At 70.6% G+C, this 110,677-nt stretch carries 101 protein-coding genes, 2 pseudogenes and 1 riboswitch; of the genes and pseudogenes, 35 read left to right on the top strand and 68 right to left on the bottom strand.

Going from position 1 to position 110,677, the window contains the following annotated elements; translation table 11 throughout:
• Positions 1 to 77 precede the first annotated feature (77 nt).
• The 8 genes from sucD to ACFVYE_RS28615 all read right to left on the bottom strand — a co-directional run bounded on the left by sucD (position 78) and on the right by ACFVYE_RS28615 (position 10,199).
• Positions 78 to 962: a succinate--CoA ligase subunit alpha gene (sucD, locus tag ACFVYE_RS28650; RefSeq protein ID WP_266358624.1), complete on the bottom strand. Its 885-nt coding sequence runs from the start codon at positions 960 to 962 to the stop codon at positions 78 to 80.
• A gap of 21 nt (positions 963 to 983) precedes the next feature.
• Positions 984 to 2,165: an ADP-forming succinate--CoA ligase subunit beta gene (gene sucC, locus ACFVYE_RS28645; RefSeq protein WP_383961749.1), complete on the bottom strand. Its 1,182-nt coding sequence runs from the start codon at positions 2,163 to 2,165 to the stop codon at positions 984 to 986.
• A gap of 290 nt (positions 2,166 to 2,455) precedes the next feature.
• Positions 2,456 to 3,655: a hypothetical protein gene (locus ACFVYE_RS28640; protein WP_383961746.1), complete on the bottom strand. Its 1,200-nt coding sequence runs from the start codon at positions 3,653 to 3,655 to the stop codon at positions 2,456 to 2,458.
• Between the two features lie 108 nt (positions 3,656 to 3,763).
• A complete protein-coding gene (locus ACFVYE_RS28635; protein ID WP_383961743.1) occupies positions 3,764 to 4,717 on the bottom strand; it encodes a hypothetical protein in 954 nt (317 codons plus the stop codon).
• Positions 4,718 to 4,821: 104 nt separating this feature from the next.
• Complete coding sequence (locus ACFVYE_RS28630) at positions 4,822 to 6,078, bottom strand: VWA domain-containing protein (protein ID WP_383961740.1); 1,257 nt, start codon at positions 6,076 to 6,078, stop codon at positions 4,822 to 4,824.
• Positions 6,075 to 8,540 (bottom strand): DUF5682 family protein, encoded by a 2,466-nt coding sequence (locus tag ACFVYE_RS28625; protein ID WP_383961737.1) that lies wholly within the window; start codon positions 8,538 to 8,540, stop codon positions 6,075 to 6,077. Before ACFVYE_RS28625 ends, ACFVYE_RS28630 begins: the two co-directional genes overlap by 4 nt.
• Positions 8,537 to 9,649: an AAA family ATPase gene (locus tag ACFVYE_RS28620; protein WP_383961734.1), complete on the bottom strand. Its 1,113-nt coding sequence runs from the start codon at positions 9,647 to 9,649 to the stop codon at positions 8,537 to 8,539. Before ACFVYE_RS28620 ends, ACFVYE_RS28625 begins: the two co-directional genes overlap by 4 nt.
• A 112-nt stretch (positions 9,650 to 9,761) precedes the next feature.
• Positions 9,762 to 10,199: an MmpS family transport accessory protein gene (locus ACFVYE_RS28615; protein WP_383961731.1), complete on the bottom strand. Its 438-nt coding sequence runs from the start codon at positions 10,197 to 10,199 to the stop codon at positions 9,762 to 9,764.
• 133 nt (positions 10,200 to 10,332) lie between these two features.
• Here ACFVYE_RS28615 and ACFVYE_RS28610 point away from each other — a divergent pair, with 133 nt between their 5' ends.
• Together ACFVYE_RS28610 and ACFVYE_RS28605 are read left to right on the top strand one after the other, a co-directional pair.
• Positions 10,333 to 11,778, top strand: a complete 1,446-nt coding sequence (locus tag ACFVYE_RS28610; RefSeq protein WP_389607640.1) for an SWIM zinc finger family protein — start codon at positions 10,333 to 10,335, stop codon at positions 11,776 to 11,778.
• Between the two features lie 22 nt (positions 11,779 to 11,800).
• Entirely contained in the window at positions 11,801 to 13,447 is a 1,647-nt protein-coding gene (locus ACFVYE_RS28605; protein WP_389607639.1) for a DUF5691 domain-containing protein, read from the top strand.
• A gap of 533 nt (positions 13,448 to 13,980) precedes the next feature.
• On the opposite strand, the gene ACFVYE_RS28600 is transcribed toward ACFVYE_RS28605, so the two are convergent.
• Complete coding sequence (locus tag ACFVYE_RS28600; RefSeq protein WP_383961722.1) at positions 13,981 to 14,394, bottom strand: cobalamin B12-binding domain-containing protein; 414 nt, start codon at positions 14,392 to 14,394, stop codon at positions 13,981 to 13,983.
• A 437-nt stretch (positions 14,395 to 14,831) separates the two neighbouring features.
• Here ACFVYE_RS28600 and ACFVYE_RS28595 point away from each other — a divergent pair, with 437 nt between their 5' ends.
• Together ACFVYE_RS28595 and ACFVYE_RS28590 are read left to right on the top strand one after the other, a co-directional pair.
• The gene (locus ACFVYE_RS28595; protein ID WP_389607638.1) at positions 14,832 to 15,740 is read left to right on the top strand and encodes an esterase/lipase family protein; all 909 of its coding nucleotides are present in this window, start codon (positions 14,832 to 14,834) and stop codon (positions 15,738 to 15,740) included.
• Between the two features lie 249 nt (positions 15,741 to 15,989).
• Positions 15,990 to 17,534, top strand: coding sequence for a M23 family metallopeptidase (locus ACFVYE_RS28590; RefSeq protein WP_383974125.1), 1,545 nt, complete (start codon positions 15,990 to 15,992; stop codon positions 17,532 to 17,534).
• 50 nt (positions 17,535 to 17,584) lie between these two features.
• Here ACFVYE_RS28590 and pcrA read toward each other — a convergent pair whose 3' ends face one another.
• On the bottom strand, positions 17,585 to 20,023 hold the full coding sequence (gene pcrA / locus ACFVYE_RS28585) for a DNA helicase PcrA (RefSeq protein ID WP_383974128.1): 2,439 nt from the start codon (positions 20,021 to 20,023) through the stop codon (positions 17,585 to 17,587).
• Positions 20,024 to 20,281: 258 nt separating this feature from the next.
• A riboswitch (cyclic di-AMP (ydaO/yuaA leader) is annotated at positions 20,282 to 20,447 on the top strand.
• On the opposite strand from pcrA, the gene ACFVYE_RS28580 reads away from it, so the two are divergent.
• A complete protein-coding gene (locus ACFVYE_RS28580; protein WP_383974130.1) occupies positions 20,446 to 21,603 on the top strand; it encodes an NlpC/P60 family protein in 1,158 nt (385 codons plus the stop codon). It overlaps the preceding riboswitch by 2 nt.
• An 81-nt stretch (positions 21,604 to 21,684) precedes the next feature.
• On the opposite strand, the gene ACFVYE_RS28575 is transcribed toward ACFVYE_RS28580, so the two are convergent.
• Positions 21,685 to 22,038, bottom strand: a complete 354-nt coding sequence (locus tag ACFVYE_RS28575) for a hypothetical protein (protein ID WP_383974133.1) — start codon at positions 22,036 to 22,038, stop codon at positions 21,685 to 21,687.
• A gap of 358 nt (positions 22,039 to 22,396) precedes the next feature.
• Here ACFVYE_RS28575 and ACFVYE_RS28570 point away from each other — a divergent pair, with 358 nt between their 5' ends.
• Together ACFVYE_RS28570 and ACFVYE_RS28565 are read left to right on the top strand one after the other, a co-directional pair.
• Positions 22,397 to 23,443 carry an NlpC/P60 family protein gene (locus tag ACFVYE_RS28570; RefSeq protein WP_383974135.1) on the top strand — a complete coding sequence of 349 codons (1,047 nt, stop codon included), beginning with the start codon at positions 22,397 to 22,399 and terminating at the stop codon, positions 23,441 to 23,443.
• A gap of 85 nt (positions 23,444 to 23,528) precedes the next feature.
• Positions 23,529 to 24,257 carry a GNAT family N-acetyltransferase gene (locus tag ACFVYE_RS28565; RefSeq protein WP_389607643.1) on the top strand — a complete coding sequence of 243 codons (729 nt, stop codon included), beginning with the start codon at positions 23,529 to 23,531 and terminating at the stop codon, positions 24,255 to 24,257.
• Position 24,258: 1 nt separating this feature from the next.
• Here the strand turns inward: ACFVYE_RS28565 and ACFVYE_RS28560 are convergent, their stop codons facing one another.
• Both ACFVYE_RS28560 and ACFVYE_RS28555 read right to left on the bottom strand, forming a co-directional pair.
• Positions 24,259 to 24,954, bottom strand: coding sequence for a LuxR C-terminal-related transcriptional regulator (locus tag ACFVYE_RS28560; protein WP_383974140.1), 696 nt, complete (start codon positions 24,952 to 24,954; stop codon positions 24,259 to 24,261).
• Positions 24,938 to 26,236, bottom strand: coding sequence for a PspC domain-containing protein (locus tag ACFVYE_RS28555; protein WP_383974143.1), 1,299 nt, complete (start codon positions 26,234 to 26,236; stop codon positions 24,938 to 24,940). The genes ACFVYE_RS28560 and ACFVYE_RS28555 overlap by 17 nt, the downstream gene beginning before the upstream one ends.
• Before the next feature lie 203 nt (positions 26,237 to 26,439).
• On the opposite strand from ACFVYE_RS28555, the gene ACFVYE_RS28550 reads away from it, so the two are divergent.
• The gene (locus tag ACFVYE_RS28550) at positions 26,440 to 27,777 is read left to right on the top strand and encodes a PspC domain-containing protein (RefSeq protein ID WP_389607637.1); all 1,338 of its coding nucleotides are present in this window, start codon (positions 26,440 to 26,442) and stop codon (positions 27,775 to 27,777) included.
• Between the two features lie 156 nt (positions 27,778 to 27,933).
• Here ACFVYE_RS28550 and ACFVYE_RS28545 read toward each other — a convergent pair whose 3' ends face one another.
• From ACFVYE_RS28545 to guaA, 4 genes are all read right to left on the bottom strand, one after another.
• The gene (locus tag ACFVYE_RS28545; RefSeq protein WP_383974149.1) at positions 27,934 to 28,452 is read right to left on the bottom strand and encodes a DoxX family protein; all 519 of its coding nucleotides are present in this window, start codon (positions 28,450 to 28,452) and stop codon (positions 27,934 to 27,936) included.
• Between the two features lie 127 nt (positions 28,453 to 28,579).
• Positions 28,580 to 29,848 (bottom strand): hypothetical protein, encoded by a 1,269-nt coding sequence (locus tag ACFVYE_RS28540; protein ID WP_383974151.1) that lies wholly within the window; start codon positions 29,846 to 29,848, stop codon positions 28,580 to 28,582.
• A gap of 113 nt (positions 29,849 to 29,961) precedes the next feature.
• On the bottom strand, positions 29,962 to 30,732 hold the full coding sequence (locus tag ACFVYE_RS28535; protein WP_389607636.1) for a class II aldolase/adducin family protein: 771 nt from the start codon (positions 30,730 to 30,732) through the stop codon (positions 29,962 to 29,964).
• A 181-nt stretch (positions 30,733 to 30,913) separates the two neighbouring features.
• The gene (guaA, locus tag ACFVYE_RS28530; protein WP_383974157.1) at positions 30,914 to 32,509 is read right to left on the bottom strand and encodes a glutamine-hydrolyzing GMP synthase; all 1,596 of its coding nucleotides are present in this window, start codon (positions 32,507 to 32,509) and stop codon (positions 30,914 to 30,916) included.
• Between the two features lie 362 nt (positions 32,510 to 32,871).
• Here guaA and ACFVYE_RS28525 point away from each other — a divergent pair, with 362 nt between their 5' ends.
• Positions 32,872 to 33,189 carry a chorismate mutase gene (locus ACFVYE_RS28525; protein ID WP_383974160.1) on the top strand — a complete coding sequence of 106 codons (318 nt, stop codon included), beginning with the start codon at positions 32,872 to 32,874 and terminating at the stop codon, positions 33,187 to 33,189.
• 425 nt (positions 33,190 to 33,614) lie between these two features.
• Here the strand turns inward: ACFVYE_RS28525 and ACFVYE_RS28520 are convergent, their stop codons facing one another.
• Positions 33,615 to 35,321 carry a peptidase gene (locus tag ACFVYE_RS28520; RefSeq protein WP_389607635.1) on the bottom strand — a complete coding sequence of 569 codons (1,707 nt, stop codon included), beginning with the start codon at positions 35,319 to 35,321 and terminating at the stop codon, positions 33,615 to 33,617.
• A 281-nt stretch (positions 35,322 to 35,602) separates the two neighbouring features.
• Here ACFVYE_RS28520 and ACFVYE_RS28515 point away from each other — a divergent pair, with 281 nt between their 5' ends.
• Entirely contained in the window at positions 35,603 to 35,854 is a 252-nt protein-coding gene (locus ACFVYE_RS28515) for a hypothetical protein (protein WP_383973943.1), read from the top strand.
• Positions 35,855 to 35,936: 82 nt separating this feature from the next.
• On the opposite strand, the gene ACFVYE_RS28510 is transcribed toward ACFVYE_RS28515, so the two are convergent.
• The 5 genes from ACFVYE_RS28510 to ACFVYE_RS28490 all read right to left on the bottom strand — a co-directional run bounded on the left by ACFVYE_RS28510 (position 35,937) and on the right by ACFVYE_RS28490 (position 46,330).
• Entirely contained in the window at positions 35,937 to 37,766 is a 1,830-nt protein-coding gene (locus tag ACFVYE_RS28510; protein WP_389607634.1) for a GMC oxidoreductase, read from the bottom strand.
• A 49-nt stretch (positions 37,767 to 37,815) separates the two neighbouring features.
• Positions 37,816 to 39,444, bottom strand: coding sequence for a succinic semialdehyde dehydrogenase (locus ACFVYE_RS28505; RefSeq protein ID WP_383973947.1), 1,629 nt, complete (start codon positions 39,442 to 39,444; stop codon positions 37,816 to 37,818).
• A gap of 140 nt (positions 39,445 to 39,584) precedes the next feature.
• Positions 39,585 to 41,261, bottom strand: coding sequence for a serine/threonine-protein kinase (locus ACFVYE_RS28500; RefSeq protein WP_389607633.1), 1,677 nt, complete (start codon positions 41,259 to 41,261; stop codon positions 39,585 to 39,587).
• Positions 41,262 to 41,391: 130 nt separating this feature from the next.
• On the bottom strand, positions 41,392 to 44,148 hold the full coding sequence (locus ACFVYE_RS28495) for a protein kinase (RefSeq protein ID WP_389607632.1): 2,757 nt from the start codon (positions 44,146 to 44,148) through the stop codon (positions 41,392 to 41,394).
• A gap of 181 nt (positions 44,149 to 44,329) precedes the next feature.
• The gene (locus ACFVYE_RS28490) at positions 44,330 to 46,330 is read right to left on the bottom strand and encodes a protein kinase (RefSeq protein ID WP_389607631.1); all 2,001 of its coding nucleotides are present in this window, start codon (positions 46,328 to 46,330) and stop codon (positions 44,330 to 44,332) included.
• A 120-nt stretch (positions 46,331 to 46,450) separates the two neighbouring features.
• Between ACFVYE_RS28490 and ACFVYE_RS28485 the strand changes: the two genes are divergently transcribed.
• Positions 46,451 to 47,530: a serine hydrolase domain-containing protein gene (locus tag ACFVYE_RS28485; RefSeq protein WP_389607630.1), complete on the top strand. Its 1,080-nt coding sequence runs from the start codon at positions 46,451 to 46,453 to the stop codon at positions 47,528 to 47,530.
• A 6-nt stretch (positions 47,531 to 47,536) separates the two neighbouring features.
• On the opposite strand, the gene ACFVYE_RS28480 is transcribed toward ACFVYE_RS28485, so the two are convergent.
• The gene (locus tag ACFVYE_RS28480) at positions 47,537 to 49,243 is read right to left on the bottom strand and encodes a glycerol-3-phosphate dehydrogenase/oxidase (RefSeq protein WP_383973956.1); all 1,707 of its coding nucleotides are present in this window, start codon (positions 49,241 to 49,243) and stop codon (positions 47,537 to 47,539) included.
• Between the two features lie 299 nt (positions 49,244 to 49,542).
• Between ACFVYE_RS28480 and ACFVYE_RS28475 the strand changes: the two genes are divergently transcribed.
• Together ACFVYE_RS28475 and ACFVYE_RS28470 are read left to right on the top strand one after the other, a co-directional pair.
• A complete protein-coding gene (locus ACFVYE_RS28475) occupies positions 49,543 to 50,805 on the top strand; it encodes a nucleotide sugar dehydrogenase (RefSeq protein WP_383973959.1) in 1,263 nt (420 codons plus the stop codon).
• Between the two features lie 128 nt (positions 50,806 to 50,933).
• Positions 50,934 to 51,533, top strand: coding sequence for a hypothetical protein (locus ACFVYE_RS28470; RefSeq protein ID WP_383973962.1), 600 nt, complete (start codon positions 50,934 to 50,936; stop codon positions 51,531 to 51,533).
• A 73-nt stretch (positions 51,534 to 51,606) separates the two neighbouring features.
• Here ACFVYE_RS28470 and ACFVYE_RS28465 read toward each other — a convergent pair whose 3' ends face one another.
• The 4 genes from ACFVYE_RS28465 to ACFVYE_RS28450 form a co-directional block, all read right to left on the bottom strand.
• Positions 51,607 to 52,731, bottom strand: coding sequence for a GuaB3 family IMP dehydrogenase-related protein (locus tag ACFVYE_RS28465; protein WP_072486665.1), 1,125 nt, complete (start codon positions 52,729 to 52,731; stop codon positions 51,607 to 51,609).
• Positions 52,732 to 52,836: 105 nt separating this feature from the next.
• Positions 52,837 to 54,339, bottom strand: coding sequence for an IMP dehydrogenase (gene guaB, locus ACFVYE_RS28460; protein WP_383976117.1), 1,503 nt, complete (start codon positions 54,337 to 54,339; stop codon positions 52,837 to 52,839).
• A 128-nt stretch (positions 54,340 to 54,467) separates the two neighbouring features.
• Positions 54,468 to 55,043: a sigma-70 family RNA polymerase sigma factor gene (locus ACFVYE_RS28455; RefSeq protein WP_093893485.1), complete on the bottom strand. Its 576-nt coding sequence runs from the start codon at positions 55,041 to 55,043 to the stop codon at positions 54,468 to 54,470.
• A 297-nt stretch (positions 55,044 to 55,340) separates the two neighbouring features.
• Positions 55,341 to 55,952 (bottom strand): response regulator transcription factor, encoded by a 612-nt coding sequence (locus tag ACFVYE_RS28450; RefSeq protein WP_003948568.1) that lies wholly within the window; start codon positions 55,950 to 55,952, stop codon positions 55,341 to 55,343.
• A gap of 413 nt (positions 55,953 to 56,365) precedes the next feature.
• Here ACFVYE_RS28450 and ACFVYE_RS28445 point away from each other — a divergent pair, with 413 nt between their 5' ends.
• Complete coding sequence (locus ACFVYE_RS28445; protein WP_093893461.1) at positions 56,366 to 56,701, top strand: WhiB family transcriptional regulator; 336 nt, start codon at positions 56,366 to 56,368, stop codon at positions 56,699 to 56,701.
• 86 nt (positions 56,702 to 56,787) lie between these two features.
• Here ACFVYE_RS28445 and ACFVYE_RS28440 read toward each other — a convergent pair whose 3' ends face one another.
• Positions 56,788 to 57,678, bottom strand: a complete 891-nt coding sequence (locus ACFVYE_RS28440; protein WP_383976119.1) for a LysR family transcriptional regulator — start codon at positions 57,676 to 57,678, stop codon at positions 56,788 to 56,790.
• 98 nt (positions 57,679 to 57,776) lie between these two features.
• Between ACFVYE_RS28440 and ACFVYE_RS28435 the strand changes: the two genes are divergently transcribed.
• Together ACFVYE_RS28435 and ACFVYE_RS28430 are read left to right on the top strand one after the other, a co-directional pair.
• Positions 57,777 to 58,451, top strand: a complete 675-nt coding sequence (locus ACFVYE_RS28435; protein WP_389607642.1) for an MOSC domain-containing protein — start codon at positions 57,777 to 57,779, stop codon at positions 58,449 to 58,451.
• Positions 58,452 to 58,486: 35 nt separating this feature from the next.
• A complete protein-coding gene (locus tag ACFVYE_RS28430) occupies positions 58,487 to 59,260 on the top strand; it encodes an SDR family NAD(P)-dependent oxidoreductase (RefSeq protein ID WP_383976121.1) in 774 nt (257 codons plus the stop codon).
• A gap of 35 nt (positions 59,261 to 59,295) precedes the next feature.
• On the opposite strand, the gene ACFVYE_RS28425 is transcribed toward ACFVYE_RS28430, so the two are convergent.
• Complete coding sequence (locus ACFVYE_RS28425) at positions 59,296 to 60,825, bottom strand: right-handed parallel beta-helix repeat-containing protein (protein WP_383976123.1); 1,530 nt, start codon at positions 60,823 to 60,825, stop codon at positions 59,296 to 59,298.
• 198 nt (positions 60,826 to 61,023) lie between these two features.
• Here ACFVYE_RS28425 and ACFVYE_RS28420 point away from each other — a divergent pair, with 198 nt between their 5' ends.
• The 5 genes from ACFVYE_RS28420 (at position 61,024) to ACFVYE_RS28400 (ending at position 66,451) form a co-directional block, all read left to right on the top strand.
• Positions 61,024 to 62,112 carry a substrate-binding domain-containing protein gene (locus tag ACFVYE_RS28420; protein ID WP_389607629.1) on the top strand — a complete coding sequence of 363 codons (1,089 nt, stop codon included), beginning with the start codon at positions 61,024 to 61,026 and terminating at the stop codon, positions 62,110 to 62,112.
• A gap of 202 nt (positions 62,113 to 62,314) precedes the next feature.
• On the top strand, positions 62,315 to 63,643 hold the full coding sequence (locus ACFVYE_RS28415; protein ID WP_383976127.1) for an ABC transporter substrate-binding protein: 1,329 nt from the start codon (positions 62,315 to 62,317) through the stop codon (positions 63,641 to 63,643).
• The gene (locus ACFVYE_RS28410; RefSeq protein WP_382949675.1) at positions 63,643 to 64,536 is read left to right on the top strand and encodes a carbohydrate ABC transporter permease; all 894 of its coding nucleotides are present in this window, start codon (positions 63,643 to 63,645) and stop codon (positions 64,534 to 64,536) included. The genes ACFVYE_RS28415 and ACFVYE_RS28410 overlap by 1 nt, the downstream gene beginning before the upstream one ends.
• Complete coding sequence (locus ACFVYE_RS28405) at positions 64,533 to 65,387, top strand: carbohydrate ABC transporter permease (RefSeq protein ID WP_383976129.1); 855 nt, start codon at positions 64,533 to 64,535, stop codon at positions 65,385 to 65,387. The genes ACFVYE_RS28410 and ACFVYE_RS28405 overlap by 4 nt, the downstream gene beginning before the upstream one ends.
• A 35-nt stretch (positions 65,388 to 65,422) precedes the next feature.
• Positions 65,423 to 66,451, top strand: coding sequence for a hydroxyacid dehydrogenase (locus tag ACFVYE_RS28400; RefSeq protein WP_383976131.1), 1,029 nt, complete (start codon positions 65,423 to 65,425; stop codon positions 66,449 to 66,451).
• 258 nt (positions 66,452 to 66,709) lie between these two features.
• Here the strand turns inward: ACFVYE_RS28400 and groL are convergent, their stop codons facing one another.
• A complete protein-coding gene (groL, locus tag ACFVYE_RS28395) occupies positions 66,710 to 68,335 on the bottom strand; it encodes a chaperonin GroEL (RefSeq protein ID WP_383970735.1) in 1,626 nt (541 codons plus the stop codon).
• Positions 68,336 to 68,435: 100 nt separating this feature from the next.
• The gene (gene groES / locus ACFVYE_RS28390) at positions 68,436 to 68,744 is read right to left on the bottom strand and encodes a co-chaperone GroES (protein WP_383970738.1); all 309 of its coding nucleotides are present in this window, start codon (positions 68,742 to 68,744) and stop codon (positions 68,436 to 68,438) included.
• A 327-nt stretch (positions 68,745 to 69,071) separates the two neighbouring features.
• Between groES and ACFVYE_RS28385 the strand changes: the two genes are divergently transcribed.
• Positions 69,072 to 69,557, top strand: coding sequence for a DUF6234 family protein (locus tag ACFVYE_RS28385; protein WP_389607628.1), 486 nt, complete (start codon positions 69,072 to 69,074; stop codon positions 69,555 to 69,557).
• Between the two features lie 214 nt (positions 69,558 to 69,771).
• Here ACFVYE_RS28385 and ACFVYE_RS28380 read toward each other — a convergent pair whose 3' ends face one another.
• Complete coding sequence (locus tag ACFVYE_RS28380) at positions 69,772 to 70,782, bottom strand: polysaccharide deacetylase family protein (RefSeq protein ID WP_383970744.1); 1,011 nt, start codon at positions 70,780 to 70,782, stop codon at positions 69,772 to 69,774.
• Positions 70,783 to 70,864: 82 nt separating this feature from the next.
• Between ACFVYE_RS28380 and ACFVYE_RS28375 the strand changes: the two genes are divergently transcribed.
• Positions 70,865 to 72,130, top strand: coding sequence for a methyltransferase domain-containing protein (locus ACFVYE_RS28375; RefSeq protein ID WP_383970747.1), 1,266 nt, complete (start codon positions 70,865 to 70,867; stop codon positions 72,128 to 72,130).
• A gap of 16 nt (positions 72,131 to 72,146) precedes the next feature.
• Here ACFVYE_RS28375 and ACFVYE_RS28370 read toward each other — a convergent pair whose 3' ends face one another.
• Together ACFVYE_RS28370 and ACFVYE_RS28365 are read right to left on the bottom strand one after the other, a co-directional pair.
• Positions 72,147 to 72,512 carry a hypothetical protein gene (locus tag ACFVYE_RS28370; protein ID WP_389607627.1) on the bottom strand — a complete coding sequence of 122 codons (366 nt, stop codon included), beginning with the start codon at positions 72,510 to 72,512 and terminating at the stop codon, positions 72,147 to 72,149.
• A 51-nt stretch (positions 72,513 to 72,563) separates the two neighbouring features.
• Positions 72,564 to 73,229, bottom strand: a complete 666-nt coding sequence (locus ACFVYE_RS28365) for a hypothetical protein (protein ID WP_383970753.1) — start codon at positions 73,227 to 73,229, stop codon at positions 72,564 to 72,566.
• 101 nt (positions 73,230 to 73,330) lie between these two features.
• Here ACFVYE_RS28365 and ACFVYE_RS28360 point away from each other — a divergent pair, with 101 nt between their 5' ends.
• A complete protein-coding gene (locus tag ACFVYE_RS28360) occupies positions 73,331 to 73,951 on the top strand; it encodes a class I SAM-dependent methyltransferase (protein ID WP_383970756.1) in 621 nt (206 codons plus the stop codon).
• Between the two features lie 23 nt (positions 73,952 to 73,974).
• Here the strand turns inward: ACFVYE_RS28360 and ACFVYE_RS28355 are convergent, their stop codons facing one another.
• The 4 genes from ACFVYE_RS28355 to ACFVYE_RS28340 all read right to left on the bottom strand — a co-directional run bounded on the left by ACFVYE_RS28355 (position 73,975) and on the right by ACFVYE_RS28340 (position 77,721).
• A complete protein-coding gene (locus ACFVYE_RS28355; protein ID WP_389607626.1) occupies positions 73,975 to 74,439 on the bottom strand; it encodes a VOC family protein in 465 nt (154 codons plus the stop codon).
• Positions 74,440 to 74,516: 77 nt separating this feature from the next.
• Positions 74,517 to 75,788, bottom strand: a complete 1,272-nt coding sequence (locus ACFVYE_RS28350; RefSeq protein WP_389607625.1) for an RNA polymerase sigma factor — start codon at positions 75,786 to 75,788, stop codon at positions 74,517 to 74,519.
• 41 nt (positions 75,789 to 75,829) lie between these two features.
• On the bottom strand, positions 75,830 to 76,195 hold the full coding sequence (locus ACFVYE_RS28345; RefSeq protein WP_266358684.1) for a YciI family protein: 366 nt from the start codon (positions 76,193 to 76,195) through the stop codon (positions 75,830 to 75,832).
• A gap of 41 nt (positions 76,196 to 76,236) precedes the next feature.
• Positions 76,237 to 77,721, bottom strand: a complete 1,485-nt coding sequence (locus ACFVYE_RS28340) for an MFS transporter (RefSeq protein WP_389607624.1) — start codon at positions 77,719 to 77,721, stop codon at positions 76,237 to 76,239.
• Between the two features lie 91 nt (positions 77,722 to 77,812).
• Here ACFVYE_RS28340 and ACFVYE_RS28335 point away from each other — a divergent pair, with 91 nt between their 5' ends.
• Positions 77,813 to 78,556: a TetR/AcrR family transcriptional regulator gene (locus ACFVYE_RS28335; RefSeq protein ID WP_383970769.1), complete on the top strand. Its 744-nt coding sequence runs from the start codon at positions 77,813 to 77,815 to the stop codon at positions 78,554 to 78,556.
• On the opposite strand, the gene ACFVYE_RS28330 is transcribed toward ACFVYE_RS28335, so the two are convergent.
• From ACFVYE_RS28330 to tsaB, 4 genes are read right to left on the bottom strand one after another with little or no spacing between them, the layout of a single operon-like run.
• Positions 78,495 to 78,779, bottom strand: coding sequence for a hypothetical protein (locus ACFVYE_RS28330; protein ID WP_383970771.1), 285 nt, complete (start codon positions 78,777 to 78,779; stop codon positions 78,495 to 78,497). The two genes, ACFVYE_RS28335 and ACFVYE_RS28330, sit on opposite strands and share 62 nt — an antisense overlap.
• A complete protein-coding gene (gene tsaD, locus ACFVYE_RS28325) occupies positions 78,776 to 79,876 on the bottom strand; it encodes a tRNA (adenosine(37)-N6)-threonylcarbamoyltransferase complex transferase subunit TsaD (RefSeq protein WP_383970773.1) in 1,101 nt (366 codons plus the stop codon). Before tsaD ends, ACFVYE_RS28330 begins: the two co-directional genes overlap by 4 nt.
• Positions 79,876 to 80,397, bottom strand: a complete 522-nt coding sequence (gene rimI / locus ACFVYE_RS28320; protein ID WP_383970776.1) for a ribosomal protein S18-alanine N-acetyltransferase — start codon at positions 80,395 to 80,397, stop codon at positions 79,876 to 79,878. Before rimI ends, tsaD begins: the two co-directional genes overlap by 1 nt.
• Positions 80,394 to 81,056, bottom strand: coding sequence for a tRNA (adenosine(37)-N6)-threonylcarbamoyltransferase complex dimerization subunit type 1 TsaB (gene tsaB, locus ACFVYE_RS28315; RefSeq protein ID WP_389607623.1), 663 nt, complete (start codon positions 81,054 to 81,056; stop codon positions 80,394 to 80,396). The genes rimI and tsaB overlap by 4 nt, the downstream gene beginning before the upstream one ends.
• Positions 81,057 to 81,225: 169 nt before the next feature.
• On the opposite strand from tsaB, the gene ACFVYE_RS28310 reads away from it, so the two are divergent.
• The gene (locus ACFVYE_RS28310; protein ID WP_383970818.1) at positions 81,226 to 81,765 is read left to right on the top strand and encodes a hypothetical protein; all 540 of its coding nucleotides are present in this window, start codon (positions 81,226 to 81,228) and stop codon (positions 81,763 to 81,765) included.
• A 448-nt stretch (positions 81,766 to 82,213) separates the two neighbouring features.
• On the opposite strand, the gene tsaE is transcribed toward ACFVYE_RS28310, so the two are convergent.
• The 11 genes from tsaE to ACFVYE_RS28255 all read right to left on the bottom strand — a co-directional run bounded on the left by tsaE (position 82,214) and on the right by ACFVYE_RS28255 (position 92,259).
• Entirely contained in the window at positions 82,214 to 82,762 is a 549-nt protein-coding gene (gene tsaE, locus ACFVYE_RS28305; protein WP_383970782.1) for a tRNA (adenosine(37)-N6)-threonylcarbamoyltransferase complex ATPase subunit type 1 TsaE, read from the bottom strand.
• Complete coding sequence (locus ACFVYE_RS28300) at positions 82,731 to 84,005, bottom strand: alpha/beta fold hydrolase (RefSeq protein ID WP_383970784.1); 1,275 nt, start codon at positions 84,003 to 84,005, stop codon at positions 82,731 to 82,733. Before ACFVYE_RS28300 ends, tsaE begins: the two co-directional genes overlap by 32 nt.
• 93 nt (positions 84,006 to 84,098) lie before the next feature.
• On the bottom strand, positions 84,099 to 85,253 hold the full coding sequence (gene alr / locus ACFVYE_RS28295; protein WP_383970786.1) for an alanine racemase: 1,155 nt from the start codon (positions 85,251 to 85,253) through the stop codon (positions 84,099 to 84,101).
• 97 nt (positions 85,254 to 85,350) lie between these two features.
• A complete protein-coding gene (locus ACFVYE_RS28290; RefSeq protein ID WP_389607641.1) occupies positions 85,351 to 85,743 on the bottom strand; it encodes a DUF488 domain-containing protein in 393 nt (130 codons plus the stop codon).
• 58 nt (positions 85,744 to 85,801) lie between these two features.
• Positions 85,802 to 87,262: an NAD(P)H-hydrate dehydratase gene (locus tag ACFVYE_RS28285; RefSeq protein ID WP_383970792.1), complete on the bottom strand. Its 1,461-nt coding sequence runs from the start codon at positions 87,260 to 87,262 to the stop codon at positions 85,802 to 85,804.
• A gap of 4 nt (positions 87,263 to 87,266) precedes the next feature.
• Positions 87,267 to 87,635, bottom strand: a complete 369-nt coding sequence (locus ACFVYE_RS28280) for a holo-ACP synthase (RefSeq protein WP_093897275.1) — start codon at positions 87,633 to 87,635, stop codon at positions 87,267 to 87,269.
• Between the two features lie 20 nt (positions 87,636 to 87,655).
• A complete protein-coding gene (gene glmS / locus ACFVYE_RS28275; protein WP_389607622.1) occupies positions 87,656 to 89,503 on the bottom strand; it encodes a glutamine--fructose-6-phosphate transaminase (isomerizing) in 1,848 nt (615 codons plus the stop codon).
• 195 nt (positions 89,504 to 89,698) lie between these two features.
• Positions 89,699 to 90,631, bottom strand: coding sequence for a hypothetical protein (locus tag ACFVYE_RS28270; RefSeq protein WP_383970798.1), 933 nt, complete (start codon positions 90,629 to 90,631; stop codon positions 89,699 to 89,701).
• Between the two features lie 37 nt (positions 90,632 to 90,668).
• The gene (locus ACFVYE_RS28265) at positions 90,669 to 90,836 is read right to left on the bottom strand and encodes a hypothetical protein (protein WP_383970801.1); all 168 of its coding nucleotides are present in this window, start codon (positions 90,834 to 90,836) and stop codon (positions 90,669 to 90,671) included.
• A gap of 96 nt (positions 90,837 to 90,932) precedes the next feature.
• Positions 90,933 to 91,760, bottom strand: a complete 828-nt coding sequence (locus ACFVYE_RS28260) for an alpha/beta fold hydrolase (protein WP_383970804.1) — start codon at positions 91,758 to 91,760, stop codon at positions 90,933 to 90,935.
• A gap of 283 nt (positions 91,761 to 92,043) precedes the next feature.
• Positions 92,044 to 92,259 carry a DUF397 domain-containing protein gene (locus ACFVYE_RS28255; RefSeq protein ID WP_383970807.1) on the bottom strand — a complete coding sequence of 72 codons (216 nt, stop codon included), beginning with the start codon at positions 92,257 to 92,259 and terminating at the stop codon, positions 92,044 to 92,046.
• On the opposite strand from ACFVYE_RS28255, the pseudogene ACFVYE_RS28250 reads away from it, so the two are divergent.
• The 7 genes and pseudogenes from ACFVYE_RS28250 to ACFVYE_RS28220 form a co-directional block, all read left to right on the top strand.
• A pseudogene (locus tag ACFVYE_RS28250) lies at positions 92,210 to 92,332 on the top strand (ATP-binding protein); the annotation flags it as partial. The gene ACFVYE_RS28255 and the pseudogene ACFVYE_RS28250 sit on opposite strands and share 50 nt — an antisense overlap.
• 77 nt (positions 92,333 to 92,409) lie before the next feature.
• Positions 92,410 to 92,619, top strand: a complete 210-nt coding sequence (locus tag ACFVYE_RS28245) for a hypothetical protein (protein WP_383970810.1) — start codon at positions 92,410 to 92,412, stop codon at positions 92,617 to 92,619.
• A 98-nt stretch (positions 92,620 to 92,717) separates the two neighbouring features.
• On the top strand, positions 92,718 to 93,317 hold the full coding sequence (locus ACFVYE_RS28240) for an RNA polymerase sigma factor (RefSeq protein ID WP_389607621.1): 600 nt from the start codon (positions 92,718 to 92,720) through the stop codon (positions 93,315 to 93,317).
• Positions 93,305 to 94,291 carry a CU044_5270 family protein gene (locus ACFVYE_RS28235; RefSeq protein ID WP_383970815.1) on the top strand — a complete coding sequence of 329 codons (987 nt, stop codon included), beginning with the start codon at positions 93,305 to 93,307 and terminating at the stop codon, positions 94,289 to 94,291. Before ACFVYE_RS28240 ends, ACFVYE_RS28235 begins: the two co-directional genes overlap by 13 nt.
• A gap of 251 nt (positions 94,292 to 94,542) precedes the next feature.
• On the top strand, positions 94,543 to 95,040 hold the full coding sequence (locus ACFVYE_RS28230) for a hypothetical protein (RefSeq protein ID WP_383975150.1): 498 nt from the start codon (positions 94,543 to 94,545) through the stop codon (positions 95,038 to 95,040).
• A gap of 91 nt (positions 95,041 to 95,131) precedes the next feature.
• Complete coding sequence (coaA, locus tag ACFVYE_RS28225; RefSeq protein WP_383975147.1) at positions 95,132 to 96,127, top strand: type I pantothenate kinase; 996 nt, start codon at positions 95,132 to 95,134, stop codon at positions 96,125 to 96,127.
• Positions 96,128 to 96,275: 148 nt separating this feature from the next.
• A pseudogene (locus tag ACFVYE_RS28220) lies at positions 96,276 to 96,509 on the top strand (DUF389 domain-containing protein); the annotation flags it as partial.
• 154 nt (positions 96,510 to 96,663) lie between these two features.
• Here the strand turns inward: ACFVYE_RS28220 and glmM are convergent.
• From glmM to ACFVYE_RS28195, 5 genes are all read right to left on the bottom strand, one after another.
• Positions 96,664 to 98,022 (bottom strand): phosphoglucosamine mutase, encoded by a 1,359-nt coding sequence (gene glmM / locus ACFVYE_RS28215; RefSeq protein WP_383975141.1) that lies wholly within the window; start codon positions 98,020 to 98,022, stop codon positions 96,664 to 96,666.
• A 238-nt stretch (positions 98,023 to 98,260) separates the two neighbouring features.
• A complete protein-coding gene (gene rpsI / locus ACFVYE_RS28210; protein ID WP_030914197.1) occupies positions 98,261 to 98,788 on the bottom strand; it encodes a 30S ribosomal protein S9 in 528 nt (175 codons plus the stop codon).
• 44 nt (positions 98,789 to 98,832) lie between these two features.
• A complete protein-coding gene (gene rplM, locus ACFVYE_RS28205; RefSeq protein ID WP_114246110.1) occupies positions 98,833 to 99,276 on the bottom strand; it encodes a 50S ribosomal protein L13 in 444 nt (147 codons plus the stop codon).
• 285 nt (positions 99,277 to 99,561) lie between these two features.
• A complete protein-coding gene (locus tag ACFVYE_RS28200; RefSeq protein ID WP_389607620.1) occupies positions 99,562 to 99,813 on the bottom strand; it encodes a hypothetical protein in 252 nt (83 codons plus the stop codon).
• Positions 99,814 to 99,910: 97 nt separating this feature from the next.
• Positions 99,911 to 101,539 carry an ABC-F family ATP-binding cassette domain-containing protein gene (locus tag ACFVYE_RS28195; protein WP_383975151.1) on the bottom strand — a complete coding sequence of 543 codons (1,629 nt, stop codon included), beginning with the start codon at positions 101,537 to 101,539 and terminating at the stop codon, positions 99,911 to 99,913.
• 58 nt (positions 101,540 to 101,597) lie between these two features.
• Here ACFVYE_RS28195 and ACFVYE_RS28190 point away from each other — a divergent pair, with 58 nt between their 5' ends.
• Positions 101,598 to 102,452, top strand: a complete 855-nt coding sequence (locus ACFVYE_RS28190; RefSeq protein WP_383975134.1) for a hypothetical protein — start codon at positions 101,598 to 101,600, stop codon at positions 102,450 to 102,452.
• Positions 102,453 to 102,469: 17 nt separating this feature from the next.
• Positions 102,470 to 104,383, top strand: a complete 1,914-nt coding sequence (locus ACFVYE_RS28185; RefSeq protein ID WP_389607619.1) for a hypothetical protein — start codon at positions 102,470 to 102,472, stop codon at positions 104,381 to 104,383.
• 24 nt (positions 104,384 to 104,407) lie between these two features.
• On the opposite strand, the gene truA is transcribed toward ACFVYE_RS28185, so the two are convergent.
• From truA to map, 9 genes are all read right to left on the bottom strand, one after another.
• The gene (truA, locus tag ACFVYE_RS28180; protein ID WP_383975128.1) at positions 104,408 to 105,262 is read right to left on the bottom strand and encodes a tRNA pseudouridine(38-40) synthase TruA; all 855 of its coding nucleotides are present in this window, start codon (positions 105,260 to 105,262) and stop codon (positions 104,408 to 104,410) included.
• An 87-nt stretch (positions 105,263 to 105,349) separates the two neighbouring features.
• Positions 105,350 to 105,862 (bottom strand): 50S ribosomal protein L17, encoded by a 513-nt coding sequence (gene rplQ, locus ACFVYE_RS28175; protein WP_327273496.1) that lies wholly within the window; start codon positions 105,860 to 105,862, stop codon positions 105,350 to 105,352.
• A 188-nt stretch (positions 105,863 to 106,050) separates the two neighbouring features.
• A complete protein-coding gene (locus ACFVYE_RS28170) occupies positions 106,051 to 107,073 on the bottom strand; it encodes a DNA-directed RNA polymerase subunit alpha (protein ID WP_003966937.1) in 1,023 nt (340 codons plus the stop codon).
• 107 nt (positions 107,074 to 107,180) lie between these two features.
• Positions 107,181 to 107,807, bottom strand: a complete 627-nt coding sequence (gene rpsD, locus ACFVYE_RS28165; protein WP_093897256.1) for a 30S ribosomal protein S4 — start codon at positions 107,805 to 107,807, stop codon at positions 107,181 to 107,183.
• A 31-nt stretch (positions 107,808 to 107,838) separates the two neighbouring features.
• Entirely contained in the window at positions 107,839 to 108,243 is a 405-nt protein-coding gene (gene rpsK, locus ACFVYE_RS28160; RefSeq protein WP_003956432.1) for a 30S ribosomal protein S11, read from the bottom strand.
• Positions 108,244 to 108,348: 105 nt separating this feature from the next.
• On the bottom strand, positions 108,349 to 108,729 hold the full coding sequence (gene rpsM, locus ACFVYE_RS28155; protein ID WP_018519286.1) for a 30S ribosomal protein S13: 381 nt from the start codon (positions 108,727 to 108,729) through the stop codon (positions 108,349 to 108,351).
• A gap of 194 nt (positions 108,730 to 108,923) precedes the next feature.
• Positions 108,924 to 109,037, bottom strand: a complete 114-nt coding sequence (gene rpmJ / locus ACFVYE_RS28150; protein WP_003956441.1) for a 50S ribosomal protein L36 — start codon at positions 109,035 to 109,037, stop codon at positions 108,924 to 108,926.
• Positions 109,038 to 109,097: 60 nt separating this feature from the next.
• On the bottom strand, positions 109,098 to 109,319 hold the full coding sequence (gene infA / locus ACFVYE_RS28145) for a translation initiation factor IF-1 (RefSeq protein ID WP_003956442.1): 222 nt from the start codon (positions 109,317 to 109,319) through the stop codon (positions 109,098 to 109,100).
• 349 nt (positions 109,320 to 109,668) lie between these two features.
• Positions 109,669 to 110,511: a type I methionyl aminopeptidase gene (gene map / locus ACFVYE_RS28140; protein ID WP_389607618.1), complete on the bottom strand. Its 843-nt coding sequence runs from the start codon at positions 110,509 to 110,511 to the stop codon at positions 109,669 to 109,671.
• Positions 110,512 to 110,677: the final 166 nt, after the last annotated feature.

Here is a 110,677-nt window from a genome sequence, read left to right as displayed (position 1 = left end):
CCCCTGACCGGGGTACGGGCCCGCGCCGTCTGTGCGGTGACGCGATACTGCGGTGCTGCTCCGTCGCGGTGAAGCGATCAGGCGCCGAGGATCTCGCGCGCCAGCTTGGCGGTCTCGGTCGGCGTCTTGCCGACCTTGACGCCGGCGGCCTCAAGGGCCTCCTTCTTCGCCTGCGCGGTGCCGGAGGAGCCGGAGACGATGGCGCCGGCGTGGCCCATGGTCTTGCCCTCGGGGGCGGTGAAGCCCGCGACGTAACCGACGACCGGCTTGGTGACGTTCTTCGCGATGAAGTCGGCCGCACGCTCCTCGGCGTCGCCGCCGATCTCACCGATCATCACGATCAGGTCGGTCTCGGGGTCGGCCTCGAACGCCGCGAGGGCGTCGATGTGCGTCGTGCCGATGACCGGGTCGCCACCGATGCCGACGGCGGACGAGAAGCCGATGTCACGGAGCTCGTACATCATCTGGTAGGTCAGCGTGCCGGACTTGGACACGAGACCGATGCGGCCGGGCTTGGTGATGTCGCCCGGGATGATGCCGGCGTTGGACTGACCGGGGGTGATCAGGCCGGGGCAGTTCGGGCCGATGATCCGGGTCTTGTTGCCCTTCGAGCCCGCGTACGCCCAGAAGGCGGCGGAGTCGTGGACGGCAATGCCCTCGGTGATCACGACGGCGAGCGGGATCTCGGCGTCGATCGCCTCGACGACGGCGGCCTTGGCGAAGGCCGGCGGCACGAAGAGAACCGACACGTTCGCGCCGGTCTTCTCCATCGCCTCGGCGACGGTCCCGAACACGGGTACCTCGTTGCCGTCGAAGTCGACGGACGTGCCGGCCTTGCGCGGGTTCACGCCGCCGACGATGTTGGTGCCGTCGGCGAGCATGAGCTTGGTGTGCTTCATGCCGGTGGCACCGGTCATCCCCTGGACGATGACCTTGCTGTCCTTGGTGAGGAAGATAGCCATGGTGTTGGAGTCCCTCGTCCCTTACTTCGCAGCCGCGGCGAGCTCGGCGGCCTTGTCGGCCGCGCCGTCCATGGTGTCCACGCGCTGAACGAGCGGGTGGTTGGCGTCGGAAAGGATCTTGCGACCCAGCTCCGCGTTGTTGCCGTCGAGGCGCACGACCAGCGGCTTGGTGACTTCCTCGCCCTTGGACTTGAGCAGCTCAAGCGCCTGGACGATGCCGTTGGCGACCTCGTCGCACGCGGTGATGCCACCGAAGACGTTGACGAAGACGGACTTGACGTCCGGGTCGCCGAGGATGATCTCCAGGCCGTTCGCCATGACCTCGGCGGAGGCGCCACCACCGATGTCGAGGAAGTTGGCGGGCTTCACGTTGCCGTGGTTCTCACCGGCGTACGCGACGACGTCCAGCGTCGACATGACCAGACCGGCACCGTTACCGATGATGCCGACCTCGCCGTCGAGCTTGACGTAGTTGAGGTTCTTGGCCTTGGCGGCAGCCTCGAGCGGGTTGGCTGCGGCCTTGTCCTCGAGCGCCTCGTGCTCGGGCTGACGGAAGTCGGCGTTCTCGTCGAGAGACACCTTGCCGTCCAGCGCGAGGATGTCGCCGGAGGCGACCTTGGCGAGCGGGTTGACCTCGACGAGGAGCGCGTCCTCGGCGACGAAGGTGTCCCACAGCGTCACCATGACCTCGGCGACCTTCTCGGCCACCTCGGCCGGGAACTTCGCCTGGGCGACGATCTCGCGGGCCTTCTCGATCGTGACTCCGGAGTTGGAGTCGACCGGGACCTTCGCGAGGGCCTCGGGGGTCTTCTCCGCGACCTCCTCGATGTCCATGCCGCCCTGCACCGAGGCCATGGCCAGGAAGGTGCGGTTGGTGCGGTCGAGGAGGTACGAGACGTAGTACTCCTCAAGAATCTCCGGCGCGGTCTCGGCGATCATCACCTTGTGGACCGTGTGGCCCTTGATGTCCATGCCGAGGATGTCGGTCGCGCGGGCGACCGCCTCGTCGGGGGTGGCGGCCAGCTTGACGCCGCCGGCCTTGCCGCGGCCGCCGACCTTCACCTGCGCCTTGACGACAGACTTGCCGCCCAGCCGCTCGGTCGCCTCGCGGGCTGCCTCAGGCGTGTCGATGACTTCACCGGCCAGCACCGGTACACCGTGCTTGGCGAAGAGGTCCCTCGCCTGGTACTCGAACAGGTCCACGCGCGTCCGTCCCTTATCAATGGTCTCGCGGTTCGTTTTCTGCGTGGGCGTGCCGCGAGGGGCAACGTGACTGCTCTGTCACCAGGAAGGCGCACACGGTGACCCGGGGTACGCGGCATGTCCATCTCGCAGGTTATCCCCGCGCTCCGCAGGACCCTAAATCGCAGATCACACCTGAGCGGTGATTACGGTCACAGATCCCGCCGGCGCCCGGGTCGCAGTGGACAAAAGGGCACTCCTGCGGTGCGGCGGGGACGGGCCCCGGACCGGGCGGTCCGGGGCCGCCGGCCTCAGATGCTCCGGGCCGGGTACCCGGGAGTACCGAAGGAGGGCACCGAGTCTGTCGCATCGGTCACATGCGCCGGAGTGATCGAGGTCAGTCCCCCGGCGCCGTAGGCCGCGTTCCCGGCAGTGGGACGGACATCGTCACCGACCGTACCGACGAGACCGCCGGCGAACGGCTGCGCCTGGGCTCCGACGCCGTGCGCCAGCGGCATCACTCGGCCGGTGACGCCCTGTGCGAACGGGGCGACCGCATCCCCGGCCAGCCCCTGGGCGAGCGGCTGCACCTCGGAGGTGACGCCCCCGGCGAACGGCTGGACCGCGCCCGTCACGCCCTGGGCCAGCGGCTGGACCTCGTTCGCCACACCCTGCACGAAGGGCACCGCGGCCTGCTGCACGACGCCCTCGGCGAATGGCGTGACCTCGGCGACCACACCCTGGACGAGAGTGGCGACGTCACCGAGCGCCTGGCCGACGACCGGCAACACCGTGGAGACGGCGTCGGCGGCGACGGGCGGCAGCACGGCGTCGGTGGTCTGGCCGACGACCGGCTCGGCCTGGGCGGTGGACCGGGCGACGGTCCCGGTGGTGCTTCGGACAGTGCTTCGGGCGATGCCCTGCGCGGTGGTCAGAGCGTTGGGTGCCGTCGTCCGTGCGTAGTCGGCGTAGCCGGGGATCTGCTCGATCGGGCCGAAGAGGTAGTCGATGGGGGCCTCCGGCGCGGCCGGGACGCCCCGCAGGACCTGCTCGTCCAGGATGCCCTGCGGGGCCAGGACGTCGGACCGGCTGATGGCGTCGTGGAGCGTGCCGGTGGCCTTGTCCGCGGCGCCCGTGACCTGGTCCTGGACCGCCTTGGCCCGGCCGGCCGGCTCGGCGGCCGTGGCGCCCTTGGCCGCGGACGTCGCTTCGGCGGCCTTCGCCGCGACGTCGCCCCTCGCCCCGGCGGCCTTCGTCCCGACGGTGTCCTTGATGTTGCCGAGGTCCGTGAGACTGCCGAGGCCCTTGCTGTCCCCGAGGTCCGTGAGGTTCCCGACCTCCTCGGCCCCGTCGACTCCGTTGACCACGTCGGCGGCGTCGACCGAGTGGTCGGGGGTGGACAGCGGAAGGGAGACGGGCAACTCGTCCGCGCTGGCCGCGGCGGTGCCGAGGGCCCACATTCCGGTGGCGGTGGCGGCGACAGCTATGGAACGGCGGATGTTCTTGTGCATGTGTGTGTCAGATCCTTCGAATTCGTTTCGGCGGTCCGGAACTGTCCGGACGGCGGGCAGACCTGTTCCGCCCCCGCGCGGCAGGTCGGGGTGGGGGAACGGGCTGCCCTAGCCGGGGAATTCGAGGATGTCGCCGGATCTGTCGCGGACCGGTGCGGCGGTCGCCGGGAGGCCGGCACCGCGTATGAGTCCGAAGAAGGAACCGCCCGCGAACGGGACGGCGTGCTGGTCGCCGTTGCGCGGCGCATGGGCCTCGGCGGATGCGGGACGGCCGAGGCCGTGGACGGGATCGTGCGGTGCCCGCTCGGACATCGGCCGGTACTCCGGTGCGAGGGCCCGTTGGGCGTCACGCACCGCTGCGTCGCCCAGCGGGGCGAACCCGCCCGGGGCGGCTGTCACCGCGGGGGTGTACGTACGGATGAGGTGCGGCACGACGAGGGTTCGCGCGCTGTCGTCTACGGAGCCGGGGGCCCGGTGCGGTTCGGCGGGCGGACCGCTGGGGGTGTGGGTGTGGGGGTCCGGCAACGTCAGCGGCGGCAACCCGTCGGGGAGCGCGCCGACGACGCCGGTGACCACCACGCGGAGAAGCATCCCGGCCGCGTTGTCGACCTGCCGGACCTGTTGGGCGAGCGGCCGGGCCGTGGCGTGGACCGTCCCGACAACCGGCCGGGCTGCGGGGGAAACGGTGCGGCGGGCCGCCGGTTGGGCCGGCGGGTGCGCCGTCTTGCCGACAGACGCGATGCGAGCGGCGGCCGCCGGGCCCGTCTTCGTATCGGCGACCGTATCCGCGACCTGTCGCGCGCTCGGCTCAACTGCCGTGCGCGCCGGGCCCGTAGCGACTTCTGCTTCGGCTTCCGCTTCTGTGTCCGCTGCGCGGGCGATCGTTGCCCCCGTGCCGGGGAGCGACGGAGCGGGTTGCTGTGCCGCATGGGCCCGTGTCCCGAAGAGCAGCCCCAGGGCCAGCAGCCCGCCGAGGAACAGCACCACCTGCAGCGCTCGCCGGCCGACCGGCCCGCGCCGGGGGCGCGGATCGGTGGCGGAACGAACGGCTGCGGTGGTCACGTGGGGATGAGCCCTCTCCGGATGGCGCGGACTGCGGAATGCGGTCCTCCGCGGATGACGGGACGATGCTTGCACGAACCTCCCGGGGTCGCGCAAGCCCCTTGTTACTGATGAGTCTCCTTGTCCGGTATGGGAAGTGGCCTCTTCTCGATCGCCGCTGCCATCACTTCCGGGAACAGATCCGGGGTACATGCGAATGCCGGTGCGCCCAGGGCCCCGAGGGCCGCCGCATGGTCGCGGTCGTAGGCGGGTGCCCCCTCGTCGGACAGCGCGAGCAGCGTCACGAACTGCACGCCGGATGCCTTCATCGCGGCGACCCGCTTCAGCATCTCGTCGCGTATGCCGCCCTCGTAGAGGTCGCTGATGAGGACGACGACGGTGTCGGCGGGGCGGGAGATCTTCGACTGGCAGTAGGCGAGCGCCCGGTTGATGTCGGTGCCGCCGCCGAGCTGGGTGCCGAAGAGTACGTCGACGGGGTCGTCGAGCTGGTCGGTGAGGTCGACCACTGCCGTGTCGAAGACGACAAGCCTGGTTTGCAGGGTTCGCATGGAGGCGAGCACCGCGCCGAAGACGGAGGCGTAGACGACGGAGGCGGCCATCGACCCCGACTGGTCGATGCAGAGGATGACGTCCTTCTTCACGGACTGCGCGGCCCGCCCGTAGCCGATGAGCCGCTCGGGGACGACGGTGCCGTACTCGGGGAGGTAGTTCTTGAGGTTGGCCCGGATGGTTCGGCCCCAGTCGATGTCGTGGTGGCGGGGCCGGTTGATCTTGGCCGAGCGGTCCAGCGCGCCGGTGAGTGTGGCCCGGGTGCGGGTGGCGAGCCGCTTCTCCAGATCGTCGACGACCTTGCGCACGACGGCTCTTGCGGTCTCCTTCGTCGTCTCGGGCATGACCTTGTTGAGCGAGAGGAGCGTTCCGACGAGATGGACGTCCGCCTCGACGGCCTCCAGCATCTCCGGTTCGAGGAGCAGTGCGGAGAGGCCGAGTCGGTCGATCGCGTCGCGCTGCATGACCTGAACGACGGAGCTGGGGAAGTACGTGCGGATGTCACCGAGCCAGCGGGCCACGGAGGGGGCGGAGGCTCCGAGTCCGGCCGAGCGGTTGTTCCCGCCCCGGCCCCCGGGTCTGCCTCCGCCGCCGTACAGCGCGGTCAGTGCGCCGTCCATCGCGGCGTCGCGTCCGGTGAGGGTGCAGCCGGTGCTCTCTGCGCTGTCCCCGCCCAGGACCAGCCGCCACCGACGCAGCCGCTCGTCGTTCGCCGGGCCCGACCGCGGGCGGGGGCGTGCCGAGCGGTCCGCCGGGCCGGGCGGCGAGCTGTGGGCCGGGTGCGGTGCGGTGCCGGCCGTGTCCGTGGTCATCCCGTTGCCCCCAGGGGTTCCTTGACGTTCCCGGCTCGCTCGTCCGGATCTCTGTTGTCCGGGTCGACGCCGCCCGGTTCCGGACCGGTGCCGGTGTCCAGACCGAGCAGCAGACGCAGCACCGGCACCACCGCGTCGGCCCTGGCTCCGTCGAGTCCGGGGCCGAAGCCGGGTGTCGTCGTCCCGGTGGCGGTGGCTGTCGGTCCCCCGGAGGACGGACCGCGCCGCACCAGTTCGCCCAGCGTGCGCCGTATGCCCGCTTCGTACGCCGAGAAGGTGCGGCGCAACAGGGGCAGCACATCGGCGAAGGTGTCGGCCGGAACCCCGGTGAGCCAGGCGTCGACCAGCCCGAGCAGTCGCTCGTCGTGGACGAGGAGCATGCCGCCTCCGGCCGCTCCGCCGACGAACCCCTCGATCCAGGCCGCGGCGTCGGCCGGGGGTGTGCCGGGCGAGAGGGCCAGACCCATCAGCCGTGCCGCGTCGTCCTCCGCGAGCCGTCCTTCGTCGAGCAGCAGGCGGGCCGCGCGGCCCCGGATGACGCCCGCGACCGTGTCCCGGGCGGCGAGTTTGTGCAGCACGGCGGTCCAGCGCTCACGCAGCCCGTCCCCGTCGGCATCCGTGTGATCGGCTCCGGTGAGCAGCCCGATCGCGGTGTGGACCCCGTCCACCCGGCGGCGCAGTTCGGCTGCGCCGTCGGCGTCCAGTCCGGTGCAGGCGGGAGGGAGTCCGACACAGATCCGCTCGGCGAGCCCGGCCGCGACCTCGCCGAGAGCCGCGGTGTCCGTGGACCGCACGTCGCCGTAGCGCAGGGTGCGCGCCAGCGCGGGCAGGGCGTCGGCGAGATGGCCGACGTCGGCGTCGAGTGCGGCGCGGTCGGCGAGGGCCCGCATCACTACGGGCAGCGCGTCGGGCAGTTCGGCGAGGAGGCAGTGCTCGGCGAGTGCGGTGACCTCGGCGAGTGCGGTCGCCGAAGCCGCCTGGCCTTCGGCCTTGGCGGTCGCCGCGGAGAGCACGGTGGTGCCCCATGTCCCGGCCTCCGCGACCCGTACGTACAGCTCGGGTTCCCAGCGCAGCCGCCAGCTCTCCCGGAAGGTGCCGGTACTCGCCCGGCCCGCGGCGGGCTCGCCCCAGCCGACGGCGAGGATCCGCAGCCGGTGGAGCAGCCGGCTGCGGGCCGCGTCGGTGTCCTTGCGCAGGTCGAGCTCCAACTCCCGCTCCATGGCCTCCGGTTTGAGCCGGAGTGTGCGCTGCTGTCGGGTGAGGTCGCGCTGCAGGGGTACGGCAGGGGCGGTGTCCGGCACTTCGCCGAGTGTCTCGCCGACTATCAGCCGGTCCTGTACGAGCGCGAGCGGCACATCGGAGCCTTCGCACATCACGGCCCGGATCGCATCGGTCGTCTCGCTCAGCCCGGCCAGCGGGCGGCCGCGCATGGCGGCGAGGGTCTCGGCGAGCCTGACGGCCTCGATGACATGGGCGGACGAGACGAACCGGTCCTCGTCGCGCAGGAGTCCGGCGACCTTGGTCATCCACCGCTCGATCGGGCGGTCGGCGGTCTCGAAGAGGTGTCCGTACCAGCCGGGCGAGTCGATGCCCGCCCCGTATCCGCTGTGCCGGGCGAGCCGGCGGTGCGACCAGGGCACCCAGGTCAGCTCGGCCTTGACCTTGGGCAGCCCCTTGAGCAGGGCCCGGTCGGCGGCGAGCGTGGTCCTCGTAACGAGCGCGGGCACATGCCAGGCGCCGCAGACTACCGCGATGTCGTCCCCGAACTCCTTTACCGCCTTGCGCAGTTGGATACGCATATACGCCTCGCGAACGGTGTCACGAGGGTGGCCGCCGTCCCCGTACACCTCACGCAGGGCCGTCATCGCCTCGGCGAGCGCGGCGAACGGCGCCCGCGGGTCGACGGCTTCGCCGCCCTGGGTGCGGTGTTCGACGACGTCCTCCCACCAGCGCTCCGGGTCGTCGTAACCCGCCGTCTCGGCCAGTACACCGATGGGGTCGACCGGGGCATGCGCAGGCGAGTCGGCCGTAGCCCGCTCCCTGGCTCCGCCCCCGTCCGTTCCCCCGTTCCCATCCGCTTCCGCGCCCCTGTCCCGGTCCGTTTCGTGTTCCGCTGCCTGTGCCATGGCCAGGGAGTTCACCGCGGGCAGGTCGATGAAGCGGACCGGGACGTCGTGCGCCAGTGCCCAGCGGATCGCGACCCACTCGGGCGAGAACGCGGCCAGCGGCCAGAACGCCGCCTGTCCCGGGTCGTCGACAGCATGGGCAAGAAGCGCGACCGGAGGCCGCATCTGCTCGTCGGCGGCCAGCGGCAGCAGTGCGTCACCCTCAGGAGGTCCCTCGATCAGCACCGCCCGCGGGCGGGCGGCTTCCAGAGCCGCACGGACGGCTCGGGCCGAGCCCGGGCCGTGGTGCCGCACCCCCAGCAGCAGCGGTCCGGCGGGACGCGCGGCCCGGGTCATGCGGATACCTCGCGGCAGGCGCGGTAGAAGTCCTTCCACCCGTCCCGCTCCCGGACCACGGTCTCCAGGTATTCCTGCCAGACCACCCGGTCGGCCGCGGGATCGCGGACGACCGCGCCCAGGATGCCCGCCGCCACATCACCGGGGCGCAGCACCCCGTCGCCGAAGTGCGCGGCCAGCGCAAGGCCGTTGGTGACCACGGAGATCGCCTCGGCCGTCGACAGCGTCCCCGAGGGAGACTTGAGCTTGGTGCGGCCATCGGTGGTGACACCGTCACGCAGCTCGCGGAAGACCGTCACGACGCGACGGATCTCGGCCATACCGTCGGGCGCGGCCGGGAGGTCCAGCGAACGGCCGATCTGGTCGACGCGCCGGGACACGATGTCGACCTCTGCGTCGGGGGTGGCCGGCAGCGGCAGCACGACGGTGTTGAACCGGCGGCGCAGCGCGCTGGACAGCTCGTTGACCCCGCGGTCGCGGTCATTGGCGGTGGCGATGACGTTGAAACCGCGGACCGCCTGGACCTCCTGGCCCAGTTCGGGGACGGGGAGCGTCTTCTCCGACAGGATCGTGATCAGCGAGTCCTGCACATCGGCGGGGATACGGGTGAGTTCCTCGATCCGCGCGGTCATGCCGTCGGACATGGCGCGCATGAGCGGACTCGGGACCAGGGCGCCGCGGCTGGGCCCGTGCGCGAGCAGTTGTGCGTAATTCCAGCCGTAGCGGACGGCTTCCTCCGGGGTGCCCGCCGTGCCCTGGACCAGCAGGGTCGAGTCGCCGCTGACGGCGGCCGCGAGATGCTCGGAGACCCAGGTCTTGGCGGTGCCGGGAACGCCGAGGAGCAGCAGGGCCCGGTCGGTGGCGAGTGTGGTCACGGCGACTTCGACGAGGCGGCGCGGACCGACGTACTTGGGCGTGATCACCGTGCCGTCCGGCAGTGTGCCGCCGAGCAGGTAGGTGGCGACGGCCCACGGGGACAGCCGCCAACGGGCGGGCCGCGGGCGGTCGTCGGCCGCGGCAAGGGCCTTCAGCTCATGGGCGAAGGCATCCTCGGCATGCGGTCGCAGGGCCTGTACGCCAACGGCGGCGGTGGTTTCGGACACGGTCATGGATCCCCCTCCAGATCGGGTCGACCTGATGTGGTTTCCACCGTGCACCATGGCACTGACAATCGGCCCCGACCGCAGGTCGGGGCCGATTCAGTGGCTACGGGTGGAGCGTTCAGCCGGTCACCGGCGAGACCGCGACGCAGCCGCCCGCGGTGACGAGGCCCTCGCCCTTGGCCTCCTTGATGACCTTGCCCTTGTGCGTGATCGAGCAGGTGACGTCGGCCCCGTCCTCGTCCAGGGCGATCGGCATGACGGCGGGCGGCATGATCCCGCGCAGCGTGACGGTCTTACGCCACGGCAGCTTGGGGGACTTGACCGTCTCGATCTTCGGGTCCATGGCCTTGCCGCCGCCCGCGTGGAACTGGATCTCGTCCACGCTCGTGCCGGTGACCTCGTAGGTGACTTCGTACGTCTCGTCCACGGCCTTGTCCACCTGGTCGACGGTCTCGGAGCAGGCGCCGAGTCCCACGGCGAGACCGAGGACGACGGCTGCGCGGACGGCCGTCCGAACAGTGCGGACGTTACGGATGTTACGGACGGTGCGGTTCATCAGCTGATCCCCCCGGATTCAAAGGTCTGGAGTTCGCAGCGAATCGCAAAGGACGGGTAAAGTCAAGTGATACGCGTGACGGCAAATCGGCAGGTCAGGTTGATTGTCAGTGGTGCGTTCTACCGTCGTTGCCATGCTGCTATCTCACGGGGGAGAACCCTTGCGCGCCGCCGGCCCGGCGGCGCGCTGGACGGTGGAACAGGTCCTGGCCCTGGCTCCTGACGAGACGTCACGCAAGGCGGGAAGCAAGCTCGGTTCGGCCGGTCCGTGGTCGGGCGGCGGGTGCGACGGCTCGGGAGCGGTGTGGGGGCTGTGCAAGGGGAGCGGGAGCAAGCCGTATCAAACGGTGGTGGACACCGCCGGTCCTGCGTACAAATGCAGTTGTCCCAGCCGGAAGTTCCCGTGCAAGCACGCGCTGGGTCTGCTGCTGGTCTGGGTGTCCGGCGAATCGGCCCTGCCCGCCGGCGAGGTGCCGGACTGGGCCGGTGAGTGGCTGACGGGCCGTCGCAAGCGTGCGGCGGACAAGGGGGAGAAGGGCGGGCCGACGGCGGGCGGCGCCTCGGCCGCGGGCCCGGCCGACCCGGAGGCCGCCCGGCGGCGCGCCGAGCGGCGGGCCGGGCGGATCACCGGCGGTGCACTGGAGCTGGAGCAGCGGCTGACGGATCTGCTGCGCGGTGGTCTGGCTGCGGCCGATCAGTCGGGGTACGGGCTGTGGGAGGAGACGGCGGCCCGCATGGTAGATGCCCAGGCGCCCGGACTGGCCGCCCGCGTACGGGAGTTGGGCTCCATCCCGGCGTCCGGGCCTGGCTGGCCGGTGCGGCTGCTGGAGGAGTGCGCGCTGCTGCATCTGCTGGACAGCGCATGGCTGGGGATCGACCGGCTGCCGGAGCCGCTGGCGGCCACGGTCCGTTCCCGCGTGGGGCTGACCGCCCCCGCCGAGGGCCCACCGGTCCGCGACCACTGGCTGGTCCTCGCCCAGTACGACACCCCGGACGGCAAGATCGTCGCGCGCCGCATCTGGTTGTACGGGAGGGACTCCGGCCGCACGGCTCTGCTGCTCTCCTTCGGGTCGGCCGGGCGCGCCCCTGGGCCGGCACTGCCGGTGGGCGTCACGATCGACGCCGAGATCACGCCCTATCCGGGCGCCGGCCGGCTACGGGCGGAGCTGGGTGAGCAGTTCGGTGTCCCATCACCGACCGGTACGCCACCGCCGGGCGGTACGGCGGCGGCCGCGATCGGTGCGTACGCAGACGCCCTGCGGGACGATCCCTGGCTGGACGCCTGGCCGGTGACACTGCGCGATGTCATACCCGTACCGTCCGGGGACGGCTGGCAGCTGGTCGACGCGGCGGGCGATGCGGCCCTGCCCGTCGCCCCTTCGGCGCTGTCCCGGCCCGGCCTGTGGACGCTCGTCGCGCTCTCCGGCGGCTCGCCCGTCACGGTCTTCGGCGAATGCGGTCACCGCGGGTTCGACCCGCTCGCGGCCTGGTCCACGGACGCGGACACCGGAGCCTGCGGAGTCGACGGCGTCGGGATCAGCAGCGCCGACACGACGTCCGAGACCGTGCCGCTCATCTGACGTTGGATTCGAAGGGGGACCAATGCCTCGCACCGTCACACCCGCGCCCTGGGAAGAGCTCGTCACCTCGGCGCTTCTCGGCACCGACCGCCGCCCGGCCGAGGCAGGCGGCGGACCGGGCGGACTTCTGGACGCGGCGGCGCTCCACACCGTGCAACGCAGAGCGGGGCTGCTGCCCGCCTCCGCGGCCGCCCGGCCCGAGCCGGCGCCCGCCGACCCGCGGCCGCCGCTGCCCCCGGCCGCGCGGCGCAGGCTCGCCCAGCTGCTCGCGGACCGGTCGGCACCGGGCGGCTCGGGCGGCCGGCGGGGTACGGCTCCTGATCTCACGGAGCTGATCCCGCAGTGGCTGGCCACCGCCAATCAGCACGGCTACCGTGCCCCGGCCTCGCTGCTCCCGCCCCTGCTGGACGCGGCCAGGTCCCGTACCGACCTGCGGCCGCAGGCCCTGGCCTTCACCGGGCCACGCGGGCTGTGGCTGGCCGGGCTGAACCCCGAGTGGAAGTTCGCACTGCGCGGCTCGTCCGGCAGCTCGTTGCTGCCGGACGTCACGGAGCCGGAAGCGGTCGCCCGGCTGTGGGAGGAGGGCCTGTTCGCCGAACGGGTCGCCCTGCTCGGGGCCGTACGGGCTCACGATCCCGTTGAAGCGCTCGCGCTGCTCGCCACCACATGGACCACCGAGCGCGCCGAGGACCGGCTGATGTTTCTCGACTCACTGCGCACCGGACTGTCCGGAGTGGACGAGACCTTCCTGGAACAGGCACTCTCCGACCGCAGTCGCAATGTCCGCTCGACTGCTGCCGAACTGCTGTCGGCGCTGCCGGGGTCGGCGTTCGCCGAACGGATGGCGGGCCGCGCGATGTCCTGTGTGAGCCCAGACCTCACGGGCGACGAGGCCTCCGTCGCCGTGGAGGCCCCACACGAATGCGATGCGTCGATGGAGCGCGACGGCGTGGTGGCGGTGCCGCCGTCCGGGCGGGGCGAACGGTCGTGGTGGCTCGGCCAGTTGGTGGAGGCGGCCCCCCTCGCCACCTGGCCGGTGCGGTTCGGTGGCCGCGCCGCACAGGAGATCGTCGGCCTGCCGGTGGCCGACGGCTGGGCCGAGGAACTGCACGCGGCATGGTGCCGGGCAGCAGTGCGGCAGCGGGATCCGGAGTGGGCCCGCGCTCTGCTCGGCGCCCCGTCCGTCCCCCCGTCGAACGGCCCCGGTACGGCGTCGCTCGCAGAGCGGTCGAAACTGCTCGCCATACTTCCCGCAGCCGAGCGGGCCGAATGGGTGGCCGACTTCATCGCGGCGCACGGACTGTCGGAGGCCTTCCAGCTGCTGGGGGTCTGCCCGACACCCTGGGCCGAACCACTGGGCCGCTCGGTCGTCGACGCCCTGGACATCGCCCGGGACGCGGGCAGCTATCCCTGGAGTTTCAGCGGCGTGATGGGCCTCGCCGAGCGCTGTCTGAACCCTGCCGAGGCGGACCGTCTGGTGGTCCTCACCACCCCCCCGGACGAACCGGAGGACGCCTCACCGGGCGCGAACGGCTACTGGTCGGAGGCATTCCAGCGACTGGTCTCCACGCTGCGGCTGCGCTCGGCGATGGACCTGGAACTGATACCGGGCTGTGGAAGGATCGGCGGGCTCCGGCCCGAGAGGAATCGGCAGGAACCAGGCGCCTGAGCGGGAGCCGGGGTCCCGGAAGGCCGGAGCCCGAGTGGGGCCGGACGCCGAGAGCCAAGTGTCCGGCGCAGGCCGGCGGAGCCAAGTGTCCGGCCGAGGCCGGCGGCCGGCCTCGGCCACCCGGTCCCGAGTAAGCGGCACGGGCGTGCCGGGGGCCGAGAGGCCAGGAGGCCGGGGAGGCCGGAGAGGCCGGAGAGGCCGGAGAGGCCGGAGAGGCCAGGAGGGGCCCGGGAGGCTCGGAGGGGCCCGGGAGGCTCGGAGGACAAGTGTCCGGCAGGGCCCGGGGCCCGGGGCGGGGCTGGGCGGAGGTCCGGACCCAGGTGTCCGGCGGGGCCAGTGGCCGATCCCAGGTGCCCGGGCGCGGGCGCAGCTCGCAGAGTCGGCCGCAGGCAGTGACTCCGGGCAAGCAGCTCCAGGAGCTCCAGGGGCTCCAGGGGCAAGCCGCCCCGCCGGCCAACCCCGCGCAGCCGTCGCCCGGCACACCGCCGCGGGCAGACGGGCCTGTCGGCCCGCTGCCTTGCGGCGGGGGTGGGTCAGGCTTCCACGTGGTGGCGGACGTTCGCGTTGACCCAGTCGACGATCGACGCCGTCGTCGCACCCGGGGTGAAGATCTCCGCGACACCCTGGTCCTTCAGCGGTGCGATGTCCGCTTCCGGGATGATGCCGCCGCCGAAGACCTTGATGTCCTCCGCCTCACGCTCCTTCAGCAGCTCGATCACCTTGGCGAAGAGCGTGTTGTGCGCACCGGAGAGGATCGAGAGGCCGATCGCGTCGGCGTCCTCCTGGATCGCGGTGTCCACGATCTGCTCGGGCGTCTGGTGGAGCCCGGTGTAGATGACCTCCATACCGGCGTCGCGCAGCGCACGCGCGATCACCTTGGCCCCGCGATCATGGCCGTCCAGGCCCGGCTTGGCCACCACCACACGGATCGGACCGGTCACACCCATCACTGCCTCCACATGCGTCTCCCGTGCCTGAAGGGCCGGGGATGTGAACGAACGTTATCGACAGCATCCCGCAACCCGCCGTTTCGCGGTGGACGGGGAGGGGGAAATCACACGTGGGACATGTTCACCGGGCGCCGTTCCCGCTTGACGCGGCACACCTGCCGTGCGGGACCGGCCGCCAGGGGAGCCGCCAAGAGGTCGCCGTACCACCGCGCCGCCAGCCGCGCGGCACGGTGGTACGGGCCGCCGGGCCCATCGTCATCGGGACCGTCGGCCGATCGTTCGCCGGTCACCACCGGTGAGCAGTGGCCTGCGAATCGGAGCCGAACCCCGGCCGGACGGCCGGGGTTCGGCCGCCCGTACCTCCGCAACGGCACCCCATGAGGGCATACGGGGACCGGAGCCGCCACCCCGCGTGCCGAAGCAGGAGGTCGGCCATGAAGGTCCTGCCTTTCCTTCCCCTATTGCTGCGCCGGCCGTGTCTGTGCTGCGCCCGGCTGTCATCCGCGCTGCTCAAGGCCACCGCACTCGAACTGGTGGTGCTCGCCGGGCATGTACTCCTCTACCCCACCGGCATCGCCGGGGAGCGGCGGCCCCCGCAGCGCCCGGCAGAACCGGGCACCACACCCCCCACCGCCCCGGCCGGAGCCTCCGCTCTCCTCGCCGAGGGCGGCGAGCGGCCGCCCGTCGTGCTCCTGCACGGCTTCATCGACAACCGCTCGGTCTTCGTCCTGCTCCGCCGCTCCCTCGCCCGGCACGGCTGGCGCCATCTGGAGTCGCTCAACTACTCGCCGCTGACCTGTGACATCCGTACGGCGGCCGAGTTGCTCGGCCGGCACGTCGAGGAGATCTGTGCCCGCACCGGACACCACCAGGTCGACATCGTCGGGCACAGCCTCGGCGGCCTGATCGCCCGCTATTACGTACAGCGGCTGGGCGGTGACCAGCGGGTCCGCACCCTGGTCACCCTCGGCACACCGCACGGGGGCACGTCCGTCGCCCCACTGGCCAGTGCTCACCCCATCGTGCGCCAGATGCGTGCGGGCTCCGCGCCGATCGAGGAACTGCGCAGGCCGGCGCCCGGCTGCCGCACCCGGTTCGTGAGCTTCTGGAGCGAGCTGGACCGGGTGATCGTCCCAGCCGAGGCGGCCTGCATCGACCATCCGGATCTCGACGCGCTGAACGTACGCGTCAGCGGTATCGGCCATCTCGCGCTCCCGGTGCATCCCACCGTCGCCGCCGCGGTCCGGCAGGCGCTGGAATCCCGCGAAACGGCGATCGAAGCCACAGGACCCGCAGGAGCCACAGGAACCACCGGAACAACAGGGGCCGCTTCGGTGGCTTGACCGGACCGGCCCGGCCTCATCACACCCCGCCGGAGGCCCCAAAAATAGAACGCGTTTCGAACATAGAGCCAAGGCTGTGTGGACAGTCCGTCGAAAGACGGCCGATTGCCCGTTTCCTGAGCCGCCCGAGCCTGCCGAAGATTGTCGACGTCACGTACCGCCGGGTACAGTCGCGGCCACTGCTCCCCCTGGGATCCCTCCGCCGGACCCCAGACCACAGGTCCTGCTGCCGAGGCGAGAGAGAAGTTGGTGAACGACCAGCACCCCCACGCCGGGTACGCCGGATACGACAGCCAAGCCACCGGCAGCTTCGACAGCGACCCGCTCTTCGGCTCCCTTCCCGGCAGCTACGACGGCACGTACGGCAGCGGCTACGACACCGGCCAGGCCGGGTACAGCGGCCAGTACGACTCCACGCAGTGGGACACGGGCGCACACGCCACCACCTCGTACGACGCTTACGCCCCGTACGCAGCGGAGCCCCAGCAGCAATACGCCGCAGGCCCCACGTACGACACCACAGCCACCTGGACGCCCGGAGCCGACTACGGCACGGCAGCGACCACGGCCGCCACTGCCACAACTACCGCCGTCTTCGCCGAAATTCCGGCACAGGGCGGCACCCCGGACGCCACGGGCCAGTGGGACACCAACGGCTGGTACCAGACCGGCCAGTGGGCGACGACCGACACGGCCGCGTACGACACCGGCGCGTACGACGCCACCGCCTGGAACACCGGCGCCACGCCCGAGCAGGAACAGCGGACCGCGCAAACCGCGCAGATGTTGCACGAGGCACCGGCGACACACGAGGCATACGAAGCACAAGAGGCGCACGAGGCGCAGCAGTCGTACGAGTCCTATGCCGACCAGGACTCCTTCGACCCGTACGAGCCCCAGCACACCGCCGAGTTCAGCCTCCCGGAGACGGGGCCGGAGGCTGACTTCGACACCGACGTGAGCGCAGCCGCCGCCGACGACACGGCCGACGCCGCGCCCGACACCCACCGCCCCATCGGCCGCCCCGCCACCCGCAGTGGTGGCGGCAGTCGCAGTCGGCGGCGTTCCCCCGCAAAGCGTTCCGCTCTCCTCACCGTCGCCGTTCCCTCCGCCTGCGTGATGAGCGTGGCCGGTATCGCCGCGGCTTCCGTCAGCGGACTGGGCGGCGAGGACAAGAAGGACGACAACACCACGACGATGGCGGCTGCCGACCCCGGCTCCGTCAAGCCGGTCGCCGCCAACAACAAGCTGGACACCCAGCTCGCCAACCTCAGCGCCGACGCGGAGAACTTCGCCGACCGCGCCAGCCGTACCCAGGAACGCATCGACCTGAGGGAGCGGCAGGCCGCCGAGAAGAAGAAGCGCGAGGAAGAGGCCGCCCGCAAGGAGGCGCTGCGCCCCAAATTCCTCCTGCCGGTCGCGCAGCACGGCCTCAGCGCGTACTTCGGCCAGGCGGGCGTCAACTGGATGTCCGTGCACACGGGCATCGACTTCCCCGTCTCGTACGGCACTCCCGTGATGGCCGCGACCGACGGCACCGTACGCACCCAGTGGAACAGCGCCTACGGGAACATGGCCATCGTCACCATGGCCGACGGCACCGAGACCTGGTACTGCCACCTCAGCAGCACCAAGATCCGCTCCGGCCCGGTGAAGGCCGGCGATGTCATCGCCTACTCCGGGAATTCAGGGAACTCCACCGGTCCGCACCTGCACTTCGAGGTACGGCCCGGGGGCGGAGCGGCAATAGACCCGCTGCCCTGGCTCCGCAGCCACGGCGTCGACCCGACCTGAGCCACCCGGCGGCCGGTGCATCTGCCCCGGCCGCCTGCCCGGCTACCGGACTACAGCTTCTCGACCGGCGCGTAGCGCAGCAGCAGCTTCTTCGGCCGCTCGTCCCCGAAGTCGACCGTCGCCTTCGCCTGGTCGCCGACGCCCTCGACCGCCGTGACCGTGCCGAGCCCGAACTGGTCGTGCGTGACCCGGTCCCCGACCACCAGCGTGACCGTCGGCCTGTCCGAGGTGCGCCGCGTCGCGAAGCCCGAGGGGCCCGACCGGGCGCGCGACGAGGACAGCGACGAAGTGATCCCCGACGTCGGTCCGGCCGGGGCCGCCATCGGCCCGGTCCGCTTCCACTCCAGGTGCTGGTCCGGGATCTCCTCCAGGAACCGCGACGGCGGATTGTACGAGGGCTGCCCCCACGCACTGCGCATCGCCGCCCGGGTCAGATAGAGCCGCTCGCGGGCCCGGGTGATCCCGACGTACGCGAGCCGCCGCTCCTCCTCCAGCTCCTTCACCTGTCCCAGCGCGCGCATGTGCGGGAAGACGCCGTCCTCCATGCCGGTCAGGAAGACCACCGGGAATTCGAGGCCCTTCGCGGTGTGCAGCGTCATCAGCGTGATGACACCGGAGCCGTCCTCGTCCTCGTCGGGGATCTGGTCGGAGTCGGCGACGAGCGCGACCTTCTCCAGGAATTCGGCGAGCGTGCCCGCACCTTCCTCTTCCCCCCGCTCCTGCTCGAATTCGAGGGCGACAGCGGCGAGTTCCTGAAGGTTCTCGATGCGGGTCTCGTCCTGCGGGTCGGTGGATGCCTGAAGCTCGGCGAGGTAGCCGGTGCGCTCCAGCACTGCCTCCAGAACCACCGCCGGGCCCGCACCGGACTCGACGATCGTGCGCAGCTCCTCCATCAGCGTGTTGAACCGCTTGACGGCGTTGGCCGACCGGGCCGCCATGCCGTACGCCTCGTCGACCCGGCGCAGCGCCTGCGGGAAGGTGATCTTCTCGCGCATGGAGAGCGCGTCGATCATCGCCTCGGCACGGTCGCCGATGCCGCGCTTGGGCACATTGAGGATGCGGCGCAGCGGGACGGTGTCCTCGGGGTTGGCGAGGACCCGGAGGTAGGCCAGGACGTCCCGGACCTCCTTGCGCTCGTAGAAGCGCACGCCGCCGACGACCTTGTACGGCAGTCCGACGCGGATGAAGATCTCTTCGAAGACACGGGACTGCGCGTTCGTACGGTAGAAGATCGCGACGTCGCCCGCCTTGGCATCGCCCGCGTCGGTCAGCCGGTCGATCTCGTCGGCGACGAACTGCGCCTCGTCGTGCTCGGTGTCGGCGACATAGCCGGTGATCCGGGCGCCCGTGCCGGCGTTCGTCCAGAGGTTCTTGGGGCGGCGGCTCTCGTTGCGCTCGATGACCGCGTTGGCGGCGGACAGGATCGTCTGCGTGGAGCGGTAGTTCTGCTCCAGGAGGATCGTGGTCGCGTTCGGGTAGTCCTCCTCGAACTGGAGGATGTTGCGGATGGTCGCGCCGCGGAAGGCGTAGATCGACTGGTCCGCGTCACCGACGACGCACAGCTCGGCGGGGGCGTCGCCCTCGCCGGCCGGGCCGACCAGTTCGCGCACGAGGGTGTACTGGGCGTGGTTGGTGTCCTGGTACTCGTCGACCAGGACGTGCCGGAAGCGGCGGCGGTAGTGCTCGGCGACGTCGGGGAAGGCCTGGAGCAGATGGACCGTCGTCATGATGATGTCGTCGAAGTCCAGCGCGTTGGCCTCGCGCAGCCGGGACTGGTACATCGCGTAGGCCTGGGCGAGGGTCTTCTCGAAGCCGTCCGCGGCCTGACCGGCGAAGGTCTCCTCGTCGATCAGCTCGTTCTTCAGGTTGGAGACCTTGGCCGTGAACGCCTTCGGCGGGAAGCGCTTCGGGTCGAGGTCGAGATCGCGGCAGACCAGGGCCATCAGGCGCTTGGAGTCGGCGGCGTCGTAGATCGAGAACGACGAGGTGAAGCCGAGCTTCTTCGACTCGCGGCGCAGGATGCGTACGCACGCGCTGTGGAAGGTCATGACCCACATGGCGTTGGCGCGCGGTCCGACGAGTTGCTCGACGCGCTCCTTCATCTCGCCCGCGGCCTTGTTGGTGAAGGTGATCGCCAGGATCTGGCCGGGGTGCACCCCGCGCTCGGCGAGGAGGTGGGCGATCCGGTGGGTCAGCACCCGGGTCTTTCCGGAGCCCGCCCCGGCGACGATGAGCAGCGGGGAGCCCGCGTGGACCACGGCGGCGCGCTGCTCGGTGTTCAGCCCGTCGAGGAGCGCCGCGGAGTCGATGACGGGGCGGTGCGCGCCGTCGCGGTAATACGCGTCCCTGGGCGGCGGGGACCCGTCGAATACGCCCGCGAAGAGGTCCTCCGGCACCGCTTCGGGTGCGGAGTCCTCGGGGGGCGGCGGGGGCTCTTCCTCCGAGTGCTGGAGGCCGGCCAGGAAGCTGTCGTCAAAGAGGCTGCTCATCGCTTGTCGAGTCTAGGCCGCCGCAACGACACACGACGGCCGCATGGCGAACCGCACCCGACGGCCGGGCACACAAAGACAGCGGGCACCCACGCCGCGTAAGGGAATACGGGCCGTCGTCGGCCCTCGCGACCCCCACTTCATCAAGGTCACGAAAATGTATCGGGCATATCGAACATCGACCTTCACAGCAGCACCACGGGTTGGCTAGCGTGCTCGACCGGGCGGCCCGTACCCCCTGAGGCGAGCCACGCCGAGCGGGCGCCCGCGCCGAATCCGGCCTGCCCTCACGGGAGTTCGGAACCGGGGACCCACACGCAGCACCGGGGTGAATCGGTCCTTATCCCCCACTCGGACCGTAGGGCAGCCTTCCGTTCCGCCCGAACCCGACAGCTAACCCGGTAGGCGGTCCACGGAAGGAGATGCCGGCCTTGGCGTCGCATCGCAAACCGCGCACCCGGGTGCGCACCACCACACCGGCCGTAGGGCTCACCACGGCGGCTCTGGCGTCCGTGACCCTGCTCTCCACACAGAGCGCCACGGCCGCCCCCGCCCCGAAGCCCAGCATCGAGGACGTCCAGAAGAAGGTCGACGACCTCTACCGGCAGGCGGGCACCGCGACCCAGCAGTACAACCAGGCAAAGGAAAACTCCGCCACCCAGCGCGCCAAGGTCGACGCCCTGCTGGAGGACGTGGCGAAGCGCGCCGACAAGCTCAACGACGCCCGCAGGACGCTCGGCGCCTACGCGGCCGCGCAGTACCGCACCGGCTCCATCGCACCGAGCGCCACCTTCTTCCTGGCAGACGACCCGCAGTCGTACTTCGACCAGAGCCAGCTGATGAGCCGGATGACCGGTCAGCAGCAGAAGGCGGTCACGGACTTCCGTACGCAGCAGGCCAAGGCGTCGAAGAAGCGTGCCGAAGCGGTGCAGAGCCTGGAGACGCTGACCTCGACACAGACCACGCTGCGCACCAGCAAGGAGAACGTCCAGAAGAAGCTGGGCGACGCGCGCGCGATGCTGTCGAAGCTGACTGCCGAGGAGAAGGCGCGGCTCGCGGCGCTGGAGCGCAAGAAGGAGGCGGAGGCCAAGCGCAAGGCGGAGGAGCTGGCGCAGCAGCAGGCCGCCGCCAGGGCCGAGGCGGACCGCAAGGCCGCGGAGGCCGCGAAGGAGGCGGAATCCGGCAGCGGTACGGGCACGGGCACCGGAACCGGCTCGGGCAGCAGCGCCACCACCAAGGCGGAGAAGGCCCTCGCCTTCGCCGCGGCCCAGATCGGCAAGCCGTACGTATGGGGCGCGACGGGCCCGTCCTCGTACGACTGCTCCGGGCTCACCCAGGCCGCCTGGAAGGCCGCGGGCGTCGACCTCCCGCGCACCACCTGGGACCAGGTGGAGACAGGCACCCGGATCGCGACGGCGGATCTGCAGCCGGGCGACCTCGTCTTCTTCTACGACGACATCAGCCACGTCGGCATCTACAAGGGCGACGGAATGATGATCCACGCGCCGAAGCCGGGGGCGAATGTGCGCGAGGAGTCGATCTACTACATGCCGATCTACGGCAGCGTGCGACCGTCGTAGCGGCTCACGCCCTTGCGTCTTCAGCTGCCGGACGGGCTTGGATTCCACGCCCGTCCGGCAGCGTGGGCGGCACGGGCCGGCTCAGGTCCAGAGCGTGGCGATGAAGATGTTGGCGAGCGTCAGCCCGCCCACCGCCGCGAAGGCGCCCTTGTCGACCTTCTCCTCGTCCCGCTTGACGTAGACGAGCGCGAGGATCACGACCAGGAGCAGCAGCTTGACCCCGATCTTGATGTTGTTCACGTGGTGGTCGTCGGCCTCGTTGAGCCCGACCAGCGCGACACCGGTGACCAGCATCGTCAGTGCGCCGTGCAGCATCGCCGGGACGAACCGGGCCGTGCCCGCGCCCATCGCCTTCATCTGGGTCAGGAAACCGCCCAGCAGCGAGGCGATACCGATGATGTGCAGGGCGACGAAGACATTGATGAGTACGTCCATGGGTCCGCAGCCTAGCCCCGGCCATATCACCACTCCGCAGGCAGGTGCGACTTCCTGTCGCTTCACTCACACCTGCACCAATTGCCTGACTCTGGTGCAATTTTTCCGATCAATCGGCGACAGCGCCGCGCCAAATTCGGGCAATAGGCTTCATTACGACTCTTCCCCGTGCCCCGGGTTTAGCGTCCCTACCCAGGTGACCGGCTTCACCGCCGCTCCGCACCCGGACGGCGAACCGGTCACCCCGCCGAGAAATCCGGCGGCGGGCCGCTCCCCCTGTTGGTGACCCGCCGCCGGACCTCGGGCGGGCCCGCCGGTAGTCCCCGACGGGCAGTCGCCAGGAAGGACGCACGCCCCCGTGGCAGCGCACCGGAAACCCAAGCAGCGCCCGTACACCGGCTCTGCTGCCCGCACCGCAGCCACCCTCGCCATCGCCGGGGCCGCCACCGCTGCCGCTCTGCCAGGCTCCGCACACGCCGATCCCCAGCTCACCCCGGCCCAGATCAAGGCGGAGGTGGACCGGCTGTACCACGACGCGGAAGTCGCCACCGAGCAGTACAACGGCGCCAAGGAGAAGGCGACCGCCGCCGCCGGTGCCGTCGACACCCTGCGCGACGAGGCGGCCCGCAGGACCGAGCGCCTCAACGCCTCGCGCAACGCACTGGGTTCACTCGCCGCCGCGCAGTACCGCACCGGCGACCTGGACCCGGCCGTACAGCTGGCGCTCTCCTCCGACCCCGACCAGTACCTGGAGCGCGCGTCGTACGTGGACCGGATCGGCGACCGCCAGGCCGCCGAGGTCGACGGGGTGGAGCGGCAGGTCGCCCGGATCGCTCAGCTGCGCTCGCAGGCCAAGGGAAAGCTGGCTGCGCTGGCATCCCGTCAGGCCGAGCTGAAGAAGCACAAGGCGACGATCAGGACCAGACTGGCCGACGCGCAGCGGCTCCTCGCCACCCTGTCCCCGGCCGAGCGCGCCGCCTACGAGAGCTCGGACAGCGCGCGCTCCGCCGACCGTGCCGACCGCAGCACCGCACGCGGTCCCGTCCAGGCTCCCAACGCCCGTGCCGCCGAGGCCATCGCGTTCGCGTACGGGGCGCTCGGAAAGCCGTACGTCTGGGGCGCGACCGGCCCGTCCTCGTTCGACTGCTCCGGGCTCACCCAGGCCGCCTGGCGCTCCGCCGGTGTCTCGCTCCCCCGGACCACGTACACCCAGATCAACGCCGGACAGCACATCTCGCGCTCCGAACTCGCCCCGGGCGACCTGGTGTTCTTCTACTCCGGCGTCAGCCACGTCGGGCTCTACATCGGCAACGGCCAGATGATCCACGCCCCGCGCCCGGGAGCGCCGGTCCGGATCGCACCGATCGACCAGATGCCCTTCGCCGGAGCGACCCGGGTGGCATAGGCTCCCGATTTCTGATCAACCGGCCGGAGGACAAACGCACATGCCCATGGACCTCGATGTCTAGACCCATGCCCGTACGCTCGCCCTGCGCTCCCCCGACCATCTCCGGGTCGGCCCCTTCACCGTGCGGTACAACCCGAACTGGTCGATCAAGTACGCCAATTACGCGATACCCGACCGGGACGCCGAGCCGACGGCGGAGGACCTCGACGCCCTGATCGCGGCGTTCCGAGAGTACGACCGGATGCCGCGGCTGGAGTTTCTGCCCGGCTGGGCACCCGCGGTCGAACCCGCGCTGCTCGCCGCCGGGTTCACCGTCGAGAACCGGGCCCCGATCCTGGCCTGTGCCCCGGGCGACCTGCTGCCGCCGAAGCCGGTGGACTCCCTCGCGATCGCCGAACCGGTCACCGACGCGGAGTTCGACGCCGCCGCGCTCGTCCAGCACCACGGATACGGCGGGACGGGCGAGCCCGAGGGCGGCGAGGCTGCCTGGCTGCGCGCGGCGGCCGGGGGCGGCGGGGTCGCGGGCCTCGCCACGGTCGACGGCGTCCCGGCGGGCGCGGGCGGCTGCTCGGTCCCGGTCGACGGCCTCACCGAACTGGCCGGCCTCGCCGTCGCCGGTACCTTCCGCCGCCGCGGCATCGGCGCCGCGCTGAGTGCCCACCTGACCGCGACCGCCTTCGAGCGGGGTTGCCGGGTGGTGTGGCTGGAGCCGGCCGACGCGGATGTGGAGCGGATCTACGCGGGGATCGGCTACCGCCGGGTCGGCGAGAAGCTGAACATCTCGCTCGGCCCCGACCCAGCGGCCGGCTGACTCAGACCAGCCGCCGCGCCGTCGCCCACCGGGTCAGCTCGTGCCGGTTCGAGAGCTGGAGCTTCCGCAGCACCGCCGAGACATGCGACTCGACCGTCTTCACCGAGATGAACAGCTGCTTGGCGATCTCCTTGTACGCGTAGCCGCGGGCGATCAGCCGCAGCACCTCGCGCTCGCGCTGCGTCAGCCGGTCCAGGTCCTCGTCGACCGGCGGCGCGTCCGTGGAGGCGAAGGCGTCGAGGACGAAGCCGGCCAGCCGGGGCGAGAACACCGCGTCGCCGTCCTGGACCCGGAAGACCGAGTCGACCAGGTCGGTGCCGGTGATGGTCTTCGTGACATAGCCGCGGGCGCCGCCGCGGATGACGCCGATGACGTCCTCGGCGGCGTCCGAGACGGACAGTGCCAAGAACCGCACCGGGTTCTCGGCGGCGCCCATCAGCGGGGCGCAGCGGCGCAGCACCTCGACGCCGCCGCCGCCGGGCAGATGGACGTCGAGGAGGACGACCTCGGGGCGGGTCGCCGTGATGACCGTGACCGCCTGGTCGACGTCGGCGGCCTCGCCGACCACCTCGACGCCCGTCTCCTCGGTGCGGCCGATCTCGGCCTGGACACCCGTGCGGAACATCCGGTGGTCGTCGACGAGCACGACCCGTACCCGGCGCTCCGGGCCCCCTGCCGCCTCAGTGGTCTCCGTCATCGCTCGCCCTCTCCATCTCCAGCTCGACTTCCGTGCCCCCGCCGGGCACCGAACGCAGCCGCGCCGTACCGCCGTTGCGCTGCATCCGGCCGATGATTGATTCTCGTACGCCCATTCTGTCCCCCGGTACGGAATCCAGATCGAATCCCGGGCCCCGGTCGCGTACCGAGACGAAGACCGTGCGGCCCTCGACCTCGGCGTAGACCTGCACGGCGCCGCCCTCGCCACCGTACTTGGCGGCGTTGACCATCGCCTCGCGTGCGGCCTGCATCTGCGCGGCCAGTTTCTCGTCCAGCGGGCAGTCGCCGACTACGACGACCTCCAGCGGAACACCGTGCTTGTCCTCGACCTCGGCGGCGGCGCGCTTGACCGCCTCGGCGAGGGTCTCGGGTTCGTCGTCCTCGTCCTTGCCGGTGCCCTCGGGGTTGTACAGCCAGTTGCGCAGTTCGCGTTCCTGGGCGCGGGCCAGTCTGCGGACCTCGCCCGCGTCCTCCGCGTTGCGCTGGATCAGGGTGAGGGTGTGCAGCACCGAGTCATGGACATGGGCGGCGACCTCGGCGCGCTCCTGGGCCCTGATGCGCATCGTGCGCTCCTCGGAGAGGTCCTGGGTCATGCGTACGAGGTAGGGGCCGGCCAGCAGCGCGATGCCGGTGAGGACGGCGATCGCGGCGGTCAGGACGTTGCCGAGCTGGGCCGCGGAGCCGCGTACCACCATGAAGACGGCCAGGCCCAGGCCGACCAGGGCGACCCCGGCAAGCCCCCGGGCCAGATGCAGGACCCGGCGGCGGCTGCCGACCTCCATCCAGCGGGCGCGCCGGGCGTTGTCGGCCTGCCGCCACACCAGTACGGAACCTGCGCCGATCAGCAGCGTGGGCCAGATGTAGCGGTCGGCCTTGCTGCCCATGTCGACATTGCCGACGAAGACGATGGCGCCGATGAACAGCGCGATGAGGGCGAAGACCTGGCCCTTGTCGGGTTTGCGGAGCCTGCGTCTGCCGTCCGGGGCGGTCTCGAAGACGGAGCGCGGTGCCTCCACACCACCGACACCGAGCGGGACGACGATCCAGAACACCGCGTAGAGCAGCGCGCCGAGGCCGTCCGCGAAGAACAGGCCGAGGAAGACGAACCGTACCCAGGCGACGGGCAGCCCGAGATGCCCGGCGAGACCGCGCGCGACGCCGCCGAGCAGCCGTCCGTCGGCGCTGCGGTACAGCTTGCGCAGCGACGGCTCCTCCGGGTCGGCGTTGAGAGAGCTTGTGGCTCGGGGCGTGGCGGCTGGCATGACCCGATCGTCACATGTCCGTACGGGCGACGGCATCAGGGTCCGCCCCCGACTCGACCCTGAGAGTGCGTGGGGGCGCCTCCCGCAGGAGCAGCCGGGCCGGTACCGGATTGCCTCCCCCAGGGGACCGCCGGGCCAATATCAGGGTTCGGCCAGGGTCGGTGCGGGTCCCGGACGGGCGCCCGGCCCGTCACCATGGAGCCATGACCGTTCCCCAGGACGCCTCCCCCGGTGTCGCACCACCCCCCGGACCGGGACCGCAGCTGCGGCGCAGCCCGCGGCACAAAGTCGTGGCCGGGGTGTGCGGCGGGCTCGGCCGGTACTGCGACGTCGATCCGGTGATCTTCCGGATCGTGCTCGGTGTGCTGTCCGTCACCGGCGGCCTCGGACTGATCTTCTACGGCTTCGCCTGGCTGCTGATCCCTCTGGAGGGCGAGGAGGAGAACGAGGCGCGCCGGCTGCTGTCCGGCCGCGTCGAGGGTGCGTCGCTGATCGCGGTGCTGCTCGCGCTGATCGGCTGCGGGCTGTTCCTCTCCATGCTGGGCAACGGCGGCACGCTGGCGTTCTCCGCGATGCTGTCGCTCGCGGTCGTCGGTTTCGCCGTGTGGACGCAGAACCGCAGGACGGCGGCGCCCGAGGACCCGCTGCATCCGGCGACCGCGCAGGCGGTGGCGGACGCGCCGCCCGAGGTGAAGGCTCCGCCGACGCCGGGCAGCCCGTCGTGGTGGCGGGATCCGATCATCAAGGACGGCACCTCGGGTCCGGTGGGCCCCGGCTATCTGTGGGGTCCGGCCGATGCGGCGCTCGACGGCAGGGCGGTACGCCCCCGGGGGGCGACGCCCCAGGACCCGTTCCGCGCGCCCCCGCAGGAGGCCGGCACCCGGGGCCCGACCTCGATCGGCGGTCTCGTGTTCCTGTTCGCACTGATCGCGGGCGGTCTGGGCACGGGGCTGAGCTGGGACTCCCAGCCGTTCGGCACGAGTCTGCAGATCGGTCTGGCCGGTGCGCTCGCGGTGTTCGGGCTCGGGATGCTGGTCAGTGCGTTCCTCGGGCGGACCGGGTTCGGCACGGTCATGCTGTCGATGATCACGGCGGCCCTGCTGGCGGGTGCGTCCGCGCTGCCGAAGGACATCACCACCCAGTGGGTGCGCGAGGGCTGGCAGCCGGCCTCGGTGGCGGCGGTGCGGCCGCACTACGAACTGGGCTCCGGGGTGGCACGGCTGGACCTCACCGAGATCACGGTCCCCCGGGGCGAAACCGTCCGTACAGGGGTGAACGTCGGGGCGGGCCGCGCGGTCGTCGTCGTACCGAAGGCGGTGACGGTGAAGGTGGACGCGCGGGCGGCCCTCGGTGACATCACACTGCCGGTCAGCCGGACGGGCGATGCGCCGGAGGACCGGCAGAGTGATGTGGACGTGAATCCGTCGCAGCAGGAGCGCAGGACGCTTCCGCCGCCCCCGGGCAGCAAACCGGCCGGCACGGTCGAGCTCACTCTCGAAGTCGGCATCGGACAGGTGGAGGTCACCCGTGCTGCGTCATGAGATCCGTCCGGGGAGGGCGGTGGCGGGCCTGGTCATGCTCGCTCTGGCAGCGGGATACGTGGCGGACGCCGCGGGGGTCTGGGACGCCCCGTGGGTCTTCTTCTTCCCGCTGTTCTTCGGCGGCCTCTGGCTCGCCGCCACCGCGACCTGGGTGAACTACATGATCCGTCGCCGTCGTGACGCGAGAAGGGCGTCCACGGAGAACGCCGCGGCACCGCCGAGCAGCAGCGGCAGCCAGGCCATGAGGTAGGCCAGGTCGTTGCCGAAGTAGTACGGCTTGACCTGCCAGCTCACGGTCAGCCACAGGCTCAGCGAGATCAGCGCGCCGCCGAGCGCGGCGAGCCGTGCCCACAGCCCGATGAGGGTGCCGATGCCGACGGCGAGTTCACCGATGGCGATGGCGTACCCGAAGGCGCCGGGGCTCTTCAGCGCGAGGTCGACGAGGGCCGGGATCGCGGACGAGTCGCGTACCGCGTGCATCGTCTCGCCGATGGAGCCGGCGCCGCTCGCGCGGAAGAAGGAGCTGTCCGTCAGTTTGTCGAGCCCGGCGTAGATGAAGGTGACACCGAGAAAGATCCGCAGCGGCAGCAGAGCATGCTCCCGCGCCAGCTCCTTGAGCCCTCTCGGCTCACCCAGACCGCGTACGTTCGTGCCGTAACTCTGAATGTCCTGCATGTGGCTGCCCCACCTTCCGTAGACCCGTCAACAGACCATACGTACGCGGTGGACGTCCGGCTCACCCGGTGAGGCGTCCGGACGGCGGGTATCCGTCACCCCGCGGCGGGGGGACGGGCTGCGGAAGTCAGTCCGTCACATCGATCTCGACCCGGTTCGTCTCCACCCCGGCAGCGGTCACGACCTGTACCTCCACCAGCCCCGGTTCCACCTCCACCGGTACGGGCACGGTGAGCACGTTGTCGGTCGGGTTGGCGAAGCCGCCGGTCACCGGGATCAGCGGCACATGTACATGGACCCGGCCGATCCGGACGACCATGCGGGCCAGCCGGTCCGGCGCCCCGGCACCGGGCGGCACGAAGCCCGCACCACGGATCTCGATGTCGTCGCCGGTACGGATCGGCGCGTCCAGATCCCCGGCCTCCCGGGCCCGGACCACCGAGAGCACCACAGGGCGCCCGCCCTCCGCGTACTTCCCGGCGAAGTACGCGAGCGCCGAGACGGTGACCAGCAGCGCCAGACCCCAGGGCAGGTCGGGCAGTTGCTCGGGCCTGCGGGCGAGGCGGACCGCGGCGAACAGTACGGCGACGGTGCTCACCAGCACGTACTGCACATCCGTGAAGCTGCCCCGCCCGGAGTCGTCGGTGAGCAGATCGGCGGCGCGCGGCCGGTCGGCCCGCAGCTTCTGCAGCCGCCCGGACAGCGCCCGCACGGTCACCACCCGGCGCACGACCACTGCGACAGCGCACACCAGCGCAAGCACGGTCACCACCCCGGCGCCCCTGGCCAGATCCAGCCCCTCGATCAGTTCGTCGCGCTCGGCGTGGCCGGAGGCGCCCGCCAGCTGGAGGGCCAGCACGAGTACGGAGAAGACAGCGAGCAGCACCCAGGACGCGGCGACCGCCCGGGAGGTGGAGAGCCGGTTGTCCTCGCCGATCACCGGGGCGAGCAGGCCGCCGCGGGCCCGGTGGACATGGGCAGCGCCGGTGAGCAGTCCCGCGGTGACGAGTCCGGCGACCAGTCCGGCCGTACGGGCGTTGGTCCAGCCCGCACCGATAGCGGTGGCGGCCTCGGCGACGGCCAGCACGGCGACGCTCCCCCACACCGCGACCAGGGTGCGCCGCCACACCCGGTACAGCCAGGCGTCGCCCGCCTCCAGGCCCCGTTCGGCGACGGTCCTGGCGGACTGGGTCAGCTCGTCCGAGACCCACTGGCGGGTCGCGGAGGCGGACTGGGCGACCCCGGGCGGCAGCCCCTGACCTGCGGCGAGTTCGTCCCGCTTGGCCAGGAAGGCGGCCACCGCACGCCGGTGGCCTTCGCGCGCCCCGTGCGGGCAGCCGCCGCACGTGCAGCCGCCGCCGTGCGTGCTGCTCGCCCTCGCCTCGTCCAACGCCACGGAGAACGCCGCCCTTTCAAGCCCCGGTCCAGCCAACTCGGCTGCGATTGCTGCGAATTGTGCCGTACGGAACGGCTCGGACCCGCATCGGGGCGGCCCGTCGGCGCGTATCGTCAGAATGTGCGACTGATCCGGCGCCACAGTGGCTGGTAGTTGATCCAGGCCACCAGGTCGCTGCCCAGCTGCTCACGGGTGGTGACCGCGTCCCGGTGCTCGATCAGCACCGGCTTTCCGGCCGCCCGTGCGGCCAGCTGCACCTGACAGGAGCGCTCGAGCGCGATGAACCACCAGGCGGCCGAGTCCACCGAATCGCCGACGGTCAGCAGCCCGTGGTTGCGCAGCACGATCGCCTTGTGGCCGCCGAGCGCGGCGGCGATCCGGCGCCCTTCCTCCTCGTCCACGACGACCCCGGTGTAGGCGTCGTACAGGACGTGGTCCTCGTAGAAGGCACAGGATTCCTGGGTGATCGGTTCGATGAGCTCGCCGAGCGCGGACAGGGCCCGTCCGTGCACGGAGTGGGTGTGCGCGACGGCGACGACGTCCGGGCGGGCCCGGTGCACCTGCGCATGGACGGCGAACGCCGCCTGATTGACGTGGTGCCGCCCCTCGACGACCTGCCCTTCCCCGTTGACCAGGATCAGCTCGTCCGGCGCGAGCCCGTCGAAGGGGGCCCCGAAGGGGTTGACCCAGAAGCAGTTGGTGAACTCCGGGTCCCGCGCGGTGATGTGACCGGAGACGCCGTCCTCGTACCCGTACTCCCCGAACAGCCTGAGCGCCCCGGCCAGCCGTTCCTTGCGGTACGCGCGCTCGTCCTCCACCGACTCGTGGACGGGCGGCAGCGCGAAGTGGAGCTGGTCCACAGGTATGGGTGTGGGCTCGGGCATGGCGACTCCTCGGGGCTCCCAGGGCGTACGGGATCGGAAGTTACCGCCGGTTGCCGCAGGTGGCCAGAGGCATCGGGACTCGATTCGGGCACGGGTCCGGGTACGCGACGATGCCGCCGCCCAGGTGAATGAGCGACGGCATCGGCGTCGACCGGGTGTCAGGCAGGGCCCGTCGGGAAGGTCACTCCCACTCGATGGTGCCCGGCGGCTTGCTCGTCACGTCGAGCACGACGCGGTTGACGTCGGCGACCTCGTTGGTGATGCGGGTCGAGATCTTGGCGAGCGTCTCGTACGGCAGACGCGACCAGTCGGCCGTCATGGCGTCCTCGGAGGAGACCGGGCGCAGGACGATCGGGTGACCGTAGGTGCGGCCGTCGCCCTGGACGCCCACCGAGCGGACATCGGCGAGCAGGACCACCGGGCACTGCCAGATGTCGCGGTCCAGGCCGGCCGCCGTCAGCTCCTCGCGGGCGATGGCATCGGCCTCGCGGAGCAGGTCGAGCCGCTCCTTGGTGACCTCGCCGACGATGCGGATGCCGAGCCCCGGACCGGGGAACGGCTGGCGCTGGACGATCTCCTCCGGCAGGCCGAGCTCCTGGCCGACCATCCGGACCTCGTCCTTGAACAGCTGGCGCAGCGGTTCGACGAGCTGGAACTCGATGTCGTCGGGGAGGCCGCCGACATTGTGGTGGGACTTGATGTTGGCGGTGCCGGTGCCGCCGCCGGACTCGACGACGTCCGGGTAGAGCGTGCCCTGGACGAGGAACGCGACGTCCTCGCCGGCCGCGCCCGCCTCGGCGACGAGCTCGGCCTGGGCCTGCTCGAAGACGCGGATGAACTCGCGGCCGATGATCTTCCGCTTCTGCTCGGGGTCGGAGACCCCGGCCAGCGCGTTCAGGAAGCGCTCCTCGGCGTCGACGACCTTCAGCTGGACGCCGGTGGCGGCCACGAAGTCCTTCTCGACCTGTTCGGTCTCGTCCTTGCGCATCAGGCCGTGGTCGACGTACACGCAGGTCAGCTGCGAGCCGATGGCCTTCTGCACGAGGGCTGCGGCGACGGCGGAGTCCACGCCGCCGGACAGGCCGCAGATGGCGCGCTTGGTGCCGACCTGCTCGCGGATCAGCGCGATCTGCTCCTCGACCACATTGGTCGTGGTCCAGGTCGGCTCGATGCCGGCGCCGCGGTAGAGGAAGTGCTCCAGGACCTGCTGGCCGTGCGTGGAGTGCAGGACCTCGGGGTGGTACTGGACGCCGTAGAGCTTCTTCTCGTCGTTCTCGAAGGCGGCCACCGGTACGACGTCCGTGGACGCGGTGACGGTGAAGCCCTCGGGGGCGGCGGAGCAGGCGTCGCCGTGCGACATCCAGACCGACTGCTCGGCGGGGGTGCCCTCGAAGAGCGTGGAGCCGGTCTTGGAGACGGTGAGCGGAGTCCGGCCGTACTCACGGGCACCGTTGTCGTCGACGGTGCCGCCGAGCGTGGTGGCCATCAGCTGGAAGCCGTAGCACATGCCGAAGACCGGAACCCCGGCCTCGAAGATTGCACGGTCGAGGGAGGGTGCGCCCTCCGCGTACACCGAGGAGGGGCCGCCGGACAGGATGATCGCCCGGGGGTTCTTGGCCAGCATCTCGGCCACCGGCATCGTGGACGGGACGATCTCGCTGTAGACCCGGGCCTCACGGACGCGTCGGGCGATGAGCTGGGCGTACTGCGCCCCGAAGTCGACAACGAGGACCACGTCGGTGGCGATGTCGGGGGCGGCGGGGGGTGCTGCTGGCACGGGGCGGCCTTCCGGCGGTGAAAGGGGGTCGGTTTTGTCGATTCTACCGGGGTTGCGGAGGCGGCCGTCGTCACGCCCGGACGGGGCTGCGGGAAGCGCAGGCCTCGGGCCGGGGCCGGGCGGCGTCTCAGCATCCGGGCCCCGTGTTGGCCTGCCCGCGCAGGCAGGGCCATACTGAGATCCATGCGACAGCACACGACCTTCGTCTTTACCTATGGCATCCGGCCCGCCGGCTGCCATGGTCGTGCTGCTTGATCCACTGACAAGCAACGTTCCAGGCGCCCCGGGCCGAAAGGCCCGGGGCGTTCTGGCGTTCCGGACCGGTCGGATTCGGGGGCCGCACCCCACGAGGAGTCACCACCATGACCAGCACCGCCCCTGTGAAGACCGGCACTGCGAAGACCACCGCCGAGAAGACCGGCGCGCACACCGATGAGGCCGCCGCGCTGATCGACAACGCGAGGTCCCGCATCGACGCCCTCGACGACCGGATCATCGGACTCGTCCAGGAGCGGATGGCCATCTCCGCGGTCATCCAGGAGGCCCGGATCACCTCCGGCGGCCGCCGGATCAACCTCTCGCGCGAGATGGAGATCCTCGGCCAGTACCGGGACGCGCTCGGCAAGCCCGGCACCTCCCTCGCCATGACGCTGCTCGAACTCTGCCGCGGCCGGGCCTGACATCCCACGGGCAGGGGGTGTCCGGGCGTATCCCAGTTCGGGCCGACTCTCACCCGTACGGCGCGTGACCGGGGCCGCCGCGGCTTCGTTGGTCCCGGTGTCCGTGCCAGCCAGGGGCGGCTTTGGAAAGAAACCACGCGTGGCTCCGCTGGAGCGTGTGGCGTACTGCAGGTACGCCGTGGGACCGCGCCCCAGCGTGCGTGACCGGTCGGCAGGGGACAGCAGCCCGGTCACCCCAAGAACGGTCGGCTCCGGGGACGCCCGGAGCCGACCGTATCCGGTCGAAACGGTCTGCGCGGGGCGCAGCCGTCCAGCTCGGTGCCGACGCCGCGTCCCGGTGCTGATCGCGCAGGGCCCCGTGGACCGCATCCCGGTCCACGGGGCCCTTGCTCATGCCACCGCTGTTACCCGGCCCCCGGCCGGACTCAGCCCCGCTGGGGGCGGCGGCGGGCCGTCGCGTACAGCACACCGCCCGCTGCGAGCGCGACCGCCGCACCTGCGGCCACCGGCAGCGCGACGGTGCCGGTCGATGCCAGGGCGCCGCCGGTGGAACCGCCCGTTGCGGCTCCCGAGGTGGTCGAGCCATTGGACGTGACGCCGGAGCCGCCGGTCGAGCCGCCGGCGGTGGCCGGGCCGGCCGAGCCGGAGCCGGAGGCCCCGCCCGAGGCGGTGGATCCGGAGCCGCCGTCGCCGTTGTCACTGTTCAGGACCAGCAGCGCGGTGTTGTTGCCCGGCTTCGGGTCGAACGGCAGCTTCGGGGAATCGGCGAGGCGCGGGGTGCGTACCGTGACCGCGCCGGAGGCTCCCGTCACCACCTTGCCGATCTTCAGATGGAAGCGCAGGGCGAAGTCGGCGCCGTCCCGTACGGCCGCGGACGTGTCGCAGACATAGCGGGGTGCTCCGCTCCGGTTCTCCCGGTACTGCCCATCGGTCGTCACACCCCGGCAGGCGGCGGGACTGCCGGTGACCGAGGCCCCCTCGGGGACGGTGAAGTCGACCGTGGCGACGGGTTCGCCGGATCTCGGGTACCCGACCCAGGCCGGGCCCTTGTTGCGGAAGCCGATGGTGGCCGCGACGGTCTCGCCCGCGGCGCCCCGCGCCCGGGCGCCGTAGGCCACGAAGTCCGCGGAGTTCGCGGTGACGAAGTCGGCCTCCTGCTGGTTGTCCCGGGGATCGAGGTCCACGCCTCGGACGGTGGCGGCCTCCTTCAGGGTGAGCGCGGCGCCCTTGCCCGCGGTGACGCTCGCCGCCGAACGCTGCGCGCCCCGCCCCGGCTCGTCCTCGTCGATGCGGTAGACGAACGTGTCGTGGAAGGCGTGCTCGGTGGCCTTGAGGGAGAGCGGTACGGCGAGCCGGTAGGTCGCCCCCGCTTCGTACGTACCGGGGACGGAGCAACGGGCGGTGGTTCCGGCGGGGAAGCCCCGGCCCGCTTCGCCCTCGCTGTACTCGCAGTTCGCGTAGCGCTCGATGAAGTCCAGGCCGCGCGTGTACATCAGGGTGAGCAGGACGCCGTCGGCCGCCCGTGTTCCGTTGTTGGTGAAGGTGACGGGGACCGGCTGGGTCTCGCCGGGCTTCAGATTCTGCTTCAGCGGGAGCCGCTCCATCACCAGGTCGGGGCCACCGATGACCACCTCGGTGGAGAAGGCGGTGAACGTCGCCCCGTCCGCTTTGCCGGTGGCCCGGATGGTGCCCGAGTCGCCGATGCGGCTGCCCTCGGCGGCAAGGAGGCCGAGTTCGGCGAGCGCGCTCCGGCCGGGCCCGAGGCCGTGGCCGTGGCAGACGGCGGTGGGGCCGGTGATCTCGCAGTCCGCGCCGCCGGTCTCGCCGAAGGCCGCATCGGCGATGCCCGCGATCCCGGTCAGATCGAAGGTCACGGTGAAGTCCCCGTCGAAGGTGCCGGGCTCCGAGTTCCGCGACGGGTTGTCGACCGTGATCCCGACCGTCGACTCCTGCGGTGAACCGCTCGCCGGGTAGGGGTGCAGGGCGGTCGCGGCGGGGCCGCCGATCACCAGCTCCGGGCCGGCGGCCTGCGCGGGGGTGCCGAGGGCGAGCAAGCCGGCGGCCAGCAGACCGACGGCGGCGAAACCGCCGGCGGCGCGGCGCAGCGCGGCTCGCGGGGAAATGGTTCTCATCGCGGACTCTCTGAGGTCGGTGGGGGCGGTGCGACCGCTGTGACAGCGATACGAGTTCGACCGCGTGGCCCGGTGAACAGTTGCGCGGCCTCAGGTCACGGATTGAGCACGGAGAGAAATGTGAGCGGCATCACATAAAGGTTCTGTGAGCATCCGGACAACCATCGCGGCGGGCCACGGGTCAACCATGCGGAACCACCGGCCCCGCCCGTGCCCCGGCACGGCAGGCCCGTCCCGACAGCTGTACTGCTCACAGCGGTACGCCGGACTTCTGAGGTCACATGAAGCTTCGCCGCGCCATGGCGATCGCCGCCGCCACGGCAGTGATCGTCCCTGCCGCGGTGCTGGCTGCCCCGGCCGCGTTCGCCGGGACGACGGACGGGTCCGCTGCCACCGGGACCACTGCCTCGCCCACGCCGGGTTCGCCCTCCGAGGTGCCGGTGTTCGCCACGGCGGGCGGCGCGGCCGTAGTGCTCGGCGCAGGCGCGATGTTCATCGTGCGGCGCCGCAGGAACGGTGACACCGGCGCGTAAGGCGTTTGGTCACCGTAAGCGCAAAGGGGCTGCACTCGGAGGGGGGTGCAGCCCCTTTTGCCGTCCCGATTCGCCTTGGCTGCTACGGCTTCTTCTTCGGCGGGACGGTCGGCAGCCCGAGGAACGGCAGTTTCAGTGCACCGAAGGCCTCCTTCGGCACCGCCGGTTCCTGCGGCTCGACCGCGGCCAGCCGCTCGTACGCCTCGCCCTGCGCCGGACGCGGGTCCGCCTCACCCTTGTTGGGCCAGAACGACATGGCCCGCTCCGCCTGCGCGGTGATGGTCAGCGACGGATTGACGCCGAGGTTCGCGGAGACCGCCGAGCCGTCGACGACCGAGATGCCGGGGTGTCCGTAGAGCCGGTGGTACGGATCGATCACCCCGTCCTCGGCGCTCGCACCGATGGGGCAGCCGCCGAGGAAGTGTGCCGTGAGCGGGGTCCCCATCAGCTCGCCGACGTTCGAGCCGGCAAAGCCGTTGATCTCGTCGGCGAGCAGTGAGGCGCTGCGCGTCGCCTCCTCGATCTGCGTCGGGTTGGGCGCTCCGTGCCCCTGCCGGGCAGTGAGCAGGCCCTTCCCTATGCCGCCCGGCTTGCGGTACGTCGTCAGGGAGTTGTCCAGCGACTGCATGACGAGCCCGATGATGGTCCGCTCCGACCAGCGGCGGTTGGAGAGCGACCGCACGGCGAGCGTCGGGTGCTTGGCCACGTTGCCGAGCCAGCCCAGCACCCGGCGACCGCCGTACGGCACCTGGAGGATCGACATCGCGCCCATCGCGTTGGAGCCCTTGCCGTAGCGGACCGGCTCGATGTGGGTGTTCTCGTCGGGGTGGATCGAGGAGGTGATCGCGACGCCCTGGGTGAAGTCGGCCTTCGCGGTGCCGTGCTTCTTGCGGTAGCGCCGGTCGCTGGTCTGCGAGCCGACGAGCGCCTCGGAGTTGGTACGGGTCAGCTCGCCGAGCCGGTCCGAGAGCCGGGGCAGCAGTCCCCGGTCCTTCATGGTGTGCAGCAGGGTCTGCGTTCCGTACGTGCCCGCCGCGACGACCACCTTGCGGGCGCGCAGCAGCTTGGACTCTGCCTTCTTGCGGCGGTCGGTCGGGACGGTGGTGACGTGGTAGCCGCCCTCCGGGTCGTCCGTGATCGCGATGACAGAGGTCATCGGGTGGATGACGGCTCCGGCCTTCTCGGCGAGGTGGAGGTAGTTCTCGTTGAGGGTGTTCTTCGCGCCGTGGCGGCAGCCCGTCATGCATTCGCCGCACTCGGTGCAGGCCTTGCGGGCGGGGCCCGCACCCCCGAAGTACGGGTCGGCGACCGTCTCACCGGGCTTCGCCCTCGCCGTACCGTCGGCGTCCTTGCCGTCGCCGAAGAAGACGCCGACCGGGGCGAGATGGAAGGTGTCGCCGACCCCCATGGCCTGCGCGGCCGCCTTCAGATGGACGTCGGAGGGAGTCATCGTCGGGTTGAGCCGGACCCCGAGCATCCGTTTGGCCTGGTCGTAGTACGGCTTCAGCTCGTCCTGCCAGTCGGTGATGGACGCCCACTGGCGGTCCTCGAAGAACGGCGCGGGGGGTACGTACAGCGTGTTGGCGTAGTTGAGCGAGCCACCGCCCACGCCCGCACCGGCGAGCACCATCACATTGCCGAGCAGATGCACGCGCTGGATGCCGTAGAGGCCGAGTGCGGGGGCCCACAGGTAGTTCTTGATGTCCCAGGAGTTCTTGGGGAGGGTGCCGGGGCCGAAGCGGCGGCCCGCCTCCAGGACGCCGACCCGGTATCCCTTCTCGGTCAGCCGCAGGGCCGACACCGCACCGCCGAAGCCCGAGCCGACGATCAGGACGTCGTAGTCGAACCCGGCGTCGTCATCGGTCTCACCGGCCGGTTCGGCCTGATTCTGGGCAGGGCTGTCCTGGGACATGGCTCTCCTCGGTACGAAAAGGGCAGAACGTGCTGCGGTGTCACGGGGTTCAGCGCAGGCGGAACGCCTTCATCGCCTTCAGGCTGCGGGTCATGAACGCCGCGTGCTTCTCGTCGTCCATGCCGAAGGACGGGGCGAGCGGGATCAGCCGCTGCTGGGCGACGGTCTGGGCCTCGGTGTACTTGAGGATGCCCTCGGAGCCGTGCCGCCGGCCGAGACCGGAGTCCTTCATGCCGCCCATCGGGGACTGCACGCTGCCGTACGCGGGGGCGTATCCCTCGTTGATGTTGACCGTGCCGGTCCGCAGCCGGGCGGCGACCTGGTGGCCGCGCTTCGAGTCCTTGGTCCAGACGCTCGAATTCAGGCCGTACGGGGTGGCGTTGGCGAGGGCGACGACCTCGTCCTCGTCGGTGAAACGGTAGATGGAGACGACCGGGCCGAAGGTCTCCTCGTTACAGACGGCCATCGGCGCCTCGACGCCGTCGAGGATGGTCGGCTCGTAGAACAGCGGGCCGATGTCGGGGCGGGCGACACCGCCCGCGACGAGCTTGGCACCCTTCTCGACGGCCTCCGCGACATGCCGGGTGACGGTCTCCAGCTGGCGCTCACCGACGAGCGAACCCATGTCGGCGCCGTAGGCGAGGGAGTTGCCGAGCCGCATGGTCTTCGTACGGGCGGCGAAGCGGGCCACGAAGTCGTCGGCGACCGACTCGTGGACGTACAGCCGCTCGATGGAGATGCAGAGCTGACCGGCCGAGGAGAAGCAGGCGCGGACGGCGCCCGCGGCGGCCTTCTCCACATCGGCGTCCCTGAGCACCAGCATGGCGTTCTTGCCGCCGAGCTCCAGCGAGACCCCGACGAGCCGGGCCGCCGCACCCTGCGCGACCTCGCGGCCGGTGCGGGTGGAACCGGTGAACGAGACGTAGTCGGCGTGCTTGACGACCTCGGGGCCGACGACCGGTCCGTCTCCGAGGACCACCTGGAACACCTCGGCGGGCAGCCCGGCCTCGATCAGCAGGTCCCGGGCCCACAGCGCGGTCAGCGCGGTCTCCGTGTCGGGCTTCATGACGACGGCGTTGCCGGAGACGAACGCGGGCAGTGCGTCGCCGACGGACAGCTCGAACGGGTAGTTCCATGGCGCGATCTGACCGATGACGCCGCGCGGCTGGCGCAGCTCGGTGACCTTGGTGAGGGTCGGTACGACCCCGGTGTGCCGCTTCGGCTTCAGATACGAGCCGGCCCTGCGCCCGTAGTGGCGGGCCGCGACGGCGACGGCCTGCACCTCCTCGTGGGCGTGCAGTCGGGCCTTGCCGGTCTCCAGCTGGATGAGGTCGAGCACCTCGGCCTGGCGGCTGAGCACGAGGTCGTGGAAGCGGAGCAGGACGGCCGCCCTGGCGCGGACGGGGGTCGCGGCCCAGGCCGGCTGGGCGGCACGGGCCCGCTCGAAGGCCCTCGTCACGTCCTCCGGGGTGGACTCGGGCAGATCCGCCAGCTTCTCCCCGGTGAAGGGGGTGTGGTTGGCCGTACGGCCGGAGCCGACCACACCACGGGTCAGCTGGGCGATCACCTCGGGTGTCACCACATCGGCGGCGGTGCGCGCGCCCGCGGGGGCGGGGGCCACGGGGTTGGTGCCGACCGGGGCTGCGGAGGTGGACGTGGAGGCCTGCGAGTCCGTCATGAGGGCGAGAGTACGTCCAGCCGCACGCTTTGGGTACCCGTGAGTAACGGGTTTTCACAGTCCCCACAAAGAAGCCAGTGATCACTGGCAACAAAGCCCCTGATCAGGACCCCTGTGGTCGCCGGCACGGTCCGGAAGCCTCAGTCGGAGCTGCCGGGCGCACGCCATCCGCGCAGCATCGTGTCGAACTGCTCCCGGGTCGATTCCCAGTCCGAAGCCGGACCCGTCATGTACATCGCGTACTCCGGGCCGCCCGTCTCCCCGTAGTACATCTGGTCGATCGCATGGCGCGGGCCCGGATGGTCCTTGGTCTCGGTCCAGGTGAACTCCCAGAGCGAGCCCGCCCGGTCGCGGTACGTATTGGAGTGCAGGGTCTTGCGCTGGTACCCGGGCAGCCGCTTGGCGAGCTGCTTCTCCAGGTTCAGCATGTGCATGTATGAGTTCTCGAAGTCGGGCGCCGGGTCGATGCTGATCCGGATGTAATGCACACCGTTGTCCGGGGTGTAGTCGATCTGATTGCCGTCCGCCCGGCGCTCCCAGCCGTCGGGCACGGTCAGGCTGAAGCCCTCGGGGTCGTCCACCCGCCGCCAGCCCTCGGGTACGCCGTTCCCCGAGGAAACGGGCTTCGGCGTGGGCGAAGTGCCGGGCCTCTTGGGGGTGTCGGTCGCGTGCGTGCCCGTGCTGCCCCGTTCCGCGGCGCTGTCCGCATGGTCCCCGTACTTCATCGCGGCGAGCCCCGCGCCGCCGCCGACCAGTGCGGCTGCGGCGATGACCAGCACCGTCGTACGCCACCGGCCCCGGCTGCGCCGGGTCACCGGGGACTGCACCGGGCCGGCGGCGGAACCGGCGGCCGGGTGGGGGAGTTGGGCCGTACCCGCCGCACCCGACGTCCCCGCCCCGGACGTGACCTCCGGGCCCAGCGAGCGCAGGACCTCGTCGGGTACGCGCTGGGTCGGTACATACGCCTGAGCAGCCCGGGGCTCGCGGCCCTCCATGGCGTCCAGCAGCATCCGCTCCGCCTCCGCCGCCGAAGGCCGGTCCTCGGGGTCCTTGCGGAGCAGCGCGGTGATCACGGGGGCCAGCGGGCCCGCCCGCCCGGGTGGCGGCGGTTCCTCGGTGACGACGGCCTGCATGGTCGAGATCGGGGACGTACGACGGAACGGCGAGCGCCCCTCGACCGCGGTGTAGAGCGTGGCACCGAGGGACCACAGGTCGGAGGCGGGCCCCGGATCGCCGCCGCGTACCCGCTCGGGCGCCAGATAGTCGATGGAGCCGACCAGTTCACCGGTCCTGGTGATGGTCGAGTCGCCCTCTATCGCGGCGATCCCGAAGTCGGTGAGCAGCACCCGCCCGTCGCTGGCCAGGAGTACGTTGCCGGGCTTCACGTCCCGGTGCAGAACCCCCGCATCGTGTGCGGCGCGCAGGGCGCCCAGCACATGGAGGCCGATCCTGGCGGCCTCGCGCGGCTCCAGCTCGCCGGACCCCTTGGCCGCGTCGGCGAGTGACGGGCCGTCGACGTACTGCATGACGATCCAGGGCCGGTTGTCGTACTCGATCACGTCATGGACCGTGACCACGCCCGGGTGCGTGATCCGGGCGGCCGCGCGGGCCTCTTTCTGCGTGCGGGCGTGCAGCACGACCCGGTCGGCCTCGGCGACGTACAGCCCGGCGGTCAGCTCCTTGACCGCGACCGTGCGGTGCAGCACCTCGTCGTGGGCGCGCCAGACCTTGCCCATGCCGCCGCGCCCGAGGACTTCGCCGAGCCGGTACCTCCCGGCCAGTACCAGTCCCGCATCCGTGCCCTGTGATCGATCCACGTATCCCCGCCCCGTTCCTTCGGAGGCCAGATTACGGAGGGGATGTGAGCCACGGAACCTCGCATCCCCCAAGAGACCGCACTGTGATGCTTGTCGCTCCGCCACCCTTCGGGTGGCGGAGCGGGATGCTTCAGGGCGTCACGCGGTAAGAGGCGATGGCTTGTTCGTAGATGTCCGAAACCTTGTCGCGCCGGTCCTCCGGGCCGATGACCTGGAGGATGTGGTAACGGCCGTCGACAATCATCGCGAGATTACGGGCGTACACCTCGCGTCCGGAGGCGTCCTGCCAGGTGAACTGACCCTCGGCCATGGCCTGTCGGCCGACATCGATCCGGCGCAGCCCGCTCGACCCCGACCAGCTGGAGTCGCGGAACGGCTGCAGCTCCAGCTCCTTGTCGGCCTGGTACGCCAGCGGGTCGCCGCCGTTGGCCTTGACGGTGTCGCGTCCGGGGACGATCAGCAGGCTGAAGCCGTCGCTGCCGTACCGGATCTGACGGTCCGCGTTGGCGGGGCTGCGCTGCCAGCCCTTGAGCACGCCGACCTCGAAACCCTCCGGATCCTTGCGCAGGGCATAGCCGGGGGCGAGCGCGACGGCGGAGCGGCTGGTCTGCGGCTGCTGCGCGCCGGACGGCTGCGAGGGCGACTGCCCGCCGGAGGCACCGGCGCCGGGCTCCGGCGAACCAGACGTCGACGACGCCGGGCCCGAGGAGCGGGTGCCGGAATCGCTGCCCGCCTTGGGCATGAACATCACGGCGTACGCGATGGCCGCGACCAGGGCCAGCAGGATCAGCACCAGAAGCAGCCGCCCGAGCCGTCGCGGCGCCCGCCCCTCGCCCGGCCGGGGGCGGGGCGGCGGGGTGCGCAGCGCCTTGGGGCCCTTGGGCTCGCGCGGCGCCCTGGGTGCTTTTTCCGCCCGGGGTCTTTCGTGGCGGTCGGACTTCTCCTTCGTGTGGCGGTGGCGGCCGTGGGCCGCGCTCTGCCCCAGGCGGCCGCGGCGCCTGCGGACCAGCTCGCCCCGGCGGCGTACGACGGGAAGCCGGGCGCTGTCGACGGACGGCAGTGGCACGACGTCCAGACCGGCCTCGGGCTCGGGCGCCGACCGTACGAGGGAGCGCAGCCAGCCTCGCAGCTCCTCGAAGTCCGGGCGCTCGGTGGGGTCCTGGCGCAGCAGCGACTCGACGACGGGGCGCAGCGGACCGCACTCCTCGGCGAAGGCGGGCGGCTCCCCGCACACCATCTGGACGAGCTCGGCCGCGTTCTCCTCGGGGTACGGGGCGTGGCCCTGGACGGCGCGGTAGAGCAGCGCGCCCAGCGCCCAGAGGTCGGTGGCGGGGCCGATCGGCGGCGCCAGCTGCCAGTTCTCGTGGACGGGTCCGGCCTGCTCGGGCGCCCAGCGCTCGGTGACCGCGCCGACGACGGCGATCCGGGCCTGCCGGGCGCGCTCGGCGGCGAGGGTGGTGGCGGGGCCGCGGTAGGCGGGGCCCGTACGGCCGCTCGCGACGATCTCGTCCCAGCGGCCCGGCTGTTGCTGCGGCTCGGGCCGGTGCGCGGGCAGCGCCGGGGAGTTGCCGTGGCGGCGGGCATCGGCGCGCAGGGCGTCCTCGCCCGAGCCTCCGGCGGGGACGGGGCGCCCGGATCCCGGGCCGTCGCTCCAGGTACCGGTGAGATGCAGCCGCCGGCCGGGCTGCGACTGGCCGTCGCCTCCGTAGCCGTCGTCGTCCTCGTCGTCGTACGGATCGTCTTCGTACGGGTCCTCGGCGGGTTGGTTCCAGGGGGCGGCCGGCTGCGGGTGGCCGTGATCCGGGCCGGGCGGCCCCGCGCCTTCCGGCCGCGCGGGGCGCTGGACCGGGAGGCTGCCGGTGTCCTCCGCCTCGCCCGCCCCGGCCCGGCGCCGGTCCTCGCCGACGCGGGCGGCGGCGCGGGCGCCCGCACGGTAGGCGGCGATGGCTCCGGCCCGCTCGGCCCGCAACTGCGCAGCGCCGGCCGTTGTGGGGGCGGGCGCCTGGAGGGCGGGATCCACCGGCCGCCGTACGGCCTCCAGCTCGCCCGGCACATCGTCATGGGGGTCATCGGCGTACCGGTCGCCGGGGTGCGGATCGTTGGCGTACGGATCGTCGTCGCCGTGCGGATCACCGGTCGCCGGGCCCGTCTCGATCGCCGCCGGGCCGCGCGAAGCCGGCACCTCGGCCGGAGCGACGGGCGGGGCCGGCGGTGCGTACGGCCCGGTCGGGCCCGTCTCGTACGCCGGGCGGCCGCCGTACCCGTCGCCGTACCCGCCGTCGTCCTCGTCGTCGGGCTGAGGCGTCGGCACGTACCCGCAGAGCGCCTCCTCCGCCGCTCCGGCCGCCAGACCGGTCAGCACGACGCGGCCGTCGTCGCAGACCAGCACCGTGCGGATGGTGATGTTGCGATGGGTCCAGCCATGTGCGTGCAGCACCCGCAGCGCCGTCAGCACGTCGGAGCCGATCTCGGCGGCCCGGAAGGGATTGAGCGGGCGCTCCGCCAGCAGGGCCGCGAGCGGGCGGGCCATGACGAGTTCGCTCACGATCCAGAGCGAGCCGTCCTCGGCGAACACGTCGAAGACCTGGTCGAGCCTGGGATGGTCGGGGACCTGGGCTGCCGCCTGTGCCGCCTCGATGGCGCGCCGGACCGCCGGGTCCGCGGACCGCCGCACGGCACGCCCGGTGACCCGCCGGGCCGCCGGGACCGGACCGTCGCCGTCGAGCACCTCGGCGTCCACCACTTCGGGCAACGGCACCTGCCGGAGCAGGACTTCCTGCCCGCTGTAGGTGTCGAACGCCCGGGTCTCGACCAGTTCGTACTCATCGGACGGGGGTAGCGGAAGGCGATAGCGGTCGGCAAGTACCCGACCCGCATAGTCATCCACGACGCCTCCCCAGAGCGCGCTGTCCCCCGGCCACGAAGACCGCATGAATCCATCAATTGCGGTCACTTACCGTGCAATTGACCCGCCGTTCCGGCTGCGTACGGTCTTCAGGCTCTCACGATACGTGGCAAGTGACGGCCGCGCGTCAGGGTCGGCACATCCCGGCCCTTTCGCCCATGGATCAGTCGGTGGGCTCGAACGTGCCGAACGCGGTCTTGCGCAGCGTCCGGCACTCCTTGCTGTCCCATTCGCTCGCCTTGCAGCTGATCATGATCGCGTAGCCGTGGGTGGCGTCGACCTTGAAGCCCCGGTTCAGCACCCGGACCCGCTGACCCTGCTGGGTGCGCTCGAACTGCCAGTCGGCGACGGTCGGGTAGCCGTTGTACTGGACCTTGTTCACGCCGAGGTGGTGGTAGCCGTTGCTGCTGGCCGCGACGGCGCCCTTCGCGGCGTTCCAGGCGGCGGCGGCGTCGCCGCCGGGCGAATCGGTGTAGTCGACCTGGACGCGCGGGAAGCCCCCGTCGACGTTGTAGATGCCACCGGAGTCGCGACCGGCTGTGTCGGTGAGCCGGAAGCCCTCGGGCATCGCCATCGCGAAGTGGAACTGCTTGTTCTTGATGGTTCGGTATCCCGCGGGCAGCGCGTCGGCGGCGTCCGGGGCGTCGCCCTTCGAACCGTCCGACCCCTTGTCCGAGTTGTCGTCCTTGCCCTTGCCCTGATCCTTGCCCTGGTTGCCGCCCTGGTCCTCGGCCTTGTCGCTGCCGCTGCCGCTTTCGGTGTCCGTGGAGCCGCCGGTCGTCGAGGCCCCGGCCGAGGTGGACTTGCCGTCCTTGCCGTTGCCGCCGCTCGCGTCGTCCTTGCCGCCTCCGTCGAGCGTGAGGGCGAGGACCGTACCGATCACGGCGAGCACGATCACGGCCGCGATGATCGCCAGGGTGCGACGTGGCACCACGTCCGTGATGGACGCACGGGACGGGGTGGTCGGCGACGTGGCGGGACGCGGCGACGGTACGGCGGCGGAGGCCGCGGCCGGCTTCGCCGGAGTCGAAGGCTGGGCAGGCTTCGAGGAACCGGTCGAGGGAGCGGTCGACGGAGGTGCCGAGGGAGGGGGCGGCGCAGTGGTCGAGGCTGCGACCGCACCCACCGCTGCGGCGGGTGTCGCCTTCGCGTTCCGTACGGAGCGCAGTGCGCCCCGCAGTCGGTCCCGGGCGCCCTCGCCCGACTCTCCGGACTTCGACGCCGCCTTGCCGCCCGGTTCGGCGGCCTGGCCGGGCAGCGCCATGATCTGGGTGGCGTCGGCGGGCGGGGGCACCACCGGGTCCGGCTTCTCGGGAGCGTGGATCACGTCGTTGAGCAGGGCGCGGGCACCGGCTTCGTCGAGCCGCTGATCGGGATCCCTGGCGAGCAGGCCGTAGATGACCTCCTCCAGCGGACCGGCGTTCTTCGGCGGGTCGAGCGGCTCGGTCATCACCGCGGTCAGGGTGGCGATGGCCGACCCCTTGTCGTACGGCGGAGAGCCCTCGACGCTGGCGTACAGCAGTCCGCCGAGCGACCACAGGTCGGCGGGCGGTCCCGGCTTGTGCCCGCGGGCGCGCTCCGGGGAGATGTACGACGGGGCGCCGACGAGCATGCCCGTCGAGGTGACCGACGGATCGCCCTCGACCTGCGCGATGCCGAAGTCGGTCAGCACGACCCGGCCGTCCTCGGCGATCAGCACGTTGGACGGCTTCACATCGCGGTGCAGGATGCCCTCGCGATGCGCCGATCGCAGCACGTCGAGGATGGCGAGGCCGACCTCGGCGGCGCGCTTCGGCGTCAGCACCCCGTCCTCGCGGATGGCCTCGGCGAGGGACTTGCCCTCGATGAGCTCCATCACGATCCACGGCCGGTCGTCCTCGTCGACCACGTCGTAGACCGTCACCGCGCCGTTGTTGCGGATCCTGGCGATCGCCTTCGCCTCACGCAGCGTGCGCGTGATGAGCCGGCGCTTCTCGTCCTCGTCGATGGCCGAAGGGAACCGCAGCTCCTTGACCGCGACCGTGCGGCCCAGCGTCTCGTCGACGGCACGCCAGACCGTGCCCATACCGCCCCGGCCGAGCACCTCCCCGAGCCGGTACCGCCCCGCAAGAAGACGTCCGTCCTTGTCCCGTTGGGGCTCCCGTGCCTGCTCCGCCTCCGACATGCGTCCCCTCTGCGATCAACCCGCCCTGGCAGAGCGTTCATTGTCCCTCACCCCGGGACCGGTCGTGGTGCCGGGTCCGCAGGCCCGTCATGATGTGGCCCGAGGAAGGGATTCTCTGCCATGCCGACACTCAGGGCGCTGTTCGCCGCCCCGTTGTTGCTGGCGCTGCTCGGCCTGGGAACAGCAACCCTGCCCAGCGAACCACACCTCACGCCCGCAGCGGCCTATCTTCCCCGGCTCGTCGCCCGGGGCGGTGCTCCCACTGCGGCACTGCTGGCCCATCGTGCCTCTTCCGCACCGTACGACACCTACCGCTCGACGGGCCCGGGTATCCGCAGGACGGACCGGTTCCGGGCCGGCAGCATCACCAAGACCTTCGTCGCGACGGTCGTGCTCCAACTCGCCCGGGAGGGAAGGCTGCAGCTTTCGGACACCGTCGACCGACTGCTGCCCGGCCTGATCCGGGGCAATGGCAACGACGGCCGCCGCATCACCCTGCGCGCCCTGCTCAGCCACACCAGTGGCCTCTACAACTACACCGCCGACACCTCCGCCCACCCCGTCTCCGCCACCGCCGCGGTCCGTGTCGCCCTGGCCCACCGTCCGACGAATGCCCCCGGCGGCTACGCCTACTCCAACACCAATTACGTCGTTCTCGGACTCGTCGTTCAGCGCGTCACCGGACACGACTACGCCACCGAGATCCGCCACCGCATCATCACCCCCCTCCGTCTCACCGGCACCTCCCTGCCAGGCGCCCGTACCTCCCTGCCCGCCCCGCACGGCCGCGGCTATGCCCGCGACCCGGCCGACGGCAGCCTGCGCGATGTCACCGCGCTCGACCCGCGTACGGCAGGTGCGGCCGGGGAGCTGATCTCCACGCTCACCGATCTGAACCGCTTCTACGCGGCGCTGCTGGGCGGACGCCTCCTCCCGCCCGCCCAGCTGGCGACCCTGCTGAACACCGGCGCCACGCACGGCGTCTACGGCCTGGGCATCTATCCGCAGAAACTCTCCTGCGGCACCACAGTCTGGGGCCACAACGGCCACATAGCGGGCAGTTACGTCCGCACCGCCGCCACGCGCGACGGCCGGCACACCCTGACGTACCGTATCGACACGGACACCCTGACCGCTGCGACGGCACTCGAACCGGCGCTCCTCGACGCGGAGTTCTGCGGCCACGCACCCCGCACCTGACGTGGTCTAGAGAGGCACGATGTCCGGCGCCCCGAGCCGCGCGGCGTCCGCCGTGAGATCGTCCGGCTGCCGCTGCGACTCCCGCTCCGCCTGGACCCGCTTCTCGTAGTGCTCGACCTCCCGGTCGATCTGCCCCTCGTCCCAGCCCAGCACCGGCGCCATCAGCTCCGCACAGATCCGGGCGCTGAGCGTGCCCCGGTCGAAGGTCTCGATGGAGATCCGGGTCCGGCGGGTCAGTACGTCGTCGAGGTGGCGGGCCCCCTCGTGCGAGGCGGCGTAGACGATCTCGGCCTTCAGATAGTCGTCCGCCGACGGCAGCGGCTCACCCAGCGCCGGATCGCCGACGATCAGATCGAGGAGTTCCTCCGTCATGGAGCCGTAGCGGTTGAGCAGATGCTCCACCCGGGCGACATGGAGCCCCGTACGGGCCGCGATTCTCGCCCGGGCGTTCCACAGCGCGCGGTATCCCTCCGCCCCCAGGAGCGGAACGTCCTCGGTGACGCACTCCGCCACGCGCTGGTCGAGGCCGTGCACCGCCTCGTCCACGGCATCCTTCGCCATCACCCGGTACGTCGTGTACTTGCCGCCTGCCACGACCACGAGGCCCGGCAGCGGGTGCGCCACCGTGTGCTCGCGCGAGAGCTTGCTGGTCGCCTCCGACTCGCCGGCCAGCAGCGGCCGCAGCCCCGCGTAGACACCCTGGACGTCGTCCCTGGTCAGGGGTGTGGCCAGGACCGAGTTGACGTGTTCGAGCAGATAGTCGATATCGGCGCTGGACGCCGCCGGGTGCGCCTTGTCCAGGTCCCAGTCCGTGTCCGTCGTCCCGACAATCCAGTGCCGTCCCCACGGGATGACGAAGAGGACGGACTTCTCGGTCCGCAGGATCAGGCCGGTCGAGGAGTGGATGCGGTCCTTCGGGACGACCAGGTGGATGCCCTTGGACGCCCGGACGTGGAACAGCCCGCGCTCCCCGATCAGCGCCTGGGTGTCATCCGTCCAGACCCCGGTCGCGTTGACCACCTGTTTGGCCCTGACCTCGTACTCCCCGCCCGTCTCGACGTCCTCCACGCGGGCGCCGACGACCCGCTCGCCCTCCCGGAGGAAGCCGATCACCCGTGCCCGGTTCGCCACATGGGCGCCGTATCCTGCGGCGGTGCGCACCAGCGTCGCCACATAACGGGCGTCGTCCATCTGCGCGTCGTAGTACTGCAACGCCCCGACCAGGGCATCCTTCCTCAGCGCCGGGGCGACCTGCAGGGCGCGGCGGCGGGAGAGATGCCGGTGGACGGGCAGGCCGCGGCCGTGCCCCGACGACACCGACATCGCGTCGTAGAGTGCCACGCCGGAACCGGCGTAGAGCCGCTCCCAGCCCTTGTGCTGCAGCGGATAGAGGAACGGCACGGGCTTCACCAGATGCGGGGCCAGCCGCCCCAGGAGCAGCCCGCGCTCCTTCAGCGCCTCCCGGACGAGCGCGAAGTCGAGCATCTCCAGATACCGCAGCCCGCCGTGGATCAGCTTGCTCGACCTGCTCGATGTGCCCGAGGCCCAGTCGCGCGCCTCGACGAGGCCGGTCGCGAGTCCCCTCGTCGCCGCGTCCAGCGCCGTACCGGCGCCAACCACGCCCGCCCCCACGACCAGCACGTCCAGTTCGCGCTCGGCCATCGCGGCAAGCGCCTCGGCGCGCTCCGCAGGTCCCAGTGTCGCTGTCCTCACTGCTGCCTCCCGGGTAGATCGGGGTGGTCCGACACGCGATGCGACCCGACCGAGCGGTCGGGCGACCCGTGTCCACCTCTCGATTCTGTCCGCCGTACACGACTTCGGCCACCGCCTGTGGACAACACCAGGTCGACTGGAGCCTCACAATGCGACATATAGGTCATATTTACGCCTAGTCTGACATTGCGCTGTCCCCAGCGGTTGCGCTTTCTGCTCTCATGGTCTTGGACCGACCGGCAAACGGAGGGTGGCGCCCTCCATCTGCCGGTCGGTCCAAGGGAAGGACGGCCATCCACATGCCCGCAGACCTCGCAGTCATCGGACTCGGCCACCTCGGCCTGCCCCTCGCCCAAGCCGCCGCCGCCGCCGGTGTCCAGACCGTCGGCTACGACACCGACCCACGCGCCTACGCGGAACTCTCCGCGGGCCGCACCCCCGTCGAGGGATCGCTCACCGCCTCGGACGTGCGCCGGATGCTCTCGGGGGGTTTCCGGCCCACGACCGACCCGGCCGAACTGGGCCGGGTCCGTACCGCGGTGATCTGCGCGCCCACCCCGCTCGGCGCCGACCGCACCCTCGACCTCACCGCCGTCGGCGACGCGGCCCGCGCGCTCGCCGCCCGGCTGCGCCCGCACACGACCGTCCTGCTGGAATCGGCCGTGCAGCCCGGCACCACGGAGAGCTATGTACTGCCCCTCCTCGAAGAGGGCTCCGGGCTGCGCGCCGGACGCGACTTCCACCTCGCCTACTCCCCCAGCCGCCTCGACCCCGGCAACAGGACCCACGTCTACGCCAACACCCCCAAGGTCATCGGCGGCCTCACCCCCGCATGCACCGAATCCGCCGCCGCCTTCTACGGCCGGCTCACCGACAAGGTCGTCCGGGCCCGCGGGCCGCGCGAGGCCGAGATGACGAAGGTCCTGGAGACCAACTTCCGGCACGTCAACATCGCCCTGGTCAACGAGATGGCGGTGCTCTGCCACGATCTCGGCGTCGACCTCTGGGACGTCATCAGATGTGCCGAGACCAAGCCCTTCGGCTTCCAGCCGTTCCGTCCGGGCCCCGGCGTCGGCGGCCACGGCGCCCCCGTGGACCCGGGCTATCTCCCGTACAACAGCCGCACCCCGGGCCACCCCCTGCGGATGGTCTCGCTCGCCCAGGAGATCAACGACCGTATGCCGCAGTACGTGATCCAGCGCTGCGCCACCCTCCTGAACGAGCACGGCAAGTCCGTGCGCGGCGCCCGGGTGCTGCTCCTCGGCGTCACCTACAAGCCGGACCTCGCCGACCAGGAAGCCTCCCCCGCCCGGGAGATCGCGACCCGACTGATGGACATGGGAGCCCAGATCGGCTACCACGACCCGCATGTCCTGGACTGGCGGGTGCGTGAACTCCCGGTCCCGCGCGCCGACTCGCTGTACGAGGCGGCATCGAGCGCCGACCTCACGGTGCTGCTCCAGCACCACCGTACGTACGATCTCCAGGGCCTCGCCGTGAAGGCCCAGCTCCTCCTGGACACCCGGGGCGCGACTCCCGCGGGGGCCGCACACCGGTTGTGAGAAAGGGTTTCTCCAAGGCTCGGTGAAGGGTTCCCCAAGGATTTCGGTGGGCGATGTCATAGGCGACTGCTAGCCTGCGGCGTCACTTCTCGCACAGTCGTGCGCATCCGTCCCAGGGGGATTCCACCATGAGCCAGCCCGTGCCACCGGCGCACCAGCCGAACGACGCCCAGCCCGTCGGCGGCAACCCGTACGCAGGCCAGCAGCCCGGCCAGCCCGCCGCCCCGACCGGCAACCCGTTCGCGGGCCAGCAGCCCGGCCCGTACGGCCAGCCCGGCCAGCCCGGCGCCGCCTTCGGTGGCGCACCGTTCGCCCCGCCGGCCCCGGCGCGCAACAACCTGGGCCTGGGCCTGCTCACAGCGGTGGTCACGGCGCTCGCCGCGGCCTTCCTGTACGGCGTCATCGCCGGTGCGATCGAGCGCGAGGTCGGCTACATCGCCGTCGGCGTCGGCTTCCTCGTCGGCTTCGCGGCAAGCAAGGTCGGCGGACAGAACCCGGTGCTGCCCGTCGTCAGCGCCCTGCTGTCGATCGGCGCGGTCTACCTCGGCCAGCTCGTGGGCATCGCGATCATCCTGTCCGATCTGGTGCACCAGTCCGCGTCCAGCCTCTTCGTCGACCACTTCGACGTACTGACGGAGGCATGGAGCGAGGGATCGGACTTCAAGACGTACCTCTTCCTGCTGCTCGGTGCCGCAGCCGCGTTCGGTGGCGCCAAGAAGGCCGCGTAACACTGCCCGGACACGGGAAGGAGGCCCGGACCGCAGATGCGGTCCGGGCCTCCTTCCGTGCTGCTGAGAGCGGTCAGCGGCGGTGCTGCGAGTCCGCCACCGTCACCTCGACGCGCTGGAACTCCTTGAGGTCGCTGTACCCCGTCGTCGCCATCGCGCGGCGCAGCGCACCGAAGATGTTCATCGAACCGTCGGGGGTGTGCGAAGGACCGGTGAGGACCTCCTCGGTCGTGCCGACGGAGCCCAGGTCCACCAGCTTGCCGCGCGGCACGTCCTCGTGGACGGCCTCCATGCCCCAGTGGCGGCCGCGGCCCGGCGCGTCCGTCGCGCGGGCCAGCGGGGAGCCCATCATCACGGCGTCCGCACCGCAGGCGATGGCCTTCGGCAGGTCGCCGGACCAGCCGACGCCGCCGTCCGCGATCACGTGCACGTACCGGCCGCCGGACTCGTCCATGTAGTCGCGGCGGGCCCCGGCCACATCGGCGACCGCGGTCGCCATCGGGACCTGGATACCGAAGACGTTGCGCGTGGTGTGCGCGGCGCCGCCGCCGAAGCCGACGAGGACACCGGCCGCACCGGTACGCATCAGGTGCAGGGCGGCGGTGTACGTGGCGCAGCCGCCGACGATCACCGGGACGTCCAGCTCGTAGATGAACTGCTTGAGGTTGAGCGGCTCGGCCGCACCCGAGACGTGCTCGGCGGAGACCGTCGTACCGCGGATGACGAAGATGTCCACACCCGCGTCGACGACGGCCTTGGAGAACTGCGCGGTGCGCTGCGGGGAGAGCGCGGCGGCGGTGACCACACCGGAGTCGCGCACCTCCTTGATGCGCTGCCCGATCAGCTCCTCCTGGATCGGAGCGGAGTAGATCTCCTGGAGGCGGCGGGTCGCCGACTCCACGGGCATCTCGGCGATCTCGTCGAGCAGCGGCTGCGGGTCGGCGTGCCGGGTCCACAGGCCCTCGAGGTTGAGGACACCGAGGCCGCCCAGCTCACCGATGCGGATCGCGGTCTGCGGGGAGACCACGGAGTCCATGGGGGCCGCCAGGAACGGCAGCTCGAAACGGTAGGCGTCGATCTGCCAGGCGATCGAGACCTCCTTCGGGTCGCGGGTACGACGGCTCGGAACGACGGCGATGTCGTCGAATGCGTACGCCCGGCGGCCGCGCTTGCCGCGCCCGATCTCGATCTCAGTCACGATGGTGTGGCCTTTCCCTCTACGTCTGCGTTGTCCAGTATCCCCGACACACGGCTGAGGGGCGGTCCCGGGAACCCCGGGCCGCCCCTCAGCTGCGCTGTTGCGTTACTTCCTGCTGTAGTTCGGCGCCTCGACCGTCATCTGGATGTCGTGCGGGTGGCTCTCCTTGAGACCCGCCGAGGTGATCCGGACGAACCGGCCGTTGGCCTGGAGCTCCGGGACGGTGCGTCCGCCGACGTAGAACATCGACTGGCGCAGCCCGCCGGTGAGCTGGTGGACGACCGCGGAGAGCGGGCCTCGGTAGGGGACCTGGCCCTCGATGCCCTCGGGGACCAGCTTCTCGTCGGAGGCGACGCCCTCCTGGAAGTAGCGGTCCTTGGAGAACGACTTGCGGTCGCCACGGGTCTGCATCGCGGCGAGGGAACCCATGCCACGGTACGACTTGAACTGCTTGCCGTTGATGAAGAGCAGCTCGCCCGGAGACTCTTCGCAGCCCGCGAGGAGCGAGCCGAGCATCACGGTGTCCGCACCGGCCACCAGGGCCTTGGCGATGTCGCCGGAGTACTGCAGGCCGCCGTCACCGATGACCGGGACACCGGCCGCCTTGGCGGCGAGCGAGGCCTCGTAGATCGCGGTGACCTGCGGGACGCCGATGCCGGCGACGACGCGGGTGGTGCAGATGGAGCCGGGGCCGACGCCGACCTTGATGCCGTCGACACCCGCGTCGATCAGCGCCTGGGCGCCGTCACGGGTGGCGATGTTGCCGCCGATGACATCGACGGAGGAGTTCGACTTGATCTTGGCGACCATGTCGCCGACCAGCCGGGAGTGACCGTGGGCGGTGTCGACGACGATGAAGTCGACCCCCGCCTCGATGAGCGCCTGGGCCCGCTCGTACGCGTCGCCCGCGACACCGACGGCGGCGCCGACCAGCAGCCGGCCTTCCTTGTCCTTGGCGGCGTTCGGGTACTTCTCGGCCTTGACGAAGTCCTTGACGGTGATGAGGCCCTTGAGAACGCCCCCGTCGTCGACGAGCGGAAGCTTCTCGATCTTGTGGCGGCGCAGCAGCTCCATGGCGTCCACGCCGGAGATGCCGACCTTGCCGGTGACCAGCGGCATCGGCGTCATGACCTCGCGCACCTGGCGCGTACGGTCCGACTCGAAGGCCATGTCCCGGTTGGTGACGATGCCGAGCAGCTTGCCCGCGCCGTCGGTGACCGGGACACCGCTGATGCGGAACTTGGCACACAGCTCGTCGGCGTCGCGCAGCGTCGCGTCCGGGTGCACCGTGATCGGGTCGGTGACCATGCCGGACTCGGAGCGCTTCACCAGGTCGACCTGGTTGGCCTGGTCGGCGATGGAGAGGTTGCGGTGCAGCACACCGGCGCCGCCCTGCCGGGCCATGGCGATCGCCATGCGGGCCTCGGTGACCTTGTCCATCGCGGCGGAGAGCAGCGGGATGTTCACCCGCACGTTCCTGGAGATGTACGAGGAGGTGTCGATCTGGTCGGGCGCCATGTCGGACGCGCCGGGCAGCAGCAGCACGTCGTCGTATGTCAGCCCGAGCGTCGCGAATTTCTCGGGCACTCCGTCGACGTTTGCAGTCATGACACCTTCCCCAAATGGCCTTGATCGGTGCGGATGTCCATGCTAACGGCCTCCGGGGGTGTCTCATTCCACGAGCAAGATCACCTAGAGGTTCTGTAGCTTCGTACGGAACCTGGACAGCGCCCGGCTCACTGCTCCGCGAGGGCCCGCAGCCTGCTGAGCGCCCGGTGCTGGGCGACCCGGACCGCACCCGGAGACATGCCCAGCATCTGTCCGGTCTCCTCGGCGGTCAGACCGACCGCGACCCGCAGAACGAGCAGCTCACGCTGGTTGTCCGGGAGGTTGGCAAGAAGCTTCTTGGCCCAGGCCGCATCGCTGCTGAGCAGCGCGCGCTCCTCCGGCCCGAGCGAATCGTCCGGCCGCTCGGGCATCTCGTCGGAGGGCACGGCCGTCGATCCCGGGTGCCGCATGGCGGCCCGCTGGAGATCGGCGACCTTGTGGCCCGCGATGGCGAAGACGAAGGCTTCGAAGGGTCTGCCGGTGTCCTTGTAGCGCGGCAGCGCCATCAGCACCGCGACACAGACCTCCTGCGCCAGGTCCTCCACGAAGTGGCGAGCATCACCGGGCAGCCGGTTCAGCCGGGACCTGCAGTAGCGCAGCGCGAGGGGGTGGACATGGGCCAGCAGATCATGGGTGGCCTGCGCGTCGCCCTCGACAGCACGGTGCACCAGTGCACCGATCACCGTCGTCTCGTCGTCGCGCATCGGACCATGGTGCCCCGGAGCCGCGTCATCCGCGCTGCCGCGTCCGTAGTTGTGCACCGAAGCGTTATGAGCGGGTGCGCCGGAAGTCATGTCCTGCGCCCTCCCCTTCCGCTCGACCGAATCGTTCCTGAGGAACTCCACATCTCAAGGATGCGGCATCGGCCGGGAAGCGTCACATGCCGTCGGCGCGGAGGGCACCACCGGCAGGGCGGAGCCCGCCCCGCGCACGTCGGTCACATCACCCCGTCCGCCGGTGTGCGGACGGGGAATCGATCGACTGCCGGCCATGGCCGGTCCTCAGCGGACCAGGCCCCAGCGGAAGCCGAGCGCCACGGCGTGCGCCCGGTCCGAGGCGCCGAGCTTCTTGAACAGACGCCTGGCGTGCGTCTTCACCGTGTCCTCGGAGAGGAACAGCTCACGGCCGATCTCGGCGTTCGAGCGGCCGTGGCTCATTCCTTCGAGCACCTGGATCTCACGCGCGGTGAGCGTCGGCGCCGCACCCATCTCGGCCGACCGCAGCCGGCGGGGGGCGAGCCGCCACGTCGGATCGGCCAGCGCCTGGGTGACAGTGGCCCGCAGCTCCGCGCGGGAGGCGTCCTTGTGCAGATAGCCGCGGGCACCGGCGGCGACCGCGAGCGCGACGCCGTCCAGGTCCTCGGCGACGGTCAGCATGATGATCCTGGCACCGGGGTCGGCGGAGAGCAGTCGCCGTACCGTCTCCACACCTCCCAGACCGGGCATGCGTACGTCCATCAGAATCAGATCCGAACGGTCGGCGCCCCAGCGGCGGAGGACTTCCTCGCCGTTGGCCGCCGTCGTCACACGCTCGACGCCGGGCACGGTCGCGACCGCGCGACGGAGCGCTTCTCGGGCAAGCGGGGAGTCGTCGCAGACGAGGACGGATGTCATGACCGTCCTCCGCAGCTGATGCGCGTCACCTTGAGCCTCCAGGCTGTTACAAGTCGTCACCTGAGCGGTTGACGCTCTCGGACATCTGCCCGATCGCTTTTTCTGTCAACCGCCTCCGCCCTCTCAACGATGGTCACTCGAAAGAGTTACGGGTCGGACGGCCGGGTTCAGCACTCTACGTGAGGAGCCGTGCACGGAGGAGAGCGGCGCGAATCATCCAACCGTCAACCGAAACTTCACATCAAGATATGCCCTATTTGGCGGGTTTTCTTCCCTTTTACTGGTGTCTGTGGCTAGATTCGCAATCAGTCATATTTACATCTACTTACACCGTAGATGTAAATGTCATGGGCACGGTCAACAACGGACGACAACGACGATTCCGACTCAGCATGGTTTCGAGGGGACAAGCAATGGCAGATTTCTCCCGGCTTCCCGGACCCAACGCCGATCTGTGGGACTGGCAGCTGTTGGCGGCCTGCCGCGGGGTCGACAGCTCGCTGTTCTTCCACCCGGAGGGTGAACGCGGTGCGGCACGCAGCGCCCGCGAGAACTCGGCGAAAGAGGTCTGTATGCGATGCCCGGTACGTGCCGAGTGCGCAGCACACGCACTGGCGGTGCGAGAGCCCTACGGAGTGTGGGGCGGACTGACCGAGGACGAACGCGAGGAGCTCATGGGCCGGGCCCGCAACCGGCTGATCGCGGCAGCGGCGCCGTCAGGCCTTCCGTCCCCGTCGGGGCACGGCTGATCCCACCCCGCCCGGCACAACAAATACAAAAACGTTTCCGCATTTCACCCGGCCACCGAGGGGGCCGGGCCATTGGCAGGCCCCGCTCAGCGGGCGGCCGCCAGGGACAGTCGGTCGAGGGTGGCCGCCACCGCCGGCACCTGAGCCAGGTCCGGCAGGGTCAGGGCGACGATCTCGCGCTCGATGGCCGGCTCCACCGTCACCGTGCGGGCCCCCTTGGGGCGTACCGACTCGATCGCCAGCTCCGGCAGTACGGCCACCCCCAGACCGGCGCCGACCAGGCCGATCACTGCCGGGTAGTCGTCGGTCGCGAAGTCGATCCGGGGCGTGAAGCCGGACTCCTCACAGACTTCCACCAGTTGGCGACGGCAGCGCGGGCAGCCCGCGATCCACGACTCGTCGGCCAGCTCGGCGATGCCGACGGCGGCCGAACCGGCCAGCCGGTGCCCCTCGGGGACCAGGCCGATCAGCCGGTCGGTGAGCAATGGGCGTACGACCAGGTCGTCCCACTCCGCGCCGGAGGCGCCGTAACGGAACGCCAGCGCGATGTCGCAGTCGCCCTCTCGCAGCATCTCGACCGAGCGCGGCGGCTCGGCCTCCACCAGGGAGACCCGGGTGCCGGGGTGGGCCGCGCGCAGCGCGGCGAGGGCGCCGGGAACCAGCGTGGAGCTGCCGCTGGGGAACGAGACGAGCCGGACCCGGCCGGCCCGCAGCCCGGCGATCGCGGCGACCTCCTCCTCGGCGGCGGTGAGCCCGGCGAGGATTCCGGAGGCGTGCCGGACGAGGGCCTCGCCCGCCTGGGTGAGCCGCATCTCGCGTCCCGTACGGATCAGCAGGGTGGTTCCCGCAGAGGCTTCCAGGGCCTTCATCTGCTGGCTGACCGCCGGCTGGGTGCAGCCCAGTTCGCGGGCGGCGGCGGAGAACGAGCCGGTGGCGGCCACGGCGCGCAGGACACGGAGATGACGGGCTTCGATCACACTTCAACCATAAGCGATTCTTGGGTTGCGCGCGAATTATTGTCGCGCATCTTTGAGGGTGGAGTGGTTAGCGTTCTCGCATGAAGCCGATGAAGCCGATGAAGCTGCTGACTGTGAATGTGGGACGGCCCGAGGCCGTCGCCTACACCGACGCCCCCGGCGGCACGACCGGGATCGACAAACGGCCGGCCGACGGCCCCGTACGCGTCACCGACCCCGGCCCCAAGGGCACCGGGGGCAGCGGCCTGGCCGGGGACACGGTGTGCGATCTGCGCCATCACGGCGGCTCCGACCAGGCCGTGTACGCATTCGCCCGCGAGGCACTCGACGTCTGGGAGCGGGAGCTCGGCCGCCCGCTGGCCAATGGCACGTTCGGCGAGAACCTGACGACCAGCGGTCTGGACGTGAGCGGCGCGAAGATCGGCGAGCGCTGGCGGATCGGCCCCGACCTGGTCCTGGAGGTCACGTCGAGCCGGATTCCCTGCCGTACGTTCGCCGGCCATGTCGACGAGAAGCGCTGGGTCAAGCGGTTCACACAGGCGGCTGCCCCGGGCGCCTACCTGCGAGTGATCGAGCCGGGCGAGATCCGCGCCGGGGACCCGGTCGAGATCGTGCACCGGCCGGACCACGACGTCACCGTGGAGCTGGCCTTCCTGGCCTCGACGACGCGCCGGGAGCTGCTCCCGAAGCTGCTCCCGGCGCGGGACGCACTGCACCCCGAGACGCTGCGTGCCGCCCTGAAGTACGTGGAGACGGAGGCGGTGGACAACTGATCGCGGCGTGCCGGACAGGCACTAACGTGCCGCGTATGACGACTGCACTGATTACGGGCGCGACCGCAGGGATCGGAGCCGCATTCGCGCGGCGGCTCGCGGCCGATGGGCACAACCTGGTGCTGGTGGCGCGCAACACCGAGCGGCTGCGCGAGCAGGCGACCGAACTGCACGACCGGCACGGCATCGAGGCCGAGGTGCTGACGGCCGACCTGTCCGAGGACAAGGGGATCGCCGCGGTCGAAGCCCGGCTGACGGACCGTCACCAGTCGGTCGACCTGCTGGTCAACAATGCCGGGTTCGGCAACAAGGGCCGCTATCTGGATGTGCCCATGGCCGATGAGCTGAACATGCTGAAGGTGCACTGCGAGGCGGTGCTGCGGCTGACCTCGGCGGCCGCGGCCGGGATGCGGGAGCGCGGGCGGGGCGGGGTCGTCAATGTGGCCTCGGTGGCGGCGTTCGTGCCGCGCGGGACGTACGGCGCGTCCAAGGCCTGGGTCGTGCAGTTCACCCAGGGCGCGGCGAAGGACCTGGCCGGTTCGGGGGTGCGGCTGATGGCGCTGTGCCCCGGCTTCGTACGGACCGAGTTCCACGAGCGGGCCGGGATGGGGACCGGCAACATCCCGGGCTGGATGTGGCTCGACGCGGACAAGCTGGTGGCGACGGCACTGGCGGACCTGGCACGCGGTAGGTCGGTCTCGATCCCGGACCCGCGGTACAAGGCGTTGATGGGGCTCGTGAAGGTGACGCCGCGCGGCCTGCTCGGAGGGGTCACCTCCAAGACAGGCCGCAAGTACGGGCCACAGTGAGTGGGTTACCGGATCGGCGGTTACCGAACGGGCTGCTACCTCACCCCGCGGCCCGCGTAGGCGCCGATGTTGGTGGCGCCGGGCTTCAGCTCGTTGCCGAAGTAGTCCTTGCCGCCGTTGTCCTCGATGACGGCTCCGGCGGCGAGGGCGGGAGAGCCCGTACCGAGCCGGAAGTCGGGTCGGAGCTTTGGATCGGCCGTGATGCCGCCGGGGTCGGGGCGGGTCATGTCGATGCCGTAGAAGGCGTTGTGGTCGAAGGAGAGCCCGGGCGTCGGGTTCTTGAAGGCGTAGCCGCCGGTGCCCTCACTCACGAAGATGTTGTTCCGGATGGACAGTTCGTGCTGGGTGGTGGCGGGGCTGCCGGCGTCGTCCTGGACGAGGTAGCCGGGGATCTGCTCCTTGTTGTGGAAGGTGTTGTTGTAGATCTCCGTGTCGAGGATCGGGCCCCAGCAGTTCTGGATCAGGCGGGCGCCGTCGTTGCGGCTGACGTTGTAGCGGGCGACCGTGCCGATGGTCTTGGCGCCGCTGTACGGGCAGATCAGCAGGAAGCCGCCCTTGTTGTCGTGGCTGTAGTTGTACTGGAAGACCGTGTTCTGCGAGGCGCCGTCGGCGTCGAAGGACATCCCGTCATGGGTGTTGCCGCCGCCCGAGACCTCGTTGTACTCGACGGTCGTGTCGTCGGTGTTGAAGGTCCAGATGCCCGCGTTGGCGGAGGGCGAGCGCAACTGGAAGCCGTCGACCCGGTTGTGGTCGACGCGGGCACCACTGGTGGTGTCGAGCTTCATGCCGTCGCCGGCCAGGGACTTCAGCGTGTTGTGGTGGATGCGGACTCCGGTGCTCGGCGTCCACTCTCCCGGGTAGACATTCGGGTCCTGCTGCTGGCCGACCAGATCACGCTTGGAGAAGGTCGATTTGAAGTAGATGCCCTCGCGGTCGACGTCCTCGATGCGGTTGTGCCCGATGTCCAGGCCGTCGTACCGGCTCGCCTTCGTCTTGCCCTCGACCGCGATGTGGATCGCGCTGGAGCCGGACACCGTCTTGTAGTCGCCGCCGCGCACGTCGTGGATGTAGAGGCCGGAGATGTCGAAGCCGCGGGCGGTGCCGTAGTCGGTGAGGCGGAGGCGGACGCCGTTGCGCTCGCTGCCGGGGTTGTCGGCGTTGGTGATCTCCAGGGCCTTGAGGTGCACGTACTGCATGTTGGAGAGCAGCACGACATCGTGGGCGCCCGCGCCGTCCAGCTTGGCGCGGGCCGGGCCGTTGCCGTAGTCGGCGATGGTGAACGGTGCGCGGGCGGAGCCGGTTCCTTCGGGAGCGAGGGTGCCGGTGCAGGTGGCGCCGCGCTTGAAGAGCAGCCGGTCGCCGGGGCCGTAGGTGTGCGCGTTGGCCTCGGCGAGCGTGGTCCAGGGGTGCTGCTTGCTGCCGGTGGCGCCGGCCGGGGCGGCTGTGCAGTCGACATGGAAGGTACGGCCGGTGGGAGCGGCCTGTGCGGCGCTCTGGCCGGCAACGGTCAGACCGGCGGCGGCCGTCAGGGCCGCGAGCGTCGCAGCAGTGACGCGATGTCTCACAATTCCTCCGTACGAACAGTCAGGGACGGGACGAGTCGGCATCGCCGGAATCCTGGACTCGGATTGATCGAACGTCAATGGATTGCGTTTGAATGATCGAAACTCCCATCGTTCGATCACGTTGGTCTAGGGTCGGACAACGGCCCCGGCACCGGCCGGACCGGGGGCCGGGCCACACACTGCGAGGGGACTGCTGCCGTGCGCGAAAGTGCTGCTGAACGTCATGACCGCCTGCTGGGGCTGGTACGGGAAAGGGGCTCGGCCCGGGTCTCGGATCTGGCCTCGCAGCTGGGGGTCTCGCCCGTCACGGTGCGCCGGGACGTGGAGGAGCTGGCCGGCCGGGGCCTGCTCGACCGGGTCCACGGCTCGGTGTCCTGGCCGCAGGACGCCGCCCCCGCCGCCACGGGGCCCGGCGGCACCGGCACCGGCCTGGTCCTCGGCATGCTCGCGCCCTCGTCGACCTACTACTTCGCCGAGGTCATCCGTGGGGCGCACGAGGCCGCAGCCAGGGCGGGCGCCCGGCTGATCCTGCGGATCTCCGACTACCGGCCGCAGGAGGACCACGCCCGCACCGAGGGCCTGCTCTCCGCGGGCGCCGAGGGGCTGCTGGTCGCACCGGGCTGGCAGCACCCCGGCGACCCCGCCGCATTCGGCGACTGGATCGCCTCGCTGCCCGTGCCGACCGTCCTGCTGGAGCGCAGGCCCACCGCCGGATCCCCGCTGGACGGCCTGGACCGGGTCTGCTCGGACCATGCGCACGGGGTGCTGCTCGCCGTCCGCCACCTGGTGGATCTCGGGCACGGGGCGCCGCTGCTGATGGCCCGGGCGGACTCCCCGACCGCCGTCGCGGTGCGATCCGGGTACGAGGAGGCCCTGGCCGTGCTCGGGCTGCGCGCACCGCAGGACGTGATCGATTCCGTACCGGCCGAACTCGCTCCGGACGCGTTCGAACAGGCCGTGCAGGCGCTGCGTGAGGCGGTCCACTCGGGGGTGGCGACGGCGGCGCTGATCCACAACGACGTGGACGCGATCCAGGTGGTGCAGCGCCTGGCCGAGCTGGGCGTACGGGTGCCGGAAGATCTGGCGCTGATCGCGTACGACGACGAGGTGGCGGCCCTCGCGGACACCCCGCTCACGGCGGTGGCACCGCCCAAGCGCGAAGTGGGCCGTCATGCGATGGAACTGCTGGTGGAGCGGCTCGGCCAGGGCGCGGACACGCCTCGGCGTCATCTGACACTCCTCCCGCAGCTGCGAATCCGGGACTCGTGCGGAGCACCCCTCTCGTAGGCGATGAAGCAGGCGTCGAGCAGGCTCGAAGCAGGCATCCTCGCGGCCTCGCGGTCCCCTCCCGCGGGGCATTCCACCTACTTCCGTACGTAACTTATCTGATCTTTTTTCGATCAATCGCTCTTTCGCTCTTGACTTCGGTCACGGCTGGTCCAAGGATCACGGCCAACGCCAATGTCGTCGCCTGGTCAGGAGCCTCGCTGTGAGCCGCAGTTCGAGCAGAACGTCCCTCGCCGTAGTCGGCGCCGCCACCGCCCTCGCCGTTCTCACGGCCTGTGGCGGCAGCGGCGACGACAGTGCCGCCGCCGGAAGCGACGGCAAGCCCGTCAGCATCACCTTCTGGGGCTGGGCCAAGGGGTCCAAGGAGGTCGTTGACGCGTTCAACGCCTCGCACAAGAACATCAAGGTGGTGTACGAGGAGATCCCGTCCGGCAACGCGGGCGGCTACGCCAAGATCTCCAATGCGGTGAAGGCGGGCAACGCCCCCGATCTGGTCTCCATCGAGTACCCGCAGCTTCCGGAGTACGTCAGTCAGGGCGCGCTCCAGGACATCGGCCAGTACTTCACCGACGACATCAAGAAGAAGCTGCTGCCGCAGGCGGTCGAGCTGACGACGCTCGGCGGCAAGAACTGGGCCGTCCCGTTCGACGCCTCGCCGCAGTCCTTCTACTACCGCAAGGACCTGTTCGAGAAGTACGGCGTCGAGGTCCCCAAGACCTGGGACGAGTTCCGCAAGGCCGCCGAGAAGATCAAGAAGGCCGACAAGAAGGCCCGTATCGGCACCTTCTTCCCCGATGACCCGACCACGTTCCAGGCGATGGCCTGGCAGGCCGGCGCCCAGTGGTACAAGCCCGAGGGCGACACCTGGAAGGTCAGCACGGCCGACGCGGCCACCAACAAGGTCGCCGACTACTGGCAGGGCCTGCTCGACGACGACCTGATCCGCGCCAACGCCTCGTTCAGCCCCGAGTGGACCAACTCCCTGAAGAACGGCGGCACCGTCGGCTACCTCGGCGCCGCCTGGGGCGCGGGCGTCCTCAAGGGCACGCTGCCCGAGCAGAGCGGCAAGTGGGCCGTCGCCCCGATGCCCAGCTGGGACGGCAAGCCGGCCAGCGGCATGCTCGGCGGCTCCACCTTCGCGGTGACGAAGACCAGCAAGAAGGCCGAGGCCGCGGTCGAGTTCGCCACCTGGATGTCGACCACCGAGGAAGGCATCAAGGCCCGGATCGAGTCCGGCACTTCGAGCGCCTTCCCGGCCGCGGCGGCGCTGCGCCCGGTGGCGAAGAAGGCCTTCGACGCGGACTTCTACGGCGGCGAGGACATCTACCAGGTGTTCGAGGACGCCGCGACGTCCATCGGCCCCGACTGGAACTGGGGCCCGACGACCGGCACGACGAACACCACCATCAAGGACCAGTTCGGCAAGGTCGCCGGCGGCGGCACCACCATCAAGGACGCGGTGAAGGCCGGGCACGACGCCACGGTCGCCGAGCTGAAGAAGCGCGGTCTGAAGGTCGAGGACGCAGGCTGATGAAGCGCGCCCGGACGACCAGAGCCGCCGCCATCCTGCTGGGGCCCTTCTTCGTACTGTTCACCGTGGCCATGGTGCTGCCGATCGGATACGCGGTCTGGCTCAGCCTGTTCACCGAGAAACAGTCCGGCCTGGGCTTCGGCGGCACCGAGACCGTCTTCAGCGGACTCGACAACTACACGGCGGCCCTGGGCGACCGGGCGTTCCGCGAGGGCTTCGGCGTACTTCTCGGATACTGCCTGTTCTACATTCCGCTGCTGCTCATCGGGGCCCTCGCCCTCGCCCTGCTGCTGGACTCCGCACTGGCCCGCGCCCGCCGGTTCTTCCAGCTCGCGCTCTTCCTGCCGCACGCCGTGCCCGGCATCATCGCCGCGCTGATCTGGGTCTACCTCTACACACCCCAGCTCAGCCCGGTGGTCAGCGCCATGGAGTCCGGCGGAATCGGCTTCGACTTCTTCTCGCCCGAGGGCGCCCTCCCCTCCATCGTCAACATCGCCCTGTGGGAGTGGCTCGGCTACAACATGGTGATCTTCTATGCCGCGTTGCAGGCAATCGACCGCTCCGTACTCGAAGCGGCCACGGTCGACGGGGCCGGTGCCTGGCGCATCGCACTCAGCATCAAGGTCCCGCTGATCCGCGCCTCGGTCGTGATGGTCGCGCTGTTCACGGTCATCGGCTCGCTCCAGCTGTTCACCGAGCCGCTGATCCTCAACAAGGGGACCGGTTCCGCCGTCTCCTCCACCTGGACGCCGAACATGTACGCCTACACCGCGGCCTTCGAACGCAACGACTACGGTCTCGCCGCGGCCGCCTCCATCCTGCTGGCGCTCACGGCCGCGCTGCTGTCCTTCGTCGTCACCCGCTTCACCGGCCGGAAGGGCAAGAAAGCATGAACTCCCCCGCCTCCCGCGGCCGCTGGATGTCGAAGACCGCGGTCAACGGCTTCCTTCTGCTCGCCGTCGTCTACATGCTCTTCCCCCTCGTCTGGCTGGTCACCGCCGCCACGAAGGACACCGGCGGTCTGCTCGCGGGCAACGCCTTCTCCTTCGATGGCTTCAACCTCGGCGAGAATCTGTCGAACCTGGCCTCCTACGGCGACGGCATCTACTTCCGCTGGTACCTCAACAGCCTCTTCTACGCGGGCGGCGGGGCCATCGTCTGTTCGCTGATCTGTGTCGCCGCGGGGTATGCCTTCGACAAGTACGAATTCCGGGGCAAGGAGAAGCTGTTCGGCCTCGTGCTGATGGGCGTGCTCGTCCCCACCACCGCACTCGCGCTGCCGATGTATCTTCTGGCCTCCAAGACCGGCCTGGTCAACACATACTGGTCCGTGCTGATCCCGGTGCTCGTCAATCCCTTCGGCGTGTATCTCGCCCGGGTGTTCAGCACCGGCTACATACCGAACGAGGCCCTGGAGGCCGCCCGTATCGACGGGGCCGGCGAGCTGCGCGTCTTCTGGTCCATCGGGCTGCGCATGGTCATGCCGGGCTTCGTGACCGTCTTCCTCTTCCAGTTCACCGCGATCTGGAACAACTTCTTCCTCCCCCTCGTGATGCTCTCGGACCGCAAGCTCTTCCCGCTGAGCCTCGGTCTGTACTCCTGGAACACCAACACCCACGGCGAGCCGAGCTTCTATCCGCTCGTCGTCACCGGCTCCCTCCTCGCCGTCATCCCCCTGATCGTCGCCTTCGTCTCGCTGCAGCGGCACTGGAAGGCCGGTCTGACCGCCGGCAGCGTCAAGTGACTCTCACGCGAGACCTGAGGAGTACGAGTTCCACCATGCCCCACGCCACTGACAACCGGCCGACGGCCCTGCTCGCGATGGGCCCCGGCATCGCCGGACGCCTCCTCGCCGACCGCCACCGCACCCGGCTGGCGACCCTCACCCGTACCGATCCACACCTCGTCGCCCACGACCTGGCCGACCCGACACCCGAGGTGGCCGCCGCGCTCGCCGATGCCGAGGTGCTGTTCACCTGCTGGGGTGCGACGCCGCTCACCGCCGAGGTGCTGACGGCCGCACCCCGACTGCGGGCCGTGGTGCACGCGGCCGGTTCCGTGAAGCACCACATCACGGACGCCTGCTGGGAGCGCGGGATCGCCGTCACCTCGGCGGCCGGGGCCAACGCGCTGCCGGTTGCCGAATTCACGCTCGCCGCGATCCTCTTCGCGGGCAAGCGCATCCTGCACTCCGCGGATCGCTATCGCGCCCTGCGCGCCGACCACGACTGGCTCGCGGAGCTCGACGGCTCCGGCAACTACCGCCGTACGGTCGGCATCGTCGGCGCCTCCCGCATCGGCCGGCGCGTGATCGAGCTGCTGCGCCCCTTCGACCTGGACGTCCTGCTCTACGACCCGTACGTGGACGGTCCGGAGGCGGCGCGGCTCGGTGTGCGGCTCACCTCGCTCGACGAGCTGTGCGCGAGCAGCTCGGTCGTATCCGTGCACGCACCGCAGATCCCGGAGACGCACCATATGATCGGCGCCGCGCAGCTGTCGGCCATGGCGACCGGGACGACGCTGATCAACACGGCGCGGGGATCACTGATCGACGAGGAGTCGCTGCTGCCCGAGCTGACCAACGGGCGGCTGCACGCGGTGCTGGATGTGACGGAGCCCGAACTTCCGCCTGCACAGTCGCCGTTGTACGACCTGCCGAATGTGCTGCTCACTCCGCATGTCGCGGGTTCGCTGGGCGATGAGCTGCACCGGATGGCCGACCAGGCGCTGGACGAGTTGGAGCGGTTCGCGGCCGGTCTGCCCTTCGCGGACCCGGTCCGGGCGGGGGCGCTGCCGCGCTCGGCGTGACGGGGGCTCTGTCCCCTGCCCGCCTCTTCCCCGCAGTACCGTTATGCGGCTCCGCCGCGTGGGGGCTCCGCCCCGGACCCCGGTCCGGGGCCGCCGGACAAGCCGAAAGATGCCCTCGATCCCGCCATGGCCTTGAGATCTCCCCATGGCCTTGAGGGCATGGGAGACTGCCTCGGCGGGCTCGATTCGGCAGCACGTACCGAGGCCCGGTACCCCGCAACGGGGTACCGGGCCGCAGTGGCTGAGCAGAGCTACACGCTAGTGCGAGTGGCCGTGGCCGCCGTGACCGGCCTCGGCCTCTTCCTCGGCCGGCTTCTCGACGACCAGCGTCTCGGTCGTGAGCAGCAGCGACGCGATGGACGCGGCGTTCTCCAGCGCGGAGCGGGTGACCTTGACCGGGTCGATGACGCCGGCCTTCACCAGGTCGCCGTACTCGCCGGTCGCGGCGTTGAAGCCCTGGCCCTTGTCGAGCTCGGAGACCTTCGAGGTGATGACGTAACCCTCGAGGCCGGCGTTCTCGGCGATCCAGCGCAGCGGCTCGACGGCGGCGCGGCGCACGACCGCGACACCGGTGGCCTCGTCGCCGGTCTTGCCGAGGTTGCCCTCAAGAACCTTGACGGCGTGGACCAGAGCGGAGCCACCACCGGAGACGATGCCCTCCTCGACCGCGGCGCGGGTCGCGGAGATGGCGTCCTCCAGACGGTGCTTCTTCTCCTTGAGCTCCACCTCGGTGGCGGCACCGACACGGATCACGCACACGCCGCCGGCCAGCTTCGCGAGGCGCTCCTGGAGCTTCTCGCGGTCCCAGTCGGAGTCCGTGGCGTCGATCTCGGCCTTGATCTGGTTGACCCGGCCCTTGACGTCGCCGGGCTCGCCGCCGCCGTCCACGATCGTCGTGTCGTCCTTGGAGACGGTGACGCGGCGGGCGGTGCCCAGCACGTCCAGACCGGCCTGGTCGAGCTTGAGGCCGACCTCCTCGGCGATGACGGTCGCACCGGTGAGGGTGGCGATGTCGCCGAGCATGGCCTTGCGGCGGTCACCGAAGCCCGGGGCCTTCACCGCGACGGCGTTGAAGGTGCCACGGATCTTGTTGACGACCAGGGTCGACAGCGCCTCGCCCTCGACGTCCTCGGCGATGATCAGCAGCGGCTTGGAGCCACCGGCCTGGATGACCTTCTCCAGCAGCGGGAGCAGCTCCTGGATCGAGCCGATCTTGCCCTGGTGGATCAGGATGTACGGGTCGTCGAGGACGGCCTCCATACGCTCCTGGTCGGTCACCATGTACGGGGACAGGTAGCCCTTGTCGAAGGCCATGCCCTCGGTGAAGTCGAGGTCCAGACCGAAGGTGTTGGACTCCTCGACGGTGATGACACCGTCCTTGCCGACCTTGTCCATCGCGTCCGCGATGAGCTCGCCGACCTGCGGGTCCTGCGCGGAGAGCGCGGCCACGGCGGCGATGTCGGACTTGTCGTCGATCGGGCGGGCGGTCGCGAGGAGCTCCTCGGACACGGCCTTGACCGCGGCGTCGATGCCCTTCTTCAGGGCGGCCGGGGAAGCACCCGCGGCGACGTTGCGCAGACCCTCGCGGACGAGCGCCTGGGCCAGCACGGTGGCGGTGGTCGTACCGTCACCCGCCACGTCGTTGGTCTTGGTCGCCACCTCCTTCACCAGCTGGGCACCGAGGTTCTCGTACGGGTCGTCGAGCTCGACCTCGCGCGCGATGGTGACACCGTCGTTGGTGATGGTGGGAGCGCCGAACTTCTTGTCGATGACGACGTTGCGGCCCTTGGGGCCGATCGTCACCTTGACCGTGTCGGCAAGCTTGTTGACGCCGCGCTCAAGGGCGCGACGGGCGTCCTCGTCGAACTTCAGAATCTTCGCCATGGGAGCTGAGCTTTCCTCTCAAACGAACTGCGCCCCCGACCACCCGGCTGGTTATTTCGCAGGGGGCCAGGGGCGCAGAACAGAAGCAAACGTGGGTGAATTACTTCTCGATGATCGCGAGCACGTCGCGAGCCGAGAGGACGAGGTACTCCTCGCCGTTGTACTTCACCTCGGTGCCGCCGTACTTGCTGTACAGCACGACGTCGCCGGTCTTGACGTCGAGCGGAAGGCGCTCGCCGTTCTCGAAGCGGCCCGGGCCCACGGCCAGGACGACGCCCTCCTGGGGCTTCTCCTTGGCGGTGTCCGGAATGACCAGGCCGGAGGCCGTGGTCTGCTCGGCGTCGAGCGGCTGGACCACAATGCGGTCCTCGAGCGGCTTGATCGCAACCTTGGAGCTAACGGTCGACACGATCCGGTCTCCCCCTTCGGAGATCTCACGGGGTTAAGAGTCTTTGAGTGGCGACCAGGTGGATCCGTCGTCGCGGGTGCCGGACCTGCCAGTCGCACAGTACTGCTGGCACTCTCCAGTGGTGAGTGCCAGCACCGAGACTATGACCGGGATTAGCACTCGGTCAAGCGGAGTGCCAATTCAGCCAGTCGTGGCGTCATGTGGGCCCCGCTCGCGCACGGTGCGACGGGGCGCAGATCGCATGCGGCCGCCCGGACAATGCAAAGGTCCGGACAACATAGGGACAACGCAGGGACGGACCGCACCGTTCCGCACGACTGTGGGTTCATGCTCGAACCTCCGTACCAGCCGTCGAACCCGCTCCCGCATCGCCCCTCGGCCGCGCAGGACTCCTCGCGCCCGGTGAACGGCTGCCTCGATGTGCTGCTGGGTCTGCTGCTGGTGGTCCTGGAGGGGCTGATCTGTGCGGGCGTCCTCTATTACCTGATCCTCGCGCGGTGGGACCCCGACGGTCGGGAGCCGACGAGGCCGCCGCCGATGTACTGGACGCCCGTCCTCGTCCTCGGCGGGATCGCCGCGGCGATCTGCCTGCTCGCCGTGGTGCTGATCCGCGCGAACCGGCCCTGGGCGGGCGCGGTCCAGATCCTGGCCGCGCTCCTGCTGTGCGTGGTGGCGGCACTGATCGGGCACGAGGACTACCGCCGCTCGCACCCGGCGCCGGCCTCCGCTCCTTCGTACGATCCCGGGCGGCCCGGCGACCGGTGCCTCAGCGGTGGTGGCGACAACCGCGAGTGCCTGGACTCCTTCAGCTGATGGCATGCGACGACGACCGGCGACCCCGGCGCCCCGTGATCGCCGTGCGGACGCGCCGGCGGGCCCGCCGCGGGGGCCGGTTTCGGGTGGATCACCTTCTGTGCGGCCTTGCGGCCCAGCCGTTCGATCGGGTCCACCGACTGTGCGCACCCGGCGGTGGCGGCCAGCAGCGCACCGGCTGTCAGCAGTCCGGCGAGCAGCCGATGCACCCTTCTCATACGTAGTCCTCCAGCCGGGCCACGGCGTACCCCTTGTCCGTGATGGTCTTCATGACCGCCCGGACCAGGTCGGCCATGCTGCCGCCCCAGTCCTTCCGGCCCCGGAAGTGCGTGAGGATGATGTCTCCGGGGTGCAGGTCCTGGTCCACCTCGCGCCACTCCATGTGGTCCGGGAACGCCTCCGCGTTCCAGAGCGGTACGGCCTTGATGCCGCAGGACTTCGCGATGCGGAGCGTGTCCCCGTTGTAGTTGCCGTACGGCGGACGGAAGAGAGTGGGCCGCTGCCCGTAGTGCTTCTCGATGATGGCCTGCTGGTCGCAGATCTCGCTCTTCTGCTCGCTGTACGAGAGTCCGGGCAGGTAACGGTGGTTGAGCGTGTGGTTGTTGAGGCCGACACCCAGCCGCTGCATCTCCAGGAAGTACCCATAGCTGTCGCGCACCAGGTAGTCGCTGAGAAACGCGCTGTACGGGATGTCCAACTCGTCCATCATCTGCAGCAGTTCGGGATCCTTCTCGGCACCGTCGTCCATCGTCAGGAAGACGACCCGGTCCTTGGTCGGGACGCTGGTGAAGACCGGGGGCAGCGAGTCGTCGCCGCCGTTGACCTCGAACCCCTCGCGGGTGGTGATGTGCGGCTTCACGGCAGGCGGCAGGGGTGCGATCAGCGGCGGCCTGTCCAGCCCCCACTTCTTGGCGAGGGCCGCCCGCACGGCCGGGCCGAACCTCGCGTTCTCACGGGGCCCGGCGGGTGCGCCGCCCTGGCCGGCCCGCTGTCCGGGGCCCGCCCCCAGCCCGGGAACGCCCGGCGGTCCGGCGGCAGGCAGGGCCCGGTGCTCGTCGCCGTCGCCGGAGGAGGCGCAGCCGGAGCAGACCGCGGCGAGCAGGAGTGCGGCCAGGACCGCACAGGCCGGCCGATGCCTGCCGGGGCCCCGCCCGCCCCCCGGTTCAGGGATGCCCGATCCGCTCCTTTTCATGGTTAATTTTTCCTTTTGTCGTACAAGTTGCATGGCGTCGCATACTGCCAGCACGTGAGGGGCGCCCCGGCCCGACACCGCCACCGGGCCCTCCGGTCAACCCGGCTGGCTCACAATGGGGCGGGTGAACGCCTTCGCCCCGAACGACCCGTCCGACGCCGACGACCGGTCCGACGCCCCCGACCCGTCCGGCCCCCTCGCCGCTTTCATGGCCCTGCGCACCCCCGAGGGCGCGGCGCTCCTGGACGGGCTGCGGTCGTACGACCCCGCCCAGGAGCTCGCCACCGCCACCCGGCTGCGCCGCACCCACCCCGCCTCGCTGGTCTCGGCAGCGCTGGGGCAGGCGCGGCTGCGGCAGCGGGCAGTGGCGAAATTCGGTGCCGAGGACGCGTACCGGATGTTCTTCACACCGAACGGCGTCGAGCAGGCGACACGTACGTCGGTGGCCACCCATCGCGCACAGCGGTTCGCGGCGGCGGGCGGGGTGCGGAGCGTCGCCGATCTCTGCTGCGGGATCGGCGGCGACGCGATCGCGCTCGCACGGGCGGGTATCTCCGTCCTCGCGGTGGACCGCGACCCGCTCACCGCCGAGGTGGCCCGTGCCAACGCCGCCGCGCTCGGCCTGGACGGTCTGATCGAGGTGCGGTGCGCCGATGTCACCGAGATCGACACCTCGCCCTACGACGCGGTCTTCGTCGACCCGGCCCGGCGTGGCGGCAGGGGCAGGATCTTCGACCCCGAGGCGTACTCGCCGCCGCTCTCCTGGGCGACCGGCGCCGCGCTCAAGGCGCCCCGTGCCGCGCTGAAGATCGCCCCCGGCATCCCGCACGAGGCGATCCCTGCGCAGGCGGAGGCCGAGTGGATCTCGGACGGCGGTGACGTGAAGGAGGCGGTGCTCTGGTTCGGCGAGGGCTTCGCGGCCGGTTCCTACCGCGCCACCGTGCTTCCGGCCCGCGCCACCCTGTGGTCCGGCGCCCCACTGCCCGCCCCGCCCGTCGGCCCGGTCGGCCGCTATCTGTACGAGCCGGACGGCGCCGTCATCCGCGCCCATCTGGTCGCCGACATCGTGGCGCGGTCGGGCGGCCGACTGATCGACGAGACCATCGCATACGTCACGAGCGACCAGCCGTACGACTCCCCGTACACCGCCGGGTACGAGATCACCGACCGGCTGCCGTTCAACATGAAGAAGCTCAAGGCGCTGCTGCGGGAGCGGAAGGTCGGCGTCCTGACGGTGAAGAAGCGCGGCTCGGCCGTCGAACCGGAGGAGCTGCGCCGCAGGATGAAGCTTCAGGGGCCGAACGCCGCGACGGTCTTCCTGACCCGGGTGGCCGGAGCCCCCACGATGCTGATCGGCCACCCGGTGACCGGACCCGCCTGACCGACGGGGGCGGCCATCAGGCCAGGTCGGTCAGGTCCTCGGCGTACACCTGCGAGAGCGGCTGAGGACCCACGTACTGCTGGCAGTTGCACTGCCCCGACTCGAAGCGGACCGGCTTCTTGGACTCGTCCCAGGCGGTCGGCACCTCGACCCGCTCATGGCACTTGCCCTGCTTGTCGTGCTTGGCGAGATGGTGCGTGCAGCCGCAGACCGGCTCCGGTGGCTTGTGGGCCGCTTCGGCGGCCAGCCGCTCCTGCTTGGTCGCCTCCAGCAACTCCAGCTTGCGGGTGTGCCGGTTGCGCAGCGCGGTACGGACGTTGTCGACGGCCCATCCGAAGCCGCCCGTCCAGAAGATGATGAGCACCCACCAGTACCACTCCATGCGGCACTCCCCCCTGCGTGACTCATGTATCCGGTCAGGATAGGTCCGGAGTCAGCGGTGCGCGCCGCCCCCGACGGAGAACAGCGGCTCCGGAGCGGGCGCTCCGATCAGTACCCGCAGCACCCAACGGCGGTGGGCGAACGCCTTGGTGATGCCGATCAGCCCGACGATCCAGCCGGTCATCCCGAGTCCCACGACCAGGGAGACCAGCCCGAAACTGTCCCGGGCCGCCTCATCGGTCGCCGGGACGGCGATGCACGCGTACAGCCCGAGTGCGCACAGCGCGAAGGACATCAGCAGCCAGACGAGGCTGACGCCCGGCATCCGCAACCGCGCGTCGCGCACCGGATCGCGGTCCAACTCGCCCCAGGCGGCGAGCAGCCGGCGGACGTCGAGGTCGCGGCGCAGACCGATGACGACGAGGACGATCGCGGGCACCATGCAGCAGACGCCCATGCCGGCGAGGATCACACCGAGCAAGGCGCTGAAGGGGTCGTACGTCTCCTCCAGCGTGATGAGCGCCGCGCCCACCAGCGACCAGCCCACCGCACAGAGCGCTCCCCACAGCCACAGCGCCACCAGCCGCCCCGGTGAGACATGCATCTTCACCAACTCCCCGAGCAGCACGGCCCGGTCGGCGAGCAGCGCCTCACGGTCGGGCCAGGTACGTATCTCCACGGGCGGTGGGGGCGGCGGCAGTTGTGCACGGCGAAACATGGGCCCGACCCTACCGACCGGCCCCCCTACCCCCTGCGGGGGGCACAGTGCATCGGGCCCGCCGGAGTGCCATGCTGGAAAGGGACATACGGAGGTTCGCGATGGGGTTCTATGTCGAGCGGATCGTGCCCCGGATCGCCGATGCCGTCGGCGGAATGAAGTCGGCCGAGCCGCTGCGGCGACGGGTCTGCGAGGGCCTGTACGGCGAGATCATCGAGATCGGGTTCGGTTCCGGGCACAACATTCCGTTCTACCCGAATGCCGTCACCGACGTGGCCGCGGTCGAGCCGTCCGATCTCGGCTGGAAGCTGGCCCGTGACCGTATCGACGCGGGGCACACCCCGGTGCGGCGCGCCTGTCTGGACAGCCGGTACCTGCCGTTCGAGGACGACACCTTCGACGGCGCCCTGTCCACGTGGACGCTGTGCACCATCCCCGACGCCGATGCGGCGCTGCACGAGGTGCGGCGGGTCCTCAAGCCCGGCGCGACCCTGCACTTCCTGGAGCACGGGCTGGCGCCGGAGGAGGACGAGAACGTACGCCGCTGGCAGCGCCGCCTCGATCCGCTGGAGCGGCGGCTCTTCGCCGGGTGCCGTCTGACCCGGCCGATCGCCGAGATGCTGACGGCCGCGGGGTTCACGATCGTCGACCTCGAAGTGTTCTACGAGAAGGGCGCGCCGAGGCCGCTGGGCGCCGACTCGATGGGCGTCGCCGCGCCCTGAGCGGCCTGTGCCGGGGGCGGGTTTCAGGCGTTGCGCAGCGCCTCGATGTCCAGCTTCGTCATGCCGAGCATCGCCTTCATCGCCCGCTCGGCCTTCGCCGGGTCCGGGTCGGACAGCGCCTCGTTCATCCCCTGCGGAACGAGCTGCCAGGACAGGCCGTACTTGTCCTTGAGCCAGCCGCACCGCCCCTCCTCGCCGCCCTCGGTGAGCCTGGACCACAGGGTGTCCACCTCTTCCTGCGAGGCACAGTCCACGGACAGCGAGATCGCCTCGGTGAAGGGGAACCGGGGACCGCCGTTGAGCGCGATGTACTCCTGGCCGGCCAGGAGGAAGTCGACGGTCATGACCTTGCCCGTCTCGCCCGGCGCCGCCTCGTTGTAGTACGTCGTGTTCAGCACCTCCGAGTCGCCGCCGAAGACGGAGATGTAGTGATTCGCGGCTTCCTCGGCCTGGTTGTCGAACCACAGGAAGGTCTTGATCTTCTGCATGGTCTGCTCCTGTCGGACGGTGCGGAGTCGGATGGTGCCGAAGCCTGTGCAGGGTGGACCGGTCCGGCGCCCGGAACTCATCGGCCGTCGCGGTCCTGAAGTGCCGCGCGGTCCAGGAGCATTGCGCGTTCCCGTTCATTCCGGGTCAGTCCGGCCGCCCGTACGAACTCCGCCCGCGCCTCGTCCGTACGGCCCGTCCTGGCCAGCAGATCGCCGCGGACGCTGGGCAGCAGGTGATAGTCCTTGAGCGCCGGGTCGTCGGCCAGCTCGTCGACCAGGGCGAGGCCGGCCGCCGGGCCCTGTGCCATCGAGACCGCCACGGCCCGGTTGAGCCCGACGACCGGGGAGGGTGCGATCACGGCGAGGCGGTCGTAGAGGGCGGCGATGGTCGTCCAGTCCGTGTCCTCGTACGTCACCGCCCGGGCATGGCACGCGGCGATCGCGGCCTGCACGGCGTACGGGCCGAGACCGGCGCCCTCCTCCCTCGCGGCCACGGCCCGCTCCAGGGCCGCGACACCGCGCCGGATCAGCAGGTGGTCCCAGCGGGCCCGGTTCTGGTCGGCGAGCAGCACCGGCGCGCCGTCCGGCCCGGTCCTGGCGGCGGTGCGCGAGGCCTGGAGTTCCAGCAGCGCGACCAGGCCGTGGACCTCGGGCTCCTGCTCCATCAGGCCCGCGAGCACCCGGGCCAGCCGCAGCGCGTCCTCGCACAGCGCCGGGCGCAGCCAGTCATCGCCCGCGGTCGCCGCATACCCCTCGTTGAAGATCAGGTAGATGACTTCGAGCACGGAATCGAGGCGGACGGCGCGCTCGGGTCCGTAGGGCACCTCGAAGGGGACGCCCTCCCGGCCCAGGGTCCGTTTCGCCCGGACGATGCGCTGGGCGACGGTCGGTTCGGGGGCCAGGAACGCGCGGGCGATCTCATCGGTGGTGAGCCCGCCGAGCAGCCGCAGGGTGAGGGCGATCCGGGCCGCGGTGGAGAGCACCGGATGGCAGGCAGTGAAGATCAGCCGGAGCAGGTCGTCGTCGATGTCGTCCGCTTCGGCGGGTTCGGGCGGCGGCACGTCCTCCAGGGCCCGCCCGACCTCGGCCAGCTTGCGCGCGTACGTTTCCTTGCGGCGTACGAGATCGATCGCGCGGTGTCTGGCGGTGGCCATGAGCCAGGCGCCCGGCAGGTCCGGGACACCTGACTCCGGCCACTGTTCCAGCGCGGCCACCAGGGCGTCCTGCGCGAGTTCCTCGGCGATGCCCACGTCCCGCACGATGCGGGTGACACCTGCGATGATCCGCGCGGACTCGATCCTGAAGACCGCTTCGACCGCCGTCCTCGCGCTTGCTGCCGTCACGGTCACTCATCAGAGCAGCCGTGCCGGGAAGCGGCAAGCGCGACCGGTCAGAGGCCCGTGGCCTCGTCGATCTGGCGGACCTCGGAGGTGACGGTCCAGTTCGCCGGGTGGATCTGCAGGAACCGCTTGGTCCATTCCAGGGCCTCGGCCTTGTCCTTGGCCTGGAGGATGGCGTAGCCGCCGACGACCTCCTTGGTCTCCGTGAAGGGACCGTCGGTACAGCTGAGCTTGCCGCCGGACCAGGTGACCCTCGTGCCCTGGGCGGTCGGGGTGAGCCCGGCCGTCTCCAGCATGACCCCGGCCTTGGTGATCTCCTCGAACAGGGCACCCATGCGCTTCTCGAACTCGGGGCCCGGATTCTCGGAGGGGAGGTTCTGCTCATCGATGCGGATCAGCGACATGAAGCGGGGCATGGTGACTCCTCGATCGGAGGGGCGGGGTCTTTCCCCGCCTCTCACCCTTGCGTCGAACGGGAGACGGCCGGATCGACAGCTCCACCGGAATTCTTCTGAGAATCTTCCGGAGCGGCCACCGGGGCGGCCACCGGAGGAGTCCGTTCCAGTGCCGGGAGCAGCACCAGGGCCGCCAGCGCCGCCGCCGCGAGCAGCCCCGCGCAGACCCAGAACGCCGCCGCGTACCCCGCCGCCAGATCGGCCGGCCGCCCCCCGCCGCCGGTGACCTGGGCGGCGACGGTGACCAGGACCGCGAGCCCCAGCGAGCCGCCGACCTGGCGGGCGCTGTTCAGCAGTCCGGAGGCCATCCCCGTCTCGTCGGACGCGACGTCGGTCGTGGCCGCGGTGCCGAGCGGCACGAAGCACATCCCGATGCCGAAGCTGCAGACCAGGGACGGGCCGAGGATCGAGTACAGGAAGCTGCCGTCCGCCCGCGCCGTCGCCGCGAACCCGGCGAGACCGACCGCGGCAAGACCACCGCCCACTGCCAACAGCCGCCGGGTGCCGAGCGCCGCGACCGTACGGGTGGCGACGAGCGAGCCCGCTACGACGCCCGCCGAGAACGGCAGGAACGCGGCACCGGCGGCGGTCGGCCCGTAACCGAGCACCTGCTGCATGTAGAGCGAGGCGAAGTAGAACGCGGCGAACTGCCCCGAGCTCAGCAGCAGGCAGAAGAGATTCGCGCTCAGGACCGGCCTCCCCTTCAGCAGACCGAGGCGCAGCAGCGGAGTCCCGGCCCGCAGCTCGACGGCGGCGAAAGCTGCCAGCAGGAGCACGGCGGCACCGAGTGTGCTCAGCGTCTGTGCCGACCCCCATGGGTGGCTCGATGTGCGTACGAGCCCGAGGACCAGCAGGGCTGTACCGGCGGTTGCCAGCAGCGCTCCGGCCACATCGAGCCGGGCGCCGGTCCGGGCGGGGCGGCTCTCCAGCCCGGCGCGTACGGATCCCGCCAGCGCGAACACCACGATCGGCACATTCACCAGCATCACCGCACGCCAGCTCGCCGCATCGGTGAGCACCCCGCCGGCGAGCACGCCCACCGCACCGCCCGCCGCACCCGCCATGCCCCACAGCCCCAGGGCACGGGAGCGGGCGGGCCCGGCCGGGAAGGCGATGGCGATCAGGGCGAAGGCGACCGGGGCGAGCGCGGCCGCACCGATCCCCTGGACCGCCCGTGCGGCGATCAGCCCACCGGGCGACCATGCGAGTCCCCCGGCCAGACTCGCCACGCCGAACAGCACCAGGCCCGCCGTCAGGACCCGGCTGCTGCCGATCAGGTCGGCGAGACGCCCACCGAGCATCAACAGCCCGCCGAACGCCAGCGCATAGGCGTTCACCACCCAGAGGAGCCCCTCCTCGGTGAAGCCGAGATCGCGTCGCATGTCCGGCAGCGCGACGTTCACCACGGACATGTCCAACGCCACCATGAACTGCACGATGAGAGCCACCATCAGCAGCCAACGCACGTGCCGTGACTGGTCGTTCATGACTTCCCCTTCCCTCGCGGTCACTCGGTCGAGCCATTACTATACGTGTATAGAAATTAATCGCCACAAGGGGACGGGAGACAATGCCCGGGTGTCAGGGACAGAAAAGGCATCAGGAACAGCGAAGAGGCGGACGGCGGCGAAACGGTCCGTCGGACGGCCGCGCAGGCTCGACCCGGACGCGATGGTCGCCATCGCGCGCCGGATCATCGAGGAAGAGGGCCTGGACGCCCTGAGCATGCGACGGGTGGCGAAGGAGCTCGGCTCCACGCCGATGGCGCTGTACCACTATGTGCAGGACAAGGACGAGCTGCTGATGCTCACCCTGTCGGGCACCGCGGCCGCCTTCCCGCGCCCCGAGCTGCCCGAGGAACCGCGCGAGCGGCTGCTCGCGGTGGCGGTGCACATGCACGGCATCCTGGCGCGGATCCCCTGGGTGCTGGACGTCCTGGCGCTGGGCGAGCTCACCGACAAGAACGCACTGTGGATGGTCGAGGAGATCATCGACTCCGCGCTCGCCTGCGGCCTCTCCCCCGCCCAGGCCGTACGCGCGTACCGGACGGTCTGGAGTTACGTCTACGGCGACCTGGTCTTCCGCAGGGCGGCCGAGCGCCGCGCGGAGAACCCGCCGAGCAGGCGGTACTTCCCCGAGATGATCACCGAGGAGGACGCGTCCGCGCTGCCCCGGCTGACGGAGGTCAAGGACCGGTGGCGCGAGTACGCCGCCGACTACGAGGTGACGGAGGAACTCGACGCGATCGTCGAGGGGCTGATCAGCCGAGGGACTCGACGGCCCCCAGGGACTCGAAACGCCAGCGGTGCACCGGACGGGTGATCAACTCGGCGTCCGGTTCTGGGAGTTCGGGCAGCTCGTCGCCGTACTCCCCCTCCCACCAGGTGACGACCAGGACCCGGTCCTGCGGGGCGCGCAGCAGCTCACGGCGCAGCGGCTCGCGGGCCAGCTCGGCCGACCGGGCGCGCGCCCACTCCAGGAGTTCGGGGCCCCTGCCGTCGACGGCGCGGGCCTCCCACATCAGCGCAACGGTCCCACCGCTCATGAGTAGAGGTTGCCCTTGCTGATCTCGTGCACATGGTCGTGGTCGTGCGCGTGGGCACCGGGGACGTGGGTGTCGGTGACCGGCAGCGACGAGTCCGCGGACAGCTCCAGGTCCGACGCCGGCCTGCCCCGGGCCACCATCTCCGCACCCAGCGCCGCGACCATCGCCCCGTTGTCCGTGCACAGCCCCGGCCGCGGCACCCGCAGCCGGATGCCGGCCCGCTCGCACCGCTCCTGGGCCAGCGCCCGCAGCCGTGAGTTGGCCGCGACACCGCCGCCGATCATCAGGTGGTCGACGCCCTCGTCCTTGCAGGCCCGGACGGCCTTTCGGGTGAGTACATCCACCACGGCCTCCTGGAAGGACGCGGCCACATCCCGTACCGGCACCTCCTCGCCCGCCGCACGCTTGGCCTCGATCCAGCGGGCCACCGAGGTCTTCAGGCCGGAGAAGGAGAAGTCGTACGCGGGGTCGCGCGAGCCGCTCAGACCGCGCGGGAACGCGATCGCCTTCGGGTCACCCTCCTTCGCCAGCCGGTCGATGACCGGACCGCCGGGGAAGCCGAGGTTCAGCACCCGGGCGATCTTGTCGAAGGCCTCGCCCGCCGCGTCGTCGATGGTCGCGCCCAGCGGCCGTACGTCATTGGTGATGTCCGGCGCGAGCAGCAGCGAGGAGTGGCCGCCGCTGACCAGCAGCGCCATCGTCGGCTCGGGCAGCGGGCCGTGCTCCAGCTGGTCGACACAGATGTGCGAGGCGAGGTGGTTGACCCCGTAGAGCGGCTTGTTCAGCGCGTAGGCGTACGCCTTCGCCGCCGAGACGCCGACGAGCAGCGCGCCAGCGAGCCCGGGACCGGCGGTGACGGAGATGCCGTCGAGGTCGCGGGCGCTGATCCCGGCCTCCTTCAGGGCGCGCTCGATGGTGGGGACCATCGCCTCCAGGTGCGCGCGGGAGGCGATCTCGGGCACGACGCCGCCGAAGCGGGCGTGCGTGTCGACGCTGGACGCGACGGCGTCGGCGAGCAGCGTCGTACCGCGGACGATGCCGACGCCGGTCTCGTCGCAGGAGGTCTCGATGCCGAGTACGAGCGGTTCGTCAGCCATCAGTCAGTCTCTGTTTCCTGTACGAGCTCTTGTACGTGATCGTGTTCGTGTACGTGGAGGCGCATGACGAGTGCGTCGATGTTGCCCGGCTGGTAGTAGCCGCGCCGGAAGCCGATCGGTTCGAAGCCGAAGCGTTCGTACAGCTTCTGCGCCCGGGTGTTGTCGACGCGGACCTCGAGGAGCACCTCGGCGCACTCGAAGGCCGTGGCGTGCTTCAGCAGATCGGTGAGGAGTTCGGAGCCGAGGCCGCCGCCCCAGTGGTCGCGGCTGACACCGATCGTCTGTACGTCGGCGAGGTCACCGGCCGCGGCGAGCCCTGCGTAGCCGACGATCCGGCCGGTGACGGGGTCCTCGGCGACGACGTAGCGGCGGGTGGCCTGCGGGCCGTGGGAGTGCGCCAGCTCGGACCAGAACATGCCGGCCGACCAGGCGTCGTCCGGAAACAGCTCGCGTTCGAGCTCCAGCACCGGATCGATGTCCCACCAGCGCATCTCGCGCAGTACGGCAGTCGTGGTCGTCACTTCGGGGTGACCACCTTGTAGTTCTTCGGGACCTGGGCGTCGGGCCTGCGGAGGTAGAGCGGCTGCGGCGGCAGCAGTTCCGCGCCCGCGGCGAGACGCTCGGCGGCGAGGGCTGCCAGCGCACCTGCGCAGACGTGCTCGGGGCCCCGGGCGTCCGGGAACGCCTCGGGGTAGAGCACCGCGCCCGCCCCGACGACGGGAAGTCCGGCGAGCTGCTCGGCGATGTCGGCGGGCCGGTCGACGGCGGGCTCCGTGGCGCTCGTACGGAAGTCGTCGTACCTCGCCCAGTAGACCTCCTTGCGGCGGGCGTCCGTCGCGACGGCGAACGGGCCTTCCAGGCCGCCCTGCCCGGCGGCGTACGCGAGACCGTCCAGGGTGCACAGCCCGTGCACGGGTACGGAGAGCGCGGAGCCGAAGGTCGCGGCCGTGACCAGGCCGACCCGCAGCCCGGTGTACGGTCCGGGCCCGACGCCCACGACCACGTCCGTCACGGCGTCGAGTTTCACCCCGGCCTCGGCGAGGACCCGGTCGACGGCGGGCAGCAGCAGCTCCCCGTGCCTTCGGGCGTCGACCTGGCCGGACTCGGCGACGACGGAGGTCCCGTCGTGAAGGGCGACGGTGACGGCGGGGGTGGCGGTATCCACGGCGAGCAAGAGCACGCAAACAGCCTACGGCTCCTCCGACCGGGCACGGCGTCCCGTACGGCGTCCTGGCACGACCCGCCCCGGCTGCTACCGTCACCGTGTACACGCGGGTACGACGTAAACGCTTGTACTACATACGGAAGCGAAAGGGGCGCGCACGGTGGCTAGGGGCAGCTCGGGAATCGTGGCCGGGCTCACTGCGGCGGCTCTCGCCGCGGTCGGTTTCCTGGCCTACCAGGCATCGGCGAACGCCCCCGACACCGTCGCCGCCCCCAAGCCGAAGGTTTCCAGCAGCGCCCCCGCCACCGGCCATGACAAGCCGAAGGCCAAGAAGCCTCCGGCCGCGCTCCCTGCCGTCTCAGGTTCCGGGAAGCGTGTGGTGTACGCCCTGGAGGACCGTCAGGTGTGGCTCGTCGACGCCACCGGGGATGTGACCAGGACCTTCGAGGTCATGCCGAGCGCGCTGAATCCGCCGCCCGGGACGTACCAGGTGGGTACGCGCTCGGGCCCCGCCACCAAGGGCTCGGACGGCGTGATGATCGAGCACGTGGTGCGGTTCGCGATGGCGGACGGCGTGGCCGTGGGATTCAGCGCGGCGCTGGACGGCTCGATGGACAGCCCGGATCCGTCGCTGAAGACGGGCGGTGTTCGGATGTCCCGGGCCGACGGGGATGCGATGTGGGCGTTCGCGACGGTGCGCACGAAGGTCGTCGTCCTCCCGTAGCCGGCAGGCCACGGTGTCCTCGGTCTCCGGACGGGCTTGAAATTCCACCCGCACGGATTGCGTACCCGGCACCGCGTTGCCCCCTGTCCTCGATCGCCGGACGGGCTGGATTTCCGGCGATTGGGGACATCTGATCAGCCTGCCCGGCGTTTCAGGGCGGGCTCGGCCCCGTCGGGGCCGGAGGGCGAAACGACGACCGGAGCCCGGTCCGCGGACGGCGGTGGCGGCGTCGAGACCGCCGTGGCCGCGGCGCAAGCCGCCAGCAGGTCTCTCATCGATGGCGGCGGCGGCACTTCACGTTCGGCGGACGTCGTCATGGATGCCTCCTGAGGCTCCGATGGAAGGCGTGGTTAGGTAGACCTAACCCGCTCTCGTCATCCATGTGACCACGCCCGCCCCGCCCGGCGCAACAATTTGCCGACACACTGTCGGAAAGTGCGCTCCGCGCTCAGCCCTCCAGCGCCCCGCGCGCGCCCCGCAGCCCCGCCCAGCGCGCCCCGATCCCCACCAGCGTCACCGAGCGCCGTTCATCGTCCGTGTCGCCGACCGCACGGTGGATCAGCACCTGCAGCCGGTCCTCCGACAGTTCCTCGACCTTGCCGTCGCCCCATTCCACGACCACCACCGACTCCGGCAGCGATACATCGAGGTCCAGGTCCTCCATCTCGTCCAGCCCGCCGCCGAGGCGGTACGCGTCGACGTGGACCAGCGCGGGACCGCCGGTCAACGACGGGTGGACGCGGGCGATCACGAAGGTGGGAGAGGTGACGGCGCCGCGCACCCCGAGGCCCTCGCCGAGCCCCCGGGTGAGCGTCGTCTTCCCGGCGCCGAGCTCACCGGTGAGCATCACGAGGTCGCCGGGGCGCAGTACACCCGCGATCCGGCGGCCGAGGGCCTGCATCTGTTCGGGGGACTCGACGGCGAGGCTCACGGTGACGGTGCCCGGCGCGGCGCCCTCGTCCACCTCAGCCGCCAGGCTGTTGTGCGGTGCTTCCATGCCCGCCAACGTTAGCCGCTGCCGGCACCGCCCCGACGCGTACCAGCAGGTCCGCCAGCCGGTCCGTCACCGTTTCCGGGTGTTCCAGCATCACCAGATGACCGGCGTCCGGGACGATGACGAGCTCCGCGTCCGGGAGATGGTCCGCGATGGCCTCGCTGTGCGAGCTGGGCGTCACCAGGTCCTTGTCGCCCGCCAGGATCAGCACCGGGAGGTCACGGAAAGCGGGCAGGACGTGGCTCTTGTCGTGTTCGGTGAAGGCCGGGTAGAACTCGGCGACCACATCGATCGGGGTGGATTCGATGAGCCGCTCGGCGAACCGCTCGACCGCCGGGTCCACGTCCCGCGAACCGAACGAGTACCGCTTGATCAGCCCGGCGAAGAGATCGGCGGTCGCCCGCCGGCCCCGTTCCACCAGCTCGGCCTGGGAGCCGAGCGCCCTGAGCACCCCGGGCAGCACCCGCCGCACGGCGTTCACGCCCGCGATCGGCAGCCCGAAAGTGACCTCGCCGAGCTTTCCGCTCGATGTGCCGACGAAGGCGACGGCGGCGACCCGGTCCCGGATGAGCTGGGGGTACTGCTCGGCGAGCGCCATCATCGTCATGCCGCCCATCGAGTGCCCGACCAGCACCAGCCGGCCCTCCGGGGCGGCCGCGTCGATGACCGCCTTCAGATCACGGCCGAGCTGATCGATGCCGACCGTCACCCCGTCCGCCTGGGCCCGGCCCCGCTCGGAGCGGCCGTGGCTGCGCTGGTCCCAGTGGACGGTGCGGACCAGACCGCGCAGCGCCGCCCGCTGGAAGTGCCAGGAGTCCTGGCTGAGGCAGTAGCCGTGGCTGAAGACGACGGTGACGGGCGCGGGTGCCTTGCGACCGAAGAGCCGGCGGCGGCGCGTACCGGCCCCCGTGGCGGTACCGGAGGCGCTGGTACCGCTCTCACCGCCCCCGCCGGCCCCCGTACCGCCGTCCGGTTCGACCTCGTCGACCTCGTAGTACAGCTCGGTGCCGTCGTCGGCCGTGGCCCGGCCCGGCAGCCCGCGCAGCGAGCCGTACGGACCCGAGGCGTCCAGCGCCAGCCTCGCCCTTCTGCGCATGCCACGGCCCACGGTCAGCCGCTCGACCGCGACTCCGGCGGCCGCACCTGCCGCGATCACACCTATGGCGGCTCCGGCGATCCCTGCCCGGCGCCAGCCGACCGCCGTAGCGGCCGTCGTCACCGCGTCCCCCGCACCGATCTCGCTCACCGTGCCGCGCTCCTCGTCGGTCGTATCCGTCAGGTCAGGGCTGGTCTGTTCCGGTCGTGCTCAGATCGTGCCTGGTCAGGGGCGCCTGATCGGTCAGGACTCGGCCGGGGTGCCATTCAGATGGACGCGCGGCACACGGCTGCCGATCCGGGTGACGATCTCGTACGCGATCGTGTCGCAGGCCTGCGCCCAGTCCTCGGCGCTCGGCTCGCCCCGGTCCCCCGGGCCGAAGAGCACCGCCTCGCTGCCCACCTCGATCTCGTCCCCGTCGAGGTCGACGACGAACTGGTCCATGGCCACCCGGCCCGCGATCCGCCGCCGCACACCGCCGACCAGGACGGGTGCACGGCCGGAGGCGTGGCGCGGGATGCCGTCCGCGTAGCCGACCGGCACCAGGCCCAGGGTGGTCTCGGCGGAGGTCGTGTAGTGGTGTCCGTAACTGACCCCGTGCCCGGCCGGCACCTGCTTGACCAGGGCGACCGACGCGACGAGCGTCATGACGGGGCGCAGCCCGAAGTCGGCCGGGGTGCCCAGCTCGGGGCTGGGCGAGATGCCGTACATCGCGATCCCGGTCCGTACGAGATCGAAGTACGCCTCGGGGATCGTCAGCGTCGCCGGGGAGTTGGCGATGTGGCGCACCTCGGGGTCGACGCCCTCCTTCTCCGCGTACGCGACCATGTCCCGGAAGACGTTCAGCTGGGCGGCGATGGAGGGGTGACCGGGCTCGTCGGCGCAGGCGAAGTGGGACCAGAGGCCGGTGATCCTGACGGTGCCCGCGTCCTCGGCGGTGCGGGCCGCGGCGACCAGCTCCGGCCAGTCGGCGGGCTGGCAGCCATTGCGCCCGAGGCCGGTGTCGGCCTTGAGCTGGACACGGGCCGGAATGCCGGCTTCCGTGGCCGCGGCGACGACCTCGTGCAGGGCCCACATCCCGCTCACCGACACATCGATGCCGGCCTCGATCGCCTCGCGCCAGGGGCCGCCCGGCGTCCACAGCCAGCACATCACCCGGCCGCCGAGCCCGGCCGCCCGCAGGGCGAGCGCCTCCTGCGGCGTCGCGGTGCCCAGCCAGGTCGCCCCGGCCTCCAGCGCGGCCCGGGCGCAGGGCACCGCCCCGTGCCCGTACGCATCGGATTTGACGACGGCCATGAGTTGCGCGCCGGCTGCCCGCGCGCGCAGTACACGCACGTTGGCGCGCAATGCGGCGAGGTCGATCTCGGCACGGGCTCTCAAGGACGCTGTCTCGTTCATCGCGCCCAGTCTCTCAGAGGCGTACGACAGGACCCTCGGGCGGCGGGTCGGGAAGGGCCCGCGGCCCGCGTCGCCCGCCGTGCCGGGTGCGTGCACCTCAGTGATGGCGCAGCTCGTGTTCCAGATGATCGACGAGGACCGGGACATGGCTGTGCGGTACGTCCTTGACCGCCGTGACCAGCGTCACCGGGCCGCCCGCGCGGACCAGTTCCACCAGCTCCCCGACGGCCGCCGTGTGGGCGGGGTCGGCCAGCTCGGCGCGGTAGCGGTCGACGAAGTCGTCGTAGCGGGTGCCCGTGCGGTCCTCGTGGTACCAGGCGCGCAGCTCGTTCGACGGGGTGACGTCCTTGAGCCACTTGTCGATCCGGGCCCGGTCCTTGGCCACGCCGCGCGGCCAGAGCCGGTCGACGAGGACGCGGGTGCCGTCGCCGTCCTCCTGCGGGTCGTACACCCGGCGTACACGCACATCGCTGCTGCTGCTGCCCACGATCGGCCCTCCTGTCGACCCCTGTCAGCCCGTACCGGCGTCTGCCTGCGCCCAGGATCACTCAGGCCCGTACGTCCCGCCACGCCGCCGCAATCGCCTCGGCGACGTCCTGCGCGGCGACGGGAGCGCCGTTCGAGGCGTGGCGGGCGGCCAGGCCGTGCAGATACGCACCGACGGACGCGGCGTCGCGCGGGGCGAGGCCCGCGGCCAGCAGGGAACCGGTCAGGCCGGAGAGGACGTCACCGCTGCCGGCCGTGGCCAGCCAGGAGGTGCCGGTCGAGTTGACCCGGACGGGAGTGTCTGCGGTATCGGTGGCGACCAGGGTCGTCGACCCCTTGAGCAGGACCGTGGCGCGATAGCGGGCGGCCAGTTCCCGTACGGCGGCGAGCCGCCCCGCCTCGACCTCCTCGCGCGGGACGCCGAGCAGGGCTGCGGCCTCACCGGCGTGCGGGGTGAGAACGGTCGGCGCGGTGCGCGAGCGTACGACGGTGGCGTCGAGCAGCCGCAGCCCGTCCGCGTCGACGAGCACCGGAACGTCCGCGGCCAGCACGCCTCGGACCGCCTCGACGGCCTCCGTACCGTCACCGAGCCCCGGCCCGACGACCCATGCCTGCACCCGCCCCGCCTTCGACGGCGGCCCCGCGTGAACCAGCGTCTCCGGATGGCGGGCGATCACCGCGCCGGCGCCGGGACCGACGTACCGCACGGCTCCGGCACCGCCCCGCAGCGCCCCGGAGACGGCCAGCACCGCCGCCCCCGGGTACCGCGCCGACCCGGCAACGATGCCGACGACACCGCGCCGGTACTTGTCGCTCTCGCTGCCGGGAACCGGCAGGAGTGCGGCGACGTCCGCGTACTGCAAGGCCTCCAGGTCGGGTACGCCGGGCAGCTCGGGCCCGAGCCCGATGTCGACGAGGTGCAGGGCGCCCGCCAGGTCGGCGGCCGGGTCGATGAGCAGCCCCGGCTTGTACGTACCGAAGGTGACGGTCGCGTCGGCGCCCACGGCGTCGCCGAGCACCTCACCGGTGTCGGCCTCGACCCCGCTGGGCAGATCGACGGCGACGAAGGCCGCACCGGTCGCCGCGAAGGCCCGCACCAGCTCGGCGGCCTCAGCGCGCAGCCCGCCGCGCCCGCCGATGCCGGTGATCCCGTCCACGACGAGATCGATGTGCCCGCCCCAGGCGCTCGTCGCCGCGTCCCCCTCCGCCACGCGCCCGCCCGCCGCGAGCAGCGCCGCGAGCCCGCCCTCATGGGCGCGCCCCGGCGAGGTGAGCACGGCGCGCACGCCCGCGCCGCGGCGGGCCAGCCGGGCGCCCGCGTACAGCGCGTCGCCCCCGTTGTCGCCGCTGCCGACGAGCAGGACGACCCGGGATCCGTACATCCGGCCGCGCCGCCGCAGCACATCGGCGCAGGCCGCCGCGAGTCCCGCCGCCGCGCGCTGCATCAGGGCGCCCTCGGGCAGCTTGGCCATCAGGGCCCGCTCGGCGGCCCTTACGGTCTGAACGCTGTACGCAGTACGCATGTGCTCAACCCTCCGCGATCACCACGGCCGACGCCACCCCCGCGTCGTGGCTGAGCGACACATGCCAGTGCCGTACGCCCAGCTCGGCCGCGCGCGCGGCGACCGTGCCGATCACCCGCAGCCGGGGCTGCCCGCTGTCCTCGACGTACACCTCGGCGTCCGTCCAGAGCAGGCCGCTCGGCGCGCCGAGCGCCTTCGCGAGGGCCTCCTTCGCGGCGAACCGCGCGGCGAGCGAGGCGATACCGCGCCGCTCGCCGCTGGGCAGCAGCAACTCGCTCTTCAGGAAGAGCCGGTCGGCCATCTGCGGCGTACGCTCCAGCGCCGCGTCGAACCGTTCGATCTCGGCCACATCGATCCCGACCCCGATGATCACGTGTGTTCCTTCACTGCTCGCTACTCCACGGTCACGGACTTCGCCAGATTGCGCGGCTGGTCCACGTCATTGCCGCGGGCCGTCGCCAGTTCGCAGGCGAACACCTGCAGCGGCACGGTCGACACCAGCGGCTGAAGCAGCGTAGGCGTAACGGGAATCCGGATCAGATGATCGGCGTACGGGACGACCGCCTCGTCGCCCTCCTCGGCGATGACGATGGTGCGGGCGCCGCGGGCCCGGATCTCCTGGATGTTCGACACGATCTTGTCGTGCAGCACCGACCGGCCGCGCGGTGAGGGCACGACCACGACGACCGGCAGATCGTCCTCGATGAGTGCGATCGGCCCGTGCTTGAGCTCACCGGCGGCGAAGCCCTCGGCGTGCATGTACGCGAGTTCCTTGAGCTTCAACGCGCCTTCCAGGGCTACGGGATAGCCGACATGGCGGCCCAGGAAGAGCACGGTGTCGTGGTCGGCGAGGGAGCGGGCGAGTGCGCGTACGGGTTCCATGGTCGTCAGGACCCTCTCGACCGCCCCGGAGATCTCGGAGAGCTGGCGGATGACGGTCCGGATCTCGTCGCCCCACTTCGTGCCGCAGATCTGTCCGAGATACAGGGCGACGAGGTAGCAGGCGACGAGCTGGGTGAGAAACGCCTTGGTGGAGGCGACGGCGACTTCGGGCCCGGCGTGCGTGTAGAGCACGGCGTCGGACTCCCGCGGGATGGTGGAGCCGTTCGTGTTGCAGATGGCGAGGACCTTCGCGCCCTGTTCGCGGGCGTGCCGCAGGGCCATCAGGGTGTCCATCGTCTCGCCGGACTGGGAGATCGCGATGACGAGGGTGCGGTGGTCGAGGATCGGGTCGCGGTAGCGGAACTCGCTGGCCAGCTCGGTCTCGCAGGGAATCCTGGTCCAGTGCTCGATGGCGTACTTGGCGATCATCCCTGCGTGGAACGCGGTACCGCAGGCGACGATGACGACCTTGTCGACCTCCCGGAGCTCGCGGGGCGTGATCCGTACCTCGTCGAGGTGGAGCCGGCCCGCGCCGTCGATCCGCCCGAGGAGCGTGTCGGCGACGGCCTTGGGCTGTTCGGCGATCTCCTTGAGCATGAAGTAGTCGTGGCCGCCCTTCTCGGCGGCGGAGACATCCCAGTCCACGTGGTACTTACGGACCTCGGCGGGCCGCCCGTCGAAGTCGGTGACGGTGACACCTTCCCGGCGCAGCTCCACCACCTGGTCCTGCCCCAGCTCGATCGCGGAGCGGGTGTGCGCGATGAACGCGGCCACGTCGGAGGCCAGGAACGACTCGTCCTCCCCCACCCCCACCACGAGCGGCGAGTTGCGCCGGGCCCCGACTACCGCGTCGGGCGCGTCCGCGTGCACGGCGACGAGGGTGAAGGCGCCCTCCAGCTGCCGGCAGACCTGCCGCATCGCCTCCGCCAGGTCCGCACAGGACGAGAACGCCTCGGCGAGGAGATGGGCCACGACCTCGGTGTCGGTCTCGGAGGCCAGATCGTGGCCGCGCTCGGCGAGTTCGGCGCGCAGGACGGCGAAGTTCTCGATGATTCCGTTGTGCACGACGGCGACACGGCCCGCATTGTCGAGGTGCGGGTGGGCATTGGCGTCGGTAGGGGCGCCGTGAGTGGCCCAGCGGGTGTGCCCGATCCCGGTGGTCCCGGCCGGGAGCGGCGCCTCGGCCAGCGTCTTCTCCAGATTGACGAGCTTCCCGGCCTTCTTCGCGGCGGCCAGCCCGCCGTCCGCGAGGACGGCGATTCCGGCCGAGTCGTAGCCCCGGTATTCGAGGCGCTTGAGACCCGCGACGACGACGTCCTGCGCCGACTGTCCACCGACGTATCCGACGATTCCGCACATACCGTTCCCTTCCTGGTCGCCCGCCCCTCTTCTTCGCATCGTCGCAGAAGGTGAACGGGGCGGCAGAAATCGATCCCCTCCGGCGATCGAGGACAGAGCCCCGCACCGGCACACCCCCGAAACCACCGCACCCCGTCGACTGCAACCTGTCCGGCAGCCGTGCGACGGCCCCCGGTGGGCCAGGGGCCGTCGCGATCAGTTCAGGTTGCCTTCCATGCCGCTGTACACCTCGGTGGCCTCACAGAAGGCGACGCCGAGGTGCTCGGCCACGCCCATCGCCTCGTCGATCTTCTGTACGTCGAGAGCGTCGCACTTCAGCTCGTCGTGGTGACGGACCAGGTGAGCGCGGGCGCCGGTGACCGCGGTGGCGGGGACCAGGCCGCCGACCATGTAGTTGCTCATGATGGTGGCAGGCGCCGTCGGCCACTCCAGGCCGGGAAACTCCTCGCGCAGGAGCCCGGTCAAGGCCGTCGGGGCGGTGAACCCCTCCGCGGGGATTCCGGCGTCGCCGCACAGGCAGGTGGGCCAGGTGCGGCCCCGCGACATCCAGCCCGGCAGCAGGGCGGCCGCGAACTCCAGGACGCAGTACGGAACCTCGCGCGTCAGCAGCCGGGCCGCGTCGAACTCCCTGCCGTCGCCGGAGCGGACGCTCCGCTCGCCGGCGCGAAGGGCGATCGCCGAGCCGCGCAGCATGCGCAGCGGCGTGGCCAGTCCATCGGCAAGCGTGTCGTCACCGGGCAACTGCCCGTCCTCGTCGGGCTGGATCCGCCCGGACAGCGCAGGGTCGAGCCGGCTGACCATCTCCGCCGCGATCGCGTCCACCCCACCGCCCGGCGCAGCGAGGTACCGCTGGATGTCCTCCGCGATCTGCCCTGGCCCGTCACCGACGATGAAGAACGGCCGCCCCCACACGTGCAGTTGAGACTCAAAGGGAATCCCGTTGTCGAGCGCGTACTCCTGCACTCCGAGCGCCCACGCCTTGGCACGGAATCGGGTCTTGCGTACTTCGACAGCACGGGCGATCAGATCGGCGATGCCGTCGTCCTGCCCGTGACCGGCCAGGTACGGCAGCAACCGGTTCTCGATCAGCGCCAGATCAACGGGATGAAAGCTCGTGTCGAAACCCATGATCCGCACACTAGTGCGCAGCGGCGGATACCTGCTGTCAGCCTGCGGCACCTTGATCCCCTACCAGTGGGAGGTCGTGCATACGCACAGGCAGATCCGGCACCGTGGCCGCGCTCGCGGGAGCGCTCGCCCAGGTGAGTGTGGTCTCCAGTTCCTCGCCGCAGGTCTCGGCGCGGGCCGGCAGGTAGCGGCCCGCCCCTGTCATCGCGCGCACCACCTCGTAGTGCCCGATGGTGGGCAGCGGGGAGTTCTCCGGGACAGCGGGCAGCGCGCTGCGGACCAGGTCCCGCTGGTATGTGGTTCAGCGCTTGAGGAACTCCAGGAGGTCCTTGTTGAACCTCTCCTTGTAGCCCGGGACAACGGCGATGCCGTGGGGGCCGCCTTCGTAGACCTTGAGGGTCGCGTTCTGGACGAGTTGGGCGGTCTTGCGGCCCGTGGCGTCGATGGGGACGATCTGGTCGTCGTCACCGTGCACGACGAGCGTGGGGATGTCGAACTTCTTCAGGTCCTCGTGGAAGTCCGTGGCGGCGAAGGCGTCGACACAGGCGACGCCGCCCTCGATGGTCTCGGCCATGGCCATGTACCAGAAGGCGTCCTGGTTGCCCCGTGTGACCTTGTTGCCGTCGCGGTTGGCGCCGAAGAAGGCGACCGCGGTGTCCTTCCAGAACTGCGACCGCTCGGCGAGGATGCCGTTCTTGATGCCGTCGAAGACCGACTGCGGTACGCCCTCGGGGTTGTCGGGGCCCTGGAGCATCAGCGGACAGATCGCCGAGAGCAGCACCGCGGACCTGATCCTGCCGGTGCCGTGGCGGCCGATGTAGCGGGCGAGTTCGCCGCCGCCCATCGAGTGCGCGACCAGCGTGACGTCCCGCAGGTCCAGTTGGGTGATCAGGTCGTTGAGGTCGTCCGCGAAGGTGTCGAAGTCGTAGCCGTCCCAGACCGGGGTGGAGCCGCCGTGACCGCGACGGTCGTGGGCGATGCCGCGAAACCCGTTGTCAGCGACCGCTTTGAGCTGGTCCTGCCAGGCGTCCCCGCTCAGGGGCCAGCCATGGATGAAGACGACAGGGCGGCCGCGGCCCCAGTCCTTGTAGAAGATGTCGACACCGTCACGCGTGGTCACCGTGGGCATGCGTGTTTTCCTCTCGGATGTGCTGCCGGTCCCCCAGTCCAGAGTGCGGCCGGGCGCCCGAGCCGCAAATCGGAATCGGATCGGCCCGGGCGAGCGGACCTTCTCCGGTATCGCGGCGAGTACGGGAGGCGCCGATGGACGCCCACTGGCCCACGGCACCCTCGCCCCGATACCGGCCGAACTCATCGAGGCGAAGAAGATCGTGGCCGCTTCTCTGCCTGCCCCGGGCAGCAGCGCACCCCGCTCCCAGGACAACCGGGGCGGGGCGGGCGTGGTCCGACGGTCAGCTGGTGGACGCGTACGCGACGAACTCCGCCCACGCGTCCGGCGTGAAGCCGAGGTGCGGGCCGGGGATGTTCTTGGAGTCGCGTACGTGGATCGTGCTCGCTGTCTCCGCGACCTCGACGCACTCAGGGCCATCGTTCGTGCCCCGCGTCCCGGAACGGGACGACGAGTCCGAGGCTGGGCGCGGGCTGTTGCTTGTCGAGGCGATCGCCATTCGGTGGGGCGTGCAGGTGGGGCCCTTCCCCCGCAAGACCGTCTGGGCAGAGGTCGCACTCACAGGAACGTGACAGTCACGACCCGGTCTGTCACGTCCCGGTGAACCGCGACCCGGCGGGCCCCGGCGTAAAGAGCCGAGCGCGTCGCCGTGCCCGTCCACAGCATCGCCGAACTGCCGGGCAGCATCGGCTCGGACGTCACATACGGAGACGATCTCGCCGCACTGGTCCGGCCGGTGGCCGCGGGCCGGCTGCACCGGGAGACCGGCTCGGTCCGGGACCGGTCGCATACCGCCGACGTCATCACGGACCTGCGGGCCCGGCAGGTCCGGGGGAAAGCGGTGCTGACGGTGAGGTGACGGCGTCGCACCGAGGCTCTCCGTATCCTGTGAACCTTTCCGCGCCCTGCGGGCAACAAGGGGTGACACGCGCAGCCGCCGAGCCCCCAGGAGCCGATGTGACCGGACCACCAGCCAGTCCCGAAGACGATGCCGAGGTCGTCGCGCAGTCGCTGGAGCATCCCGAGATCTTCGCCGGGCTCTACGACCGCCACGCCCCGGACATCCACCGCTATGCCGCCCGCCGCCTCGGGGAGGGCGCGGCGGACGACATCACGGCGGAGACCTTTCTCATCGCCTTCCGCTCCCGGCGCCGTTACGACAGCACGCATCGCAACACCCGCCCCTGGCTGTACGGCATCGCCGCGAACCTCATCGGCAAGCACCGGCGCAGCGAGGAGAGGGGACTGCGGGCCCTGGCCCGTACCGGTCAGGACCCGGTGGCCGCGTCCTGGAGCGACCGCTCCGACGACCGGATCGCCGCCCAGGCGCCGCTGGCCGGGGCGCTCGCCTCGCTCTCGCCGGGCGACCGCCATGTGCTGCTGCTCGTCGCCTGGGCCGACCTCGGGTACCAGGAGGTCGCCGAGGCGCTGGACATCCCGCTCGGCACCGTGCGGTCCCGGCTCAATCGCGCCCGCCGCAAGGTCCGTGAGGCGCTCGACATGGATCCCTCGTTCACGCCCGACGTCATGGAGCTGACCCCGTCATGGACGAAATGACCCAGCTGCGCGAGCTGCGCGCGGATGCGCCCGTTCCCGACCGTTCCGTTCTCGCCCCGGGCCGGCTACGGCTCACAGAGACCGTCGCCTCGGGCCGCCGTGCCCGCCGGCTGAAGGCGGACTGGCGGATCACCTCGATCGGTGCGGCAGCGGCGATCACCGTGGCTGCCGTGCTCGGTACCCAGCTCGTCGATGCCGCCGCCCCCGACCGCTCCGGACCCGCCGCGACCACCGGAACCCTGCGGCTGAGCAGCCCGGCCGAGGTGCTGAACCGGGCCGCCGACGCACTGGAGGAGCAGCAGGCGGCCCCTGAGCCGCGCGACGACCAGTGGATCTACGCCAGGACCAAGATGGCCGCACCGGAGCGCACCGGGGGCTCGCCCGCCGTGAGCTTCAGGTACGACCCCGACTCCTGGGTCCCGTACGACAACTCCGCCGCGGCGAGGAACGGCAAGGACGACGACTACCGCACGTCCCGCCAGATCTACCGGGCCGCCAATGAGCTGCCCGACGACCCGGAGCGCCTGCTGGAGAAGGTCCGCTCGTTCTACCCGACGGGCCACACCGCCGAGAGCCCGCCGGAGGGGCGGGCTCAGCACAGCTTCCGTGCGATGGGACTGATGGTCCAGGCGTACCCGATCGCACCGGCCGCCCTCGCCCGTATCTACCGGGCCCTGGCCACCGTCCCCGGTGTACACGTCACCGACCACCTGGTGAAGGACGCCGCTGGACGCGAAGCCATCGCCATCACCCGGAAGGAGGACGGCATCCACCAGCAGCGGGAGATCCTCCTCGACCCGCACGACTTCGGCTACGCCGGGATGCGCTCCGTGGTCACCGAGGACTACAAGTACGCGCAGCCCACCGGGGGCAAGGTGAAACTCCCGCCGGAGCAGTTCAAGGCCGGGCAGGTTCTCACGAGCGAAGCCCGGGTCGAGGTCGCCGTCGTCGACGCCAAGGGCGAGAAGCCCTGACGCCACCCGGGGGCCGCGAACCGGGGCCGGTGTCCGCCACAGGGGTGCGGACACCGGCCCCTGTCGTCGGCGGCGGATACCCGCGGGTGCATCATGTCGCTGCCGGATAGCAGCCCGCCCGGCCGTGAACCCGGAGGTGGGAGCGCATGCCCGGCGCCGAGAGACCAGCCGCACCGACACGCCCGCCATGGGACCTCCGGCCTTCTCAGCCGGCTCCCTGGCCGCCTCCGCCCCATCCACCGAAGCGCCGGATGTCGAGCAGAACCGCGGTCGTGCTGGGGCTGTGCATAGGTGCGGGCCTCGTGGTGCTCGTCCCCGTGGGTCTGTTCACCCTGCTGCTCGTCCTGCGCTACGTGACCATCCCGCCGGAGCCGGACGGTCCCCCGCTCGTACTGACGAGCAGCCGGTTGCAGGGAACCTGGCGGGACGACCGCGGCGGGCAGCTCGTATTCGCCGACGACGGCAACTTCAGCGCCACGGATGCCTGCGGCGACTACTCGGACGCCGCCACCGACACCAGTTCCGGATTCGGTTTCCCCTCCACCATGACCGGAACCGGAACCTGGGAGTCGGGTACGTCCGAGTACGAGGACAACGCGACATCGGTGTCCATCGAGTTCGCCCCCGGCGACGTCAGCGGCGAACTCGCGGCCAGGGGCAAGGCCGATTCCGCCTTCCTGTGGACCTTCATCGGTGACCCCGACAGCGGAGAACTCTGTGTGCTCAGGAAAGTGAACACGCGGCCGTAGTCGGTACCGGCAGCCCGGAACGCGCCCCGCCGTCTCCCCACGTGACCGACCCCACCCCCCGCTCCGTCAAAACTCCCGCAACAATGAACACGTGATCACTTCGCCGCCACGGAGCACCCACCGACGTGCCGAGCACGCAGCGACGCCGTACGTCGATCTGTCGCGCGCCGAGTGGAGTGCTCTGCGCGACAAGACGCCGTTGCCGCTGACCGCCGACGAGGTGGAGCAGTTGCGCGGGCTCGGGGACGTCATCGACCTCGACGAGGTACGGGACGTCTACCTGCCGCTCTCCCGGCTCCTCAACCTCTATGTCCAGGCCACCTCGGGCCTGCGCGGCGCCCTGAACACCTTCCTCGGGGACGCGGGCAACGGGCACGGTGCGCAGCGGGGCACCCCGTTCGTCATAGGGGTCGCGGGCAGTGTCGCGGTCGGCAAGTCCACCAGCGCCCGTATCCTCCAGGCGCTGCTGGCCCGCTGGCCCGAGCATCCCCGGGTGGAGCTCGTCACCACGGACGGGTTCCTGCTGCCGATGAAGGAGCTCCAGTCGCGCGGGCTGATGTCGCGCAAGGGGTTCCCCGAGTCGTACGACCGGCGTGCCCTGACCCGTTTCGTCGCCGACATCAAGGCCGGCAAGGACGAGGTGACGGCGCCCGTCTACTCGCATCTGATCTACGACATCGTGCCGGGCGAGCGGCTCACCGTACGCCGCCCCGACATCCTGATCGTCGAGGGACTCAACGTGCTTCAGCCCGCGCTGCCCGGCAAGGACGGGCGGACCAGGGTCGGGCTCGCCGACTACTTCGACTTCAGTGTGTACGTGGACGCGCGGACCGAGGACATCGAGACCTGGTATCTCAACCGGTTCCGGAAACTGCGCGAGACGGCTTTCCAGAACCCGTTCTCGTACTTCCGCAAGTACACCCAGGTCTCCGAGGCGGAGGCCATGGAGTACGCGGCGACGATGTGGCGGACCATCAACAAGCCCAACCTGGTGGAGAATGTCGCGCCCACCCGGGGTCGTGCCACTCTGGTGCTACGCAAGGGGCCGGACCACAAGGTCCAGCGGCTGTCCCTGCGCAAACTCTGATTCTCCGAGCCTGGGAGTGGCCGCGTGCTGCATCCGGCGCCTGATCGTCCCCGCCGACCGTACGGACGAGATGACCTGCTGGGGAGCACCGTCGGTACGACGCATCTCGTGGTGCTGTCCGGGCCGCCGGCCGGGATCTCCACGAGGGATGGCGTTCCTGGCCGGAGTCGCCGGGACGCTCTCGCTCGCCTCGGCGAAGTCCGGTGCACTGATCGGAGTCGCCATCTCGGTGATCACCGTGCCGGCCGCGGCCAACGCGGCGGTGGCATTCAGCTGCGGCGACTGCACCCGGATGTCGGGCTCCACGGCCCGGCTGCCGACGAACCTCGGCGGGACCGTGGTCGCCGGGACACCGACGCCGCTGGTCCGGAAGGCCCTGTGAGCGGTGCACCGACGCCGGACGGGCTACGTTGCGGGCCCGTCCGGCGAACAGCGAGCGGCGCGGCCGACGCAACCGGACCCGTCCGGCGAACGGTCCCGCCGAGCCGGGGCCCGCCGAGCCCGCACCGGCCGACTACAGGCCGGCCAGGCCCGGACTAACCGAGTGCGGACTTCACCACATCGGCCAGCCGCTCGGCGACCGCCCGTGCCTGGTCGATGTCGGCCGCCTCGACCATGACCCGTACCAGCGGCTCCGTGCCCGACTGGCGCAGCAGTACGCGCCCCGTGGAGCCCAGCTCGCGCTCGGCCTCGGCGACCGCCGCGGCCAGCTCGGGGGAGGTGCCGACCCGGGACTTGTCGACGTCGGGGACGTTGATCAGCAGCTGGGGCAGCCGCTGCATGACCCCGGCCAGCTCGGCGAGCGTACGGCCGGTGGCCGCGACCCGGGCCGCCAGCATCAGGCCGGTCAGCGTGCCGTCGCCGGTCGTGGCGTGGTCCAGGACGATGACATGGCCGGACTGCTCGCCGCCCAGCGCGTAGCCCTCGGCCTTCATCGACTCCAGCACATAACGGTCGCCGACGGCGGTCTGGACGAGCTGGATGCCCTCCCGCTCCATCGCGATCTTGAAGCCGAGGTTGGACATGACCGTGCCGACCACGGTGTCCTTGCGCAGTTGCCCGGCCTCGCGCATGGCGAGGGCGAGCACGGCCAGGATCTGGTCGCCGTCGACCTCCGCGCCCGTGGCGTCCACGGCGAGGCAGCGGTCGGCGTCGCCGTCGTGCGCGACGCCGAGGTCGGCGCCGTGCTCGACGACTGCGGCCTTCAGCAGATCCAGGTGGGTGGAGCCGCAGCCGTCGTTGATGTTCAGACCATCCGGATCGGCACCGATCGTGATCACCTCGGCGCCGGCCCGCGCAAAGGCCTCGGGCGAGACCCGGGAGGCCGCGCCGTGTGCCTCGTCGAGGACGACCTTCAGCCCGTCGAGCCGGTTCGGGAGGACGGCGATGAGATGGGCGACGTACCGGTCGAAGCCCTCGGCGTAGTCGGTGACCCGGCCCACCCCGGCGCCCGTCGGACGCGCCCAGGGCTCACCGGTGCGGTGCTGCTCGTAGACCGTCTCGATCCGGTCCTCCAGCTCGTCGGCGAGCTTGTGACCGCCACGGGCGAAGAATTTGACACCGTTGTCCGGCATGGCGTTGTGGCTGGCGGAGAGCATCACACCGAGGTCGGCGCCCAGCGCGCCGGTGAGGTACGCCACCGCGGGGGTGGGCAGCACACCGACCCGCAGGACGTCCACGCCCGCACTGGCGAGGCCTGCCACGACGGCGGCCTCCAGGAACTCTCCGGACGCACGTGGGTCGCGTCCCACCACGGCTGTCGGCCGATGCCCCTCAAAGGTGCCCGCCTCGGCAAGCACATGCGCCGCAGCGACCGAGAGGCCGAGCGCCAGCTCAGCCGTCAGATCCGCATTGGCGACACCGCGCACACCGTCCGTGCCGAAGAGTCGTCCCACTGGTGTCCTCCGAAGATGCTCAGAAACCGCAAACCAAACCAAAGCAAACCGACGCAACACAGCAACACGATGCGCACAACGCGGCGCGTCCGTCGCCGGGCAACGCAACACAACGCTGCGTACGCGAGCATATGAACGTCCTATGCCGTTATACGCCCGAGGGTGCCGATAGACGAACGCCCCGGCAAGCACAAGGTGTGCCGCCGGGGCGAACGTGTAAAGCAGATGAGCAGGCGGTTTAGCGCTTGCTGTACTGCGGGGCCTTACGGGCCTTCTTGAGACCGGCCTTCTTGCGCTCGACCGCACGGTCGTCGCGGGAGAGGAAGCCGGCCTTCTTCAGCGGGGCGCGGTTGTTGTCCACGTCCGCCTCGTTCAGCGCACGGGCCACACCGAGGCGCAGGGCGCCGGCCTGACCCGAGACGCCGCCACCCGAGATGCGGGCGATGACGTCGTAGCGGTTGTCGAGCTCGAGCACCTTGAAGGGCTCGTTGACTTCCTGCTGGTGCACCTTGTTGGGGAAGTAGTCCTCAAGGGTGCGACCGTTGATCTTCCACTTGCCGGTGCCCGGAACGATCCGGACGCGGGCGATGGCGTTCTTCCGACGGCCAAGGCCGGCGGCGGGCTGCGGGTCGCCGAAGCGGGAAGCCAGCGACTCGCTGGTGTACTCGCCCTCGACGGGAACCTCGGACTCGAAGGTGGTCACCTCAGCGAAAACCTCTTCGCCCTCGGTGCCCTCGACGGGGTTCTCAACAGTGGTCTCGGCCACGATTCTCCTCAGATCTTTCTTTTGGTCTTAGGGGGAGGCCGGAACTACTGCGCGACCTGGGTGATCTCGAACGGGACCGGCTGCTGCGCAGCGTGCGGGTGCTGGTCGCCCGCATAGACCTTGAGCTTCGAGAGCATCTGACGGCCCAGGGTGTTCTTGGGGATCATGCCCTTGATGGCCTTCTCGACAGCCTTCTCGGGGCTCTTGGCGAGCAGCTCGTCGTAACGGACGGAGCGGAGACCACCCGGGAACCCGGAGTGGCGGTACGCCATCTTCTGGGTCTTCTTGTTGCCGGAGAGGTGAACCTTCTCGGCGTTGATGATGATGACGAAGTCGCCCATGTCCATGTGGGGGGCGTAAATCGCCTTGTGCTTGCCGCGGAGGAGGTTCGCAGCCGTGGTGGCCAGACGACCCAGGACGATGTCCTGCGCGTCAATGATGTGCCACTGGCGCGTCACATCGCCGGGCTTGGGGCTGTACGTACGCACTTCGTAGCCTTCGCTTCTTCAGTGGATGAGGTCCAGACACATGGCACCCCTGAAGCGATCATGCAGCTGGGGCCCACAATGCCGGGAACGCTGTCCGTATGCGAGCCACTGGTAACTGCTCCAGAGAACCTACGTAAGGGCTCTTCGCGTGAGAACGACGAAGCCGATACGTATAACAAACCAGAAGAATACCGTCGCTCCCCCGCGCGGGTCAAAACAGCCCCCGGACCCCGGCCCTGCCAGGCTTTCGGCCGCCCCGAAGCCCGGCGTTCAGGCGCCTCGAAGTCAGGCCTCGGTCGCCGCGAACAGGTCCTCGGCGACCTCGGCGGTCAACGACCGGTCGAGCCAGTCGCTCAACACATCCAGATCACCACACGAAACGATCCGCTCCCGCACCTGCTCCGACACCGCGACTCCGCGCTTGGACAGAATCCGCAGAATGTCCTCGGCACGCCCCTCGGCACGTCCCTCGGCACGTCCCTCGGACCGCAGCCGCTCAGACGTCTCCGAGCGGAAGAAAGAGAGGTCGACAGACATCAGATCCCTCCAGATCTGTGCGGCCGGAGCAGAGCCCGGGCCGAGTTCGGTGAGTTCAGCGAAGATCATCGCCGTGTCGTCGTCACCCGGCGCCCCCTTACCGCACCCGCTCCACCCGCCGCTCGTCCCACACCGGCTCCGTCGTCTCCCGTACGACGCCGTCCGAGCCGAACACCAGATACCGGTCGAAGGACTTCGCGAACCAGCGGTCGTGCGTGACGGCCATCACCGTCCCCTCGTACGCCTCAAGACCGTCCTGCAGGGCCTCGGCCGACTCCAGGTCCAGGTTGTCCGTCGGCTCGTCCAGCAGCAGCGCCGTCGTGCCGGCCAGCTCCAGGAGCAGGATCTGGAACCGCGCCTGCTGCCCGCCGGACAGCTTCTCGAACGGCTGGTCACCCTGCCGCTCCAGCTCGTACCGCCGCAGCACGGACATTGCCCCGCCGCGGTCCTTGGCGTACTCGGTCCACAGGATCTCGACGAGCGTGTGGCCCAGCAGCTCCGGATGGGCGTGCGTCTGCGCGAAGTGACCCGGTACGACGCGCGCCCCGAGCTTCCACTCCCCCGTGTGCGCCACCGGCTCGCCCGCGAGCAGCCGCAGGAAGTGCGACTTCCCGGAGCCGTTCGAGCCGAGGACGGCGACCCGCTCCCCGTAGAAGATCTCCAGGTCGAAGGGGGCCATCAGCCCGGTCAGCTCCAGCCCCTTGCAGGTCACCGCCCGTACGCCGGTCCGGCCGCCGCGCAGCCGCATCTTGATGTCCTGCTCGCGCGGCGGCTCCGGCGGGGGTCCCGCGTCCTCGAACTTCTTGAAGCGGGTCTGCATCGCCCGGTAGCGGGACGCCATGTCGGGGCTGATCGCCGCCTGCTGCCGCAGCCGGTGGACCAGCGCCTTCAGCCGGGCGTGCTCCTCCTCCCAGCGCCGCAGCAGCTCCTCGAACCGGGCGAACCGGTCCTTGCGGGCCTGGTGGTACGTATCGAAACCGGCGCCGTGCACCCACACGTCGCTGCCCGCCGGGCTCGGCTCGACGCTGACGATCTTCTCGGCGGCCCTGGACAGCAGCTCCCGGTCGTGGGAGACGAAGAGGACCGTCTTGCGGGTCTCCTTCAGCTTCTCCTCCAGCCACCGCTTTCCGGGGACGTCGAGATAGTTGTCCGGCTCGTCGAGCAGCAGCACCTCGTCCGGCCCGCGCAGCAGCGCCTCCAGCACCAGGCGCTTCTGCTCACCGCCGGACAGCGTGCGCACCTCGCGCCACTGCGCCTTCTCGTACGGGACACCGAGCGCGGCCATGGTGCACATGTCCCACACCGTCTCGGCCTCGTACCCGCGGGCCTCCGCCCAGTCGCTCAGGGCCTGCGCGTACTTCATCTGCGCGGCCTCGTCGTCGACGGTGAGAATCAGCTCCTCGGCCCTGTCGACCGCCAGAGCCGCTTCCCGGATACGGGGCTGGGAGACGGAGACCAGCAGATCCCGGACCGTACGGTCGTCCCGCACGGAGCCCACGAACTGCTGCATCACCCCGAGCCCGCCGCTCACCGACACGGACCCGCCGTGCGGCTGGAGCTCCCCGGCGAGCAGCCTCAGCAACGTGGTCTTCCCGGCGCCGTTCGCCCCCACGAGGGCGACCACGGCCCCGTCCGCGACCCGGAACGAAGCATCGCCGAGCAGCACCCGCCCGTCCGGTAGGTAGTACTCCAGATGGCCTGCTTCAAGATGTCCCATGCACAGCATTGTCACGGGACGCGAAGCCCTGGCCCAACCGGTTTCTGTTCCGTCTAGGATTCGCCGCATGAGCTTTGGGCAAGGGGGGCCCTCCTGGGGGCCCGGGGGCACACAGACTCCGGACTGGGCAGCGCTGGCCGATGAGTCCGCCGCGCGCAGCCGCCGCAAGAAGTGGCTGCTGATCGGCGGCGGCGTGCTCGCCACCGCGGCCGTCGGCGCCATCGTGGCGACGGCGGTCATCTCGACCGGCAACGGCAACAGCGCCACCGGCTCCGGCAAGAACGCGAGCGAGCTGCCGGCACCGACCGACCTGCCGAACAACACCGCCGAGCCCGAGCCGTCCTTCTCCTCGGTGGCACCACCGCCCCCGCCGGACCCGAAGGACTACATATCCGACGTCAAGAAGGACAAGGCGCCGATCACCGTCGACGCGTTCTTCCCCGGCAAGAAGCTGACGATGGGCGACCGCGTCTACGCGAGGGGTGCGACGCAGCAGACGAAGAACTGCGCCGCCACCACCAAGGGCGCGCTCGGCTCGATCCTCGTCAACAACGGCTGCGACCAGGTCATCCGGGCCACATACAGCAAGGACGGCGTCGCCGTCACCGTCGGCCTCGCGGTCTTCGAGACGGAAGCCCAGGCGAAGAAGGCGGCCCAGCAGTCGAGCGGCAGCATCGCCACACTGAGCGGCGCGGGTGTGCCGGCCTTCTGCCCCGCCGGATCGGTCTGCCGCCGTACCGCCAACTCCTACGGCCGCTACGCCTACTTCGCCATCAGCGGGTACACCAGCGGCAAGAACGTCACCAAGGCCGACAAGAACGCCTTCGTCACCGGTGACGACCTGACGAACTTCACGTTCCGTCAGATCCGCCACCGCGGCGAGCTCCAGGCATCGGCGGCGGCCACCGCACCCGCCGCCTGACACGGCCCGGGGATCTCGTGCGCCTTCCGTTCCTCCTCACCCTGCCCCGCGTGCTGCGCCACAGCGCGGCCATAGGCGCCGATCTGCCACCGGACGAGGCCGTGGTCGTCGACGCCCCGGACGCCGCACTCCGTACCGCCCTGACCTCGGCCACGGAGGGCGACCACGACCCCTCTCGCGAACTGCTCGCCGCGACCCGCGAGCACACGCAGTGGGAGCTGAGGGACGGTTACGTGTCCCGTCTCGCCGAAGCCGCCCTGCACAACCCCGGCTGGCTGGACGCCTGGCTGGCCGAATCCCCCGAGGACCCGGACGCGGCTCTGGTCCGGGCGGGCCTCTGCATCGACCGGGCCTGGGAAATGCGTACGGCAGAACGCGCCAAGCATGTCTCGCGCGACCAGTTCCGGGCCTTCTTCGCGCTGCTGGAGGACGCGGCCCCGGTGATCGGCCGGGCGGCCGAACTCAACCCCGCCGACCCCGTGCCGTGGCGCATCGCCCTGACCCACGCCAGGGGCAGCCAGGCCCCGCGCGATGTCTTCGACGAGTACTGGGCGCAGGCCCTGTCACGTGACCCGCACCACTACGGATGCCATGCCGCGGCCCTCCAGTACCTGTGCGCGAAGTGGTGGGGTTCGCACGAGGAGATGTTCGGCTTCGCCGAGACCGCGGCCGATACGGCCCCGCCCGGTTCGAAGCTGCACGCGCTGCCGCTGTCCGCGGCGCTGGAGTACGTGGTCGTGTCCCCCTCCTCCTCCCCCGGCACACCCGCGGGCCCCGACCCGTACGCGCCCCGCGTCGCGGCGGCGGTCGCCCGCGCACTGGACCTCTCGGCGGCGTACGAACCGGGCAGCCACGAGGCGGCCGGCTTCCGCAACCACCTGGCCCTGATGCTGCTGCGTACGGAGCGCTGGGACGAAGCGCTGGACGCGTTCCGCAGTATCGGCGTCCATGCCACCAAGTACCCCTGGGGGTACTTCGGCGACGACCCGCGCCAGGAGTTCCTGGAGACCCGCTCGGGCGTCCGTATCCACGTGGCGACACGTACCCCGTTCTTCGGCCGTCCCCCGCAGCCCCGTACCGTCCCCGCCACCACCCGCGTCTGGACGCCGGGCGCTCCGTGCGCGGTCGCGATAGCGGCGGCCCGCCCGGCGGACGTGGCACAGGCGGCACTGATGTGCGGCGTCTCGCTCCGCACCGCCCCGGCCACCGCCACGCACACCTACGTCGAGGCCGTCCCGGAAGCCCGGCCCGCCAAACGCTCGGTCCTCTCCACGGAGGACCCGCTGACCACGGCGGCCGACAACTTCACCACCGGCGAGAAGTGGCCCACGCTGGTCCTGCGCCGCATGCCCGAGCGCTGCGGGCTCACCCTGTTCCTCAAGGGCAGGCCCCTGGCCACCCACGAGTGGAACGCCACGGCCCCGGCCCCCGACCACGCCACGGTCACCGCCACGGCCGAAGCCCTGTCCCGCGCCTTCGCCCTCGCCGACCCCCGCCCGCTGACCCACATCCTCCGCTCCACGGGCAACCCGGCCCGCCACCAGTCCGACCTCCTGGCGGCCCTGTCCCTGCCCCCGCTGCCCCCGGGCTTCGGCGACCGCCCGGAAGTCCTCGACACCCTCCCCGACGCCCGGGTCCTCACCCGCCGCGGCCTGCTGGCCGGCATGCGGTCCACGATGAGAACCGAGGACGGCGAACACCCGCCGGCTCCGGACAGCTACGAACCCCGCCCACCGAGCTGGTGGCTGCTGCGCATCCTGGGCCTGCTGCTGTTCACGGCAGCCGCGGTCCACGCCTGGTCGGCCCCGGACAGCCGCCCGCTGAGGACAACGACGGCCACACTCGCCTCCCTGTACACGGCAGCCCGACTGACGAGCGCCTGGCGACAACGACGCCGGGCACGCTGCGCGGCCGCGCCGGCCCCAAAGTGAGCAAGGGTCGCTCTCCAGCGGGCCTCAGCAGCAGCCGGCTCCGGGGAGCGTGCGCACATTGCGCGCCTCCTTGGAGCGGGCGGCCAGCAACTCGTCGGCCGGGTACGCCACTTCCTCCAGCGTCAGCCCATGGGGACGCACCACATGCACGCCGGGATCCCGCAGCCGCGCCGCCAGCACCTGTGCGGGCCACTCGGCCGGGCGGCGCCCGTCCCCGACGAACAGCGCCGCCCCGATCAGCGCCCGCACCATGTTGTGGCAGAACGCATCGGCCTGCACGGTCGCCGTCATGATCCCGGACGGCTCGTCCCGTACCCAACTCAGCTTCTGCAGCGTACGGATGGTCGTCGCACCCTCACGCTTCTTGCAGTACGCCGCGAAGTCGTGCTCCCCGACCATCCGGGCCGCCGCCTCGTTCATGGCACCGACGTCCAACGGCCGGTCGTGCCACAGCACATGACCGCGCAACAGCGGATCCACCCCACCGGGACGATCGGCGACACGGTACGCGTAACGACGCCACAGCGCCGAGAACCGGGCGTTGAACCCGGCCGGAGCCTCCGCGATCCGCCAGATCCGTACATCGGGCGCCATCCGTCCGGCCATCCGCCGCAGCAGCTTGTCCGCGTGTTCGGCCCACACCTCGTCCGGCAGATCGACATGGGCGACCTGGCCCCGGGCATGCACCCCGGCATCGGTGCGCCCCGCGACGGTCAGGTCGTACGTCCGCGAGGACCGCGTCACGGTCCGCAGCGCATCCTCGATCTCCCCCTGGACGGTCCGCCTGCTGGTCTGCTTGGCCCAGCCGGAGAAGTCCTTGCCGTCGTACGCCAGGTCCAGCCGCACCCGTACGAAGCCGGGCTCTACCTCGTCACTCACCGAAGGATCCTTTTCTGCCAGTACATACGGAACGGGCCCGCACCGCCCCGAAGGGTGATGCGGGCCCGTCCAGTGGTCTCAGAACGCTCAGGCGTCCTTGGACTCCGCGTCGGCCTCGGCCGGCTTGGCGTCCTCGACGACCTCGGCGGACTCGGCCGGGGCCTCGTCCTTCTTGAGGGCGTCTTCCTTGACCGCACGCTTGGTCGCGGCCTCGGCCTCACCGGTGGCCTGCTGGGCCACGGTCAGCGCCTCGACCAGCTCGATGACGGCCATCGGGGCGTTGTCGCCACGACGGTTGCCGATCTTGGTGATGCGGGTGTAACCACCGGGGCGGTTCTCGTACCGCGGGGCGATCTCGGTGAAGAGCGTGTGCACGATGCCCTTGTCCGTGATCGACTGCAGCACCAGGCGACGGTTGTGGATGTCGCCCTTCTTCGCCTTGGTGATGAAACGCTCGGCGACCGGACGCAGGCGGCGGGCCTTGGCCTCGGTCGTGGTGATGCGGCCGTGCTCGAACAGCGCCTTCGCAAGGTTGATGAGAAGAAGCTTCTCGTGCGCAGCGCTGCCGCCCAGACGGGCACCCTTGGCGGGCTTCGGCATGGTTTTTCTCCTTGTGTGCTGCACCGGCCGTATCAGGTACCGGTGTCAGTTCCCGTGCGGCGGACGCCACACGGAAGATCAAGAGCCGACCGGGCATCGATCGAAATCAAGCCCATCGGCGATTGAGGACAAAGCCTCACCCCGGTCCGGGGCACCCGGCAATCCCGGGCACCCCAGCCGGAGGCGTACTAGTACTGCTCGGTCTCCACGAAGCCGGCGTCCGCGTCGTCATCCGCGCCGAACGCGTCGGCCGCGGCCGTCGGGTCGAATCCGGGCGGGCTGTCCTTGAGCGCCAGACCCATACCGGCCAGCTTCGCCTTGACCTCGTCGATCGACTTCGCACCGAAGTTGCGGATGTCGAGCAGGTCGGCCTCGGAACGAGCCACGAGCTCACCCACGGAGTGGATGCCCTCACGCTTGAGGCAGTTGTACGAACGAACCGTGAGCTCGAGCTCCTCGATCGGCAGCGCCAGATCGGCAGCGAGAGCGGCGTCCGTCGGGGACGGGCCCATGTCGATGCCCTCGGCGTCGATGTTGAGCTCGCGCGCCAGACCGAACAGCTCGACCAGGGTCTTACCGGCCGAAGCCATGGCGTCACGGGGACGCATGGCCTGCTTGGTCTCGACGTCGACGATCAGCTTGTCGAAGTCGGTGCGCTGCTCGACACGGGTCGCCTCGACCTTGTACGTGACCTTGAGCACCGGCGAGTAGATGGAGTCGACCGGGATACGGCCGATCTCCTGGCCCACCTGCTTGTTCTGGACGGCGGAGACGTAGCCGCGACCGCGCTCGACGGTCAGCTCCATCTCCAGCTTGCCCTTGCCGTTCAGCGTGGCCAGGACCAGGTCCGGGTTGTGGACCTCGACACCGGCCGGCGGGGCGATGTCAGCAGCGGTGACCAGGCCGGGACCCTGCTTGCGCAGGTACATCACGACCGGCTCGTCGTGCTCCGAGGAGACGACCAGCTGCTTGATGTTGAGGATGAGGTCGGTGACGTCCTCCTTGACGCCCGGCACGGTGGTGAACTCGTGCAGGACACCGTCGATCCGGATGCTGGTGACAGCAGCGCCGGGGATCGAGGAGAGGAGCGTACGGCGAAGAGAGTTGCCGAGGGTGTAACCGAAGCCCGGCTCCAGCGGCTCGATGACGAACCGGGAGCGGAACTCGTCAACGACCTCTTCGGTCAGCGACGGACGCTGAGCGATAAGCATGTTGCGTTCCTTCAGTCGTGGGCGCCCACTATTTGACGCCCCCAGATACTGACAAGGGTACGGGCGGCACGACCCGAAAGAGCCGTACCGCCCGGACCCACGAGCTACTACTTGGAGTAGAGCTCGACGATCAACTGCTCCTGCACCTGGGTGTCGATCACCTGGCGCTCGGGCAGGGAGTGCACGAGGATCCGCATCGTCGACGGCACAGCTTCGAGCCACGCCGGTACGGTGCGCTCGCCGGCCTCGGCCTGGGCCACCTGGAAGGGGGTCAGGGCCTTGGACTTCTGACGAACCTCGATGACGTCGTTCACGGCTACGCGGGCCGACGGAATGTCGGTCTTCGTGCCGTTCACGGCGATGTGTCCGTGACGCACCAGCTGACGGGCGTGGTCGCGGGACTTGGCGAAGCCTGCCCGGTAGACCACGTTGTCGAGGCGGGTCTCAAGGATGCGCAGAAGGTTCTCACCGGTCTTGCCGGTCTTCTGGTTCGCTTCCTTGTAGTAGTTCACGAACTGTCGTTCAAGAACACCGTAGATCCGCGAGCACTTCTGCTTCTCACGAAGCTGAAGAAGGTACTCGCTGTCCTTGGTGCGCCCGCGTCCGTGCTCACCCGGGGGGTAAGGACGGATCTCGATCGGGCACTTCGCGCTCTCGCACTTGCTGCCCTTGAGGAACAGCTTCTGCTTCTCCCGACGGCAACGCTTGCAGTCGGCCCCGGTGTATCGCGCCATTTTCCAGTTGTCTCCGTTGCTTCAGACGGAATCAGACGCGGCGACGCTTGGGCGGCCGGCATCCGTTGTGCGGAGTGGGGGTGACGTCCTGGATCGAACCGACCTCCAGGCCAGTGGCCTGGAGCGAACGGATCGCGGTCTCGCGGCCGGAGCCCGGACCCTTGACGAAGACGTCAACCTTGCGCATGCCGTGCTCCTGCGCGCGGCGGGCGGCCGACTCGGCGGCCATCTGCGCGGCGAAGGGGGTGGACTTGCGCGAGCCCTTGAAGCCGACGTGGCCGGCGGAGGCCCAGGAGATCACGTTGCCCGAGGGGTCCGTGATCGAGACGATCGTGTTGTTGAACGTGCTCTTGATGTGCGCGTGGCCGTGAGCGACGTTCTTCTTTTCCTTGCGACGCACCTTCTTGGCTGCGCCCTGACGACCCTTGGGGGGCATGTCTTGACTCCAGATGGAGAGGGGAGGTGATCGGTCCTACAGCGAAGACCGCTGGTTGCTGCGGATGGCCGGTGTCCCGGACGCCCGCAGTGCGTCCGCTGAGGACTACTTCTTGCCCGGCTTCTTCTTACCGGCGATCGCGCGACGCGGGCCCTTGCGGGTACGAGCGTTCGTGCTGGTGCGCTGGCCGTGGACCGGCAGGCCGCGGCGGTGACGCAGGCCCTGGTAGCAGCCGATCTCGACCTTGCGGCGGATGTCGGCCTGGATCTCGCGACGAAGGTCACCCTCGGTGCGGAGGTTGGCGTCCACGTACTCGCGGATCTTGACCAGGTCCTCTTCGGCCAGGTCGCGAACGCGGGTGTTCGGGTTCACGCCAGTGGTGGCGAGAATCTCCTTGGACCGGGTGCGCCCGATACCGAAGACGTAGGTGAGGGCAACCTCCACGCGCTTTTCGCGCGGGATGTCAACACCTGAAACGCGTGCCATTCAATGGCTCCAGTTGTTATTTCGGGGGTCTTCCGCAGTGCCACTCCCGATCGCCGACCTCTCGTGACGAGAGGTGGTACGCCCGGGTCCCCGGCCCCCGCCGGAGGTGTCGTCAGCCGAAGCTTGGACGGACTCTGCGTATGTACGTATTACGTGCGTCGCGCGAAGTACTGCGAGATGCAGGGGGTCGTGCGTCAGCCCTGGCGCTGCTTGTGGCGCAGGTTGTCGCAGATGACCATGACCCGACCGTGACGGCGGATCACCTTGCACTTGTCGCAGATCTTCTTGACGCTCGGCTTGACCTTCATGGGATGTCAGGTTCTCCGGGTCAGTGCCACCACCACGCCGAAGCGGGGTGCGGGCAAGATCTACTTGTAGCGGTAGACGATCCGGCCACGCGTCAGGTCGTACGGAGAGAGCTCCACGACGACCCGGTCATCCGGAAGGATTCGGATGTAGTGCATCCGCATCTTGCCGCTGATGTGCGCGAGGACCTTGTGACCGTTCTGGAGTTCCACCTTGAACATGGCGTTCGGGAGGGACTCGATCACGGTGCCCTCAATTTCGATGGCACCTTGCTTCTTGGCCACGCTTCGCCTTTCGAATCGGCTACCTTGATCGACTTTCGCTGCCGTATGCGGACACACGGATGCACGAGAGCCGACGAGTCAGTCTACGTCAGCGGACTCCAAAAGACGAATCCGTCAAGTTTGCCCACCCCGGGAGATCCTTAGACCTCCACAAGGGGGTCAAATCGGCCTATGGGGTCTCCCCCGGTCCGCAAGGACCTCGGGGAAGGGTCCGGGGCCGCCTCGATCCCGGCCCCTCCCTCACGCAGCCCCCGGGGGCCCGGCGCCAGGGCGTCTCACAAGCTACGGCCGGCTGAGGCGCACTCCGTCCGCCGGACGAGTGATCAGCCTGTGAGGTCTCCCCTGGTCCTCAAGACCTCGGGGAAGGGTCCGGTGCCGCCTCGATCCCGTACTGGGCCAGCTTCGCCCTGCCGCAGTCGGGGGCCGTCAGGACCAGCGGGCCCTGCTCGGTGAGGGCGATCGAGTGCTCCCAGTGGGAGGACCATGTGCCATCCGTCGTGATCACGGTCCAGTCGTCCTGGAGCACCTCGGTCTGCGCCGTGCCGAGCGAGACCATCGGCTCGATGGCCAGGCAGACGCCGGGCACGAGCTTGATGCCCTTGCCGCGCTTGCGGGCGACATAGTTCAGCAGGTGCGGGTCCATGTGCATCTCGGTACCGATGCCGTGGCCGCCGTAGTCCTCGATGATCCCGTACTTGCCGGTGGCGGGGCGGGGCTGGCGACGGATGTAGGACTCGATCGCCTTCGAGATGTCGACGAGGCGGTTGTTCACCTTCATCGCGGCGATACCGGCCCACATGGACTCCTCGGTGACCCGGGAGAGCTCGATCAGCTCCGGAGCGTGACCGGTGCCGACGAAGGCCGTGTATGCGGCGTCGCCGTGCCAGCCGTCGACGATCGCGCCGGCGTCGATGGAGATGATGTCGCCGTCCTTGAGGACGGTCTTGTCGTCCGGGATGCCATGGACGACGACCTCGTTGACCGAGGTGCAGATCGTCGCGGGGAACCCGCCGTACCCGAGGAAGTTCGACTTCGCACCGTGATCGGCGATCACCTTGCGGGCGACCCGGTCCAGGTCCAGCGTGGTGGCGCCGGGGACCGCCGCCTCGCGGGTGGCCGCGTGAATGGCAGCGACCACCAGCCCCGCCTCACGCATCTTCGCGATCTGCTCGGGGGTCTTGATCTGCACCATTGCGCGGCGCCTCTCTGCATCGGACTGCGTAGAACGGTGGCGGGTGCGGCCGTACTCAACGATACGGCGCAAACAGTCGGCCGCGGGGGCCCAGGGCGCCGCGGGCCCGGGGACAAAGAATGGCGGGGTTTTGATAAAGCCATGGGGGGCGTGGGTTGCGCCAAAC

It is taken from the genome of Streptomyces sp. NPDC058239, assembly GCF_042882185.1.
Lineage (GTDB): Bacteria > Actinomycetota > Actinomycetes > Streptomycetales > Streptomycetaceae > Streptomyces.
This window is presented reverse-complemented; position numbering and strand designations above follow the sequence as displayed.

Bases quoted from the DNA above. Each gene is read 5' to 3' on its own strand.
- sucD (WP_266358624.1), bottom strand. From the start codon at position 962: ATGGCTATCTTCCTCACCAAGGACAGCAAGGTCATCGTCCAGGGGATG.
- ACFVYE_RS28640 (WP_383961746.1), bottom strand. From the start codon at position 3,655: ATGCACAAGAACATCCGCCGTTCCATAGCTGTCGCCGCCACCGCCACC.
- ACFVYE_RS28630 (WP_383961740.1), bottom strand. From the start codon at position 6,078: ATGACCACGGACACGGCCGGCACCGCACCGCACCCGGCCCACAGCTCG.
- ACFVYE_RS28625 (WP_383961737.1), bottom strand. From the start codon at position 8,540: ATGACCCGGGCCGCGCGTCCCGCCGGACCGCTGCTGCTGGGGGTGCGG.
- ACFVYE_RS28620 (WP_383961734.1), bottom strand. From the start codon at position 9,649: ATGACCGTGTCCGAAACCACCGCCGCCGTTGGCGTACAGGCCCTGCGA.
- ACFVYE_RS28615 (WP_383961731.1), bottom strand. From the start codon at position 10,199: ATGAACCGCACCGTCCGTAACATCCGTAACGTCCGCACTGTTCGGACG.
- ACFVYE_RS28610 (WP_389607640.1), top strand. From the start codon at position 10,333: ATGCTGCTATCTCACGGGGGAGAACCCTTGCGCGCCGCCGGCCCGGCG.
- ACFVYE_RS28605 (WP_389607639.1), top strand. From the start codon at position 11,801: ATGCCTCGCACCGTCACACCCGCGCCCTGGGAAGAGCTCGTCACCTCG.
- ACFVYE_RS28600 (WP_383961722.1), bottom strand. From the start codon at position 14,394: ATGGGTGTGACCGGTCCGATCCGTGTGGTGGTGGCCAAGCCGGGCCTG.
- ACFVYE_RS28595 (WP_389607638.1), top strand. From the start codon at position 14,832: ATGAAGGTCCTGCCTTTCCTTCCCCTATTGCTGCGCCGGCCGTGTCTG.
- pcrA (WP_383974128.1), bottom strand. From the start codon at position 20,023: ATGAGCAGCCTCTTTGACGACAGCTTCCTGGCCGGCCTCCAGCACTCG.
- ACFVYE_RS28580 (WP_383974130.1), top strand. From the start codon at position 20,446: ATGCCGGCCTTGGCGTCGCATCGCAAACCGCGCACCCGGGTGCGCACC.
- ACFVYE_RS28575 (WP_383974133.1), bottom strand. From the start codon at position 22,038: ATGGACGTACTCATCAATGTCTTCGTCGCCCTGCACATCATCGGTATC.
- ACFVYE_RS28560 (WP_383974140.1), bottom strand. From the start codon at position 24,954: ATGACGGAGACCACTGAGGCGGCAGGGGGCCCGGAGCGCCGGGTACGG.
- ACFVYE_RS28555 (WP_383974143.1), bottom strand. From the start codon at position 26,236: ATGCCAGCCGCCACGCCCCGAGCCACAAGCTCTCTCAACGCCGACCCG.
- ACFVYE_RS28550 (WP_389607637.1), top strand. From the start codon at position 26,440: ATGACCGTTCCCCAGGACGCCTCCCCCGGTGTCGCACCACCCCCCGGA.
- ACFVYE_RS28545 (WP_383974149.1), bottom strand. From the start codon at position 28,452: ATGCAGGACATTCAGAGTTACGGCACGAACGTACGCGGTCTGGGTGAG.
- ACFVYE_RS28535 (WP_389607636.1), bottom strand. From the start codon at position 30,732: ATGCCCGAGCCCACACCCATACCTGTGGACCAGCTCCACTTCGCGCTG.
- ACFVYE_RS28525 (WP_383974160.1), top strand. From the start codon at position 32,872: ATGACCAGCACCGCCCCTGTGAAGACCGGCACTGCGAAGACCACCGCC.
- ACFVYE_RS28520 (WP_389607635.1), bottom strand. From the start codon at position 35,321: ATGAGAACCATTTCCCCGCGAGCCGCGCTGCGCCGCGCCGCCGGCGGT.
- ACFVYE_RS28515 (WP_383973943.1), top strand. From the start codon at position 35,603: ATGAAGCTTCGCCGCGCCATGGCGATCGCCGCCGCCACGGCAGTGATC.
- ACFVYE_RS28510 (WP_389607634.1), bottom strand. From the start codon at position 37,766: ATGTCCCAGGACAGCCCTGCCCAGAATCAGGCCGAACCGGCCGGTGAG.
- ACFVYE_RS28505 (WP_383973947.1), bottom strand. From the start codon at position 39,444: ATGACGGACTCGCAGGCCTCCACGTCCACCTCCGCAGCCCCGGTCGGC.
- ACFVYE_RS28490 (WP_389607631.1), bottom strand. From the start codon at position 46,330: ATGTCGGAGGCGGAGCAGGCACGGGAGCCCCAACGGGACAAGGACGGA.
- ACFVYE_RS28485 (WP_389607630.1), top strand. From the start codon at position 46,451: ATGCCGACACTCAGGGCGCTGTTCGCCGCCCCGTTGTTGCTGGCGCTG.
- ACFVYE_RS28475 (WP_383973959.1), top strand. From the start codon at position 49,543: ATGCCCGCAGACCTCGCAGTCATCGGACTCGGCCACCTCGGCCTGCCC.
- ACFVYE_RS28470 (WP_383973962.1), top strand. From the start codon at position 50,934: ATGAGCCAGCCCGTGCCACCGGCGCACCAGCCGAACGACGCCCAGCCC.
- guaB (WP_383976117.1), bottom strand. From the start codon at position 54,339: ATGACTGCAAACGTCGACGGAGTGCCCGAGAAATTCGCGACGCTCGGG.
- ACFVYE_RS28455 (WP_093893485.1), bottom strand. From the start codon at position 55,043: ATGCGCGACGACGAGACGACGGTGATCGGTGCACTGGTGCACCGTGCT.
- ACFVYE_RS28450 (WP_003948568.1), bottom strand. From the start codon at position 55,952: ATGACATCCGTCCTCGTCTGCGACGACTCCCCGCTTGCCCGAGAAGCG.
- ACFVYE_RS28445 (WP_093893461.1), top strand. From the start codon at position 56,366: ATGGCAGATTTCTCCCGGCTTCCCGGACCCAACGCCGATCTGTGGGAC.
- ACFVYE_RS28435 (WP_389607642.1), top strand. From the start codon at position 57,777: ATGAAGCTGCTGACTGTGAATGTGGGACGGCCCGAGGCCGTCGCCTAC.
- ACFVYE_RS28430 (WP_383976121.1), top strand. From the start codon at position 58,487: ATGACGACTGCACTGATTACGGGCGCGACCGCAGGGATCGGAGCCGCA.
- ACFVYE_RS28410 (WP_382949675.1), top strand. From the start codon at position 63,643: ATGAAGCGCGCCCGGACGACCAGAGCCGCCGCCATCCTGCTGGGGCCC.
- ACFVYE_RS28405 (WP_383976129.1), top strand. From the start codon at position 64,533: ATGAACTCCCCCGCCTCCCGCGGCCGCTGGATGTCGAAGACCGCGGTC.
- ACFVYE_RS28400 (WP_383976131.1), top strand. From the start codon at position 65,423: ATGCCCCACGCCACTGACAACCGGCCGACGGCCCTGCTCGCGATGGGC.
- groL (WP_383970735.1), bottom strand. From the start codon at position 68,335: ATGGCGAAGATTCTGAAGTTCGACGAGGACGCCCGTCGCGCCCTTGAG.
- ACFVYE_RS28385 (WP_389607628.1), top strand. From the start codon at position 69,072: ATGCTCGAACCTCCGTACCAGCCGTCGAACCCGCTCCCGCATCGCCCC.
- ACFVYE_RS28380 (WP_383970744.1), bottom strand. From the start codon at position 70,782: ATGCAACTTGTACGACAAAAGGAAAAATTAACCATGAAAAGGAGCGGA.
- ACFVYE_RS28375 (WP_383970747.1), top strand. From the start codon at position 70,865: ATGGGGCGGGTGAACGCCTTCGCCCCGAACGACCCGTCCGACGCCGAC.
- ACFVYE_RS28370 (WP_389607627.1), bottom strand. From the start codon at position 72,512: ATGGAGTGGTACTGGTGGGTGCTCATCATCTTCTGGACGGGCGGCTTC.
- ACFVYE_RS28365 (WP_383970753.1), bottom strand. From the start codon at position 73,229: ATGTTTCGCCGTGCACAACTGCCGCCGCCCCCACCGCCCGTGGAGATA.
- ACFVYE_RS28360 (WP_383970756.1), top strand. From the start codon at position 73,331: ATGGGGTTCTATGTCGAGCGGATCGTGCCCCGGATCGCCGATGCCGTC.
- ACFVYE_RS28355 (WP_389607626.1), bottom strand. From the start codon at position 74,439: ATGCAGAAGATCAAGACCTTCCTGTGGTTCGACAACCAGGCCGAGGAA.
- ACFVYE_RS28345 (WP_266358684.1), bottom strand. From the start codon at position 76,195: ATGCCCCGCTTCATGTCGCTGATCCGCATCGATGAGCAGAACCTCCCC.
- ACFVYE_RS28340 (WP_389607624.1), bottom strand. From the start codon at position 77,721: ATGAACGACCAGTCACGGCACGTGCGTTGGCTGCTGATGGTGGCTCTC.
- ACFVYE_RS28330 (WP_383970771.1), bottom strand. From the start codon at position 78,779: ATGAGCGGTGGGACCGTTGCGCTGATGTGGGAGGCCCGCGCCGTCGAC.
- tsaD (WP_383970773.1), bottom strand. From the start codon at position 79,876: ATGGCTGACGAACCGCTCGTACTCGGCATCGAGACCTCCTGCGACGAG.
- tsaE (WP_383970782.1), bottom strand. From the start codon at position 82,762: ATGGAAGCACCGCACAACAGCCTGGCGGCTGAGGTGGACGAGGGCGCC.
- alr (WP_383970786.1), bottom strand. From the start codon at position 85,253: ATGAACGAGACAGCGTCCTTGAGAGCCCGTGCCGAGATCGACCTCGCC.
- ACFVYE_RS28285 (WP_383970792.1), bottom strand. From the start codon at position 87,262: ATGCGTACTGCGTACAGCGTTCAGACCGTAAGGGCCGCCGAGCGGGCC.
- glmS (WP_389607622.1), bottom strand. From the start codon at position 89,503: ATGTGCGGAATCGTCGGATACGTCGGTGGACAGTCGGCGCAGGACGTC.
- ACFVYE_RS28270 (WP_383970798.1), bottom strand. From the start codon at position 90,631: ATGGGTTTCGACACGAGCTTTCATCCCGTTGATCTGGCGCTGATCGAG.
- ACFVYE_RS28265 (WP_383970801.1), bottom strand. From the start codon at position 90,836: ATGACAGGGGCGGGCCGCTACCTGCCGGCCCGCGCCGAGACCTGCGGC.
- ACFVYE_RS28260 (WP_383970804.1), bottom strand. From the start codon at position 91,760: ATGCCCACGGTGACCACGCGTGACGGTGTCGACATCTTCTACAAGGAC.
- ACFVYE_RS28255 (WP_383970807.1), bottom strand. From the start codon at position 92,259: ATGGCGATCGCCTCGACAAGCAACAGCCCGCGCCCAGCCTCGGACTCG.
- ACFVYE_RS28235 (WP_383970815.1), top strand. From the start codon at position 93,305: ATGGACGAAATGACCCAGCTGCGCGAGCTGCGCGCGGATGCGCCCGTT.
- ACFVYE_RS28230 (WP_383975150.1), top strand. From the start codon at position 94,543: ATGTCGAGCAGAACCGCGGTCGTGCTGGGGCTGTGCATAGGTGCGGGC.
- ACFVYE_RS28200 (WP_389607620.1), bottom strand. From the start codon at position 99,813: ATGTCTGTCGACCTCTCTTTCTTCCGCTCGGAGACGTCTGAGCGGCTG.
- ACFVYE_RS28195 (WP_383975151.1), bottom strand. From the start codon at position 101,539: ATGCTGTGCATGGGACATCTTGAAGCAGGCCATCTGGAGTACTACCTA.
- ACFVYE_RS28190 (WP_383975134.1), top strand. From the start codon at position 101,598: ATGAGCTTTGGGCAAGGGGGGCCCTCCTGGGGGCCCGGGGGCACACAG.
- rplQ (WP_327273496.1), bottom strand. From the start codon at position 105,862: ATGCCGAAGCCCGCCAAGGGTGCCCGTCTGGGCGGCAGCGCTGCGCAC.
- ACFVYE_RS28170 (WP_003966937.1), bottom strand. From the start codon at position 107,073: ATGCTTATCGCTCAGCGTCCGTCGCTGACCGAAGAGGTCGTTGACGAG.
- rpsD (WP_093897256.1), bottom strand. From the start codon at position 107,807: ATGGCGCGATACACCGGGGCCGACTGCAAGCGTTGCCGTCGGGAGAAG.
- rpsK (WP_003956432.1), bottom strand. From the start codon at position 108,243: ATGCCCCCCAAGGGTCGTCAGGGCGCAGCCAAGAAGGTGCGTCGCAAG.
- rpsM (WP_018519286.1), bottom strand. From the start codon at position 108,729: ATGGCACGCGTTTCAGGTGTTGACATCCCGCGCGAAAAGCGCGTGGAG.
- rpmJ (WP_003956441.1), bottom strand. From the start codon at position 109,037: ATGAAGGTCAAGCCGAGCGTCAAGAAGATCTGCGACAAGTGCAAGGTG.
- map (WP_389607618.1), bottom strand. From the start codon at position 110,511: ATGGTGCAGATCAAGACCCCCGAGCAGATCGCGAAGATGCGTGAGGCG.